Source organism: Agarivorans litoreus, assembly GCF_019649015.1.
Lineage (GTDB): Bacteria > Pseudomonadota > Gammaproteobacteria > Enterobacterales > Celerinatantimonadaceae > Agarivorans > Agarivorans litoreus.
The window spans coordinates 3,880,760-3,996,102 of record NZ_BLPI01000001.1 but is presented as its reverse complement, the minus strand read 5'-3'; the positions used below and the strand labels follow the sequence as shown (position 1 = coordinate 3,996,102).

Genomic DNA, 115,343 nt, shown 5'->3' with positions numbered 1-115,343 from the left:
TAATCATCAATTTGCTTACGAGAAAGTGTTGCGCCACCAGGTACACGTAATACCGCTACACGGCCTTTTTCGTCATTTGCAGGACCTGAGAATACTTTAAACTCAACATCTTTAACTAAGTCAGCAACATCTACCAACTGCATAGGGTTTCGTAAGTCAGGCTTGTCTGAACCGTACAAACGCATTGCTTCTGCGTAAGTCATTTGCGGGAACTCGCCAAGATCTACGTCTAACATTGAAACAAACAGCTCACGAACCATTTGCTCGGTAACAGCCATTACTTCGTCCGAGCTCATAAACGAGGTTTCGATATCAATTTGAGTAAATTCAGGCTGACGGTCAGCACGTAAATCTTCATCACGGAAACATTTTACGATTTGGTAGTAACGATCCATGCCCGACATCATTAGCAATTGCTTAAAGATTTGCGGCGATTGAGGCAAGGCAAAAAACTGACCTTTGTGAGTGCGGCTTGGCACCAAGTAATCACGCGCACCTTCTGGCGTAGCTTTAGTAAGAATTGGCGTCTCAATATCTAAGAAGCCATTGTCTTCCATAAAACGACGAACAAAGCCGGTTACTTTGGCACGGAACACCATACGCTCGCTCATTTCAGGGCGACGTAGATCTAAGTAGCGGTATTTTAAGCGCTGCTCTTCCGAGTTATCTTGATTGCTATCTAATGGCAATGGTGCTGAACGGTTTAGAATCTCAAGCTCTAAACCTAACAATTCAACTTCGCCGGTACGCATGTCGCTATTTATCTGGCTATCTGGACGAGCACGCACGCGACCTTTTAGTCGAACACAAAACTCATTACGCAAGCTATTTGCTGTGCTAAATACGTCTTCACGATCCGGATCAAACACCACTTGCACAATGCCTTCACGGTCACGTAAATCGATAAAGATTACACCGCCCAAATCACGGCGTCGATTTACCCAACCCACTAAATTTATTTCTTGATCAACTAGCTCTTTGGTTACTTGTCCACAGTAAACAGTGCGCATTTGGCCTTTCCCGTTTTACGTTTTAAAATTTCAGCGAATAATCATCTTGAGCAAAGCTCTTGTTAGCTTTGTTCAGTGAAAGGGCGATAGTATAAAGGAAAGCGACTACAAATAAGAATAGTGATAGAGCAATAAATCTAGCGAAGGACTTAAATTTGCCAAAGACAAGCAGGAATTTGCTGGTTACAATAGCTCGCTTTACGATTATTAGCGCTTAATTCACACACGTTTTCTACGAGACTCCGCCATGCAAGGCAAAGATAAACTTTTCTCTCAACCCATTACACAGCTGGGCGAATTTAAATTTGATGATCAAGTTGCAGAAGTATTCCCCGACATGATTCAACGTTCAGTGCCTGGTTATAGCAACATCATTTCCACCATTGGACATTTAACGGAACAGTTCCACCAGCCTAATAGCAAGCTATATGATTTAGGCTGTTCTTTAGGCGCAGCCACACTTGCAATGCGTCGTGCAGTAAAACAAGAAAACGTAGAGATTGTTGCCGTAGATAACTCCCCTGCCATGGTTGAGCGCTGCCAAAAACATTTAGATGCTTTTCGTGGTTCTGTGCCAGTTGCCGTTATCTGCGAGGATATTTGCGATATTGAAATAAGTGAGGCGTCTGTAGTAGTACTTAACTTCACTCTACAGTTTGTTGCCCAAGAGCAACGTTTAACATTGCTGAAAAAAATCCACAAAGGCATGAAGGCTGGCGGAATATTGATTGTGAGCGAAAAGTTTCACTTTAGCCAAGCAAGTATTCAAGGCTTAATTAGCGAGCTTCATCTAGATTTCAAGCGAGCCAATGGCTATAGCGAATTGGAAATAAGCCAAAAACGCAGCTCGTTAGACAATGTATTGGTGCCAGACACTATTGAGCAACATAAACAACGTTTTGCCGACGCGGGTTTTTCGGCCAGTGAGCTTTGGTTTCAATGTTTTAATTTTGGCTCATTAGTGGCCATTAAATAACCTGGAGCTGGTTAGCCAAGCCTGCTCTCAAGCAAAGTGCAGGCTTTAGCTATTATGTAATTAACTCGCCAATAAGGCTGAGATTTTATCTGCAAAAGGTTGCAGGCTTTCATTGTCCACCATGTTTCTAGCGTGACTACGCGCTTCCGCTAAGGAGCCAGGAATAATATGGAAATGAATATGAGGAACCGTTTGCCCAGCAGCTGCACCATTAAATTGCACTAAACTTACACCGTCAGCATCCATGGCCTGCTTAACCGCTTTAGCCACTTTTTTCACCGTTTTTATGGTGGCAGCGGCAGCGTCATCAGACAGCTCGAGTAAGGTCTCAGCCGCTTCTTTAGGAATAACTAAGGTGTGGCCATCTGCTTGCGGCATAATATCCATAAACGCCAAGGTGTGCTCATCTTCATAAACTTTTAAACAGCTCATTTCACCACGTAAGATTTTAGCGAAGATATTGTTGTTATCGTAACTCATAGTCTTTATTCCTAAATATTTTAACTAGTTAGCAAGGTACTAAAGGAAGAGTAAGGCATTATTGCACACCTAAATCTTCTAACAAGTAAGCTTGGTCAAAATACCGTTCGCCAACAAAGCTTATGGCGTGGTCACCAAAGCGGCGTAAACTGCCCGGTTGTTTTACTCCCATTGGCCAAAAAAACCAACGCTCCAAGCGCTGCGAGCCATAAACATAGCCCTGCCTATCAAATACGCTTTGTGTCAGATCAGCTTTAGCCAATAAATTTAATTGTTGCCAAGCTAAAGACTGGTACTCAATGGTTTTTAGCTCAGTATTTTCTTCGGCCGGAGATAATCCCACAATTTGATGCGTATCGGCACTAATACTAATGCGCATTTTAGTTTGCGTATCCACCCTATGCATCAATACTGGTTCTTGGGCACTATCTTGCACAGCTTGATACGCTTGGCCATTTGGCAGCATGAGGGTATACCAGCAGCCACAAAGATGAATACTATCGTAAGCCAGTATGTTTAACTGAGGTGTTAAGTGAATACGAAAAACCACAGCGTCATGCTGCCCTGCTACCCAATCAACAGCGCTTAGTTTTGGCCGCTGTTTAAACCACATAACATAATTAAGTTGAATGGTGGTTTGCTGCTGGTATCTACCATAGCTAACAAGTGAGAAGCTAGTGGCTGTATCGGTATCTACTTGCAACTGCTCGCCCTGCCAAACCGGCTTACCTGGCAGATTGTCTTGACTCGAATTTTCTATTAGCCACTGTGGCGCAAACTTATTCAGCAAGTGCTGACCTTGCTGCTCATTACTTAACTGCCCTAAGTGATTCAAGCTTAAAGGCATTGCCAAGCCATGTTTAAGCGCTTTAGGGGTATAAAGTACTGCTTGGTCTTGCTTAAACCCAGAATAGGCTTTTAGTGATGCTTGCTCCCATTGCTCTTTTAAGCTCTGCTGTTCTTTTTTAACTGCACTGGCAAATGCTTTTGAGCTAAGTGGGTAAATGCCAAAAAACTTTGCGATATCTGAGTAATCATCATCTGGTAATAAGCGATTAAGCAGTTCTGCGCTTTGCGCTGATTGAGCTAAATATTGCTGCTTAGCTTTAGCCACACAACTTTCAATAAAAGTATCTGTTGAATACTCTGGATAACGCTGTTTCCATTCACCCATTTGTTGGCTGTTTAGGTTCTGCCACTCCAGCAGTAAGCCAGTTTTAGCTGCATCGCTCATGTAGGCGATAAGATCTTGCTGGCTAACATTTGAGCCGCTATCTCGCTCACTAATAAAGTTGTAAATAAAACGGTCGTAGCGCAAGCTAGGATGCTTAGCAATACGCTTGGCATTGAGCGTTCCCACCTCGCTGCTAAGTAACTGGTCTAAGTCAGTTAGCGCCCCTTCGCAAGGATACCACTCAGGCTTACTACTACAGGCTTGCATCAGTAAGATACCGAAGATTAATAGCCAATGCTTTAAGGCATTATTATTAGCACTCATGAAAAACGACCTATTCCTTTAATTCGTTCAATGCCAATTAAGCTTATTTGACTGCAGCAACTAAGTACATGCTAAACAATTTGCTAGGGGAAACATTCCTGTAACAAAAGCTTCATATAATCTCATTTTTGCTTATTACAGTAAGAATGATGACAGCAATAATTGAAATATTTATCACCTTTCTTCGCTTGGGTTTAGTCAGTTTTGGTGGCCCTGCTGCACATATTGGATTTTTTAAACAAGAGTTTGTTGATAACCGAAACTGGATGAGTCTGCAAGAATATGCAAACTTGGTTGCTTTAAGCCAGTTCCTACCCGGCCCAGGCTCTTCGCAAGTGGGTTTTGCTATAGGTTTACGCCGTGCCGGAAAGCTAGGTGCAATAGCGGCTTTTATCGGCTTTACCCTGCCCTCTGCAGCCCTAATGACAGCCTTGGCTCTAGCGGCAAGCTATAGCAATAATAATCCCTTAGTGTTGGGGCTAATCGCAGGTTTGAAAATTGCGGCTTTGGTTGTTGTAGTTGATGCTGTTCGCCAAATGTACGGTCAGTTTTGTAGTAATTTATATTTAAGTAGTGCTTGTTTTATCACTACTTCTGCTTTGTTATTGCTTCCAAATTTAAGTACTCAATTACTGTGTTTGGCTATTGCGGCAATTGCAGGTTTTTTCTTGCACAAGAAACTACTCGCACTTAAGCCCTTAGAACCCAAACAAAATAAACCATCCGGCACCATTAAACTGCCTTACTTACTGGTATTTGGTGCTTTGCTTTTACTGTCTTTTTTTGATCTACCACAGCTAGCGGCAAGTTTTAGTCAATTTTATCAAGCAGGCAGTTGGGTATTTGGTGGTGGTCATGTTGTTCTGCCACTGCTGCAACAAACATTAGTTAACGACGTAAACCAAGAGCAGTTTCTAACCGCCTATGCAGCAGCCCAAGCTATACCGGGCCCAATGTTCACCATTGCGAGTTACTTAGGAGCCATTGTTGGTGAATCTAGCCCTATTATGTATGCTTTAGTCGCCACTATCGCGATTTTTCTACCCGGTTTTCTATTGGTTTTAGCCTTTGTTGATGCCTGGCAAGCCTTAGCCAACAAGGCGAAGTTCTCAGCAGCAATGCAAATGGTGAACGCCGCAGTGGTTGGCTTACTTGTAGCGGCTCTGTATCAACCTATTTTTACCAGCGCCATCCACTCTAATGTAGAGGTAGTATTAGCCTTATTAGGCTTTTGCTTATTGCGAGTGTTTAAGTTGCCATTGTACGTAATGTTAATATGCCTCGGCGGTGCGGGATTACTATTCTTGAGATAAAGCAAAAGGCCTGCTTTGGCAGGCCTTTTAATATCAACGCGTTTATATTTTAAACGCCCCGACCTCTTTATGTAACTTATCAGCAATTTCATCCAACTCGGTAGCCCTTTGCGAGCTTCCAGCAGCTTGTTCTGCTAATTCTAGGGATGCATCTTGAATCCCTTGAGTATTTCGCCCTACTTCTTCGGTAACGGCTCTTTGTTCCTCGGCGGCACTGGAGATTTGAGTGGCCATATCACTAATATGAGTGATTGAATTAGTTATTTTTTCTAACATTTCTGCTGCTTTAGTGGCTTCTTCCACACTGATTTTAACCAATTGCTGACTCTCATCCATGGTCTGTACAGTGCTATGGGTATTCCCCTGTAATCGCTCTAACATTGCTTTAATTTCTTCAGTTGAGCTTTGAGTACGTTGCGACAAATTACGAACTTCATCTGCAACAACTGCAAAGCCACGTCCTTGCTCACCTGCTCGTGCAGCCTCAATAGCAGCATTTAGCGCCAATAAGTTGGTTTGTTCGGCAATACCCTGAATAGTCGATAGAATATCGCTGATTTCCTGGGTATTTCTCTCCAGCTCTTGCACGGTTTCAGCCGCGCCATCTAGCTGCCCGGCCAAGCTATTTACTTGCTGTTGGTTTCGTCCAATCAATACCTTACCTTGCTCACAAGAATCAGCAGATTCGCGTGCTGCCTCGGCAGTTTGCTCAGCATTATTAGCAACTTCATTAGCAGTAGCTGCCATCTCATTAACTGCAGTTGCGACTTGAGTAACTTCTGCTTGCTGGCGCTCAATCTGCAAGTTTGACTCGCTAGTTGAACTGTTTGTAAGCGCGGCAGCTTGCTGTAAACGGTCCGCATCTTGCGCGATGTCTTTCATCAATCCATGTAACTGATCGATAAATTGATCAATCCCATCGGCTAATGCACCTATTTCATCATTACGCTGCATGTTAATTCGTTTGGTTAAGTCACCATCTCCAGAGGAGAGTTCGTTAATCGCCTCACCTAATACTTCAATGGGCTTAAGCATCGTACTGATAACCTTAAGCATCACCACTGCAATAATCACAAATAAAATAACTGCAAAAATAACCGAACTTTGCACCATCGCTTTAACTGGCGCTAAAGCCAATGCCTTGTCATAAACAAATATTAAATACCAGTCGGTACCATCAATAGGGGTAATACTTACAAAGCTATCTTTACCACTCACCTGAAGCTCGCTCATTGCTGCAGAACGACCAGTTTGTTCAATAAAATCAGCACTCAATTCGGGGGCTAGTTCTGTAGCTTTTTTAAGGACAAGGTTAGTATCGCTGTGAATGACCACTAATCCTTGTTGATCAACAATCACCGGGTAGACCTGTTCACTGGCCAAATTTAACACCCGTTTAGTTACAACATCTAAACCCAAGTCGCCAGCGTAAACCCCACCATTAACACGCTGAGCGACCGAAATAACCATTTGCCCAGAAGTGGCATCAACGTAAGGATCAGAGATAAAAGAACCGTTTGCTTGTGCACCTTTGTACCAAGGGCGTGTTCGGGGGTCGTAACCATCTGGTAAGGTTTCACTGGGATCATGCATGGTCATTTCACCTTGACTACTGCCAAAATAAAAATAGATGAAATCACCACTTTGCTTGGCTTGTACCAAATCAGATACAAAGTTCGAAGAACCTGGAGTTGACGACACCCCTTTTGCGATAGCAAGCTTAGACTCAAACCACAAACTTACCTGATCGGTCGCAGCTTGAGCTAGTTGTTTGGCGTCCCCGGCAATATCTAAACGCGTTTCTTGAGATAATGTTCTTGCTTGAAACCAAGCTTGCACACCACTTAACACCGCTAACAAGATTAAGATTGTTAAGATTAAACGCTGTTTAATCGATAAGTTACCCATCAAATACCCCTTGCCAGCTTCCTGCTGTATTTATTGTTGACCATTTGCCTTGTTACTCTAAATTTGTGCTAGCATCAATTGTGCTTACACTAACCCTATGTATTTAATTATGATTTTGATAGAAAAAGCATCAGTTTTAGCCGCTCTCCTTAGCCTGTTTACCCAAGTGCATGCCGCTGTACAGGTGGAACAGTTGGATTACGACTCATTAGTTATCAATGACTGCTCGCAATCTGCTCTAACCATTGGCGCGACTCAGGCAGCGGTAATGACTCAAATTGAGAAACTTCCAAAACAAGCCGTTTCTATCATTAATGATAGTATCTTGCTGACAACTCTTCCCTCTTTAAATATCGGCGCTCAGGAACAAAACTATAGAACTTATTCGCTTATAGATAAAAAGATAAGCTTTAATTCAAACAGGAAGGGTGACTTTGTCTTATCTTATGCTTGGCAAGACACTCGCTTCGAATGGTTTAATGCTTATAATTCGAATCAAGGCCAACTTGTCCCTTCGCCTTATTTGGCTCTTACCCGTTATCAAAAGCAAACACTGGCGCTTGCGAGCATAACAACCTATAACAACCAACAACTAATTAGCGCATTAGATGATGATTTTATCGTTCAGCGTAGCCCTCTCATACTATTCGCCTACTTGACTGAGCCTCTAACAAAACAAGCTACCGATAAGTTCAAGCAGCTCGGAATACAGCTTCATTTACAAGATAATTTAATCATTGCCAGCAAAGCCATCGATGTGTGTGATAGCGGCCAATGGGTAAATTCAAATGGGCATCAAATCGCTTGGATACAAATAGATGATTGAAGTTAGAAGATTTAATGAACAAATAGTAATTTTAACTAAATATCTAACATGCTTTATCACCAACAGACACTAAAGCTTGCTACAATTAGCGAAATATACCCACGTAATATCAAGCTCTTGTAACTAATGATAGACTTCTCAGATTTTTACCAGATAATTGCCAAGAACCGCCTCAAACATTGGCTGTACACCTTGCCAGCTCAGCTAGGCGACTGGCAAAAAGAACATGCTCATGGTGATTTCCCCCGCTGGCAACGTATACTCAATAAGCTTCCTCAGCAAACAACCCATAACATTGAACTTAAAGAGAAAGTCAGTATTGGTAAGGCTGAAGAAATGCCTGATGGTGAGCGAAAAAAAATTGAGAGCTTACTACGTCACTTGCACCCTTGGCGTAAAGGTCCGTTTGATGTGTACGGCATCAATATTGACACGGAATGGCGTTCCGATTGGAAATGGGAACGTATCCGTAAGCATATATCTCCGTTAAAACATCGCTACGTATTGGATGTAGGTTGCGGCAGTGGTTATCACATGTGGAGAATGCTAGGAGATGATGCGGAGTTTGTAGTAGGTATCGACCCTTCCACCCTATTCCTCATGCAATTTGAAGCCATTCGAAACTTTGCTAACCATGACCAACGGGTTCATTTGTTACCCCTAGGTATTCAAGAGTTACCCAAATTACGCGCTTTTGATACGGTATTTTCTATGGGGGTACTTTATCATCGCCGCTCGCCAATGGATCACCTTATTCAGCTAAAAGAACAACTGCACAAAGGGGGCGAGCTGGTGCTTGAAACTTTAGTCGTGGATGGTGATGAGAACCAAGTGCTAGTGCCTGCCGGCCGTTATGGGAAAATGCCCAATGTTTGGTTTTTACCGAGCACTGCAGCGCTGCAATTATGGCTAGAAAAAGTTGGCTTTATCGACGTACGAATTGTCGATGTTGACATAACCTCTACAGAGGAACAAAGAAGCACGTCGTGGATGACTCACGAGTCGCTTGCAGACTACTTAGACCCCAATGATAATTCGAAAACTGTAGAGGGGCTACCGGCTCCCAAACGTGCTGTTTTAATTGCAATTAATCCAGACTAAACAGTTTTCATACGCTATGCTAAAACAATTACTTAAACTGCAATTTTTACTTTTGCCTAATGGATTTGAACTATGAAAAAGCTTTCGATAATTTCATTGTCTCTTGTACTTACTGCTTGTGCAAACCAACAAGCCTCTCAATATAACGACCATACCCTTGAACAATTATCAGCGCTTTCGGCCCAGCAAACGTCAGTATTAAACCAGTGCGAGTCAATTTCACAGCAATTAACTGCACAACAGCAACGCTTTGATCAACTGGAAGAAAAAGTAGTTGCCATAGTGCCAGCTCCGGTTGCATCAAAGTCACCTCCCCAAAACTGCAAACAAACTAATTACAAGCTTGGCAATAAGACGGTATTAGGCGAATCAGAATGGGTCAGCTTGGAACAACAAAAACAAGCCTTTCAAGCGCGAATAGATACCGGCGCAGCTACCTCATCACTTAATGCCACCAATATTGTAAAGTTTGAACGTGACGGTAAAAACTGGGTACGCTTTAACATGCGCCATAAAACCATTGACACCGATATTATTATCGAGCGACCAGTAGTACGCACTGCCGAAGTAGCTCAATCGTCAACCAACAAAGTCGACAAACGTCCGGTTGTTTCCATGTTAGTGAAATTAGGCCCTATCTCAGAAAACGCACAGTTTACTTTAACCGATCGCCGCCACCTTAGTTATCCGGTGCTACTAGGACGTAGCTTTCTAAAAGACATAAGCGTGGTAGATATAAGCCAAAAATTTACCCAAGCGAAGCCGACATTTAAGGATTAATGCCCATGAGTTCTCGCAATATATTTTACTTCATTGTCACTCTGTGCATGCTGATAGGAATAAGCATGACACTGTATCGCCATATCCAATTTGAAGTACCGTGGCTTCCTGGAGAAAAACGCCAAATTTGGTCAATTGAAGCGAAAGTAGAATTTGATGCTAAAGGCGAAAGCGTTGAAGCAGTGCTAGCATTACCACTAACCCAACGTGGTTACACTCGTATTCATGAATCTACAGCGTCATTAGCTTATGGCTTATCGTTTGTTAACGACCAAGATAATCCTCGCGCTATTTGGACTAAACGTACTGCCGATGGTCATCAAGAAATGTACTACAAGGTAGACTTTTTAGTTGATCCTAAAGCAGTAGATATATATCAGCCACAAATGCCTGATACGCCGTTTACTGAATATCCCGAACCATACTTCACGGCAGCTAATCACCTAGCTAAACAAGCTGAAGAAGTCTCTGCCGATGCATACAGTTTTACCAGAGAACTGATCAAAGCTCTAACGGATGAAACCGCCAGCAAAAGCCAAAACACAGGCTTAATTTTAGATTACAAACCCAAGAATCGCTTAGTGGTGGATTTGTTAAATAATGCACATGTTCCAGCTCGAATAGTACGAGGTTTACAATTAGAAGATGGTCGTCGTCGCCAAGGCATTACTGAATATATTCAGGTATTTAAAGATGAAAATGACTGGCAGATATTTGATTTAGCAACTGGTACTCAAGGCCGGCCTGAAAATACACTGTTATGGGAATACAATGGCAATAGTCTGCTAGAAGTTGTTGGTGGTAGAAACTCTCAAGTAACCTTCTCTATGTTACTGGTCGAGCAAAGTGCACAGTCAGCCGTTGCCCCTAAAATTAGTGAAGCAGATTTTCTTAATTTCTCTATTGATAGTCTCCCCCTAGAAGAGCAAGCACTATTTAAAGGCATTTTGCTTATTCCAATTGGGGTTTTAATCGTGGTTTTGCTGCGCGTACTTGTAGGCCTAAAAACCTCAGGTACCTTTATGCCAGTGCTTATCGCCATGGCATTTATGCAAACTTCATTAATCACAGGTTTAATCGGATTTTTGCTAGTAGTTGGCACTGGCTTAGTGATTCGTGGCTACCTATCCCACCTGAACTTACTCTTAGTCTCGCGAATATCAGCGGTGATTATTACGGTGATCGGTATCATCTCTATTTTCAGTGTAATAAGCTTTAAAGTAGGTTTAACTGAGGGCTTGAAAATCACTTTCTTCCCGATGATCATTCTTTCTTGGACCATCGAGAGAATGTCTGTTCTGTGGGAAGAAGAAGGGCCAAAAGAAGTTTTAATGCAAGGCGGTGGCAGCCTACTGGTAGCCGTTCTTGCTTTTCTAGCGATGAACAACGACTACGTTCGCCACTTAACCTTTAACTTTATGGGTATTCAATTTATTGTTTTAGGTATTATCTTAATTCTTGGTAACTACACTGGATACCGCCTACTAGAATTGCGCCGCTTTAAACCCCTTGCGGATAGGGAGGGCTAATGCTTAGTCAATTCACTAGCCCTTTTAAACTTGCTCGCAAGGGCATAATGGGGATGAATCAGCGCAATACTGGTTATATTAGTCGCTATAACCCACGTAAGCTTTATCCGCTGGTAGACAATAAACTTAAAACCAAAATCATTGCTCAGCGTGATAATGTCACCATACCTGCACTTATTGGCGTGGTGCGAACTCAGCATGACATTCAATCAATCATTCCCTTATTACACAAACACCCTGGTTTTGTGATTAAACCGGCTAAAGGCTCGGGCGGTAAAGGAATTTTAGTTATCACTAAACAAGAGTCTGGGGTATTTTTTAAACCCAGCGGCGCTCCCGCTCACGAAGAAGATGTTAAGCGTCACTGCTCTAATATATTAGCGGGCTTGTTCTCACTAGGTGGCAGCCCAGATGTGGCAGTAATCGAAGCCTTAATTGAATTTGACTCTTGTTTTGATGGGTTTAGTTTTGAGGGTGTGCCAGACGTTCGAGTCATCGTCTTTCAAGGTTACCCTGTTATGGCAATGATGCGGCTTTCTACAGCGGCCTCAGACGGTAAAGCTAACTTGCACCAAGGCGCTGTTGGCGTAGGCATCGACATTGGTTCAGGACGAGCGTTACATGCTGTGCAATTTGATAGACCTATCGAAAAACACCCCGATACAGACCGACCGCTTAAAGAGCTTGTTGTCCCTCATTGGCAACGTCTGCTTGAGTTAGCTTCTAGCTGTTACGAAATGTCTGGAATGGGTTATCTCGGCACGGATATGGTTTTAGACAAATCCAATGGCCCTATGCTGTTAGAGTTAAATGCTCGGCCTGGCCTAGCAATTCAAATCGCAAACGGCGAGGGCATTCTGCCACGCCTGAAACTTGTAGAAAAAATAGTTGCTGAAGGAGTCAAACACGACCCGCTTGAGCGAGTAGAGTTTAGTAAAACAGAGTTCTCTAGGTAAATTTACATCTTGCACTCAAATAAAAAGCACCCTAATTGGGTGCTTTTTCAGGTGTTAATAACGCTTTTCGATGCTAATTGTCTTCGTTGTGTAACTCGAGACTTGCCACTTCTTCGTGAGCCTGAACAGCCTTTGCATCATTGTTACGTAGCTGATCCAAATAGTTCAAGTAGTCTTGGTCAATATCGTTAGTTACATATTTCCCGTTGAATACTGAGGTCTCAAAAGTTTGGATCTCAGGGTTGCTTTCACGACAAGCCACAATTAGGTCTTCTAAGTCTTGGAAAATTAGACCGTCAGCACCAATCAACTGGCAAATTTCGTCAACTTCTCGACCATGAGCAACTAACTCGTTAGCCGAAGGCATGTCAATGCCATATACGTTAGGGAAACGGATTTCAGGAGATGCTGATGCAAAGTAAACCTTGTTTGCGCCTGCTTCACGCGCCATTTCAATAATCTGCTCTGAAGTGGTACCACGAACAATCGAGTCGTCAACTAACAGTACGTTTTTGCCTTTAAACTCTACATCAATCGCGTTTAGTTTACGGCGAACTGACTTACGGCGTTGCGTTTGACCCGGCATAATAAAGGTACGGCCAATATAACGGTTTTTAACGAAGCCTTGGCGATACGGTAAATCGAGATGCATGGCAATTTGTAAAGCCGTGTCACAGGATGTCTCAGGAATTGGGATCACAACATCAATATCTAAATCATCCCATTCGCGAGCAATTTTCTCGCCTAACTTGGTACCCATGTTAACGCGAGCACCATATACCGAAATTTTATCGATGATTGAATCAGGGCGAGCAAAGTATACATACTCAAAAATACACGGGTTGTGAGCCGCATTTTCTGCACATTGCTGAGTGAATAACTGGCCATTTTCCGTCACGTACACCGCTTCACCAGGTGCTACGCTACGCACAAACTCAAAACCAACTGCATCAAGAGCAACACTTTCTGAAGCAACCATATATTCCATCTTTTCTGGATTTTCGTCACTTACTTTTTTACCAAGCACTAAAGGTCGAATACCGTTAGGATCTCGGAATGCCACCATGCCTTGGCCAATAATTAAGGCCGCAACCGCATAGGCACCGCGAACTTTCTTATGCACACGACTAACCGCTGCGAACACTTGTTTTTCACATAGTTCATCTTCAACAATGTTATCTAGCTCATGAGCTAGTACATTAAGCAGCACCTCTGAGTCAGACGTAGTGTTGATATGACGACGAGCACGCTTCGCCATCTCTTCACGCAGCTCTTTAGCATTGGTTAAGTTGCCATTATGAGCCAAGGCTAAACCAAATGGAGAGTTAACATAAAAAGGCTGAGCTTCTGCTGCACTAGAGCTACCTGCGGTTGGATAACGCACGTGGCCAATACCCAAATTACCACGTAAACGCTGCATGTGTTTAACTTCGAACACATCTCTTACCAATCCGTTGGCTTTGCGTTGTTTAAACATGCCTTCGGTAATAGTAACGATACCCGCAGCGTCCTGACCACGATGCTGTAAAACTGTTAGCGCATCATAAATCGCTTGGTTAACGGGACTAGCACCGACAATGCCGACAATACCACACATGAAGCTTTTCCTTATTAAGATTGGTAGTTATCTAAAAAACTAGAAGAATCTTTTAAAAACTCAAAAAACCATTGAACAATCACAGTGAACTCAGGAATCAATAACGACCCTTTCCACCATGAGGATTCTGGAAAACCGGTAAACGATAATACAAACAGCAAAGCGCTTACCACTAGCGCCCCTCGGATAGCCCCAAAACAAATCCCTAGTACTCTATCGGTACCGGTTAAACCTGTTGAGTTGACCAAGTGACTAAATAAATAATTAACCAGCGCACCAAGTATAAGGGTGGCTATAAACAGCAAAACAATGGCTATACCACTGCGATAATAGGGGTTTTCAATGAGAGTGAAGTAACTGGATAGGTCGTGATAAAACTGCGATGCGATGAAAAAAGCCGCTACCCAAGAGACCAGCGACAGAGCCTCTTTAACGAAGCCGCGAACCAAGCTAATTAATGCCGACAATACTATTACGCCGATGATGACGTAGTCTACCCAAGCCATAAATTTTCTACTTGTTGAAAAACGCTGCGAATTCTACCAGAAACAAAAATAAAATGCGTACATGTATTTTTTCATACTTATTGAAACAAAGGATCAAACTCGCGAATTTTTCCGCTTAAGCCAGTGAGTTCCTTCAATTTACTTTGTTGCTGTTCTAATGTTTTTTTAGATACATTGGGCCCTACAAACACCCTGTTTAACTCGCCTTCTACAGCAGGTTCTGGATATGAGTGAGCTTGAAAACCGGCTTCTCTTAGCTTTGCAACCAAACGCGTAACATTCTGAGAGTTTTTAAACGTGCCCAGTTGAACAATATAGGCCGGCTTGGCAAATTCAAGCTGTGGTGCATCCACTGGTTCAGTGGCTGGCTTTGTTTCACTAACTGTCGAAGTGCTCGTTGCCTGTTCCGAACTAGCTGCTTGCTTTGTGCTACTTTCATCACCTGCAACCTCAGTAACGAACTCTTGTTCATTGGGCAAGTCGATAAGCAGAGGGGGGAGTGAGTCAACTTTTGGCGCAAAAGGGATCGCATTGAACTCTTCTTCAACTCGCGTTTTTTTTCCATCAAGAATATCAGGAATAATGATTACTCCCAACGCGACCAAGAAGATGGTGCCCACTAAGCGGTTTTTAAACTGTGCAGTCAATGTTAACTCTCTGCTGTTGCTGAAGAAGACAATTCTAATATCTCGGCCACGGTAAAAAAAGAACCAAACACAATTAACATGGTGTTATCGTCTAATAGTTTGAGGGCAGCAGAATAAGCCTGAGATAATTGCGGGTAACGAGTTAGGTTTGCTTGAGAAGCGAGGCAACTCGCCAATGCACTACCATCGTCACCACGAGGTCCCGCTAAACCGCTAATATGCCATTGTTCTACCATGCCCACTAAGGGTTGTACCGACTGTTGCATATCTTTGTCACCCAGCATCGCGCACAGCGCAATAACTTTACGGCCATTAGCTAGCGAGGGTAATTGAGAGGCTAAGTAGTTAGCAGACTGCGGATTATGTGCCACATCTACCACGACCAAAGGCTTGTCAGAAATGACTTGCAAGCGACCAGCCAGTTGCCACTCTTTGATTGCTTTCGACAAATCGGCGCTAGGTATTTCAAGCCCAAGGTGTTCTAAGGTAGCAATAGCAGTGCCCGCATTCACTAAAGGCAAACGAGGATAAGGCAGACCTTGGTAAGTCAGCTTTACGCCACGATATGCCCAGCTATCCGCCTCTTGTTCTAGCTGATACTCTTTCCCTGCGGCTAATTGATTACAGTTGAGTTGTGCCGAACACTCCAAGACGCTGGCAACTATATTACTGTCCCCTACTACCACTTTACCGTTTTCACGAAATATACCGGCTTTCTCGCGACCAATTTGCTGTATGTCGTCACCCAACCAATCTACATGATCAACTGCAACGGTTGTAACCACACTCACATCGGGCTCAACAATATTGGTAGCATCTAAACGTCCGCCTAAGCCGACTTCTAAAATGACATAATCCAAAGGCTGCTGGGCAAACATCCAAACGGCAGCTAGCGTACCAAACTCAAAATAACTTAAGCTGGTTTCTTGGCGAAGCTCTTCAATAGCAGAAAATGACTGGCAAAATGCATCGGCTTCGGGCAGTTGACCGTTTATTCTGACTCGCTCTCGATAGTCAAGGATATGTGGTGAGCTATAAACACCGACTTGATACCCTTGCGCAACCAAAATCTGTTCAAGTAGCGCACAGGTAGACCCTTTACCATTAGTGCCCGCCACCGTAATCACCGTAGCATCTAAATGACGAAGTTTCGCATACTCTGCCACTTTAGCTACTCGCTCTAGCCCTAGGTCTATAGCACTGTGATGCTGAGCTTCCAAATAACAAAGCCAGTCTGCAAGAGACCGGCTTTGAGCTTCTTTCTTTAACGACATATTATTCTTTTTCGTTGGCAGAAATAGTCGGTCCTAAATCTTCATCAGCATCGATAGGCTCAACCAACACCTCTGTATCAGTGCTTACAATGCCCATCATTTTTGAAGCCATTTCAGCAATACGATCACGCATGTTACGGCGGTCAATAATGATGTCGATAGCGCCTTTCTCGAGCAAAAACTCACTGCGTTGGAATCCTTCGGGTAGTTTCTCACGAACGGTTTGTTCAATAACGCGAGGACCAGCAAAACCAATTAACGCTTTTGGCTCGGCAATATTAATATCACCCAGCATTGCAAAGCTGGCAGATACACCGCCCATGGTCGGATCCGTAAGCACTGAGAAATACGGTAAACCTTTTTCACGCATTTTAGCCAAAGCCGCCGAAGTTTTCGCCATTTGCATTAGCGAGAACAAGGCTTCTTGCATGCGCGCACCACCGCTAGCAGAAAAACAAATCAAGGCGCGGTTTTCTGCTAGGCATTTATCTACTGCGGCTACAAAGCGTGCACCCACTACCGAGCCCATAGAGCCCCCCATAAAGGCAAACTCAAATGCACAAGCCACCACAGGCAAGCCTTTCAACTCACCTTTGATTACTACTAATGCGTCTTTCTCACCGGTATTGCGCTGAGCGCTAGCAATACGGTCTTTATACTTTTTACTGTCTTTAAACCTAAGTTTATCGCGAGGCTCTAACTCTGCAGCTAATTCTTCACGACCATCTTTATCTAAGAAGGCTTCTAAGCGATCACGAGCACCAATACGCATGTGATGGTCGCACTTAGGGCAAACATTGTGGTTACGTTCTACCTCTGCACGGTATAAAGTTTGCTCACAGGAAGCACACTTGGTCCATACACCTTCTGGAATATTGCGTCGCTTGCCAGAAGCACTTTTACTTTTCGGAAGAATTTTCTCTAACCAACTCATCGGGAACCTTACTTCTCAATAGGCGATTAAATCGCCGTGATAACAGAATGCATTGAATGGCGGCAATTAAACCACAATTAGCCACAATATTTTACATAAAACTGGTCTAACCCTTCATTATCGTACAGTTTTTTTTAACTTGCTGGCAAAAACAACGGCCCAATGGGTAAATTAGGTAAGTCGAATTCCTTGGGGTAATCAACTTGTACCAAATACAGACCAGCTGCTTTGGCTGTGGCCGCTGCTTGAGTGCGATCTTTCAGTGCTAACAATTCAGCTATCCACTCCACGGGCCGCTCTTGCTGCCCTACTTTCAATAAACTACCAACAATATTTCTAACCATGTGATGCACAAAAGCATTCGCTTTAATATCCACCACTACATAATCGTTGTAGCGGCTTACTTTTAAGTGTTCAACTCGGCGGTATGGACTGCGACTCTGGCACTGCACAGCGCGAAAAGAGGTAAAGTCCTGCTCTCCAAGCAGTGCTTGCCCTGCTTGTTCCATCAACTCAATATCTAGCGGCTGATGATAAAAGCTCAGACCTTGATTAAGGATTGCGGGGCGAAACTGGCTGTTATAGATAACGTAGCGATAGCGACGAGCGGTAGCGCTAAAACGCGCATGAAACTCGTCACTAACTGGTTTAGCCCAACGCACTGCAACGTTTTTCGGCATGTTTGCATTTACGCCCAGTGTCCATGCTGCCATCTTACGCTCAACTGGCGAATCAAAATGTATTACTTGCCCTGTAGCATGCACCCCAGCGTCAGTTCTTCCAGCGCATTGCACTTCTATAGGACTATTAGCCACAATAGATAAACTAGCTTCTAGCTCTTGTTGAATTGACTGAACGTCTCGTTGGCGTTGCCAACCAAAATATCCGGCACCATCGTATTCGATGCCTAAAGCGATGCGCATAAATTACCACTAGATAGTATCTTTGGCGGCTATGATAAAAAAATGGCAGCTCAAAGTCACCGCTTTATCAGCGATACCCGTTAATAGCAAAAACAAAAAAGGCAGTGATGTTATCACTGCCTTTTCCCGTATTGCCAAGTTTTAGCTAAAGCGAGAAAGTAACTCTTCAGCTTCCTTTTTCAAGCTTTTATCATCACTAATTAAAACTTCTTCCAGAATTTTCTTTGCACCATCTTGATCATCAATTTCCAAGTAGGCTCTAGCTAAGTCAAGTTTGGAGGCCATTTCTGCGTTTACATCCACATCAACAGCTTGCTCTTGCGGGAGTACATCAGGGAACGAATCTAGCTCCACATCTAAGCTAGGGCTATCGTATGGGTCGACTTCATCGTTATTTTCTTCATCAGCATCATTTAAAAGCATATCGATATCGACAAACTCTCGCTCTTCTATATCGCTGCGTGAGGGAAGATCTTCCTGTTCCGCTGCTTGAGCATCTTCATTAAATGCATCAGCGCCAAAGCTAGCAAACATGCTATCAATATCGTCATCTGAAACTTCATCCTCACCATCACTATCAGCTTCAATAACAGTGTTTTCAGTTTCAGCAATAGGTTCTAGCTCTATGTCTACAACTTCATTATCGAAACCGGCAATATCTGTAACATTATCAGCTGCGGCATCCTCTTCCGCCTCGATAGAGGGGTCTTCAAGTTCAAGTTCAGTTAAATCAACAAAGTCATCGTCTAAGTCAAAAGCTTCGGGTTCTAAACTTTCCGCAACGTCCGGCTGCTCAATTTCACTGGTTTCTTCTGCAAGACTTAAGGCTTCCAAATCTGCCGCGGCATCTTCGAGAGTACTAGGTTTTTCTATGCTAGCTAAGTCATCTTCATCCAGCTCACCGGACAGGTCGATGTTGTCTAAATCAACCTTTTCTTGCTCGCTAACTTCAGATAACTCTGCTTCCATTTCTTGTTGCTGTTTTAGCGCATCTTCGAATGAAAGTTCATCGTCATCAGCAGGACTGTCTTCACTTACTTCAAATAAGTCTTGCTCATCATCCATAGATAACGCAGCAGCCAAATCGTCAGCACTAATTATCGAGTCTGTATCTTCTTCACTAACTTCTTCTTCAAACTTATCATCTAGAGACGGCACTAAGTCATCAGACTCAAAAGCGTCCAAGGCAGCCATTTCACTATCATCTAATGAAATCTCAGTGATAGGCTCTCCATCACCTTGTGCAGCTGCAAAGTCCTCAAAACTCGCTTCTTCAATTTCTGGCTCTAAATCATCTACATCGTCTTCAAAACTATTAGGCTCAGGAATGCTTTCATCAACACTAAGGTCAGGCTCATCTTCCTCAAACTGACTATTTAAATCCTCGGTTTGCTCATCCTCAGGGTCTAAGTTGTCACTAAACAACTGCGAAAACTCATCATTTTCATCATCCATCAGATTGATGGTTGATTCGGCCATTTCTTTATCTTGCTCTTCAAGTTCTTTTTTGGCCTTACGTCTAAATAGCAAGGTAATCACAAGCGCAACAAGCAAAATTGGAATAAATATCGCCAAACCAATGTTTAACGGGGATGAGAAGAAACCTGCATTATTTCGCTTGTCCATCTCGTTGGCTTCAACTTTTGGTTTTTCAAGCAATTGTAGAATTTGCGTTTGATTGCGGCGGTTTTCGTTCAATTCTTCGCGGATGCTGGCTAGCTCGTCACTTAATTCTTGAATTCGCATTTTCATGCGATGATTTACTTCAGCCAGACCCACCATTTGTTGGCTAGATTGATCCATTTGCTGTTTTAGTACATCAAACTCTTGGCGTTTTAACTGCTCTAGCTCGTCAATTCTCGTTTCTAGGCGATCACGTAAGGAGTCTAAATCTTTTTGGGTTTTCTCTAAGGCTCCAGCATCTGCCATTGGGCGAGCGGGAGTAACCGCCTTAGGCGTAGCAACTGGCGTAGTCGTTGTGGTCGTTGTTTGTGCCACCGGCTTATTTACAACCACTTTGTTGGTTTTTTTCGGCGCTAAGGCTCTTACCGCAGCTTGATGACTTACAGCTTGCGCTTCATCTGTAGTGGGAAGAGTTAGGTAGCTACCGCTAATAATAGAGTTGATATTGCCATTATTGAAGGCTTGCGGATTTTTATTCAATATTGCGAACATCATTTGATAGACGCTAATTGAACGGGAAGGACGATTTAAACTGGCAATAGCCCATAATGTGTCATTGCTACGCACCGGCCCGTATGTTTGCTGTTCAGGTTCACCAACAACTTCATCTGGCCCTACTAGCTCGACATAAAAGGTACCCGTTTCTTGTGCGATGGCTGTACTGAGAGTTGAAAATGATAAAACAGCCGACAATGCAACGAGGGAAATCTTCCGCCCCATAGTTTTTCCTTGTTTTCTTCCTGAAGACTGAATCGCTTCAATCCTTTGTTATTGCTTTAATATAACCAGCTAACAATCAGCGATCTAGCGAAACAACTAACAGTTTACGCCTAGATCGCATTTTACTACGCTTTTCCTCAACTAGAGTTATCGGCGCATTGACAATTATCTAAACACAATTTGCTTAAATATATTGTTTTATTAAGGTTTCAGCGATTGAAGCGGCGTTCGCTACCACACCTGATTGCGGGTTATTGGCCATTAAAGTTAAGTTAACACCATTTTCTGTATTTGGATTTTGGCGTAAACGGCTTAGAACTATCGATTCGCTGTTAGCGATATTACTTACCGGCGTAACCAGTTCATCTTCTACCAGTTCAAAGGCTTGATGATTCGTTAACCACTCTTTAATGCTTAGCAAATCCAAGGAATAGGTTCCGTATAAATGCAGTGACAAAGTATCACCGTAGAATACCGGAACATGTTGCGCACTTACATTGATGTTAAGCTCAGGAGACTGCAACATCGCTCTACACTGTTCACTTAACTCAGCCTCAAATTGGCTAGCACCTAGTAATGCTTCCTCGCCTTGCTCAGGCAATAGGTTAAACGCGAGTTGTTGGGCAAACAGTTTAGGCTCAACCGGCAAACCGTTTAGCAAACGCGCTGTTTGCCCTGCTAGCTCATCAACACCTGGCTTGCCTTTATTCGCCGCGCTCAGCATGGCATTTACTTCTACTCGTTCTAACTCAACATCTTGTTGGATTATATGTAATAGCAAGGCTAGTTGTCCGGCTAAACTACTTGGGCAATTTAGCCAACGCTCAGACAAACCTTCTGCCACTTGCTCGGGGTTAACCGCTGAATGCACCCATGAGTATGCCTCTTTGTTGGCATGCACCATGTCGATAATCACACAACCAAGTTGGCGGGCCTGTTCAGCCATATCAACGGCCGCTTCTTCTCCACAGAGCAACCAAGCTACACTCACCTCCGACCAATTAACTAACTGTGCTTCAGCAATTTCAAGGCTTTGACCTTGCCACTTTAAGCGACTTTCCTGCTCTTCTTCGTCGAGCTCTTCTGCTACTTCGATGTTTAAAGGGAAAATCTGCGCAGCAGGAAACTCTCGTTGCTCTAGTAGGCTTAGCAACTGCTGGCTTTGCTCACTTTCTGCCCCGATAATTGCGACATTATGAAACTGTTGCATTACTTGTTCTCTTGAATGTTAAAACCAAGCGCACCTAGGTTTGCTTGCTTATGTTGATTAACCACCTGCAGCGCAGAAAACTCTCTGCGTTGCGGATAAAATTTGCGGAGCTTATCAAACCCTGTAGGGCTTGCTCCATGCTGGCGAAAGCGGCGATCGTCAGCAAAAATGTTGTACACCAGTTGAGTCAGTTTTGTTAGCTGAGAATCACTTAACTCTCCTTTGAGGGAGATTTGCGAAAACTCAGGCTCGGGTAATAGCTGCTCACTTAAATCGTTAGCTTCAATCTTTAATGCTTGGCACATGGCTTGATACACCATACTGGTGCCACGCATTTTCCCTTCTAAGCTATAACCAGCAATATGCGGAGTGGCAATAAAGGCATACTTCACTAGCGGCTCAAGTATAGTGGGTTCACCTTCCCATACGTCTAATACTAATAGCGGTGATTGCCCTTGCGCTGCAATTTCTAGCAAGGCTTGATTATCTATGACTTCTCCACGGCAGGCATTAACCAAAATCTGTTCTGGTGTGAGTTTGCTTAGTACCTGCTGATTAAATAGGTGATACGTGGGGTGCCGACCTGAAGCAATAGATGGTACATGTAAACTAATAACGTCTGCACCAAGTACCTGTTCAAAGCTTACTGACTCAGTTAATTTCCCATGCTCAGCAAGTGGTGGATCATAAAGCATTACTTGCATACCTATAGCTGCAGCACGCTTTGCCACTTGTGAACCGGTATTTCCGGCACCAACAATTGCAATGGTTTTTCCAGCTAGTGATTGCTGGCGATAATCTGTGGCAGCTAACAAAGCGGTAGCTACATACTCCCCTACAGCAATTGCATTGCAGCCGGGAGCGCTGGCAAAAGCAATGCCTCGCTCTACTAAGTAGTTTTGCTCTACATGTTCGGTGCCAATGGTGGCGGTGCCAACAAACTTTAATTTGTTAGCTTGAGAAAGTAGCTGCTGATTAACCTTGGTCACTGAGCGAACTAATAAGGCGTCAGCATCAACTAACTGCTGCGGCTGCATAGTTCGGCCATCTACAGCCACAACTTCACCATGTTGGCTTAAAATTTGTTGAGCAAAGGGGATATTTTCGTCGACAACTATCTTCATTGCGTATGCTATTGGAGGCTACCTAATTTTTGAGGTGGGCAATCTTAACACGCGTTATAAATTCGATAAAAAAAAAGCTGCCTAAAGGCAGCTTTTTTCAAACAAAATTGATTTAGCCTTGGAAACGTTCGATTACAAGCGTAGCGTTAGTACCACCAAAACCAAAGCTGTTAGACATTACACGATTTAACTTCGCGCTCTTGGCTTCATTAGCCACAATGTTCAAGCCTTCTGCTTTTTCATCCAAGGTATTGATGTTAATGCTTGGTGCAACAAAGTCATTTTCCATCATCAGCAAGGAGTAAATAGCTTCGTGAACACCTGCCGCGCCTAATGCGTGACCAGTCATCGCTTTAGTTGCACTAATTAATGGGCTGTTTCCACCAAACACTTCTTGAATAGCGCCTAACTCTTTCACATCGCCTACCGGCGTTGAAGTACCATGAGTATTTACGTAATCGATGTCGCCTTCTAGCCCTTGCATAGCTTGACGCATACAACGCACCGCGCCTTCACCAGAAGGAGCTACCATGTCGTAACCATCAGACGTTGCACCGTAGCCTACGATTTCACCATAGATTTTGGCACCACGTGCAAGCGCATGCTCAAGTTCTTCAACTACAACCATGCCGCCGCCGCCAGAGATAACAAAGCCATCTCTGTCTGCATCATAAGTACGTGATGCCAATTCTGGAGTGTCATTGTATTTAGTTGACAAGGCGCCCATAGCGTCAAATTCCATCGCTAAGGTCCAGTGAAGCTCTTCACCACCACCAGCAAAAACAACATCTTGTTTGCCTAATTGAATAAGCTCTAAAGCATGGCCAATACAGTGAGCACTGGTTGCACAAGCACTGCTAATTGAATAGTTTACGCCTTTGATTTTGAACGGTGTCGCTAAGCAAGCTGAAGTGGTGCTCGACATGGTTCTAGGCACCATGTAAGGACCAACACGGCGTACACCTTTAGTGCGCAAAATATCAGCCGCTTCCACTTGGTTTTTAGACGACGCACCGCCAGAGCCAACAACTAAACCTGTGCGCTCGTTTGATACTAGATCTTCAGCGAGCTTGGCATCTTCTATAGCTTGTTGCATTGAAAGGTAAGAAAATGCTGCAGCGTCTCCCATGAAACGCATGGTTTTGCGATCAACATGCTCAGCAGGGTTAATTTTCAAATCACCCCATACTTGGCTACGTAAGTTTTGCTCGGCAAACTCAGGCGAATGGGTAATTCCCGATTTACCTGCTTGTAAGGATGCTAATACTTCTTCTTTATTGTTACCGATACTAGATATAATGCCTAGCCCGGTGATAACTGCTCTTTTCATCAGATGGTCTCACGGGTTGTATTTGCTGCTATGTTACCGATTTTGCAGCCTAATCTGGTCGGATGAGAGTACACGTGTACGCTTAAATTTTCTAGTAAAACTCGAGGTAAAGTTTTGTCTTCATCGGATAATGTGAATAACACCACAACAGCCACAATTCATTGGAATCCTGAAGGTACCCCTGTGGCTACCGATTACGACGATGTCTATTTTTCTGTAGACAATGGTTTGGCCGAAAGTCGTTACGTTTTTATTGAACAAAATCAACTCACTGAGCGCTGGAAAAACCATCAAAGCCCTAGCTACGTTATTGCCGAGACCGGCTTTGGCACTGGCTTAAACTTTTTGGCAGCATGGCAGCATTACCAACAATTTCTCGAAACAAACCCCGATACGGCGTTAACTCGACTACATTTTATTAGCTTTGAAAAGCACCCTTTATCACTAAATGATCTAAGCCAAGCCTTAATACAATGGCCTGAGCTTAAAAACTTCAGTGAACAGCTAATTGCATTCTACCCTCAAATTATGACGCCAGGATGTCATCGAATTGCCTTTCAACATCCAGTCCCCATTACCTTAGATATTTGGATCGGCGATGTGCACCACAACCTGCCAGAAGTCCCAAACATCAGCGGAGGCTTGGTTAACTCTTGGTTTTTGGATGGCTTCGCTCCCAGCAAAAATCCTGACATGTGGACACAAAAATTATTCGAGGGCATGGCTGTACTCTCGGCTGATGACGCTTCCTTAGCCACCTTTACCGCAGCAGGCTTTGTGAGAAGAGGTTTAATTGAAGTAGGCTTTGATACGCAAAAAGCTAAAGGCTTTGGACGAAAGCGTGACATGTTAGTGGGTCGTTTTAAACAACACTCTACACCACAAAGCCTAAACTCCCGACTATATAGACGCCATGGGATTAAAGCAGGAGAAGACATCGCAATTATCGGCGCGGGTATTGCTGGTGTTAGCCTTGCTTATGCTTTAGTTAAGCGTGGAATAAAAGTTAGTTTATATGAAAGAAACAGTGCTGCTGCTTTAGAAGCCTCCGGCAATAGACAGGGTGCGGTGTATCCTTTACTTAGCCCGAACCAACCTCACGTTAGTGAGTTTTTTCAGCATGCCTTTAATTATCATCATCAAGTGTTGGCGCAATTGGCACAACAGCAACTAGAAGTAGAACACGATTACTGTGGCTTATTGCAACTGGGTTATAACGAAAAATCTCAAGCAAAAAATCTCAATATTGCTCAAGCTGGCTACCCGAAAAATTTGGTTTACTCGGTAGATAAGTCTACCGCCAGCGAGCTCGCAGGAGTGAGCTTAGATAATGAGGCTTTATTTTACCCCCACGCAGGCTGGGTGAATGCAAAACAATGTGTGCAAACCATTCTAAAAGCAGCGAAGCAATCGGGCCTGTTAAGTATTTACTACGGACATGAGTTAACCCAATTTGAACGTGAAAGCCAACACTGTAGCCTACATTTTGGCTCGCAGGTAAAACAACACAACAATGTCGTTTTCTGCCATTCTCACCATCTATTGACATTGCCCCAAGCGGAGCAGCTACCCATTACCCCAGTGCGCGGACAAGTTAGCCATATCGATACTACTCCGCAATTGAGTAAGCTTAGTAAAGTATTGTGTTACGAAGGCTATTTAACCCCTGCCAACCAACAACAGCATTGCATTGGTGCCAGTTACATTCGTAACGACTTAAGCCTTGAGCTAAAAGCGAACGAAGCAGAAGAAAACTTAGCGGCGATTAGAAAGTGTCAGCCCCAACCATGGAATGAACAGCTGCAATTAGCTGAGATACCAGGCCGAGCAGCAACCCGTTGTGCAGTGCGCGACCATTTTCCATTGATAGGCCAATTGCCAGATTTAGAGCAATTGTTTAGTGAACAGTACCAGCAACAATGGCAAGAAGTAGCTCCACCAAGTTATAGTGGTGTATTTGTTGCTATTGGTTTTGGTTCAAGAGGAATATGCAGTGCCCCATTTGCAACAGAGCTGTTAGCTGCTCAATTATGCAACGAGCCCTTACCATTAAAACAAAGCAGCTTAAATTGTATGCATCCCCACCGCTTCTGGAACAGGCGCCTAGTTAAAAATCGGCCCCTAAAACTAAGGTATCGACGATAGTATTAAGTGTAATTAGGACAGGTGTAAAACGAGAAGTTAGTTTTTCACTTACCTGAATTAGCCATGACAACAGCCTTGGCTAATTCACACTTAAACTATCGGCTAAGGTATTATTAAACCTAAAGACTCGCCATGACGTGTTTGGCGCTGATAAGTACGAACCTTTTGTTGGGCACTGGCCAGTGCCGCCCTTCCCTTAGCATTTATTAACGCTTCCAGTTTGTCGCACTCGGTTGCACTTAAGCCTTGGGTTTGCTGAACAAAACGGTCAACACTTTGCTCAATTAAACGGGTTATTTTTTGATGGTACTGCTGAGCAGCTGCGATGTAGCCGATCCAAGATTGTTGAGCCGCAAAATCAGCCTTACTTTGGCTTATCCAGCGTGGCATAACCAAATCAGCACTTAACTGCAGCTCTGGTTTAAGGGCTTCACAACGGTCGTTGCGAACTTGCACCTTGGGCGTCCAATTCATTCTATATTGCGCCGCAATACTATAGCGATAGCCCTGTTTTTCTGGGCCTTGCGCTTTTAGCTGATTACGTAGCTGGTTTAAATCATGCGCGCTAATATCATAATACTCTATACTGCTTTGCACCGAGGCAGACTGTGCGCATACAGAAAACAGTACACAAACAGCCACTACTCCTTGCCTGATCCATCTTGCTGGTTTCACTTTAGTTCCTCTAGATAACCCATTTCCGTTTGCTAGCGTTACCGCTATTTATAGATTTATTTTTATGTTTTGACCCAGCAGCATAACAGACAGCCAGCACAAGTTTGAAACTTTAACGAATAATCAATAACTTCTCGACTAAACTTATCTTTACACTGAACTACAAAACAGTTTTTGTGAATCACCTCAAAGCGCGACATACAAATCTCTGTTTTTTATCAATTGAGACTTAGCAAGGTTGGCATTTAGCATCATACTGTCAGCATACAAGGAGAGTTAATAGTAAATTATGTCGTTACCAATTCTCATTTGCGATGATTCCAACCTCGCAAGAAAACAAATGGCCCGCAGCCTTCCACCTGGCTGGGATGTAGAGATAAGCTTCGCCAAAGATGGCCAAGAAGGGGTTGACCTGATCCGTCAAGGTAAAGGAGACGTAGTTTTCCTTGATCTGAATATGCCTGTAATGGACGGTTATGAAGTACTAGAACAAGTTCAGAAGAACGATTTACCGGCGCTTATTATCGTGGTATCTGGCGATGTTCAGCCAGAGGCCTACACCCGGGTTAAACAACTCGGTGCCCTCGACTTCATTAAAAAGCCTACTAACAAAGCTAAAATTGGCGAAATCTTGGTTGCCTACGGGATTGTTGAATCACAGCAACTGCTTGAACTTGAAAACGACTTAGCCGCTTTAGATAAAATGCCGGCACCGGTCAACGATACGCTTTCACCAAAAATTGTCGACTTTAGAGACCACTACCAAGAGATTGCCAACGTAGCCATGGGACGAGCTGCTGACTTGCTAGCGCGCTTACTCGATGCATTTATCGTTTTACCCATCCCCAACGTTAATATTCTTGAAACCAGTGAATTGCATATGGCGCTCACTTCGGTTGAAGAAAACGAAGCAATGTCGGCGGTTTGCCAAGGTTTTATTGGCTCAGGTATCGCCGGAGAAGCACTGCTTTTATTCCACGATTCTAGTTTTGCTGATATGTCTAAGTTGATGAATTACAAAGGCGAGTTAGACGACAACGGGCAACTAGAGGTGCTCATGGACATTGCCAACATTCTTATTGGTGCTTGTCTAAAAGGTGTATCCGACCAACTAGATGTTGGCTTTTCACAAGGCCACCCCGTGGTATTGGGACAACATTGTAATATCGGCGACTTAATAAACAGTAATACCCATCGCTGGCAAAAAACTTTGGCAATTGAAATCAACTACACTATTGAAAAGCACAACATTCAATGTGACTTATTATTGCTGATTACTGAAGATTCACTGCCAACTCTAAATAACAAAATTTCTTACTTATTTGAGCACCAATGAGCCAACATCAAAATGAAATGAACGAGTTCCACTGGATGCTGGACATGATACAAACTATCGATGTCGGCCTAGTAGTGCTCGATAAAGACTATCAAGTACAAGTGTGGAACAATTTCATGGAAACCCATAGTGGCCTGCGTCCCGACCAAGCCCAAGGTAAAAAGCTGTTCTCGCTATTTCCTCAGCTTCCAGAAGATTGGCTGCGCCACAAAATTGATTCGGTGTTCTTTCTGAAGAACCGCGCATTTACTACCTGGGAACAGCGGCCGCACGTATTCCCCTTTAAAAACTATCGTCCAATCACTGGCACGGTAGATTTTATGTACCAAAACATCACCATTATCCCACTTACTTCATTAACCGGTATCGTTACCCATATTAGTTTGATTATTTATGATGTTACCGATAACGCAGTGAATAAACTTGAGGCGCAGAAGGTCAATGAAGAGCTAAAGATATTAAGCCGTACCGACAAACTTACTCAGTTATATAACCGAGGATACTGGCAAGATAGATTAGACCAGGAGTTTAATCGCTTTGTACGAAACACCGCGCCTAGCTCTCTAGTGATGTTTGATATTGATCACTTTAAACAAGTAAATGATACCTACGGTCATCCGGCAGGCGATAAAATTATTACTTTAGTGGGTGATACCTTACGCAAGGTAATGCGTAAAACCGATATTGCAGGGCGTTATGGCGGCGAAGAATTTGGCGTTATTTTAACCGATACAGATTCAGAACATGCCAAAATATTTTGTGAACGCTTACGAACCGCTATTGAGGCCTTAAAACCAGTAGTAGATGGGGTAGAAATTCCATTTACAGTAAGCTTGGGAGTGGCAGAGCTAGATGATCAAACCGCCAGTGCTAAAGACTGGTTAGCTAACACCGACCAAGCCTTATATCAAAGTAAACACAATGGTCGAAACCAAACCAGTCTGTTTGCTCATAAAACACCTGATTAATACTCAGGCAAACAAACTAAAAAAGCAAAGCCGAAGCTTTGCTTTTTTAATTCTTCACTTAATCACTTAGGCTACAGCAGAAACTTGCTGTTGACTATCCGCAAACGAAATAGCATCGCGCCATAAAGCCTCTACCTGCGATTGCATAGTTTCGTCTGTTTCACCGTCAAAGTGAGCATCCAACAAGGCAATATGCATTTGTGATTTTAAGCAATGCACCATTGGGCGACCGCTTAATTCGGTTAATGTTGCAACAACCCCAAGATGATCACTTAGGTATTGAATAACATGTTTTGGTGGAGCATTTAGATTAGTGTCGTGGCTGTTCAGGTAAGTCTGCAACAGGGTGACATAATTCTTGAGCATCGGTAACCTCATTTTCAGGGTTCGATACTCGATACATAATATAATCTCGGTAACCAGTAATTACCTTGATGCTTCCAGATAAGTGCTTATCTAGTTCTGTATCGCCAGTATCAACAATCAACGGGCGTCCATGCAAAGATTTAAGTTTAGTTTTTGTTGCTACAACTACAATATTTTCCCGGCCAAGCTTACGAATAACCGCAGGGCTTAGTTGTTGATTGCCACGGCCAAATAAATGTCCCTGACCACCAATGGGTGTAATCAATAGCTTAGTTTTTACGTTGCTTATTCTATTAATCAGCTCAGCTTCGGTCAAATCCTCTTGGACGATTTGGTGATCTTTAACCAAATCTACTCCTAGAAGAGTATTAGGCAGTGATAACTCCTGCATAATGGTGGCTACGGTAGAGCCTGATCCTGCGATAAACTGCTCTTCTTCTAACAACTCTATCACTTCAGCGGCAATATCCTGTAAAACCAACTCTTCAGATTCAATACCACCTTGCTTAACCGACTGAACATAACGCAATTCATCGGGCACCAGCATCTCACCAAAACACTTAGCACGCACTCTACCTTGGCGAAAAGCTTGCTCATCAATATCCATTACATCGGCGCTTTTAAGGCTTAGCATTTCGCCTTTAACTAGCTTCTCAATAACAATGCCACTAGCAGCAGGTGTCACACCATAAACGCCAGAATGAATCTTACAACCAGCTGGAATACCTAAACACTTAGTCCCCTCGCCCACAGCACTGAGCACGTCTCTAGCGGTACCATCTCCGCCCGCAAACACCAGTAGCTCTACACCAAGCTTAGCCAGCTGCTGCGCGGCTTGTTGAGTATCAAGCGCATCTGAGGGTTGATTAGCTTGATAAATCACTTCATGAGGCAACGATAGCTTTTGACACAAGTCTTCACCCATTTCGCCAGACGCGGTGTAAATAATAAACGCTTGTTGAACTTGGCTTAGCGCCTGCAAAGCTTGTTCAGCGCGCAAGTTGGCTTTCTTTGTTGCACCCTTAGCAAGTGCCTGTTCACTCACCCCATCAGAGCCTTTTAGCGCAACGCTACCACCAACACCAGCAATGGGATTTACAATCAAACCCAATTTAATCATTTGCAACCTCAACCAATGCTTGGTTTGCCTTGTTTAACACCGTCATGAATTTTTGAGCCCTTGCAGGGAAGCCTTGCTGCAAATATAGCTGATACTGCTGCTCAACCGCAGCAGCAAATGCATGGCGGTCACTTTGAAAGCCAGATAGGTTATCAACACTCACTTGAAAAGTACGTCCTGCAGCACGCGCTAAGCCACACTCCACGGCTTGTGGCTTATACTCCACTTTTTCAAAGTCCAATTGCTGCTGTTGGTTTCGCCCATCTGCCTCATACCAATAGCCGTAATCTTCTAACTGTCGACGCTGCTCACCAGCTATGCACCAATGAGCAATCTCATGTAAGGCACTGGCATAAAAACCATGAGCAAACACTATTTGGTGCTTAACCCTATCTTCACCTGCTGGCAGATAAATCGGTTCATCCTCTCCAGCAACTAGCTCAGTATTAAAATCAGCAAAGGTTTCATTAAACAGTAAAATAAGCTGCTTTACGTCATCCAGCATCGCTATTCTCTACTTCTCGCTATGCTATAAAAAAGCCCCTAAATGCAACATTTAAGGGCTTACTATTAAAAGCTTTATGCCTAACGCAGGATCGGGGTTTCTGTCGCTACAGCGCCGTTTTGGCCGCGCTGGCGTAAACAATGATCCATTAACACAATCGCTAACATCGCTTCAGCAATCGGTACCGCGCGAATACCAACACATGGATCGTGGCGTCCTTTGGTCACAACTTCTACCGGCTTGCCATATTTATCAATAGTTTGCCCAGGTACAGTAATACTTGAAGTGGGCTTTAGGGCAATGTGAGCTACCACATCTTGACCTGACGAAATGCCCCCCAACACACCACCGGCATGGTTAGAACTAAAGCCTTCAGGGGTCATTTCATCGCGGTGCTCACTACCACGTTGGTTAACTACCGCAAAGCCGTCACCAATTTCTACCGCTTTAACTGCATTAATGCCCATGAGTGCATGCGCAATATCAGCATCTAAACGATCAAATACTGGCTCACCTAAGCCAACTGGAACTTGCTTAGCAACAATACTTAAACGCGCGCCAATTGAGTCACCTTCTTTTTTTAGCGCTCGCATAAACTCATCAAGCTCTTCCAACTTGCTTTCGTCTGGAAAGAAAAACGGGTTCTGCTCAATTTGAGAAAAGTCGATATTCTCAGCTTTTACTGGGCCCAGTTCACTTAAGTAACCGTGGATCTCTACACCGTGATGTTGCTTCAAATATTCTTTAGCGATTACACCCGCCGCTACCCGCATCGCGGTTTCACGCGCAGAAGAGCGACCACCACCGCGGTAATCTCGGGTACCGTACTTTTGATGATAGGTATAGTCTGCATGGCCAGGGCGGAACATATCTTTAATATTGGAGTAATCTTTAGAACGCTGATCGGTGTTCTCAATCATTAAGCCAATCGAGGTACCGGTAGTCTTTCCTTCAAATACACCTGCAAGAATTTTAACTTGGTCAGGTTCACGACGCTGGGTGGTATAGCGTGATGTACCCGGTCTACGACGATCCAAATCTTTTTGAATCATTGCTTCGTTAATTTCTAGTCCCGGTGGACACCCATCAATAATACAACCCAGTGCAACACCGTGGCTTTCACCAAAGGTTGTTACGCGAAAGAGCTGGCCAATGCTGTTTCCTGCCATTAATTCTATCCTTACTGTTCAAATTGCGAGCGGCAAGCAAGCAATTGCTCGCGGCTAATAATAAATACTCCGTGCCCGCCGTTGGTAAACTCTATCCATGTAAACGGAACATCGGGAAACTGTTGCTGCATATGCACTTGGCTATTGCCAATTTCTACAATTAACAAACCATTTGGAGTTAAGTGATCTGCGGCATCAGCCAAAATCTTTTTAGTTAACTCTAAGCCATCAAAACCCGATGCCAAACCTAACTCAGGTTCATGCATAAACTCATGTGGCAAGTTGCTCATGTCTTCAGCATCAACATAAGGCGGATTGCTGACAATAAGATCATAAGTATGCCCTTTCAACTCATTTAAGCCATCAGACAAAATAGGCGTAACTTGTTGCTCTAAGCCATGCCCTTGAATATTAATCTCGGCTACTGCTAGGGCATCTTCCGAAATATCAACCGCGTCTACTTCTGCTTCGGGGAAAGCATAAGCACAGCCAATAGCTATACAAGCGCTACCCGTGCATAAGTCTAATATCCGCTTAGGCTCTTCTACCAACCACGGCGAGAATTGGGTTTCAATAAGTTCGGCAAACGGAGAACGAGGCACAAGTACTCTTTCGTCCACGTAAAACTCTAAACCTGCAAACCATGCTTTATTGGTTAAGTAAGCCACAGGTAAGCGTTCTTGAACACGCTTAACCACCAGCTCAACCAATAAACTGCGTTCTTGACGAGTTAAACGCGCGTGCCTTACCTCTGGATCAACATCCAAAGGTAAATGAAGACTAGGCAAAATGAGTTGCACCGCTTCGTCCCAAGCGTTGTCAGTTCCATGACCATAGAAAACGCCAGAAGCATTAAATCGACTCACCGCCCAGCGGATCATATCTTGAATAGTATGTAACTCATCGATTGCTTCTTCGATAAATATCTTTTCCAATTTGGCCTCCAGATTAAGTACAATCACCCACTATATGGCTTCAGGCACAACTGATAATAAAAGATGAAAAAACCAACTGACGAAGATTTCGCTGCTTTCAAAGAAGCGCTCAAAGGCGTTCGCCAGATAAAACAAGATAAAATAAGTCTTGAGCCCACTCGAATCAAGCAAAAAAGCCAACAAAGGGAAAAACAGCAACGTGCGGCGTTAAATAATAGCCAATTCTTCTTTTCTGATGAGTATCACCCTTTGCTACCAGACGAAGGGCCAATGCGCTGGCAAAGTGATGAATGTGACCCCTATGAACTAAAAAAACTAAGGCGCGGTGATTATTCGCCAGAAATTATGCTGGATTTACATGGCCTTACTCAGCTACAAGCTAAACAGGAGATAGCGGCCTTAATTGTTGAATGCAAACAGCAGCATTATCATGTTGCCTCGATTATGCATGGTCACGGCCAGCAAATTCTAAAAGCTAAGGTGCCTCAATGGCTGGCACAACATCCTCAGGTCTTAGCGTTTCACCAAGCCCCCAAAGTACACGGCGGTTCTAGTGCGCTGTTGGTGTTAATTAGCTCTCCAAACTAAAAAACCACTCCGAAGAGTGGTTTCTACTTTCTAAACAAAGCCTATTATTAAGCGGCTTTATTCTTAAATTCGTCGATGTGTTGGTTCACTTCTGCCACTGTTTGCCGGTGCTTAGTGGTTTTGTGATTTGCCAAAGTTTCTAATTTACCATTTTTAAACTCGTATGCCCCTCGTCCTTGAATATACAAGCGTCCTTTAAAAAACGCTTTAACGTAACGGGCAATTTTAACTGGAGAATAACGGGAAAATATTTTCATTCATTATGTCCACTGCTGTTTTGACAAAACGAATACTACTAGGAGATATTGGCGAATTCTAAGGAAATCGGCAGCAATTCACTGTTCCGCGAAGAAGATCTCAAAAGCACAAAAAACTGGGAACCTTTGAGATTTAGAGCAATACACCAACAGTAAACAGCTAACCGGTTGATAAGTTCGTTTTACTACAAGCTTATTGGGTGTTGCAGTGAGATAAAGCGGTTTTCTTGCCCTACTTGCAACTCAGCAACAGCCGCAGTACTAAACAATGGAGCACCAGCTTCAGCCACTAGGCCTTCAACAATAAAGCCCACTAACGGCAAATGTGATACCACTAGTAAATTACCTTGTGGTTGCTCTAAAGCAAGTTCGTTAATTAAGCTCACCACGGCTACTTCATCACCAGAGGGCGTTAGCTCGTTTAGTTCGATCACTTTAACCGCTTCCGGTAAGCTTTTAGCTAAGCGCTGCCATGTTTGCTGTGCACGCAAATATGGGCTCACTAATACATAATCTAATTGTGGTAGTTTATCCGCTAGATACGCCCCCATTTTACCTACTTCATTTAAGCCAGATTGGTTTAGTGCTCGCTCGCTATCGCTAGCAGCGAACATTTCGGCTTCACCATGACGCATGATAAATACTTGCATAAAAGGGCTCTTCTTAATTAATTGAGACGTGTTAAACGTATTAGCTTACTAATTTTGGCTGCTAATTTAATTGATATGCCACAAAACATCCATCAGAGTTTGCAAGACCAAGTTAAGCGACTGATAATCATACTATCACCATAAACAAGGAATGTTGCCTTGCGCACTAGCCCTAACGATCCAAAACAATATCGTTACATAACTTTAGACAATGGTCTTAAAGTCTTGTTAGTTCAAGATGAAACAGCGCAAAAGTCTGCTGCCTCTCTGGCAGTAAATATTGGCCACTTTAACGATCCCAAAAATCGTGAAGGTTTAGCTCACTTTTTAGAGCACATGCTTTTTTTGGGAACAGACTCTTATCCTAAAGCAGGTGAATACCAAAGTTTCATAAACCGCCATGGCGGTAGCAATAACGCCTGGACAGGCACCGAACACACCAATTACTATTTTGATATTGATAACGATTGGTTTGACGAAGCGCTTGACCGCTTTAGCCAGTTTTTCATCTGCCCGTGTTTTAACCCAGAGCTGGTTGAGCGTGAACGACAAGCGGTTAACTCTGAATACCAACTAAAGATAAAAGACGATGTACGCCGCATTTACCAAGTGCATAAAGAAACGGTAAACCCAGACCACCCCTTTAGCCAGTTTTCTGTTGGTAGCTTAGATACCCTTAGCGATGGTGAAACATCGATTAGAGACGACCTAATCGCCTTTTATCAACAGCATTACTCGGCCGATTTAATGTCGCTAGCAGTGCTTAGCCCACACAGGCTTGACCAAAATGAAGCCCATGTCCGGCAACTCTTTTCCGCAGTTCCAAAGGTTGCTGTCAATAAGCCTAAAATAGCCCCCTTTTATTTGCCTCAACACCTGGCATTAGAAACTCATATTCAGCCGGTTAAAGATCTTAAAAAGCTCAGTTTATCTTTTGGCTTTGGCGATATGGATTCGCTTTATCGACAAAAGCCTCTCACTTATATTGCGCATATTTTGGGTTATGAAGGGCCTGGCAGCTTAGTCGCTCTATTGCGTCATGCTGGTTTAATTAACTCCATGGCGGCAGGTGGCGGAGTCAGTGGTAGTAATTTTAAAGATTTTTGCATTAGCTACTCCTTAACCGACGAAGGCTTAAACTGTATTGATTCAATCATTGATGCGAGCTTCAGTTACTTGGAAATGATTCGCCAACATGGTTTACAAGCTTGGCGCTACAGCGAAAAACAGCAAGTATTTGAGCGGGCCTTCCTCTATCAAGAAAAATCACGGGCTATCGACTTAGTTTCTCACTTAGCCATTAACTTACAGCACTATCCCCCAGACGATGTTATCTATGGCGATTACGCCATGGAAAACTACGACCAAGCACTTATCTCGCAATGCTTAAAACAAATTGTCCCTGAGAAAATGCGGATTACTTTGGTATCGCCCAATGTAAAGGGAGATAAAATAGCTAAGTGGTACCACACTCCCTATTCAGTAAAACACATTGAACCTGAGCGCATTAAACGCTGGCAATCACCAGGTGAATTAGAAAGTTTGCAACTACCGGCCAGCAATCCATTTTTGTCTTTTAACCAATCGCCTTTGGTTGAGCCACAAGAACAAGAAGCAGAACCTAGATTGCTGTTTGATAAACCAGGCTTTCGCTTATGGTTTAGCAACGAGCCGGAATTTAAAGTCCCCAAAGGGCATTTGTATGTGTCAGTTGATTCACAACATGCTGTCGCTTCGGTTCGCAACATTGTCTGCACGCGCTTAATGGTAGAATTGATGCTAGATCATCTCAGCGAGATGACTTACCAAGCCGAGATTGCTGGCATGTCTTACCAGCTTTATGCCCATCAAGGCGGCTACACCTTGCACCTATCTGGATTTAGTGACAAACAAATCTTGCTACTCAAGATGATCATGAATAACCGCTTATTTGGTCATTTTGAGCGTAAGCGCTTTGGAATAATTAAACAGCAGTTAGCAAAGCACTGGCAAAACCAGATGCAAGTTAAGCCTATTTCGCGACTGTTTAGTGAGCTAACCTCGTTGTTGCAACCTAACAACCCACCGCCTAGCGCCTTACTCAAAGAGCTAGAAGATGTTCAATTAGAAGAGCTGCCGGAATTTGTGGCCAAGCTTTATCAAAATATTCATATAGAAATGTTGGCTTACGGCAATTGGTCGGAACCAACAATTGAAGATCTGGGTGAGTTTATTCAGCAAGAAATATCTCCTAATACCAGCCCATCAAAGGAAACACCTAGAAAGCTCATTAGCATTAAAGATCAAGGAAGCTTGTTATACGAAATTGATTGTCAGCAAAATGATTCGGCGCTAATGATTTATTATCAAAGCCGAGACTTAAGCCCCGAGAGCATTGCTTTATTTACCTTAAGTAACCACATTATGACCTCAACCTTCTTTAATGAGTTACGCACCAAGCAGCAGCTAGGATACATTGTGGGAACCGGCAACTTGCCGCTTAATCGCCACCCCGGCATTATTTTCTATGTGCAATCACCACATGGGCAACCGCAAACACTGCTCGACGCCATTAACGACTTTTTGGATGAGTTCCCGGTGCTGATGTTTGAGCTAAGTGACGCGCAATGGCAGCAAAGTAAACAAGGGCTAATTGCCCAAATACTAGAGCGCGAAAGCAATATGCGAACCCGTGCTCAACGTTTTTGGGTAAGCATCGGCAACAAGGATTTGACCTTTAATCAGCGCCAACGAGCAGCGGAATGCATTGAACGACTTGAGCGCGTTGACCTTGTCCGGTTTATGATGAGCTTAAAAAGCAAGCAGCGAGACCGAGTTATCGTATACAACCATGGAGCAAATGAGCAGCAAGCAGAGCCTTTAAATACCCACCATTTAGAGACAGTGCGAATAGTTAAAAGCCGTAGTGAGTTTCAGAGTGATTCAGCAATTTATTGCTATAACTAAAAGAGATGAAAAACTATAAACAGTGAAGGCTGAATTAAGCCTTCATTCGGCTATCGTTAAAACCTTGGCTGCGCTTTACGTTAAGCTTTTGATGCGTCCAGAGCAGTGGCATACACAGTGGCCCAAACAATAAGCCCACCAATGTCCAACGCCATCGCGGCAAAGAAAACTTAATAGCTTCCACGTAGAAAAATAGCCCAAAACAGACTGACAACAACAAAACGAAAAACATACTACTCGCTCTAATACAGACAGGGTGGAGATGTTAACAGAAATGTCTTAATTACACTAAAGCCAAGGCGAATTATTCACCTTGGCTTTTGTTATGCTTGCTTTACAATTTAAGGGTAATAGCTTTGGCCTTTATCAGCCATTGCAACCAAGGCTTCGCAAGGTTTAAAACGTTCACCGTAGCTTGATTCCATCGCTTGAAGCTCTTTCACCAAGTTAGCAATACCAATGCTATCCATAGCGCGGAATGGTCCACCTAAGAAAGGTGGGAAACCAATACCGAAAATAGCACCTAAATCACCATCTCGAGCACTGCGTATAACCCCTTCATCTAAACAGCGCGCAGCTTCATTAAGCATCATGTAAACACAACGCTTAGACAGGGTAGCTGCATCAAGTGAGGTTTTCGGTTTAACACCCAAAACTGAGTACACCTTTTCGTCAACTTGCTTGGCTTTGGCTTTTTTACCTTTGCCGTAGAGATAGAAACCTCGACCGTTTTTCTTACCTAAGCGCTTATCGTCGATAAGTTTGGCAAATGCATCTGGCGCTTTAAAACGCTCACCTAGCTCAGCTTCAAGAATCGGCGCAATTTTAGAACCTACATCAATGCCTACTTCGTCAAGCAAGGTCATTGGGCCAACCGGGAAGCCATAATCTAGTAGCGTTTTATCTAAATGTTCAATGCTCTGCCCTTCTAGCAACAACATGGCGGCTTCATTCATGTAAGGCGCAAGAATACGGTTTACGTAAAAGCCTGCGCCATCTTTCACTACAATTGCAGTTTTACCTTGCTTACGAGCAAACTCTACCGTATCGGCAATGGTTTGCTCATTAGTGCCAGCATGCGGAATAATTTCAGCCAAAGGCATTTTTTCTACTGGACTAAAGTAATGCAAGCCAATCACTTGTTCTGGACGCTCAGCTTTAGCCGCTATTTGCCCAATAGGCAATGAAGAGGTATTGCTGGCAAAAATCGTTTTTTGATTACAATTGGCTTCAATATCAGCCACCATTTGTTGCTTAAGCGCTAAATCTTCAAATACTGCTTCCACCACAATTTGGCTATTTTGCATGCCAACAAAATCTGTTCCGCCGGTAATGTTGTTCATTTGCTGCTGCAGCTGGGCATTGGTAATAAACCGGCGTTTACGCTTTTTATCTAACAACTTATAAGCGTAATTTAGGCCGCCTAACACACCTTTTTCGCTAATATCTTTAATACGAACTTGTGCTTTAGCTTTGGTCGCCGACACAAAAGCAATGCCCGCTCCCATTAAACCGCCACCTAAAACAGCAACTTGATTAATTTTTTGTGGCGACACGCCTTCAAACAAGCTTTCTTTTTTCAGTTCATTCGACGCAAAAAACAAGCCGCGCAACGCTGCTGACTCAGGGCTTTTCACTAAGTCGGCAAAACGTTTGGCTTCTTCTTGATAAGCGGCCTCGGTGTTTTTCTCAATCCCAGCTTTAACACAAGCAATGATCTCGTTAGGCGCTGGGTAATTGCCACGTGTTTTGCTCATGGTTTGCTTAGTTACCTGAGAAAACAACACATTACGACCAAGCGGGTTACCTTCCAGTAACTTTGAAATGGTACTTAGTTTAGGTTTTGGTTTACGTTTAGCTTTACCTGCATATTTCTTGGCAACATCTAGCAGTACGCTGTTGGGTACCATTTCATCCACTAAGCCACTTTTAAGGGCTTGCTTGGGGCGTAACTGTTTGCCAGTAAGCATCATCTCTAAGGCTTTTTGAATACCCACAAGCTTAGGCAAGCGTTGAGTTCCACCGCCACCGGGTAATAGACCAAGTTGCACTTCAGGCAAGCCTAGGCTGGTTTTATCATCGTTACTACATACTCGATAATCACAAGCTAAGGCCACTTCTAAACCACCGCCTAAGCACGGTCCATGAATAGCAGCAATGACCGGAAACGGTAGCTTAGCTAAGCGTGCAAAAACTTTGTGTCCGTCTTGTGAAAGCTTTTGCGCATCGGCGGCGGTATCACAGCTGTCCAACATGCCAATATCAGCGCCGGCGATAAACGAATCAGCCTTTCCGCTGTACACCACCATACCGGTAAGTTGAGACTGAGAAGCTAGGTCATCCAATATGGCATCCAGCTCGGGGCCAAATTCGGCTTTTAAGGTGTTCATGGTTTCACCATGTACATCAATTTTTAACAGCGCAATATTCTCTTCAATCGTTAAGGTGAAAGTTTGCTGTTCCATTATTCAACCTCCAAAACCATTGCCGCGCCCAAACCACCTGCCGCACAAGCAGTGGTTAAACCTAAACCACCACCGCGACGACGAAGCTCGTTAAGCATTTGCGTAATCATTCGCGCACCAGTGGCGGCAAAGGGGTGACCATAAGCAATTGAGCTACCCATTACGTTAAACTTCTCCATGTCAATTTCACCCAAGGCTTTATCTCGACCAATAGACTTAGCAAATTCGTCACTGGCAAACATTTTAACGTTCGCTAGCGTTTGAGCTGCAAAGGCTTCGTGCATTTCAATTAAGTCCAAGTCTTGCAAACCAATACCTGCGCGGTCTAAAGCAATTGGGGTGGCGTAAGAAGGCCCCATTAACATGTCTTCCCACACGTCGATGCCAGCAAAGGCATAACTCTTGATGTAACCTAGAATAGGTAAACCTTGCTCTTTGGCTTTGTCTTCTCGCATCAGCAACACCGCGGCGGCACCATCGGTAAGCGGTGTTGCGTTAGCGGCAGTTACCGAACCATGCTTGCGGTCGAATACCGGTTTCAATTTGGCCAGTTTCTCTTCACTTGAGTCACCGCGCACGTTATTGTCACGGTTGATAAAGGTTTTATAAGGCTCTGGGTAAGCGGTCATTACTTCATCGTCCAACTTGCCTTCTTCCCAAGCTTGATGCGCTAAGCGGTGTGAACGTGCAGCTAACTTGTCTTGGTCGGCGCGTTTAATGCCATGCGTTTTGGCCATTTGCTCAGCGGTTTGCCCCATGGAAATACCGGTTGAGTACTCAGCAACTGCTGGGGGAACTGGCGCTAAGTCTTTAATTCTTAGCTTTTTAATAATATTCCAACGCTGCCCCGCACTGCGGGCTTTAGATAGCTCAAGTAAACTGCGAGCTAACTTTTTGCTCACTCCAATAGGTAACACTGAAGATGAATCAGCACCACCAGCAATACCACAATCAATTGTGCCAGCCATTATAGACTCAACCACGTTAACCGTTGCCTGAAAGCTAGTAGCACAAGCCCTAGACACACTATAAGCATCGGTAGATACATCTAGTGGAGTACCCAAAACAATTTCACGGGCAATGTTTGGCGCTGCAGGCATTTGTACCACTTGACCAAATACCAGTTGTTGAATTTCTCTCACGTCTAGATCTACACGCTTAATTAATTCATTAACCACCATTTTCCCAAGGTCTACTGCTGGAACATCATGATAGGCTGTAGCTTGACGCGCAAATGGCGTACGCAAACCCGCAACTACTGCTATGCGTGCGCCATTCGCCGTTTGTAAAGATTGTTGTTGGTGCATTCAATTTATCCTTAACGAGTTAAGAGGTCAGACCTCATAAGCTTTATATTAACCATTTCTTCACATAATTCAAACAAGCGATTAAAACTAGTAGTAAGCCGTCAAATTTAAAGGAAATTTTTTGAGCCTAACAGAAGAGTGTTTTATCATCCGCATGCGATGAACAATTCAGAGGATCAAATGAGTAACAACACACTATCGGCCATTAGAGATTACCTTAACCAAAGCATAGTTGGCCAAACTGAATTTATTAATCAATTACTTATCGCTTTATTGGCCGACGGGCACATATTAGTAGAGGGACCTCCAGGCCTTGCTAAGACCCGAGCGGTAAAAGCACTATCGGAATGTATAGAAGGTGATTTTCATCGAGTCCAGTTCACCCCAGACTTATTGCCTGCAGATTTAACCGGTACCGATGTGTTTCACCCAGAGACTGCCAGCTTTAGCTTTCAGAAAGGGCCTATTTTTCACAACTTAGTATTGGCGGACGAAATTAACCGTGCCCCTGCTAAAGTGCAATCGGCTTTACTGGAAGCCATGGCCGAGCAGCAAATCACCGTAGGCAGTAAAAGTTACCAGCTACCCAAGCTCTTTATGGTAATGGCCACGCAAAACCCGATTGAGCAAGAAGGTACTTACCCACTTCCAGAAGCGCAACTAGACCGCTTTATGTTCAAGCTGTGTTTGAACTACCCTGATGCAGAAAACGAACTCAAAATTCTGCAGCTTACTGAACGTGAAGCCAAACAAGTGCACTTACGTCAGCCAGAACCGCTCACTCAACAAAAATTATTTGCCCTGCGCCGAGCGATTATGGAAGTTCACATCGCACCTCAGCTTAACCAATATATCGTTGATTTAGTGGTAGCTACTCGCCAACCAGAGCGCTACACCGACGAATTTAGTCAGTGGTTAGAGTTTGGTGCAAGCCCACGTGCCAGCATTTCATTAGCCCGTGCCGCTCGCGCCAAAGCTTGGCTTGATGGTCGAGACTTTGTTAGCCCAGAAGATATCCAACAATTGGCTTATCCGGTATTACGCCATCGCTTATTGCTTAGCTACCAAGCACAAGCCAAAGGGATTCAAGCCGATGCGGTTATCCAACGTTTACTTGAATTGGTGGCTTTTGCCTAATGGATACCATTAGTCGCCAATCGCCGGTAAGTTTACAGATTGAACAGTTGATTGAAGCGCGTGCTATTCATTTAAACATGCCTCCTTGGCGTCAAGTGAGTAGTAGCCGTCATGGAAATCGCTTAAGCAAAGTTCGTGGGCGAGGCATGGAGTTTGACGAAGTGCGTCATTATCAACCAGGAGATGACATTCGTTGCATCGACTGGCGGGTAACTGCGCGTACCGGTAAAACTCATACCAAGTTGTTTAGAGAAGACCGCGAGCATCCGGTGTTTATCTTTCTTGATTTATCACACTCCATGTATTTTGGCAGCGGTGACAAACTTAAGTCGGTATTCGCGAGTGAGCTGGCGGCCTGTTTAGGTTGGAATGCTCAACAACTGGGTGAGCGCGTGGCCTTAACTCTGCATTTAGGTGAGCAAGCGCACAACCAAAAACCAGCAGCCAGTAAAACCCATTGGTTAGCCCAGCTACAAAGCATCGTTGATGTGCACAATCAACAATTTGCAGCCTTAAGTGAGCAGCAACTGCAAGACCCATCGCCAACTCACAATCTTGAGACTTTATGTCAGTTAGTAAAAACCGGCTACCAAGTGCATTTAATTAGCGACTTTTACCATTTTGACAAAGCAGCCTCCTTGCATTTACAGCGCTTAGCTAGCCATAACCAAGTGTTTGCTTGGCAAATTAGCGATCCTTTGGAGCAACAACTGCCCAAAGCGCATACCGCAATGCAACTGCAAGTAAGCAACGGCAATAGCGAGGGATATTTGCAGCCAGATAACAAAGCATTTAGGCAGCAATTTAAACGTTTGGCCAATCAGCGCCAACAACAGATTGAGCAAATGCTGCAACAAGCTCGCATTCCTCATCAGCATTTTTCAACAGCCTTAGAGTGGCAGGACTATGCCTGAGCAAACTAATCCTCTAGTTAATTTAAAAGACATCATTTTACCCACAACTTATGAAACCGGCCTACCCGCCATTGGTTGGTGGCTACTTGGTGTACTGGTCATACTTTCACTTAGCTTGCTGCTATTTGCAGCTTGGCGTTTTTGGTATTTAGATAAACCGCGACGTGAAGCATTACTTAAGCTCAAGCAACAACCAGCCACCTTGGCAGAGCTCAACGTATTAATGAAGCGCTTGGCCTTGAGCTATTACCCGCGCCAACAAGTCGCTTCGCTAAATGGTCAAGCGTGGTTAGCCTTTTTAGACAGTACTTCACGAAAAAACCAAGCTGCATTCTCGGAGCTAGAAGATGCTTGGCAGCAAGCCTTGTACTCAGCTACCCCATCGGATTCTGCCCAGCAATGTATTCAACTTGGCGAACAGTGGATTAAACAGCTAAGACCGCCGCTAAATATGGCCAGCTTATTTGGCTTTGGCAGGCATCAGCAAAACACCAAACAACAGTTGAACGGCAAAAATAAGGGAGGCAGCGATGTTTGAGTTTGTCTGGCCTTACGTATTTGTGCTTATTCCTGTGCTTTGGCTGGTAGAAAAATTCAGCCAAGCCAAGCAACAACAAAGCGAAGTCTTGTTAAACAGCAGCTTGCCTTTTACCCAACAACAAGCTGCTTTGGAAAAAACCAATAGCCCACTAAAAATTGGCCTTAAATGGTTAGTTTGGATTTTGTGCATTACTGCATTAGCGCGTCCAGTATGGCTAGATGATGAAGTGCAAGGCTTAAATGAGCAAGGCCGCGATTTATTATTATCAGTTGATATGTCGGGCAGTATGCAAATCAAAGATATGCAACTTGATGGTGAAGCCGTTGACCGACTAACAGCCCTTAAGTTTTTGCTCAGCGAATTTATTGAACAACGTCGCGGCGACCGTTTAGGCATGATTTTATTTGCCGACCATGCCTATTTAGCCAGCCCACTAAGCTTTGATTTAGACAGTTTGCTAATTCAAGTAAAAGAGCTAGTACACGGTTTAGTTGGCGACAGAACCGCGATTGGTGAAGGCATTGGTCTAGGCATTAAACAATTAATGAACCACCCAGCAGAACAGCGGATCCTTATTCTACTTACCGATGGCCAAAATACTTCCGGCTCGGTTGATCCAATGCAAGCGGCAGAAATGGCAGCCAAGAATCAAGTGGTGATTTACACCATTGGTGTGGGTGCCGACGAGCTTTATCAACAAACTTTATTTGGCGCACGTAAGATAAACCCCTCGCAAGATTTAGACGAAGGCGCATTGATAAAAATAGCTGAAATGACTGGTGGTCAATATTACCGAGCACGCAGCACCGAAGATCTTTCGAAAATTTACCAAGAGATAAATGCCTTAAACCCAATCTCAGAGGCTCAGCAATTCTACCGCCCGCAATACGAGTTATATTATTGGCCTTTGGCTTTAGCAACTTTGTTGTTAGTGGCAAGTTTAGCCAGCCCGATGCTAATGCGCCGTTTTAATCAGGAGGCAAGCAATGTTTGATATAAGCTTATTGCGTCCGGAATGGCTATTGCTTAGCCCACTTTTCTTGCTGCTGTTGTTTAAAAAGCAGCAGCGCGAGCAATCTGCTTGGAGCAAACTAATTAGCCCTGGCATTGCGAAATATTTGGTGGACTTTCCAAAACAAAGCAAACGCTCCCAATGGTCTTTAGCCGGCTTACTGGCTCTGATTCTAATCGCCTTAAGTGGCCCAAGCATTATTAGTGACAACGTACCACTCTACCGCGAAGGTTCTGCCCGTGTGTTAATTATGGACATGTCCTATTCGATGCGAGCGCGAGATGTAAAACCTGATAGAGTTGAACTGGCAAAGTACAAAGCATTAGATTTACTCGAGCAATGGAAAGATGGTGAAACCGCGCTTATTGCTTATGCGGGCGACGCATTTGTGCTTAGCCCCTTAAGTAGCGATACCAATACACTCGCCAACTTGGTTCCCCACCTTAAACCAGAGTTAATGCCGGCTCACGGTTCAGCCCTTAACCTTGCCATTGAGCAAGCTGCCGAACTAATCAAACAAGCCGGCTACGCGCAAGGCGATGTGGTAGTGATTGGGGACGGACTTACAGAACAGCAAATGCAGTTAAGCTTAAGTAGCTTGCAACAACATAATTTACGTTTTTCTATGTTGGCCTTAGGCACCGAAGAAGGTGCACCCATTCCTCTAGAAGATGGCAGCATGCTAAAAGACCAATATGGCAGCATTGTTATTGCCAAGTTAGAAGTAGATAACTTCCTGCCACTTTGCCAAAACACCGGCGGTATTTGCCAGCTAATTAGTGCTGATAATAGCGATATTGAGAAACTGAGCTCCTTACGTAGCCGCAGTTTTGATAGCGAACAACAAAGCAACCAACAAGCGCAGGTGAGAAAAGATATTGGCTTTTATCTGCTGCCTTTTATTCTGTTGATGCTACTAAATAGCGTGCGCCGCGCGGAGCTATTGCTAGTTAGTTTATGTGTTAGTATTTTTGCCCTACCGAAGCCCGCTCTGGCTAACTCGGTGTGGACAAATCAAGCTCAACAAGCACAACAAGCTTTTGAAGAAGAACGCTATGGCGAAGCTGCTGAGCTGTTTACCGATCCAAATTGGAAAGCTTCGGCTCTATACAAAGCAGGGAACTACCAAGAGGCGCAAGCGCTGTTTGCGCAAGATGGCAGTGCCAATGGGTGGTTTAACCAAGGAAATGCTCAAGCTCAACTTGGCGATTATCAACAAGCGATAGAAGCCTATGAGCAAGCCTTAGAATTACAAAATGACTTCCCTGCAGCGCAACACAACAAAAAATTGGTTGAAGAACTGTTAGAACAACAGCAGCAAAACCAGCAACAGTCAGAGCAACAAGATGCTAGCGATTCTGATCAGCAATCAGAGTCAGATTCGTCTCAGCAACAAGCTGACCAACAGCAGGACGATTCCGAAGCAGAACAGAATCAAGACCAACAGACGCCTTCTGAGCAACAATCCGAACAAGATCAAGAGTCTGAACAGCAACAACAGGCGCAAGCCAGCGAAGAACCGTCAAATGAAGAACAAGAGCCTGAGCAAAGTGCTCAAGTCAACAACTCGCAAGGCGAACCGAGTGACCAAGAAGAGTTACAAAAATGGCTTGAAGATCTGCCCAACGACCCGAGTTTGCTACTTCGCAATAAAATGTACCTTGAATATCAAAAACGACGTCGTCAGCCTAGTAATCAGGAGAACTGGTAAGTGAAAGCGCTTAGTGTAATTTTAATTCTTTTACTTAACTTTAATGCTTATGCCACAACTAAAGTTACCGCTTCGGTCAGTCAAAATCCCGTGGCCGTTGGACAAGCCTTTACCTTAGAAATAGTGGCTGACGATACCTTAGCAGCCAGTGAATTTGATTCATCGGTACTGCTAAGGCAAAAATTTGTGGTTGGCAGCACTTCTACCAGCCGTCAACACACCAGTATAAATGGTAAATCATCAACTCAGACTCGCTGGACCACTACCTTATTGGTGCGTGAAGAAGGTAATTACCTTATTCCCAGCTTTAACATTGGTGGACAGAACACCACGCCCATTCAACTCACAGCCAAAACCATCGAGGCCATAGAACCGAGTAAAGATCAGGTACGTATGGAAGTAAGCTTGGACAATGCTGAGGTTTACATTGGCCAGCCAGTAACCTATACCGCCAAGATTTGGGTCGCTAATAGCCTCGACCAAGCCAATATTATTGCGCCCAGCATGCTCGGCGCTAAAATAGAAAAGCTAGGTGAAGATAAACAAGACTTAGAGATCATCGATGGCAAACGTTATCGTACCCTTACCCGCCATTGGTTAATCACCCCGGAAAAAGCTGGTGACTTTGAAGTAAAAGGGCCGCGTTTAAGCGGCTTAGCCAACGACATCAATCGCCGTGCTAGGCCGGTAGACATAGCCGCGCAAACCTTGTCTTTGGAAGTAAAAGCGCCACCAGCTAGTTTTCCGGGTACGTGGCTGCCCTCTAATGACTTATTGCTATATGAAGAGATTCAACCACTGCAAAGTGACTACCAGCAAGGCCAAGCTTTCACCCGTATTATCAACTTAACCATTGCAGGAATAACCGAAGATCAATTGCCTGAAATTGATATAGATTACGGGGAAGATTTTCGGGTTTACCCAGAAGCTTACCAAGACCGCACCATAGTTAAAGATGGAATAGTGTTTGCGCAGCGCAGTTTAAATGTGGCATTGATACCAGTAAACGAAGGCGAACTTACTCTCCCTGGCTGGTCACTACCATGGTGGGATTTAAGCAAAGATCAACAAGCCAGCGCCGATATAGCACCGCGAACCATTACCGTAGTGGCAGCTCCGGTAAATCAGCAATTGCAATCATTACCGAGCAATCAGCCAGTTCTCCCTGAAGTACAAGAAAAACCTCGCACCTCAATGTGGACGTGGTTTTTTGCCCTCGCATGGATAATTACCCTAGCGTTGTTGGTATGGGTGATAAAACCTAAAAAAAGCAATGCCAAGCACGAGGCTCAATTAACGGCGGCTGCTAGCGCAGTGCCCTTAGATGATGACTATTGGGCGCAGTTTGCTTTGGCCTGTAAAGCTGGCCAAAAGCTGCAAGCTGAGCAAGCATTAGCTAAGTGGATAAATAAACAGCAGCCAACTAGCAGCTTTGCCGCCCTGCATAAAGAAATTAGCGCCGCAAACTGGGCTAGCGATGATAAAACAGGCTTTGATCTACTCGCGTTTTTCAAGCAATGCCAAGCGCTAAAGAAGCAAGACCAAGGCAAAAAAGAGCAAGAAGAAGGGCTCTCCTCGCTCAATCCATAAAGAATATAAAATGCAGCCTAGCGGTTTAAGCCTAATTGAAAGATTAGGCTTTCTGCTTGGCAGCAAAACGTAAATGAAGCTACCAGTTTAACGCCGACCTCAACAGCAGTAATTTCACTGCTAATCTCACAAGGATCAGATTCTGCCTTGCGAGCTTTGTCTACTAAAGCGTTTAAACGGGTTTCAGCTTGTTGTTGCTCGGCAAACACTTCTTCAACTTGTGCAGTACATTCTTCGCCATCGATAACCGCACCAACATCAACACAACAACAAGTTTTAGATTCTTCTAACTTAGTTTTCATCTATTTTCCTTTCTTTTACAATCTGCCTTAGTTATAACTCTTCAATCTAAACCAAAGCGAAATCAGGTGTATAGTGTGTACCATAGACCGAACAAGGTCTCCTTGATGCGTATCATAACAGATTAGCCTTCTACGTTTTATCTAGGAATTTACATGGTTGTTGATTTTTTTCGAAAGAAAAACCAAACCGACTCGGTCATGTCGGATATGGAAGCAAAACAAAAACGTTATGAAGCCCTAGTACAGGCTTACAATCGGGATGTTTACCGCTACGCCTATTGGCTGGTGAAAGATAAACACATTGCCGAAGACATAGTTCAAGAAACTTTTCTTAGAGCTTGGCGCTCACTTGACAGCCTAAAAGATGAAAAGGCTGCTAAAGCGTGGTTAATCACCATCTTACGCAGAGAAAATGCCCGACGATTCGAGCGCAAGCAGTTTAACTTGGTAGATATCGAAGACCATTCAGTTGCTGATGTAAACTCAACATCAACTGAGCAACAAATAGAAAATGAATGGTTACGACGTCAAATAGATAAGCTAGCTCCCGAGTATAAAGAACCGCTGCTACTCCAAGTAATTGGTGGATTTAGCGGCGACGAGATTGCCGATATGCTAGAACTAAATAAAAATACTGTTATGACACGGCTTTTTAGAGCACGAAATCAGCTCAAAGAAGCTTTAGAAGATGACCAAGAACGAGGACAAAACAATGGATGAGCTAGAATTTCGCCGCCAGTTGTATACCAATCCTCGCGAGCGTAGCGATGCGCTCATACAGGAAGCAACTCGCACGCCTAAAAATAAAAAGCTATATGACGAGATGCAGCAATTTGAATGCAAATTAGAACAAGCATTAAAGGTAGACGTACCTGATGCACTTGCCGAACGGCTCATACTGAGCCAGAGTTTCGATAACTCACAACTAGAATACCGCCGCAAAACACGGCGGCATATAGCCATGGCCGCATCTATAGCTTTTGTGGTGGGTTTAAGTTTTAGTTTGGTAAATTGGCAGCTGCCAGCAACCCATGCAGACATGGGTCAAGTAGCCTTAGAGCATGTATATCATGAAATGCCTTACACTAGTGGTGTTGATGAACAACCAAACCTACAAACCGTTAATGCTAAGTTGGCACGCTATGGCGCTAGTTTCGACCAACTACCTGGCGATGTAGTGTATGTTAATCATTGTGCATACGCTGGCAGCCCAGCATTTCACATGATAATGAAAGGTAAAATGGGCTCAAATATTAATGTGTTTGTAGTTCCTAAATCTACCGAATTGCAGACAGTAGAGAGCTTTGCCGATAAAAAAATGCATGGCATGGTTTCAACACTGTCAAATGCAAACCTTGTGGTCGTTGGTGAGCGTAACGAACCGATTGAAAAGACGCTTAATGCGCTGACCGCAGATTTAAATCAAGCCATCTGATTTAATTAAAATAAGTCAACTTCTATTGTACTATCAATGGAAGTTGACTTTTTGTTTGTGAGCCAACCTTAAACCTCAAAATACTCGCTTGATGTTTTCTTACATTCATTTATATTTTTCTGCTCATCAAGATCAAACAAGTGTTTAACTTTTGTGCGACAGCTCCAACTTTCAATAAAAACAATTAACAAAAACTTAACAACCGTTTTATTTACTCTTAATCTGGTCAGAGGTCAGCGCTCTTACCAAGACCACACATAACTAAACGTTTAACCCCGCAATTTAGAGAGGGAACGATGAAAATAAGGAAATTACCACTCGCGCTTCTTGCCGCGTCAGCTACATTTACTGCCGCCCATGTAAACGCAGCCGGTTTTCAACTAGTGGAACACTCTGCTTCGGGGCTAGGCCGCTCGTTTGCGGGTGAAGCTGCTATTGCTGACAACGCTGCTGTTATGGCGCGTAACCCCGCAGCAATGTCGATGTTCGACACTATTGCAGTATCAGGTGCCTTAAGCTATATCGCGCCTGACGTTTACGTAAGAGGAAACACTGGCGTCAGTGACATTGATCAAGCCTTAACTAACGATGACGTAGTACCAGGTGCTGCAGTGCCTGCAGGTTATTTTATCCAGCCTCTTAGCGATAAATGGGCCTGGGGAGTGGGCATGTTCTCTAACTTTGGTTTATCTACAGAGTATCCTAGTGATTACGCTGCAGGGTCTCTTGCCGGTGAAACTAAACTCATCACCCTTAACCTAAACCCTAATGTCTCCTATCGGATAAACGAACAATTTAGTATTGGCGCTGGGGTAAATGCCGTTTATGGAACCGCAAAATTATTGCGTAACTTTGGCGGAGATGGCAGTGGGCCATTTCCTCCTTCAGGAACCTCAGCTTATTTAGAAGGTGATGGTTGGGGCTTTGGTTGGAATGTTGGCGGTATGTGGGAGATAAACCAAAACCACCGCTTTGGAATTAGCTACCGCTCAAAAGTAGATTTAGATTTTAAAGGTGAGTACCACTCAGATATTGCAGCAGGGATCCCAAGCAGCAACCCATTTCCCACTGGTGGACAAACCATTGGTGGCGAACTTACTCTTAACTTGCCCGACATTTTTGAAGTATCTGGTTATAATCGTCTAAACGATGCCTTTGCTGTTCACTATAGCTATGTTTGGACTGGCTGGAGCACCTTCCAAGAAATTGATGCCACTTCTGAAGGTATTGGTAGCGTGTTAAACAAACAAGAGCAGTTTAGTGACTCTTACCGGGTATCTTTTGGCGGTACTTGGTATCTAAACCCTGCATGGGAATTACGCGCTGGTATGGCCTTCGACCAAAGTCCATCTCGCACCCACAAAACCATTAGTATTCCCGACAACGACCGTTACAACTACGGTATTGGCTTTACTTACCACCTAAGCGACAAAGGTAACCTAGATGTTGGCTTTACTTATATCCAAGGTAAGGAAGGAGCCTTCGAAGAGGAACTTAACGAGAGCGTTTCGATACCGTTTATATCAAAAGGCGATGCTTATATTGCCGCTATTCAATACAACCACAGTTTTTAAGTCTTAATCAGCAACCGGCAACACGCCGGTTGCTTGACCTAAGCTTAAGTTTCCCCCACGCTTCAGTTATTCAACCACACATACTGAGGGCAGCCATGGCAAATACCCCTACCCCCTATTCAATTAGCGAACTAGCCCAAGAATTTACCATAAGCACTCGCAGTATTCGCTTCTATGAAGATCAAGGTTTATTAAAGCCTGTTCGCGATGGCACTAAGCGGCTTTATTCCAAACACGACAAACTCCGGCTCAAACTCATTTTACGTGGCAAGCGTTTAGGCTTTTCTTTGAAAGAAATAAAAGAACTATTCGATTTATATGATGCCAAGCTGAGCAGTAGCAAAGAGATAACTGGATTAATGGACAGTATTAAACTAAGAAAGTTGAGTTTATTGCAACAGTTAGAAGATATTCAAGTGGTATTAATGGAGTTAAAATCAGCAGAGCGCCGCTGTAACGACGCCCTTAATAAGTTAACTAAAGATTAATGCTCGCCAGCATTACCTTGAATAAAGTGCTTGCGGCATAACGATACATAACGTTCGTTGCCACCAATTTCAATTTGCTGCCCTTCACTCACCACCTGTCCATGTTGGTCAATACGAGCGTTAAAGTGGCCTTTATTGCCACACCAGCAAATGGTTTTAAGCTCTTCGAGCTTATCTGCTAAACACAGTAAATGGTAAGCCCCTTCAAATAGCTCACCCATAAAATCTGTTTTTAAACCATAAACCATTACCGGTATGTGCAAGTCATCAACCACTCTAGCCAACTGATAAACTTGCTCTTTACGCAAGAATTGGCCTTCATCCACAATCACGACATCTTGCTTGTTTTGCTGATTTTTAGTGCTTACTAATTCATACAAGTCCTGCTCTGCACAAAAGGTTTCAGCCTCTAACGACAAACCTACTCGTGCTTTAATGATACCCACACCATCGCGGGTATCCATTGCAGGGATCAGCGCCAATGGATTCATACCGCGCTCTTGATAATTAAAATGAGCTTGAATAAGTTGGGTTGATTTCCCCGAATTCATAGCGGCATATTTAAAATGTAGTGAAGCCATTTACAGCGCAGTTCCTTGATTATTTACTGTTTAGTGCCAAAGCTAAATTTTGCTGGCGATGGTACAAAGTTGCGATAGTAATGGCAAACAATAACAAACCAACAGCAAGTGAAGCGATCACACTTCCGGTCATTCCCATTACCAAGTAACACGCAATGCTGATTTTTGCGACTAATAAGGCATAAGGCAGCTGAGTAGCAACGTGGTCAATATGGTGACAAGCTGCACCGGTGGATGACAAAATAGTGGTATCGGAGATAGGCGAACAATGATCACCAAATACCGCACCCGCTAATACTGCAGACAACATAGGCAGTATTAAGCTCACATCACTGGCTACTGACATATCGGCAGCAATTGGCAACATAATGCCAAACGTGCCCCAGCTAGTACCAGTAGAGAAGGCCATTAAACCCGCTAATACAAATACTAACACTGGCAAAATAGCTGGGCTAATCGCGCCATCTAATTTAGAAGCTAAGTACTTGCCGGTTTCCATATCACCGATTACGCCGCTAATAGACCAAGCAAACACCAGAATTAGAATGGCTGGGCTCATAGCCTTAATACCCACCCAAATGGCATGAGCAAGTTGTGACAAGCTAAGCTGTTGCTTGAACGCAAAACCCACGCTTACCAATAAGCCCACTACACCACCGGTGACCAAAGACAGGGTCACATCGGTATTTTCTAATGCGGCTAACAAGCTAAATGCTTGTCCTTCTTCTAAGGCAGTAGCGCCTGTAACCACAAAACTAGCAAAAGTCACCAAGGTTAGAATAGCGATAGGCAATACTAAACCAAGTGGTGAGCCGTTATCGGCTTCAAAGTCATGGTTCACACTACCTGCAGGAATACCCTTGCTCTCATCAAACAATTGCCCCTTCTCAGCATTTCTCTCATGCTGCTTCATTGGACCAATATTAATATTGAAATAAGCAACCACTAGGGCCATTAGCAAGGCAAACACAGCGTAAAAGTTTAGTGGGATCATGGTGGCAAACGCCGCCAACGGTGTGATGTCAGTGATATTGTGAGTGACCAACAAACCACCTACTAAGGCAATAATATAAGCTCCCCAACTCGATAAAGGCATAAGTACACACATTGGTGCAGCCGTTGAGTCAAGCAAGTAAGCGAGCTTGGCGCGCGATACCCCTACTTGGTCAGTAAGCGGACGCGCAACGCTACCCACCGCTAAACTGTGGAAATAGTCATCGACAAATACCACAAAGCTTAACAAGGCAGTGGTAACAGTAGCATGACGCTTGGTCTTAATCCGTTTCTTAGCCCATTCTGCAAAGGCTGTGGTTGCGCCAGTAGCAGTCATTAAGCTAGTCATGCCGCCTAGCAGCAGCAAGAATATAACAATTTGCAGATTCCACCAGTTAGGCGCACCGTCATCCCACGCTAAGCCCGCTGCAAGCTTTGACAAATAAATGCCAGAATCTACAAAAGAAAAATTGCTGAGTAACAAAGCACCCGTGATGATGCCGCAGCTAAGTGCAATAATTACACGTCTTGTTGCTAAGGCAACCAACAGCGCAATCACCGGCGGAAGAATTGATAAAAATGAATCGGTATAAGAAATGGTTTGCATGTTTTCTCTGTTTTTAAATTCAGAGAGCAAATTGAGTGACTAGAAGCCGATAGGCTTTCACTCTGTAGCTCTCCATAGTTGGACTATGACAGTGTCGTATCTATTAAATCCGACACCAGTAATTAGCCTTGATAATGCTAGTTACTTCGGCGCGGGCCCCTTTCATACAGAATCATTGGAATCACCCCACTCTGCACTACTTTTGACCAGCGCTCCTCTACAATATAGCGTTAAGCGCTGCATTATACCCGTAAAGCCGGAGCATTCAACCAAAACCATTGAACAACTAAGACTAAAAGTAGCAACTAATACTGTTTATTTAAGTTTAGTTTATTGACAAGTTTTATTTAGTAATTAATATTTTGTAATAGATTAACCAATACTAATAAATAGATAGGATTAACATGAGCGATTTCGTTAAGGTATTTTTAAACGCAAGAAGTCTTAAAGCTGCTACAAAAGAATTATCAATTGAGCAATTAGAAGATAGCTACAATAAACTTAAAGTCATTTTAGATGAACGTTTCGCACAACAAGCTGAAGAAGAGAAACAACAGCAAGAAAAACGCGAGAAGCTAGAGAAATATAAAGCATTACTCGAACAAGATGGTATTGACCCAAGTGAATTACTATCGATGATTGGTGACGCGCCAGTAAAAGAACGAAAAAAACGTCAACCACTGCCAGCTAAATACAAATTTGTTGATGAAAATGGTGAAGAAAAAACCTGGACAGGCCAAGGAAGAACACCTTCTCCGATCCAACGTGCAATTAAAAATGAAGGCAAAACTAAAGAAGATTTTCTTATCTAGTTATCATCTAAATAAAAAAGGAGCCTTAAGGCTCCTTTTTTTATTCCAGCAATATTAAGAGGCGAAACCATTTGGATTGCCTTGTTGCCAGCGCCAAGAGTCTTCGGCCATATCATCCAAACTTAATTCAGCCTGCCAAGATAACTCCTGTTTAGCTAAGCTAGGATCTGAATAACATGCTGCAATATCACCTGGGCGACGAGGTGCTATTTTATAAGCAATTGATTTTCCCGATACCTTTTCAAACGCAGCAAGCATTTCTAGTACACTATAACCTTGGCCTGTTCCTAGGTTGTAAGTAACCAACCCAGCCTTAGCATCAAGCTTGTTTAGCGCTTTTAAATGGCCTTTTGCCAAATCTACTACGTGAATGTAGTCACGTACTCCAGTACCATCTGTGGTATCGTAGTCGTCACCAAATACGCTTAATTGGGCTAAGCGTCCTACAGCTACCTGAGTTATGTAAGGTACTAGATTATTTGGAATACCATTTGGATCTTCACCAATTAAGCCAGACTTATGCGCCCCAACAGGGTTGAAATAACGTAATAACGCAATATTCCAGCTATCATCAGATTTATATAGATCAGTCAGCATCTCTTCTACAATTAGCTTAGAGCGCCCATAAGGATTGGTTGCACCGGTAGGAAAGTTCTCCAAAATAGGTACTGTGTGCGGGTCACCATATACAGTAGCAGAAGAGCTAAAGACTAAGTTTTTAACCTTATGATCAGCCATTACTTCACATAAGGTTAAAGTTCCAGAGACATTATTTTGATAATAATGTAGAGGAATAGATGTCGATTCGCCAACTGCTTTTAAACCCGCAAAATGAATAACAGATTTAAACTTATGCTTAGAAAATACCGTGTTTAACTCTGATTTATCCCGAATATCTACCTGATAAAATGTGGGGCGTTTTTGGCAAATTTTCTCAATTCTGTCGATTGATGCAGCATGAGAATTACAAAGGTTATCTACAATAACCACTTCTTCGCCTTGGTTTAATAATTCAACCACTGTGTGGCTACCTATATAACCTGCTCCACCGGTAACTAAAATAGTCATAATAATCCTTTATAAGATAATATATTTGGCTAGCTCTATAGGAGCTGCTATTCAATTCCAATAAACTTATGCGTTTGTAAAGACAAGCGCCAATTATTTTCAATACAAGCTTGAATACATAACTCGGTAGCTCTTTGCTGCTGACTAATCGGTTGCAAACACACCAATACATCTAAGTTACTAGTCATACCAGTTAATAAGTTTTTTAAATTAGTTAAGTCTCGCTCACGGGCTACTGGGTGTTTAATTTCGTTCGCTCGGTGTAAAGCTTGTTCGATAACCACCTTACCACCTTTCATATCAACTTTTGGAGAAACGGTTACCCATGCTTTGGCAGAAGCCTTTACTGGGTAGGTACCACTGGTTTCAATTTGCACTGAATAACCTGCTGCAATTAAGGCACCGGTAAACTCATGTAAATCATAAATACACGGCTCACCACCGGTAATAACAATATGTTTAGCCTGATAGCGAGTTTTAAACTGCTCTAGGAGTTGATTAGGCGTGAGCATTGCCCAACGAACGGTGTCTCCGCTGGCCCCAATAATGAGCTCGGGTTGCACGCGGTCAGACTCTAAAACTTGCCAAGTATGTTTAGTGTCGCACCAAGAACAACCAACATCACAGCCCTGTAAACGAACAAATATTGAGGGAACGCCAGTATGAAAACCCTCCCCTTGGATGGTTTCGAATACTTCATTAACAGGTAAATTAAGAGATGCCATTTGTATCCCAGATCATAATAAGCGAAAATCTAAGGCAGTATTAAAACATATTTTAAAGAGCAAATAATGAAAGAAAAAGCAGTAGTGATTTATTCAGGTGGAATGGACTCGTTCACGGTTCTCCATAAAACCTTACAATTGGGCCTACAACCATATGCTCTTAGCTTTAACTACGGTCAACGCCACGTAAAAGAACTGGAATATGCTCAAAAGGTAACTGAAGAGCTTGGTATCGAACATAAAATAGTAGATATTACTGCAATCAACCAACTACTTGCGGGCTCCTCACTCACTTCTGACATTGATATTCCCGAAGGTGATTACCAAGAAGAATCAATGAAATCAACGGTTGTACCAAACCGCAATATGATTTTGCTATCTTTAGCTATAGGCTACGCCGTGTCTATCGGTGCGAAGAAAGTATTCTATGGCGCACATTCCGGAGACCATGCAATCTACCCCGATTGTCGCCCAGAGTTTGTAAAGAAGATGAATGACGTAAGCCTTATAGCTAACTACGAAGCCGTAGAAGTCATTAGCCCCTACCTAGAACAATCAAAGATAGACATATTAAGCGATGGTTTAGCCATGGGGTTAGATTATGGCAAAACATGGACCTGTTATAACGGACGCGAACAAGCCTGTGGCAAATGTGGAGCCTGCCAAGAACGTCTAGAAGCCTTTAAACTAAACGCTGTTACAGACCCGTTAAGCTACGAATAAACATGCTCAAATATTTTGTGAGCCGATTCTGGTTCCTGCTTATTGTAATAAGTATCTCGTGGCTTTTTCTAGCACATACCGAACTAATGAGTTGGAACAAACAGTTAATTAGTCAAGGAGAGTATTGGCGCATTGTTTCAGGCAATTTTAGCCACAATAACCTTATTCATTGGCTCATGAATGTTGCAACCTTGGTGCTGGTGTATTTTGTTTTTGATGACCGATTATCAAATCAGCACTTCATGTTGATTAGTATTAGCTTATGTTTAATAGGCGGCGGGCTATTATGGTTTGCTCAATATGATGAGTACGTAGGACTCTCAGGCCTAATTCATGGCTTAATCGCCTACGCTGCAATGGCTGATTTGTTCACCGACAAAAAACGCGTCGGTGCCATCATATTGACAGGTTTAAGCGCGAAGCTACTCATGGAGCAATTATACGGTGGTGACCCGTGGGTAACCGATTTGATAGGCATCGATGTTGCTATCGATGCCCATTTATTATTTGCGGTACTTGGGATTAGCTTTGCTTTGTTACTTTGGTGGCCATTATGGCGAAGCTATAAGCTAAGCACTTAGTTCAACGTTAATACTGCGTAATACCTCTGCAGGCAAGTCGGCTTGAGTAATCGGTCGGCCTATAACCAAATAATCAGAGCCTGCTGTAACCGCTTCAACCGGCGTCATTATCCTACGTTGGTCGCCTTGCGCACTGCCTGTTGGTCTAATCCCTGGAGTGACCAACGCAAACTCCTCGCCAAGTAGCGATTTAAGCATTTTAGCTTCATGGGCCGAGCACACCACTCCATCTAAGCCAGATTGCTTAGTAAGTGTTGCCAAACGCTCTACTTGCTGCATTGGGCTAAGCTCAATACCTAGCTCTAATAAATCAGATTGGTCCATGCTGGTTAGCACCGTTACTGCAATCAGTTTAGGGCGTTTATCACCATAAGGTTCTAACGCAGCTCTTGCCGCTTCCATCATTCTCCGGCCGCCGCTGGCATGCACGTTAACCATCCATACCCCTAACTCCGCAGCTGCAGCTACTGCTTTAGCCACCGTGTTAGGAATATCATGAAATTTTAGGTCTAAGAACACTTCAAAGCCTTTACTGTGAAGCTCTTTTACCAGCTGCGGGCCGAACAAAGTGAACATTTCTTTACCCACTTTAAGACGACATGAGCCCGGCTCTAATTGCTCTACAAATGCCATACATTGATCGATATCTGCATAATCAAGGGCAACTAATACCTTTGGGTCTTGCATTGTTTCTACTCTCCGTCTAATCCTACTATTGGTTTAACTGTGCCCCAACTCTTACATGATGGACAATGCCAATATATAGAATGAGATGAAAATCCACAGCGTCGACACTGATAGTGAGGTTTAATCTTTAATTGTTGGGTAACTAAGCCACGCAAAACTTGCAGGCTTTGTTTAGCTTGACCTTCTTCAGCAGAAGCTAGATGAAGGCCCATTAAGTGATGAAATCCTTTCATGGTAGGGTTGCGTTTAAGCTCATCTACCAACAAATCCTGAGCTTGCTCTGCGCCGTGCGCCTCCCGGTAAATAATCGAAAGCTCCACCACCACGCTAGCAATACTTTTTATTGATAAGCAGTACTCTAAAAACTGCTGATAGTACTCGGGCTTTGCCAAATTATCACTACAGGTTTTGTAAAGTGATAAAGCATCGGAGGCAAAGTCGATATCTTGCTCTGGGATTTTGTTTAAATTTTTTAGCGCTGCTTTAAAATCGCCTTCAGCATTTTGAATTTGAGCTAAATGCAAACTAGCTCTTACACATTTCTTGTCTGCGCTGAGAGCTTTTTTCAGCAAAGCTTGGCTCTTGGCAAGTTTACCAGCAGTTTCTAATTCTTGCGCTTGCTCGCAATAAAAATGCGCAATTTGACGATTAACATCACTCAGTTCTTTAGGGTCTATTTTTTTGGCAACGGCAATCGCTTGTGGCCACTCTCGAGTTTGCTGATAGATACTGAGTAATTGTTTTAAGGCTAACTGGCGGTAATCTGGCTCTTCTTGCAACTCAATGAGCAAGGCTTCCGCTCTATCAAATAAGCCGGCAGCTAAATAATCTTTTGCTAATTGTTGTAAAGCGAGGTTTTTTTGGTCAAGGTCTATGCCTTCACGAGCAATTAGATTTTGATGAATACGAATAGCTCGATCAACTTCTCCACGCTGTCTAAACAAGTTACCAAGCGCGAGATGTGTATCGATGGTTTCTGAATCTACTTGTAATAATTCTACAAAGAGGTCTACGGCTTTGTCAGATTGATTAGATAAAAGAAGATTTAAGCCTTCTACGTATTGCTTAGATACGTGATTTGCTTGCTGTTGCTGATTTTGCCTAACGCTGCGCTGCCCCATGTACCACCCATAAGCGGCAGCGACCGGTAACAACAAAAACAACAAGCCTAGCATTAACTATCCTTGACCGTCTCGTCTTGCAACTTATTTAGTTGTTTTTGCTGCTTAGCTAACCGACGCTTCAAGCCAGCACTTTCTAAACGAACACGAGTATAAAAAGCCAACAAAAATAAAAGACAAGTAATAAAGCCAGCTATGAACAAACCAGCTATCAGCCATGACAAACGCATATCCGATTCTGCAATAAGATAATTGACACTTATTACTTGATCGTTTTGCGCACCCACAGCAAGCGCGGCAACAAACAATATAACTAATAACAGCGTTGAAAAAATTGCTTTCACATAACCTCCCAGAGCCAAACAAAAGCTAGGGAAATTATGCAGCAATCACGTTAATTTAACCAGCCAAGATCACCTAATTGTAAAAGAAACAATACTATAGGCCAGCGTTTACGCGCTCTCGCAACTCTTTACCAGGTTTAAAGTGGGGAACATGCTTCCCAGACAGCTCTACCTTTTCACCAGTTTTAGGATTTCGTCCCACCCGGGGTGCACGGAAGTGCAGTGAAAAACTGCCAAAACCACGAATTTCAATTCTATCGCCTTCCTGCAATGAACAGGTCATTTGCTCAAGAATTTCTTTAATTGCCGACTCAATTTCTTTACTGGTAAATTGAATATGTTTACTAGCGAGTATTTCAATCAAATCAGATTTAGTCATGGATTCTCCAAGCCATTGATAAAGGGAACTAATACCAGTGTAGATAAAGAAATGGGGGGGAACAAGTCCCCCCCAATATTCAATCACATAAATCTAAAAAAGATTTAAAGATTATTCGCCTTTAAGTGCAGATTTAAATGCATCGGCCATAGCGTTACCAATCTGAGCATCTTCTTTCTTGTTCAGAGTAGCCATTGCTTCTTTCTCGTCCGCTTCGTCTTTAGCGCGGATAGAAAGGCTGATTACACGGTTCTTACGGTCAACACCAACGAACTTAGCTTCAAGTTGGTCGCCAACAGAAAGAACAAGTGATGCATCTTCAACACGGTCACGGCTAACATCGCCAGCACGTAAGTAACCTTCAACGCCGCTTGCTAGTTCAACAGTTGCACCTTTAGCATCAACTTCAGTAACGGTACCGTTAACTAAAGCACCTTTCTTAAGGTCAGCTAGGTAGTTGTTGAACGGATCTTCAGCAAGTTGCTTAACACCTAGGCTAATGCGCTCACGTTCTGCGTCAACTTGTAGTACAACAGCTTCGATTTCGTCGCCTTTCTTAAAGTCGCGAACCGCTTCTTCACCTTGAGCATCCCAAGAGATATCAGATAGGTGAACAAGACCGTCAATACCGCCGTCTAGGCCGATGAAGATACCGAAGTCAGTGATAGACTTGATCTTACCTGAAACTTTGTCGTTCTTATCATGAGTGCTAGCAAATAGCTCCCATGGGTTAACTTTACATTGTTTCAAACCAAGTGAGATACGACGACGTTCTTCGTCAATATCCAATACCATAACTTCAACAAGGTCACCCACGTTAACAACTTTAGATGGGTGGATATTTTTGTTAGTCCAATCCATTTCAGAAACGTGAACTAGACCTTCAACACCATCTTCGATTTCAACAAAACAACCGTAGTCAGTTAGGTTAGTTACGCGACCTTCAAGACGAGCACCTTCTGGGTAACGGTTAGCAATTGCTACCCATGGATCTTCACCCAGCTGCTTAAGACCTAGAGATACACGAGTGCGCTCACGGTCAAACTTAAGTACTTTAACGTTGATTTCGTCGCCAACATTAACAATTTCACTTGGGTGCTTAACGCGTTTCCAAGCCATGTCAGTGATGTGTAGAAGACCGTCAACACCGCCAAGATCAACGAACGCACCGTAGTCAGTAAGGTTCTTAACGATACCTTTAACTTCTTGACCTTCTTGTAAGTTCTCAAGAAGTTCATCACGTTCAACACTGTTTTCAGTTTCGATAACAGCACGACGAGAAACAACTACGTTATTACGTTTTTGATCAAGTTTGATAACTTTAAATTCAAGCTCTTTACCTTCTAGGTGAGCAGTATCGCGCACAGGGCGAACGTCAACTAGTGAACCAGGCAAAAATGCACGGATGGTGTTAACTTCAACTGTAAAGCCACCTTTAACTTTACCGTTAATGATACCAACAACCGTTGCTTGCTCTTCGTAAGCACTTTCAAGTTGGATCCACGCTTCGTGACGTTTAGCTTTTTCGCGAGAAAGAACAGTTTCACCGAAACCATCTTCTACAGCGTCTAACGCTACGTCAACTTGCGCGCCTACTTCTATTTCTAGTTCGCCAGCAGAGTTTTTGAACTGTTCTGCAGGAATAGCAGATTCTGACTTAAGGCCAGCGTCTACTAGAACCATACCGTTTTCGATACCTACTACAGTACCTTTAACAATCGAACCAGAACGGAATTCTAGGTCTTGAAGTGACTCTTCAAAGAGTTGAGCAAAAGATTCAGTCATTATTTAATTACACATATAAGAACGTCCACTTAGCAATCCGGCTAAATGGGGTTAATAATAAACACCTAATTCATCCTTGGTATAGGTGCGCCAAATCCCAGAGATTACTGGGTTAATTTACTGTCGATATAATCTATCGACATTTTCACCACTTCCTCAATAGAAAGTGATGTAGAATCAATAACTAACGCATCTTGAGCAGGAACTAAAGGTGCGACACTGCGATTTCTATCGCGGTGGTCACGTTCTTCAATTTCGCTCAAAAGGTGGTCAAAACTAACACTAAAGCCTTTTTCTTGCAACTGATTATAGCGTCGCTGCGCTCGTTCTGCTGCACTTGCGTCTAAAAAGATCTTCGCCGGGGCGTCAACAAAAACAACCGTTCCCATATCTCGCCCATCAGCAATTAAACCAGGCTCTTCTCGAAATGCTCGCTGGCGTCTTAATAAAGCTTCACGTACTCGCGGAAATGCAGCGACTTTAGAAGCGGCATTCCCCGCTGTTTCTTTGCGGATCTCTAGAGAAACATCCTCTCCCTCTAATATCACCAAAGTACTACCGCCTTTAGCTTCAAATCGCACATCAAGGTGAGCCGCTAAAAGACTTAACGCTTCTTCATTGTCTAAAGCTACTTCATGGTGTAAGGCTGCTAAAGCTAAGACTCGATATATGGCTCCGCTATCCAGAAGTTGCCATTGATAATGCTGAGCTAGCTTTTGGCATAAAGTGCCCTTACCAGAACCACTAGGCCCGTCAATTGTCACCACTGGAACGTTTTGAGTCATGAGTCCTCCATAATGTCCAAAGCAAAATGCGAGCTCTTATCTGGAGATAGATAAGAACTAAAAATTCGGCGGCATTATACGCGAAAAGCTGGCAATAAGCCTCACTAATTTATTAACAAAAAACAAAATTAACCGAACGCTTGTCCCACTTTTAAACAAAAAGCAGTATATCGTCTGGACATACTGCTTATTATTAATACTGTCTGCTATTTTTAAACGGGCAGCTCTACACCTGAATCTTTAATACGCGCTAATTTATAACGCAGCGTTCTAGGACTAATACCCAACTTTTCAGCGACATCTTTACGCTTGCCATTGCACGCTTTAAGCGTATCTAAAATGATTTGTTGTTCTTGCTGGCGTAACTCATTACCTAAAGGTTCATTTGCCAGTGATGATTCAACCAGGGGTTCAACCTGTAATGGCTCTAACTGATTTTCGATGACTAAGCAGTCACTATCAATGACATTACCATTAGCTAAAATGAGTGCCCTTTGCATAACATTGTCTAGCTCGCGCACATTGCCCGGCCAGGAGTGGTTGAGTAATTTATGCTGTGCACTTAAGCTTAACTCATAGTTTTGAGCGCTATGACGATTGAGCAAGTGCGTGGCTAAAGGCAATACATCACCTTTACGTTGCTCTAAAGGTAGCCAGTTTAGTGGGAATACATTTAGTCGGTAATATAAATCTTCTCTAAACTGCCCTAGTCGAACTATTTCTCGCATATCTCGGTTGCTGGTAGCAATCACACGAACATCTAGTTTAATCATTTTGCGGCTACCCAAGCGCTCAACTTCCCGCTCTTGCAAGACTCGCAGTAGTTTAGCTTGTAAGCCAAGATCCATTTCACTGATTTCATCTAGCAAAATAGTTCCGCCTTGAGCCTGCTCGAACTTACCAGGACAAGCTTTTATAGCACCAGTAAATGCACCTTTCTCGTAACCAAACAAGGTTGCTTCAAGCATATTTTCAGGGATAGCGGCACAGTTTATGGCAACAAACTCGTGATCTTTACGTGGTGAGCAGTCGTGAATATAACGTGACAATACCTCTTTGCCCGCCCCACTTGGCCCGCTAATCAATACCGATGCCTCAGAAGCTGCCACTTTCTGACTCAACTTTAACAAGGCTTCGGTGGAAGCATCACCATAAACAGGCTCGCGCTTTTCTACCTTAATAGAAGGTGCGTATCGACCAACTTGATTTAACAATACTTCTGGTGAAAAAGGTTTAGACAGGTAGTCAATGGCTCCATCGCGCATCGCCGATACCGCATCGTCAATCTTTGCATAAGCTGTCATCAGCAATACTGGGATTTGGGGCCATTTTTGTTTGATATTTTTAAGTAAACTTAAGCCATCCATCCCCCCCATTTGCACATCGCTAACCACTAAATCAACCGATTCTTCGGCTAAAGCAATAAGAGCTGACTCTGCGCTATCGGCTTGCTCGCAGTGATACCCAGCAAGATGTAAGGTATCAACTAAGGCCTCTCGAAGGCCGGCATCATCTTCAACAATAAGAATTGTAGATTGGCTCATATTTATTGTCCTCCAACAGCAAGATCTTGCTGGTACGGTTCTGCTAAAGGTAAACGCACTGTAAAGCATGAACCTATTGAACTTGACTTAAGTTCAATTTTTCCATGATGGGCATTCACTACAGACTTAACAACCGCCAAACCTAAACCTGTTCCATTTTGCTTGGTAGTATAAAAAGGTTCGAATATCTTGTTTTCGCTTGCTTCATCTATACCTCCAGCTTGATCTTCAATACTAATCAGCACCTCCTGGCATAAGCTACTCACCAATATTTTTATTTCGCTCCCCTGGCTGCTTAGCTGAGCCGCATTTTCAATTAAATTGGACAAAGCCGAAACCAAGGCATTGGCATTCGCCAAAAGCTCTACATGAGGAGTTCTTACTATGCTAGTTAGTTTAATTTGATGCTGGCGCAGACATGCTTCAGTTGCCGCTTGTAGTTGGTCAATAATTTGCTGAGCACTGACCTGACTAACCACCATTTTTTCGCCACTTTTAGCGAACAACAGCATGTCGTTCACTTGAGTTTCTAAATCATTTAAACGAGCCATCATTTTGTTTTGAAAGTTGTCACGAGCATTATCAGATAAGGTTTTATTGGAAAGGTTTGAACCATAAAGCATAGCGGCAGAAAGCGGCGTTCTAATTTGATGAGCTAGCGAAGCCACCATATTTCCTAACGCAGACATACGCTGCAACTTGGCAACATTGGCTTGTAGTTGGCGGGTATGTGTCATATCAGTTAACACAATGAGCTGTCCTTGGGTATCTTGTAAGGGTGACAAACTCAGTTTTACTCGCCTGCCATCAACTAAAGACAGCTCATGGCCATCGTCGGCCTTTGGCGAGAACAGTCTTGGTACCGCCTCTAACCAACGTTGTTGCTCAATATCATCTCCCAGCAATTGCTTAGCTACCGGATTTGCCCTAGAGACAAAACCTTTGTTATCAAGCAATACTAAGCCTGATGGCATAACGTCGAAAATCTGCGACAAGTTATGCTCAGATAAGCTGGTTGGCTGTTGTTGAAGTTGCACTGAGGGCATGAGGTAAGCTCCGCGTCATAAAACCGTTAACAGTGCTTATCAATCAATATTCGTGCCACATAAAAAAGGCTCTGAATTCAGAGCCTTAATATAAGATTAGTGCGTTTAGCTGTCTTTATTCAAACCGTACTTACGCATTTTTTCAACCAAGGTTGTTCGCCGCATCCCCAGTTGTTCTGCCGCTCTGGCAACCACGCCGTCTTGCTGCTCAAGCGCCTGGCGAATTAAGTCTACTTCTAAGTCAGCCAATAGCTCTTTTAAGTTAACTCCTTCATCTGGGAGCTGCTGTACCGCTCCCCAGCCTTCTTCGTCGAGTTCCTGATCTTGCTCCCCATCAGGAAATAGCGCTTCAGGGCTTGGATCAGAAAATACCGAGGCATCTTCATCGCTAAAAATAGCTAACAGCGCATCGCGTTCAGCCAGCTCAGGGCTGTAATTAGGCTCAAAGGTTTCGGCATCTATATGACGATACTTCGGTGGTAAATCATTAACGTCAACAATTTGGTCAGGATGCAAAATAAGTAGGCGCTCAACCAAATTAGATAACTCACGTACGTTACCTGGCCATTGATGCTGCATTAAGGACTCAACTGCGCGTTGGGTAAACCGCACCACTGCAGAATGCTCCTCTTCATGGCGATTAACCAATTCTTGAAGCAACAGAGGAATATCATCTTGGCGCTCACGTAATGATGGCATTTCGATTGGAAAAACATTTAAACGGTAATAAAGATCCTCGCGGAACTTCTCTTGCTCAATCATTCGCTCTAAATGACGGTGAGTTGCTGCAACAACTCTAACATTTGCGGTAATAGCTTTACTTCCGCCAACACGTTCAAATTGACGCTCTTGCAGCACTCGTAATAATTTAACCTGCATAGGCATTGGCATGTCACCAATTTCGTCTAAGAACAGCGTGCCACCTTCGGCCAATTCAAAGCGGCCTTTGCGCATAGCAAAGGCACCAGTAAACGCGCCTTTTTCATGGCCAAATAACTCACTCTCAAGTAAATCTGGAGGAATAGCACCACAGTTAATTGGCACAAACGGCCCTTCACTGCGTACTGAATGGTCATGAATTGCTTTGGCGACAACCTCTTTACCCGTGCCCGACTCACCAAGAATAAGTACATTAGCCTCTTTAGTTGCCACCTGTTCAATTAGGTGACGCACCTCTTGAATAGCAATACCTTTGCCAATCAAGTTCTGGCGTAGGCGCTCACTCTTAGCAGGGCTTGCCTTACCCGGTAAGTGAGTTAAATAAGCATCACAATGATGTAGCAACTGAGTCAGCTGCTCATAATTAAAAGGAAGATCTAGGTGACCAATAAGATTTGGTAAGCTGTCGAAAGAATCGCCCTCGCCTATTGTTAAAAACGGGCAATGAGGGTGAGCAGCGACGACGCTCTTAACATCCTCTAACTGTTTACTTATTAGAACGACTTTATCCGCATTACTCGACAAAGCACTAAGCTCTTCAGAAGAGCAAACCTTAAACTGTTGGCCAATAAAACCGAGTACTGTTTCTAGTTGCTTAGTTCTCTCGTGGTCACTTTCACAAACTAAAACGCTATTGGATGCTTGCATCCCTATCCCCTGCAAAAAATAAGCTACCTTGCGACAAACTTATGTTTAATTACGCTATTAAATGATTGTAAACAGGCGTCAAAAATACGCAAGGCATAAGCATTAAAAGCGACAAAAATATGACGCAACTTTGATTTATGAATAAACCAAGGCTTACTAAGCCCTGAGATCTTAGATGATGTGTAGAATTAGTGAGCTACTACCAAAAAGTTCGGTGATTTTTCTAGCCAAGTTCATAAATGGAGCATTTATTGCTTATCGTAACAGTAACGGAAGCTTATGATTTGTATAAGTGTTCTATTACTAACGAATATATGGAATCGTTATGTTTGATAATAAGTCTATTTTAATTACTGGCGGCACAGGTTCATTTGGTAAAAAGTACACAAAGACCATTCTTGAGCGCTATAAGCCTAAACGCCTCATTATCTATTCTCGTGATGAGTTAAAGCAATATGAGATGCAGCAGCATTTTAACGCCCCATGTATGCGATATTTCATTGGTGATGTGCGGGATCGAGAACGCTTAATACAGGCCATGAACGATGTAGATTATGTTATTCATGCGGCAGCGCTAAAGCAGGTACCCGCCGCTGAATACAACCCTATGGAGTGCATCAAAACAAACATTCATGGTGCCGAAAACGTAATTAAAGCCGCTATCGAAAATAACGTTAGCAAAGTGATTGCGCTTTCAACAGATAAAGCCGCATCACCAATTAATTTGTATGGCGCAACCAAGCTTGCTTCAGACAAGCTTTTTGTTGCAGCGAATAACATGGTGGGTCAAGGACAAACTCGGTTTGCGGTTGTTCGCTATGGCAATGTTGTTGGTTCCAGAGGCTCAGTTGTTCCATTCTTCAAACAACTCATTGCTAATGGTAATGACCACTTACCAATCACTCATGAGGATATGACCCGTTTTTGGATTACTCTTCAGCAAGGTGTAGACTTCGTGCTAAAAAACTTCAGCCGAATGTATGGCGGAGAAATATTCATTCCTAAAATACCGTCAGTTCGAATTGTGGACTTAGCTAAAACATACGCGCCTGAACTCCCGATAAAAGTGATTGGTATCCGGCCAGGAGAAAAATTACATGAGATTATGTGCCCTGGAGATGACTCCCACCTCACCATAGAATTTGATGATCATTATGTCATTTGCCCGAGCATCAAATTCTATAACGATGAACATGACTACTCTAGAAACTTAATTGATGAAGTGGGTAAACAAGTAGAGCCGGGATTTGAATATCACTCAGAAACTAACCCTAAGTTTTTAAGCTCAGAAGAAATCTTAGCCTTTGATAAATTGGCAGAGTTATGATTCCTTACGGCCGCCAACAGATATCGCAAGAAGACATAGATGCCGTAGTTGAAGTGCTAAGTTCAGACTTTCTCACACAGGGCCCAAAAGTACCTGAGTTTGAACAAGCACTTAGCACATACTCGGGCGCTAGGTATGCGTTAGCAACAAACTCAGCCACTAGCGCTTTACATATTGCTTGTTGTTCCTTAGAAGTAGGTAAAGGCGATATCGTTTGGACCAGCCCAATTACCTTCGTTGCTTCTGCGAATTGCGCTTTGTATTGTGGAGCCAGTGTAGATTTTGTCGATATTGATCCCAGCACCTACAACATGTGCCCAGAAGCCTTAAGAGTAAAACTAGAACAAGCTAGCAGCCAAGCTAAGCTACCCAAAGTAGTGGTTGTCATTCACATGTGCGGACAGCCCTGTGATATGAAAGCAATCTGGTTACTGAGCAAACAATACAACTTCAAAATTATCGAAGATGCCTCTCACGCCATTGGTGGGAAATATCAAAACCAGCCAATTGGGAATTGTAAGTATAGCGACATCACAGTGTTTAGTTTTCACCCTGTTAAAATCATTACAACTGGTGAGGGGGGCGCTGCCTTAACCAATTCTCCAGTTTTAGCAGACAAAATGAGACTTTTGAGAAGTCATGGGGTAACTAGAGATCCGATGCTGATGGATACACCTCCCCATGGAGATTGGTATTATCAACAACATTCTCTAGGCTTTAATTACCGCATTACTGAACTGCAAGGGGCCTTAGGCTTAAGTCAACTTAGGCGCGTTGATGAATGGGTTCAAAAACGTACCCAAATAGCCACTCGCTATACTGAGTTATTAAAAGACGCTTCTATTATAACTCCTTTTCAAAGTGGTGAAAGCGATTCATCTTGGCATCTTTACGTTATTCAACTAAAAAAACCAAGCGCAAGAGCTATGGTATATGAAAAACTAAAAAATGCTGGGATTGGAGTAAATGTTCATTACATACCGGTACACACTCAGCCCTATTACAAAAAGCTGTTTAGTAAGCAAATACAGTTACCAAATGCAGAAGCTTACTATAGCGCAGCACTTAGCTTACCTTTATATCCTGGTTTAACAGAAATGGAACAGCTGTTTGTCGTTAACCAACTTAAGGAGGCTCTCCAGTGAAAGTTGCAATAATCCCTGCTAGAGGCGGAAGTAAACGAATACCTAGAAAAAATATCAAGCTATTCCATGGCAAGCCAATCATTGCTTACAGTATAGAAGCAGCTCTAGCTAGTGGTTGCTTCGACAAAGTTATAATATCAACAGATGATAGTGAAATAGCAGAGGTAGCAATAGAGTACGGAGCAGAAGTACCGTTCATTAGGCCAGCAAACATTGCGAATGATTTTGCAACTACAGGCGATGTGCTCAAACATGCAATCTCTTGGTTTAATCACCCAATAGATTATGTTTGCTGCATTTATGCTACAGCTCCCTTCATTCAACCATCTCAAATACAACTGGCTTATCAACTTATAAGTAGTAATGAAAATGCCAACTATTGTTTTCCTGTTTGTGAATTCCCATTTCCTATACAACGCGCTATAAAACTAACTTCAGATAATCGAGCAGAAATGTTTCAACCAGAAAATTTCAATTGCCGTTCGCAAGACTTGGAACCTGCATATCAAGATGTAGGACAATTTTACTGGGGGCTTCCAAATGCATTCCTTGGTGATATACCTATGTTCTCAAAATCAGCTATAACCTTCAAATTGCCTAGAAAGTTCGTAGTAGACTTGGATACACCAGATGATTGGGAGCTAGCCAGCTTACTCTATCAAGCCCAAATCAACGCGTCAAAGCCCCGCAAAAACTGAATCAATGTCAAATTGCATAATTAGAGTTGACGCATCAATACAAATTGGCTCAGGACACGTATATCGCTGTATAAGCCTAGCTAAAGCACTCGAAGAAACGGGTGTAGAAGTCACATTTTTGTGTCGTTCTCTAAAAGGTAACCTGAACTCCTTAATTGCTCAGCAAGGGTTCGAACTTTTAACTTTGACCCCGCCCCTGCATCAGAGTTTAAATAGCCACTGTAGTCACGCGAACTGGCTAGAATCAACCTATGCAGATGAAATAAAAGAATCTCAAAGTATCATCCAACAGTTCTTAGCTGAAAAGAAAATAACAACTCTTGATTGGTTAATCATCGACCACTACGCTATAGAGCAACAATGGCACTTGTCATTAAGACCCTATTGTAAAAGATTAATTCAAATTGACGACTTAGCAGACCGCAAATTCAATTGCGATTTCCTTATAAACTCAAGTGTGTTTCCCGAACAAATTGCTTATTACGATGGTTTGGTTAACTCAAAATGTAAAACATTATTGGGCCCACAATTTGCTTTCATCAGAAAGTCATTTTCTGAGCAAAGAATGAAGCTAAAGCCATACAAAGAACGTATGAACAGAAAAACAATACTGATGTTTTTCGGTGGGGTTGATAGTAAAAACGAAACGCTTAAAGCACTAAAAGGGACAATAGAATCGATAAAAAGTAATATGCTTAATTGCACCGTCGTACTAGGGATTAACAATCCGAATAAAGGCGAGATAGAGCGCTTCTGTCAAAACAGAAGTGAGATACTGACGGTTAAAATTCAAGTAAATAATATGGAACAGTTAATGTCTGAAGCTTTCTTATTTATTGGCGCTAACGGAAGTACCATATGGGAATGTTGCACTCTAGGATTGCCAGCAATTACCGCTAGTATAGCCAGTAATCAAGCTTTACTAGCCAAGACGCTAGATAATAAACACATAATACGCTGGCTCGGAGATTGTAATAATACTCAGGAAACTAGCTATTCAAAAGCTCTGGAACTAGCTATAAACGACCGTAAGTCTCTACAAAAGCAATCTAAATTAATGTTGAACCTATTAGACGGACAAGGTTCTCACAATACTATTAGATACATTGAAGATATAAAACATGACTCCGACAATACTAGTAACTAGCGCATCTAACAAAGTTCAGTTAGTAAAGTCATTAACCCACTACGGGAATGTTTATGGCGTGAAGGTAATAACCAGCGACATTAGTGTTGATGCTGCTGCACTATACTTCTCACATGACCATATCCTACTACCCAAACTAAACTCCCCAGAGTACATATCAACACTAACTAAGCTTTGCCAGAAAAAATCTATCAGATACATCCTGCCAACCAGAGATGGAGACTTAGAGTTTTTTACTAAGCACTACACTTTATTTCTAGATAAAAATATTGTGCTGTTAATGAGCCCCCCAAAAACAATAGAAATATGCACCAATAAACACTTGTTCCGGAAGTTTTGTGATGACAACAATTTACCGATTCCAGGTAAAATCACGGATATATCCAGATCGTTCCGGCCTTGTGTTGCTAAGCTAGCTAAAAGCTCCGCCTCAGCTGGCGTTTTTATAGTTCAGAGCAAGAAAGATCTAGACATCCTCCTGTCACGCTGCAGCGCGTCAGAATTAACTTTTGAAGAACTTATTAGCGCCAAAGAATACTCCATTGATGCCTTTCACGACAATAATGGTAACTTAGTCGGTTCTGTGACAAGAGAGCGAATAAAAGTGGTTAATGGAGAGTCCTCTATAAGCCAAGTCGTTGATGCCCCATTATTAAGCGAACTAGCTAGAAACCTTAGTAAACTTATACCCTTTAGAGGTCACATAACTATTCAAGCTTTTATGGATGCAAACAGCATATACTTAATAGAGGTGAACCCTAGATTTGGAGGAGCTTCTAATTTAAGCATTCAAGCTGGGCTAGCATCAACTGAGAGGCTTATGGCTAGTATAGTCGGAGATACCGAAACACTGTATAGAGAAAATGAACTCAAAATTGGACTCAAAATGCTACGGTATAGCGAGGACCTGTTTCTAAATGCTTAATCATAATCAATTTAAAGCTATCATTTTTGACTTAGATGACACTTTATATCTAGAGAAAGACTATGTGTTAAGTGGTTTCAATGCCATTGCTGAAGAGTTGGCAAACTATGGAATTTCAAAAGATGAAAGCTATCAGTACCTATATGACTATTTTGATACTAAAGGCAGAGCTGGTTGTCTTGATAGCTTATTAGATACCTTCAAACACATTGAAGCAATGCCTACTATAGAAGAGTTGTTATTATTGTACAGGTCTCACCAACCAACTATTCGGCTATCAGAATTGGTAAAAACAACGCTGACTAAGATACAAAATCAGGGAATAAAAACAGCAATAGTTACCGATGGTTTAGGTCAGATGCAAAAGAACAAAGTAGCTGCACTAGAGCTTGAGAAATACGTCGATCACTTCATTTACTGCTGGGACCTAGGTGCTCCAAAGCCAGCGATTGAGGGCTTCAAATTAGCACTAAGTAAACTACAATGCCCTGCAGAAAACTGCATATTAGTCGGAGACAATCCAGAACATGACATTAAACCAGCCTATCAGCTAGGGATCTACTCAATCCGTTTACTTCAAGGTCGATTTAAGAACATCCCAGATAACCAAAACTACCCAGCCAACCAGCACTGCTTGTCAGTACACACTTTATTCGAGACTTAATATGTACATAGTAATAAATGGAAAAAGAATTGGGCCAGATGAGCCCCCTTATGTCATTGCCGAAATGTCTGGAAATCATAATGGCGATATAAATAGGGCTATCTCTCTAATTAAAGCTGCGAAGGATGCTGGAGCTGATGCAGTTAAACTTCAAACTTATACCGCCGATACGATCACCATAAACCATGACTCTGAAGAATTCAAAATTACTGGCGGATTATGGGATGGTTATAAGCTGTATGATTTATACAAGGAAGCACATACCCCTTGGGCATGGCATAGGCAGCTGTTTGAAGAAGCAGAAAAAATAGGTATAACAATTTTTAGCTCTCCTTTTGATAATACAGCCGTAGATTTTCTTGAAGAACTAGATACTCCAGCCTACAAAATTGCGTCTTTTGAACTTGTAGACTTACCTTTAATCGAGCGAGTGGCCAAAACAGGTAAGCCAATCATAATGTCTACTGGAAATGCTAATCTTTCAGAAATAGAAGAAGCAGTAAATACAGCTAAGAAAAGCGGGTGTAATGAGCTCGTTTTATTACACTGTATTAGCGGCTACCCTACTCCTGCAGACGAATCGAATTTAGCAACGATTCCAGTTTTATCAGAAATATTTGATACTCAAATAGGGTTGTCAGACCACACTTTAGACATTGGAGTTTCTGTTGCAGCGGTAGCTATGGGAGCTACTATTATCGAAAAGCACTTCACGCTTTCACGCTCTGACGGAGGCCCTGATTATGCGTTTTCTTTAGAGCCAAGTGAATTAGCTAGTTTAGTTACAAATTGTAAGATCGCTAGACAAGCTATAGGTACAGTCAGCTTTCAAAGCAGTGAATCAGAATTAAAAACCAAATGTCACAGGCGATCATTATATATAGTTAAGAATGTAGAAAAAGGCGAAGTGATATGCCCAGAACATGTTCGCTCTATTAGACCTTCAAATGGTTTAGCGCCTAAGTACTTATCCACGATACTAGGACGTAAGGCCAAAAAGAATTTACCATTTGGAAAGCCGCTAGCTTGGTCTGATCTAGACTAGTCCCTACGAATACTGGTTATAAAAAGCTAGGCGCATGGAGCGCCTAGACTAAATACTATTTTTAGGCCTAGCGTAAACAATAAGCTCACGACCAAAGCCTAACTTGGCTGAAGCCTCTGAAAAACTAATATAATCATCGAGGCTTTGAGAAATTAAGAAGTTTTCTATAAGTATTCTACTATTGTGGGCAGCTTTTCCTAAACTTCTATCTTTCCAATAATTGGAGTTAGGGTTAGTTAAAAAAACCTCTATTGGAAAATTAACTTGGCTAGACAACACCTCATAACCACATTCATCTAACGTATTAGCCAAAGTCACAGCATTGAAAAAGCTAAGGTGCTCAGGTGGCGCGAACCAAGTATTAGTCGTCATGTTTTCATCAACGAGTCTTTTTTGAAAATCAGAATAATCATTAGGAACTTTAATTCTAAGTGCAGAACTAGAACCCAATAAGCCTTTTAACGAGAGTAATAAGTCAATTGGCTCTAGTACATGCTCTAAAACATTCTGTAGATTTACCAAACCAAACTTTTCACCTGCCTCAACACTCTTAGAAATGAGCTGTAAAGCATCCCCCTCATCAAAAAACTGTAAAAGCTCAGGGTGAAACTTTTTTAGAGCAAACGAAGAAAAATCACAGCACTTCACATTCCAGCCTAGGCTGAGTAAGTTTTTAGTAAAAAAACCTTCTCCGCATCCAACATCAAAAAGTGTTTTTTCACAGCTTAATTTTTGAGTTGTTTTATCCGCTACCGCTGCCAAATTTAACATATGAGCCAATTCTTCTGGAAGGTAGTCCTCCTGATAAGCCCCTTTAGGATCTTGAAAATATTTTTCTTGGTAGTGCCGTGTTAATTCTTCAATTGATGGTTTCGGATAGGCCTCAATAAAACCTAATTGATGTTCTTTTTCTGTGAATTTCAAAGTACTCTCCAGCCTGGTTGGCAACTTAAAAGATAGGGAAACAACAAAAGATCACTCTATGAGTAATGTCATATACTCGTGAAGCTTCTCATCAGCAGTTTTATTCAACGCGTGATAAACCTTACTAGGGAAAGCAAAGGTTTTACCTTCATCTTCTAAGAATGTTTGTGGTGGCTCACTATCTGTTTCTTCAACAAACAGCCAACTACCGTTTCGATGACGCTTATAGGTTTCACCTAAGTATGCACCAAATATGTAAGACAAAGTGAACGCATCCTTTTCTTCAAGGTTAGATTCGCTCAACTTCTCTACTATTTCATCAACATACAAAATACTATCAATGGTGAAATCTAAATCTTTATCAAAATTTTCTCGCGAAAAATCAACAGCATCTTTTGCAGCCTGCTCCATCAAGCTTTGAAAGCCTTCCATCATCAAATCCTTAAGTAAACTAAACAGTGATACCACGCTGTTTTAAGATTTCTAACGCAGGTAAAGAGTCAAACCCAACCTCTGGGTGCGGACTTGGTGTCTGATCAAATTCACCTAAATCGTTTTCCACTTTTACTCGCATTTCTCGTAAATAGTCTATCCAAATAGACTTTCCTTTTGCATACCTCTCTAAACACACAGCCTCATCTTCTGATGAATATGCTAAACGTGTTAAGTAGGTTAAGCAAAACGAAGCGCTTCCTCGCACCAAATAATAAAACAAAGACTCATTATCTAAAACCGACTCTTTAACAAGAGTAACCTGTCGATTTAGCTGCTCCAAAATTTCGTCCCAAGAGGCCGGCTCTTTCGTCAAAATATCTATCAATTCATCACAATGCTGTGCAAATGATTCAAACCTAAACTGTTTTTCAAATCGCTTAGTTAAATAGTGAAAAGCTGATTTATATGCATTGTTTTTTAGATCTTTCTTCAAGCAATTTTTATCAACTCTATCGTTAACCAAAAGAATATTTTCGGCTCTTAATGGCATAGTGCCTGAAATGTAAGCTCCATCACTTGTGTTATAACACTCAACATTGTCAAAACCGGACAAGGCTTTACTGAGTATTTCTGATGAATATTTAAATTCGTGCTTAGTAAATACATAAGAATCAAAGTTGCCAGGCACCCTAAAACCTACACCATGAGAGCTATAATCATAAAGCGCTTTCCCATCTTTAGAATTAAAGTATGCGGAATGTTTACTATGGTGCTTTGTAGGATCTTTAAACCCTAAATCCACTCCGAAGAGGTAGATTTGCCTAAAGCCGACCTGCAAAACATAAGACAACGCACAGTTTGAAACCGTAGGATAAGAATATAGAATACCGTCCAACTGCTCGACTTCTTCGGATAACTCTAGATGAACTAAGCTACCCGCCTCTCCTTTCTTAAGACAAAATAGCGTATCACCAAACATACTCGTAACGTCTGGATGGATACCATTGACAGTGATTAAATCAATAGATTTTAACCAGTCAGGATCTGGTACCTGACATACCCAATGAAGTGTTGCTTTGGTTTGTTCAACCTCCGCATGAAAATCAGGTTTGATGCCTAATTCATAAAGAGCCTTCAGACTCGTTCCGCAAGACACGATAATAGCTTTATCCTGGTGCTCTTTGATATATTCACTACAGGAGTCAAGAGACGGACCATTACCGATAATAAATACTGGTAACTCACTTAACTTATCAACCAAGGCTTTAGGTTTATCTTTTAATAGAAAATGCTGATTCCTAGAGAAAGCCTCATTGGTGTGATTTAAGTTATAAAAAGCATGATCGAAGTACTCACTGATATTAAGAAGTACCTTGAATTGCTCTCTAGTCGCTCTAATACTTTTATCCATTTGCTCTTGATAGTAGCTAACATAGAAAAATGTATAGGACAGTATATGGATACCATAGCTTTGAAGGCGCAGATGAATGTCATCAAACATATTCGTGCCATCATCCCCGATGTTGAGGTAAAGCTTAGACTTCTTGTCATCACACTGGCGTAACATAGCCGTCCAATCAAGAACCCACATAGAAGCAAAAAAGAAATCTGGGTTAGGTTCATACAATATGAAGTTGTCTACTTCATAATCTAGTAATAAAGATTCAATTTGATACCCCAACGCACCTCCATACATGATGAAAGAAGGCAACTTTTGAGGCAATTGAGTATATCCAGAATCTGGAAGCTCTAAGACTAGGTCTTTAAGTAGTCTAGATTTTTCATAGTGAATAAAAGGGCTAGGCTTATGTAGCGATTGCCTTGCGTCTAATGCATCAATTTTTGGTTTTTTCTTATAGTGTTCAAAGTAACTCAGAGCTTCTTTTTTGGGGTCACCTACAAAAAAAGTAACCCCTTGTTTTAAATCAAATAAATTATACGCCCCCGCTCCTACACTAAAAAGCAGCCAACGATCCGCTTGGTATTTATCAAATCCAGAAGCAATGTCTGGAAAGTACCTCTTAAAGCTGCTGAGGCTGTTTTCATGCTGTGTATAAAGAAAAGACATATTTTCTTTTTCGATATCATACACATCTTCATCACTAACAAAATAATTAAAAAGGGAATAAGAAAACTCGCACTCTCTCTCATTCTCCAGCTTTACGAAACTTTCGAAGTTTAGTTTATTAAAAGATGATATGCCCGTTGCAAGATTAAATTCTAAGGTATTAAAAACTGAATAATTATAGTGTCTGTATAAATAAAAACTTGATATTTGGTTATCTACCTTCCAAGTTTTAAGCACTTCTAAACTATCTATTTCTTTTGAGCCAGTAAGGATAGTCAAAATTAAGCCGGAACTATTTACGTGGTCAAGCAGCTCCTTCCATTGAGCAGTGAGTAATGATACATGTAGCAAGTCAATCTCAGGTTCAATGATTACAACTCGTTTCCACTGTTTCATTCTTATCAAATCAAACAAATGTAAACCAAGCCCACAACCTAAAATGACCAAGTTACTATCATCAGACGGGGGTTGATAACGTTTATCCACTCCTGAAAGAATAGTATTTAAAGTGCAGCCAACTTCAGGTTTGGGTTGAATTGAAGCGTAAGAACTATCGCACTCAACTAACAATGCTCCCGTGGCAAATTGTCTGACTTGCTCTTTAACCTGCTTTTGAGGTACTTCTTCATAAAGAGAACGACCTCGAGTAATGTTCATTACATTTAGGTATTTCTTTTTTGTAACAAATGGAGAATATGTAATAGGACTATGTTTTTGAAGAGCTTGAGCCAGCGAAATATCATATTGGGCTAAAGCTTTTATATTTCGAGTAAACTTCTTTTGAAAAAAAGGTCCTAACTGAGCCTCATTTTCTTTTTGTAATTTATCGTCAGCATCAATTTGAAAATCAATATTTTTAAGCATCTAAATCCCAATTTGCTAAAGCTACGAGTTTTCTATGTAAGCAGTAATGACTTTCTTACTACGATTTATTGTTCCAAGAGACGTTTCTATTTTAGAACGTTGCTTAGAGCACTCCTCATACATAGAGCTTAATACTTTCAAGTGCGACTCGAGCAATAGCTTATCCTCCAAGCTTAAAGAAGGTAACTCAAAAACAGATTGAATTTTTTCCTGATGACTTTGAAAGCTCTCCTCAATAACCATTATATTTGGTTCATTAGTTCGGAGTTCATCTTCAATAGCTAAAAGTAACGAAGCACAAGCATCTAAAAGATTAATGATAGTCGCATCAGACATAGTTATTTTTGCTTGTAGGCCTCTTGCTTCGCTGATTCGGGAATTTGGTCCCAAGCCGATTTAATTGGAAGCAATAGCTCAATCACTTCTTCAACCTGTTTAGCATTATTAGTCACCGACGCTTCTGATAAGACATCAAGCATATAAGTATATAAGTCAGCCAGATTTAGTGAGATTTCACCGCCGCGCTCATGATCTAAGGTGTCTTTAAGGGAAGTTATAATAGAAGTTGCTTTAGCAATGGGTTTGCTTTTATTTGCCATATCATTTCGCTCAATACAGCCTTTAGCTACTGCCAAGTTCTCCAAGGCTGTTTGCATTAATATTTGAGTAACACCATGTGGGTCAGCGGTTGCTATTTGGTCTTTAATGCCAACCTGACGATATTGATTAATGCCTTTCTGATACATATTTAAATTCCGTTAACTATTCAATTGCGCTAGCTGCCCCGTAATATATGACATCTGGCTATTTAAGTTACCCATGGATACATCAAAAGCAGTATATTTAGCTCGTAAAGTCTTCTCATAAGAAGCCATACGCTCTTCAAAATCCAACTTTTGGTGCTCATAGTCACGTAACTGACTTTTTACTGACTCTTCTCTGGATGCGAGAATACCATCAGATTGTTCATAACTTTTAACAATTCCTGAGAATGATTCAGCAATACCACCAGACATTGCAAAAACCTCGCCAATCCCATCCATGTTATTTGCTAAATTTTCTTTAAACTTACTTTCATCGAGCTTAAGCATCCCGTCGTTATCAAGTTCAACTCCAATACCATAAAGTGTTTTCAAACCCGGCTCTGCGTCTTCATAGCCATTGCTTGCAATTCGTCCTAACGAAAAACGTAATGAACGAAACATCGCATCACCACTCAACTCCTTACGACTTGAATCACTATCGTCGCCTTCAACAACAGTTTCTGGCTTAGAATATTTATCAATTTCAGATATAACTTTGTTGTAAGCATCAACAAACTCTTTCATGTTTTCGAGTGCTTTTTCTTCACTAGGCGCAATATCTAGGTTCACCGATGAAGACGTCACTTTATTGGCGGTAATAGAAACCCCAGAAACAACATTGTCAAATTTATTACTATCACTTGTAGCTTGAATACCATCAATAGTAATAATCGCTGAACTAGCATCTACAACAGTCATTTTACCTCCAGCATTGGTAAAATTATCCAGTTCTGCGTTAGCGCCAGTATTTGTAACTGTGAGAGTGTTACCATCTCCAGTTTCTTCAGAAGTTATCGCAAGGCGCACCTCAGAGCCTGTCGAAATTAAATTGGCAGACACGCCAAAGTTGTCTTCGTGTGAATTTATTTGCTCTCTCAGCTGTTTGAGCGTGGTTCCAGCAGTTACATCTAAAACCATGGATTCTCCGCTAGCGGTAGTAAATGTTAATTGACCATCACTAGTTGCTACTACATCGTTTTCGGAAGAATAAAGCGGAGTTCCTCCATTAGCTGTAGCATCGATAGAAGTGAGAGAAGAACCTTGAGCAAGTTGTTGTACCTCAATGGCATAGCTGCCGTTGGTTGCACCATCTGCTAAATCCACTGTAACAGATTCATTACCCTCTGATTCACCGGTACTTGCAACACGCGGAATAAACGTCGACTGTTCTTGAGCTTTCTCTAAGATACTAAGAAATGAACTTAGCGCTGACTTTACCGAACCAACAGCAGACAACGTAACATCTAAGGTGTTTTTAGTTTTTTCAAAACGAGCATCTTTACCCGCTCTCTCTGCGTTAATAGATACCTCTATTAACGCTTCCAAATCTAAGCCACTGCCAATACCCGCTGCTGTAATACCTGTCATAATCTATTACTCACTCAACACTAAACTATTTGATCAACAAACAAACCCGTTGTTTGACCTATCGCATCCTGAAACTTTCTTAAACGCTCTTCAAGTTGACGATACTCTTCTGAGGGAATTTCTCTAATCAACTCATCAGTACTTCTATTGAGCACCGAAGTAAAAAACTGACCATCGCGTTCATCCACAACAAATTTTACATCGCGGTCTTGAACTTCGAGCAATTGGTTAAGCGAGGCAACAACATCTTCAACATCAGACTTATCTTCCGCCTGTCGTTCTTGCTGCTTGGCCTCTTGCTCAGCTTTAATCTTTTCCTGCTCTTTTTGAAGCGATAACTGTGCCACTTCCATTTTGTCAGCAGCACTTACTTTTTGTTCCTTACCACCAGAAAAGCTAGTTGTGAGATTAGAAGCAGTTATTGAGCTAACATTGCTATCCATAAACCAGACTCCTTAAACAAAGCAAGCCACACTTATTAGTATAAGTGTGGCTGCGTCTTTCTTCACTATTATTAACGATTAAACTAGAGCTAACGCAGCCTGTGGGCGTTGATTTGCTTGAGCAAGAATCGAAGTACTGGTTTGTTGAAGAATCTGAGATTTAGTTAAGTCAGCAGTTTCTTTTGCAAAATCAGTATCTTTAATTCGAGAGCGAGCACCAGAGATATTCTCTGAGATGTTAGACAAGTTACGAATCGTAGATTGGAAACGGTTTTGAACCGCACCTAACTCAGCTCTTTCGGAATCAACCTTTTTGATAGCTGCATCAATCGAATCCATTGCAGCTGAAGCACCACCAGCTGAAGATACACTTAAACCACTAATTGCCAGGCCTGCTTGGCTAATAGTTGTACCAATAGCCACTGTGATATTTTCGCCAGCATTTGCTCCAACCAGGAAGTTAGCGCTGTAATCACCAGTTAACAAGTCCGTACCACCAAAGTTTGTGGTTGTACCTACTCGGCTAATCTCAGCTTTAAGTTGGCTAACTTCAGCTTGAAGTGCTAATCGATCATCTGTGTTATTTACACCATCTTGAGATTGAACAGCTAGAGTACGCATGCGCTGAAGCATAGTAGTAACTTCATCCATTGCACCTTCAGCAGTTTGCGCTACTGAAATGCCGTCTTGTGCATTCATAACTGCGCGGTCAAGACCTTGGATTTGAGAAGTCATACGGTTAGAGATTTGTAGACCTGCTGCGTCATCTTTTGCGCTGTTAATTCTGAAACCAGAACTTAAACGCTGATAGGCAGTATCTAAAGTGTTACCAGAATTGTATAACTGGCGTTGTGCGTTCAATGACGACACATTGGTGTTGACAACTAATGCCATAATTTGAGCCTCCTAAGAAATCGCTCATCCTGATTGAACTGTGTCAGGACGACCTAAACCATTCGTTAGTTGTTGAACCCCTGATTTATGAACCGTAAATCAAGACAACTTAAAAATGGACCAAAGTTTTATTAACTTCATATTTGTTAGCGGCAAGGGAGGAAAAAGCTTTAGAAAAAAATAGGAAAAAAGCGGAATAATTTTGCCGCATTTACGGCAAGCCTTGTAAACACAGGCTTTCGATGCCAGAAAAAACTTCTGAACACATTAAAAAAACGATATATTTACGACAACTGACCGATAATTGAACGCCAAATTTTTGCCTTTTATTATTGGCACGTACATTGCTTTGATATATTCGCAGTCTGAACCGCTGCGAAAAAAAGGCCAAGTGAGTATGCATCACTTGACCGTATCGCTCGAAACGATAGGAGATTGAGAGCGAAACTAAAGCGCAACTTATTATTGGTATGGAATTGAGCCTCCTAAGAGTACTAATTGCGCTACTGCAGTCTGAGGACGGTGGATTGAACCCCCACCGTCCTTTCTTTTTATATTATCCAAGTAGAGATAATGCAGCCTGAGGACGTTGATTAGCTTGAGCCAAGATGGTTGTCGACGTTTGCTGAATAATCTGATTTCGCGTTAACTCAGCAGTCTCTTTAGCAAAGTCAGTATCTTTAATTCGTGAACGCGCCGCTGTTACATTTTCTGAAATGTTAGACAAGTTACGAATGGTTGATTGAAATCGATTTTGAACCGCACCTAATTGAGCACGTTCGCCGTCAATTTTCTTAACAGCTGCATCAATCGCATCCATTGCTGCACTTGCACCAGCCGGGCTTGACACACTAAGACCACTAATAGCTAAACCTGCCTGTGACACAGTAGTAGCGATTGTTACCGCAATGTTTTCACCTGCGTTAGCACCAACTAAAAAGTTTTCGTTGTAGTTACCGTCCAACAAAGTGATATTACCAAACTTAGTAGTAGTACCCACTCGGCTAATTTCAGCCTTAAGTTGAGAAACTTCGGCCTGCAGCGCTAAACGATCATCAGTATTATTAATACCATCTTGAGATTGAATAGCTAGGGTACGCATACGTTGAAGCATGTTAGTTACTTCGTCCATTGCGCCTTCAGCAGTTTGTGCTAAAGAAATACCATCTTGAGCATTCATTACAGCACGGTCTAAACCTTGAATTTGCGAAGTCATACGGTTAGAAATTTGAAGACCAGCGGCATCATCCTTTGCACTATTAATACGCAAACCAGAAGATAAACGTTGGAATGAGGTATCTAAAGACCAACCAGATTGGGTTAATTGGCGTTGGGCATTTAGTGATGACACATTAGTATTTACGTATAAAGCCATGATATTTCTCCTATCTATATCTTAACCATTTATAGGTTTTATTAGTTGTCAGTTATTTTTTGTTTCTGACTTACCCTATATAACGGCATTACTTCAATATTCTTTAGCAATTATTTTAAAATTTATTTTCTAGTAAACATTAAAATAAAAAAGGTTGCTTCAATATTGAAGCAACCTTTATAACGGCAGCAGTTAAGTAATCTTTAGAAATTTATAGGTAATTAAATAAAGAAAGCTGACTAATACGGCTGTAGGAGGAGTAGGAAGTGTTTAAGGCAAGTTCTGCTTTCTGCAGGTTACTCACAGCTTCGGCGAAATCCACTTCGCTCAACGACGCCCGTGATTTTTGGTTAATAAGATCCATTGAGGAAGCTGCATTCCGTACCGCTTCTAATGAATTACCTCTAGCTCCTATCGACCCTAGAGTAAGGTTTACACTCTCTAATGAATTATCTAAACCAACCAAAAAATCAGATTGTTTTTCTACAAAAGCGTCCCCTACTAAACTAGGATCTTCTAAAGCTACTATATAATCAGACAGCATATTTAGAACATTATCTTTTTCTGGTGGAGCTAATTCAAATGACTCATTGGCACTACCTGCAGCAGTCGACACTGTAATTTCAAGCCCATTAAAGTTAATAGGTTCATTAGGTACATAGTTACCAGTTACGGGGGGGACTAAAGAAGCTCCGCCACTATCTAGAATTTCATAAGTATCAGGAGCACCTGCAGTAGTTTGCAATTGATAAGTATTGTTCGCTGGCGTTATCGGGTTATAATTTAATTTATGAAAACTATCATAAGCACGCTGGTCATTAACTACCGATGTAATATTAGGCGTTACATCATTAGTTCCAAAACGCTTAAATACGTTATCAAAAATTTCTTGCCCAGTATCATTACTTTGAATATACACTGAAGAAGATACTTTTAATTCATTTACACCGGCATCACCTTGGTATTTATAATCTGTACCGTCAAACACATAGGGTTGTTTCTGAGTTTGAAATCCAGAAAATACGTAACTCCCATCGGCATTTTGGCTGTTCATAAAATCAACCATTTGAGCCTGAATTTGCCTTAACTCCTGAGCAAGTGATTTTCTCTCTGCTTCACCATTTAAGCCATCGCCAGATTGAACACCCAATACCCTCGCCCGTTGCATGGCGTTGATCATCCCATCTAAAGTTGACTCTTCAAAGTTAAGGGCGTTTTCTAACAAGGTACCATTTTTAAGGTGTTGCTCTGTTAGCGTTATTTCTGTAGTCAGAAACATAGTCTTACTCATGTCTGACGGACCATCGGCTGCCGTTAACAACTTCTTATTAGTAATAAGATGTTGATTCATTTTCTCAACTTGCTGCTGAGAGTTGAGCACACCATTTAGTGAGTTTTGATACAAGTTAATACTGGAAACTCGCATAGTTTATTACCTCACTGAGCTTAATAGAGTTTGAAAGGTTTCTTGCGCGGCACTAATCACTTGAGCAGAGGCAGCGTAAGCTTGCTGGAAGCGAATCAAATTAGACGCCTCTTCATCTAAATTAACACCGGATATAGAGTTATGACGCTGGGTACTTTGCTCTAGTAAGGAGTTAGCAGCCGATGCCGACACTCTCGCCTCACTTGTCTTACCGCCAACAAAACTCACCACGCTGGCATAGGCATCGTTCATCGTCATTTTATTGTCGCCACTAGTGGCTAAGCTTTTACGTACCAAATCTTGCTGCTGCAAATCAACGAGACGCAGCGCATTGTAGTTGTCGTTAAAACCATCGGTATTGTAACCCATGGTGAAAACATCACCCTCTTGTACATCGCCGTCTATGTTTATTTCATAACCTGGTGTTAACGCTGGAACAGCGTTGGCGAATAATTGTTGGCCGGCACTGGCTGCTGGAGCTGTTGCGATAAGTACTCCATTACCATCATAAATATCGTAATCATCAGCTGCATTTATTCTTACCTCGGCAGGACCGTTTACATCATAGCCACCCGGTAAGGTAAAGTCAGATGTTGCAGGGTCTGTGTCATAAATAGAGTCGATAGAAACCGTTGCATTTCCACGGTTATTAAGCTCACGCTCAACACGTATAGGTGAAGCTAAAGCAAGTTTCTCAGGTTGGCTCATACTCACCGTCATAGAGGCAGCTGCATCTCGCACCGGTTGAATAAGGTGCCGATCACCAGCGGCAAAGGGGCCAGAAGAAAAATCCCAATCCATGCCATCAAGTTGAAAATTGGTCGGTGGGATAGTCCCTGCAATCACTGCGTCAATGGGTTGGTCGCCATCATAGCGCTGAACTTCAAAGGTAGTAGCAGAAGTAAAAGTAACCCGATAATCATAGGGCGTTACCTCACTGCCACTGCCCGCAATAAAACTTCCACTTATGCTGCCAGCAGCAGTATTAGTAGAAAATTCCTTACCATTAAAAGTCGGCAAGGTGAAAATGTCACCACCAATATCGCCATTTAAATCCATACCCAATCTGTTTTGAGTATTAAACGCATCGGTCATCGCTACCGACAACTGACCCAATTGGTTGCGGCTGGTATCCAAAGTGGTTTTACGGTATTCCATCAAACCACCAATGGTACCGCCGATATCCTCACGACCAATGATTCGACTAGAACCTGCCAAGCTTAGAGTCATCTCTTTTTGAGTACTATCAGGGTCACCATCAACAATAGCTAACTTAGTATGGTCATCTTGCAATACTAAAGCTTGCCCAGAGCGCATAAATACCAGAGTTGAACCGTCATCTTGAACAATAGTATTAATATCGATTAACTCTGCCAAATCCTTAATTGCTTGGTCACGTTTGTCAGATAAAATCGCATTATTACCGTCTAATGGACTGCCACCTGCGGCAATAATTTCTTTATTAATTTCGGCGATATTACTTATCAAAGCATTGGCTTCATCAGCTTTTTCAACAATATCTTGGCTAATGTTTTTTTCTTGAACTTGATACTGTTCATTTAGAGTTCGATAACGATCAGTTAAAGCATTAAATTGAGACAAAGCCAATTCGCGCGTAGATAGAGCCGTAGGATTGTCTGTTGTGGCATGTAACTGGGTAAATGTATCGTCAAATTTACTGCTCAACGATAAAGAATCATCGCTAAGAATTGCATCAATATGGCTTACTGACTCTAAATAAGCGTTGCGGTTAGCGTAGGTGGATGTATCACGAAACATCTGAGCTTGGGCAAAACCATTTAGTACGCGCTCAGTATACCCTTCACGAAGTCCACCTAAGGTATCTGCAGTGTAGAACGTTCGCTGTAAGCTATAACCCGGAGTATTAACATTGGCAATATTGTTACCTGTTGTCATCAACAAACGTTGATGCGCAGCAACACCGGAAGATCCAATTGTTAGTAGGTCATTCATTGCCATTCGTTAGTTACTCCCCTTCAACCGCCAGCTGACGAAACTCCGCAAAATGCTTACCGTCCAAAATTTGGCCAATTTTATTGGCATATTGAGGGTCAGTGGCATAACCAGCTGCTTGTAATTCTTTAGCGTATTGCTTCGCATCCATGCCGTTGGCCAAAGCTTGTTGGTAACGCGGGCCTTCAACAAACGATAAGTAGTCTTTAACACTTTCTTCAAATGAGCCATAGGCGCGAAACGCAGCTCGCTCTTGATTGGCTTGACCATTTCTGTATTCCAAAGTGTTCACTACAGCCTTATCTCCCTGCCAGCGACTATCCGCTTTTATCCCAAATAGATTGTGGCTACTAGTGCCATCACTATTGGCGATAACCTTTTTACCCCAACCCGATTCAAGTGCTGCTTGTGCCACAATCGCCAATGGCTCGATCCCTTTATCTGCCGCCCACTTTTTGGCAACAGGCAAAATGGCTTGAATAAATTCACTAGGAGAGGCAAAGCTTTGCCGATTTATTGCCGTCACCTCCTGAGTATTTTCGCTAACAACCGCTTTAGCGTTATCTTTTTCTAAAGTTTTGCTACTTGCGGCCGTTACACTGGTCGATGGAGCAATTTTCTTGCCAGTTGTATCTAATGCATTTAAAGCACGTTGTTGAAGATCAATGTTTTGACCACCGCGTAACACCGATGCAGGCGTAATATTGGCAGCGGCGGGGTCAAGCTGAGCCACAATTAAGTCAGCCAGGCCTAAGGCTCCAGACGACGATAACTCCAAAGCCATTTGGTTGTCGTGCATATCCCGGTAGGTTTGGGTATGACGATTATTTAATGGCGAATCATTTTCAAACAACTCATTACTTTTACGCATTTGTTTCATTAACATCTGCATAAACAACGCTTCAAACTGACTAGCAACTTGTTTTAGTGCCTTGTTTGGATCTTTTTGAGCAGCACTTCTTAGCTCATCTAAACTGGCTAAATCGTGATAGTTTGCTGATTGCTTAACCGCGTCCATTACCATGTTAAATCACCAATAATTCGCCTTGAATAGCACCTGCTTGTTTTAGCGCTTCTAATATTGATACTAAATCACCAGGGGCGACACCAACGCGGTTAACCGCGCGCACTAAATCATCTAACGACGCGCCGGGGTCAAAGTTAAACATTCTGGAGTCTTCTTGGGTGGCTTCGATCGTGCTCACGGTCGTTTCAACCGTTTCACCATCTGAAAAAGGATTTGGCTGAGAAATTAACGGTGTTTCAGAAATCTTCACAGTTAAACCACCATGAGTAATCGCCGCAGGCAATAAACGAACGTCTTTACCAATAACAATGGTTCCGGTACGCGAATTAACAATAATTTTGGCTGACTCTGATGCTGGTTCAAAGGTTAAGTTTTCTAAAGTAGATAAATAGGCAACACGTTGGCCTGGGTCGCGTGGCGCAAAAACTTGCACAGAGGCGGCATCCATTGGCGTTGCGGTATTAGGGCCCACCAAACTATTAATGGTATCTGCTAGACGCTTTGCTGTTGTGAAGTCCGAACGCTTAAGGTTAAAGGTAATAGTATCGCCACTCATGAACGGAGATGGCACAGAGCGCTCTACAATTGCTCCGTTTGGAATTCGACCAACCGTTGGCGTATTTGAAATAACTTTAGAACCATCGGCGCCTTCAGCGCCAAAACCACCAACAATTAAACTCCCTTGTGCCAAGGCATATACTTCGCCGTCAGCACCTTTCAAGAAGGTTTGAATTAAACTGCCACCACGTAAACTTTTCGCCTCACCAATGGCCGACACAGTTATATCAATGGTTTGGCCTGGTTTAACAAATGCGGGTAACTCTGCATGTACAGCAACAGGTGCTACATTCTTAATTTTTAGATTGGTACCAGGAGGAACAGTAATCCCAAAGTTGCGTAACATTGTTGCAAAAGACTGCTTGGCAAAATCACTATTTTTTTCACCAGTGCCAGGCAAACCTACCACTAAACCATAGCCGGTTAATTGGTTTGAGCGCACGCCAGCAACATTTGCTACGTCTTTCACACGTGCGGCATTTACCGAATTTGCAACCAAGCATAAACCCAAGCTCAATATTACAATGCTACGTTTAAACATAAGATTACTCCTAAAGCTCAGGGCTTAAAATGGCCAAATTGGACCATTAAAGAATTTAGATAGCCATCCCTGATTGGTGGTATTGGCAAAATCTCCGGTGCCACCATATTGAATGCGCGCGTTGGCGATGCGTAACGATGTAATAGAGTTATCTGGTGCTACATCTTCAGGGCGAATAATGCCCGTTAAGCGAATATACTCATTACCATTGTTTAGCATTAGCCATTTTTCACCACTAATAATTAAATTGCCGTTCGCTAATACTTGAACAACATTGACTGAGATATTGCCATTTAAGCTGTTACTTTGAGCGGCGTCAGCTTCACCGGTAAAATCACTACTTTGGCTTAAGCCCAGCTCAATAGGGTTTCCATTTATAGTTGCAACACCACCAGGTACCGTTATTTGGTTAAGATTGAAATTCTTATCTTTCGCTAATTCGTTACTCGCCGACTTGCTGGCTTGAGTGCGCTCTGCCAGTGTGACCACAATAATGTCGCCAACACGGTGCGCTTTTTTATCTGAATACAGATTATTAGCGCGATCTTCTGTAAACAAAGATCCGGTGATTCTTGCCTCAACGGGTACATCTTCTGGATACACCGGCGCAAACTCTGGGTCATCTGGCACTACTGCAGTATTAACACTGGCACAGCCAGCCATTGCTAAACAGGTTGCTACTACCATTAGTTTATTCATGAGCAATCCCTCTCTCTAAACTTTGTTTACAGCTGTTGTGTTGCGAAGGTCAACATTTGATCTACGGTTGAAATCACTTTTGAATTCATCTCGTAAACCCGTTGCGCTTCAATTAAATTAACCAATTCTTCAGTTACGTTTACGTTCGACGTTTCTAAAGAGCCTTGGCGAATCGCACCTAAACCATTCTCCGATGCAATCCCATTTTGTGGAGCCCCACTGGCACCGGTTTCTAGGTACAAGTTTTGTCCGCGAGGCTCTAAACCAGACGAGTTAACAAAATCCGTAATAGTGATTTGGCCAATAACTTGACTGTCGGTTTGCCCTGGTAAGCGAACACTCACCTCGCCGTCTTCGCCTACGGTAAAGCTTTGTGCGTCTTCAGGGACCTGAATTTCTGGCTGTAAAGGGTAACCGGCACCAGGGGTTACAATGGTGCCTTCGTCATTTAAACCAAACTGACCATTACGCGTATAAGCAGTTGTACCGTCTGGCATTAATACTTCAAAAAAACCTCGACCATCAATCATCAAATCAAAGGCGTTATCAGTAGTTTGAACATTACCTTGGTCATGATTCTTTTGCGTTGCTATCACCTTGGCACCTGCACCAATCATTAAACCTGATGGCATTTTAGTGTTCTGTGAAGAACGACCGCCTGGTTGATTAATTGTTTGATACAACAAATCTTCAAATACTGCGCGGCTCTTTTTATAGCCCACCGTGCTTGCGTTCGCTAAGTTATTAGAAATAACCGATACGTTAGTCTGTTGGGCATCTAAGCCTGTTTTACTGATCCATAAAGCGGGATGCATAATACGCTCCTTATTCCTAGCTTAATCGCAACAAGCTGTTGGTGGCTTTTTCGTTTTCTTCAGCGGTTTTCATCATCTTGATTTGCATTTCAAATTGACGCTGCATGCTGATCATGTGTGTCATCTCTTGCACCGGGTTTACATTACTTCCTTCTAGTGCACCTTTTACCAGTTCAACGGTGGCATCGGGCTGATAAGGTTGACCATTAGTGCTTCTAAATAAGCCGTCTTCACCCTTTGTTAACTCGCCAGCGAAAGGTTTACTTAGCTTAATGCGGTTAACTTCTTCTAATGCGTCGGCTGGCGCGCCTTCTGGACGGATCTCGATGGTGCCATCTTCGTTAATTTCTAGCTTTTCAACAGGTAGGGGGATAATAATTGGCGCATCTTGATTACCTAATACAGGCTGGCCTTGCATGGTTTGTAAGACCCCTGCAGCTGAAATAGTAAAGTTACCATTTCGAGACAGCGCCTCATTACCATCCTTGTCTTGAACCGAAATCCAACCTTCACCCTTAATTGCCACATCTAAATCTCTCCCTGTGGTTTTTAACAGTCCATCAGTAAAGTTTTGAGTTGGGCGCTCAGTCATAGCAAATACCCGAGATGGCATGCCAGGGCCAAAGGCCTGCATTGAGCGTGCATTCTCTAAATCGGCTTTAAAGCCTGTGGTATTTGCATTTGCAAGGTTGTTACCACGTACCGCGAGCGAGTGCATGTTTTGTTTTGCACCGGTCATCGATATATAAAGTAGTTGGTCCATGTCAATTTCCTACGTCAATTAGCTGACTCAAAGGAAACAAAGCAATTAAAATGCCAGAAGACAAACAAAGAAAACAAAGATTAAAAAAGCTAACTAAATCAACAAAATAAAAAGGCAGCCAAAGCTGCCTTTTGGGTCAAACTCTATATCGTCGTTAACGAATCTGAATAATAGTTTGCTGTAGCGTCGAGTTAACTTCTAAGGCACGAGAGTTAGCCTGGAAGTTACGCTGTGCGCTAATCAAATTAACCAACTGCTCGGTTAAGTTAACGTTAGCTTGCTCTAAAGAAGCCGAGTTAATTTTGCCAAAAGTCCCTGAGTTACCTTCACCGGCAATCGCTTCCCCACTTAGCTGAGTTTGCTGCCATGAGGTATCACCAATTTGCGCTAAGCCTTGGTTATTGGCAAATTTTGCTACCGACACTTTAGCGATATTGGTCGTTTGACCGTTGCTGTAAGAAGCAACAACCAAACCATCAGGGCCAATATCAATACCTGTCAATTTACCAACGGTAGAACCATCTTGCGATAAGCTAGAAACTTCGAAAGCAGAGTTATATTGAGTTGGACCATTAAGGTTAAAGGTAATAGTTTGGGTTGGATCTACCGAACCCGTTACCGGATCCCACACACCACCAGGGCCATTTGGTGGTGCCGTACCAAGCGCTACTGTTTCAATAATAAGTGGCGCGGTAGACGCGAGTGCACCAGTATTATCAAAAGTTAAGGTCGCAGACGCTGGAATATTTGGGTTAGGGTTACCCGCGTTAGGGGTATTGGCTGTACCGCCAGCAACGTCTACTGGCTGGCCATCAATGTATATCAACTTGTGCCAAGTATTCGCTGTAGTGTCATCTTTAATGAAGAAGGTTTCAGCGACATGCGAGCCACCTTGCGAATCGTAAACTGTCACCGAGGTCGCTGAGGTATAGGTATTACTGTCAGAGGGATCAAAATCGCCAATATCGTGAGTAGTGCCGCTAGAAGGCAAGTTAAAACTCATATCAACTTGGCTAGTCATTGTAGGGTTACCTACTTCAGCACTAATTTGAATCGCGCTGGTTGCAGCCATACTCACCGCTGAAGGCGTGCCGCTGTTGTTTACGGTATAACCTTGTAGATATTGGCCTTGTGAGTTAACAATAAAGTTATCAGCATTTAGCTTAAACGCACCGGCACGAGTAAACTCTCGCGTTTGGGTGGTCAAATCAGAGGCGGTAACAAAAAAGCCTTCGCCACTGATCGCCATATCTAAAGCATTCTGGGTAAAGTTAAGGCTACCTTGGTGGAATTGCTGAGCTACATCTACAGTTTTAACACCATTACCTACTGCGGTACGAGCATTTGAGAAAATCGATGTTGCATACACATCGGCAAACTCAGCACGTGACTCTTTAAAACCAATGGTGTTGACGTTAGCAATATTGTTCGCCGTTACGTCAAGATCCTTTTGCGAGGCATTGATGCCGCTTAGAGCGATATTAAATGACATCTCTCAATCTCCTATCGTTTTACTATTCTTTGTTAGGCCTTGGCTACTTCAAGAACATCGCTCATTGCAATGCCACCCAAGCCTTCTAAATTGACGACTACGCCAGATGTACCACCCGCTAAGCTCACGCTACCTACGCTTGCGTATGTTGCGGTGGGTAAACTGATCTCTTTACCGCCCTGAACACCATTAACTTTAATGTTGTACTTACCTTCTGGCATCGGATTCCCGTTAGAATCGGTACCATCCCAAGAGAATGGCATGTTGCCGCTTCCCTCACCTAAGTCGATCACTTTAACAACTTCGCCCGCCGCATTTTCGACCGAAACTTTTACATTGGTGGTGGCTGCGCCAGTTACTGCTACACCGTCAAAACCAGTGCCACCGTTATGCCCGTAATCTAGCGGCACTAATACTTTTTGACCGACTAATGTTGACGCTTGCAAAGCAGCCGATGAATTCATAATCGAGTTCATTGTGTCAAACTTGGTGCCAAGCTCCGCAATACCCTCAGAAGTTTGAAAGCTTGCCATTTGGGCAATCATCTCAGCATTATCAACCGGCTTACTAGGGTCTTGATACTGCAGCTGCGTAGTAAGCAGTGAGAAGAAATCCTCTTGCCCTAGCGACTGGTTGTTATTACTTTCTGGAACAACCGATTCTGGCTGCCAATAATTACTTTGTAACGGATCAATAGTAGACACTGGCTACTCCTTAACTTTTACCCAGATTAAGCGTGCTATTAAGCATTTGCTTAGCAGCTTCTGTTACTTGAACATTAGCTTGATAAGAACGCGAAGCACTCATCATGTCTGCCATTTCCTCAATAACATTAACGTTTGGCTTGAAAATATATCCCTCTTCATTGGCCATCGGGTGTTCCGGGTAATACTCTTTACGTAACGGAGCATCTGACTCAACAATACCCGCTACTTTAACTTTTGCTGATTCAACCTGGGCTTGAGACGCTTTATTCAACTCAGCTTCAAACACTGGCTTTCTTGCTCGATACGTTTGGTCGATACTTGAACTAATACTGTCGGCGTTTGCAAGGTTACTGGCGGTAGTATTCAATCGTACCGACTGCGCCTTCATCGCCGACGCTGTAATATCAAAAACATTAAAAAAGCTCATTATTGACCTCCCTTAATTGCATTACGTAAGCCACTAAATTTACTAGAAAGAAAGCCAATCCCTGCTTGGTACTCCAAGCCATTTTGCATAAATGCAGCTTTCTCTTTCTGTACATCAACGGTATTACCATCACCAGTGTCAGGCTGATCCGGCACTTGAAAGCCCAATTCCGCAAATTGGCTGTTACCGCCACTTATGTGGCGCTCATTGGTGATATGCATTCCACCACCTTGTTTACTCTTGGCTGCAGCAAAGGCTTTGTTAAAATCTATATCTCGTGCTTTATAGTTAGGTGTATCAGCATTAGCAATGTTACTAGCAATCACCTCAGAACGGCGGGCTCTTACACCTACAGTATGTTGATGAACGCCTAATGCTTTATCAAATGTTATTGCCATATACACCTCGTTACACTTCCACAAGGAATATTTAGCAAGAGCTGTGCCAGAGTTTTTTTGACGCTTTTTGTTCAGTTAACTAAAGGACTTAGTTGTATTGGTAGGAAAAGAAAGGCGCCAACATGAATGCCAGCGGCAAATAAAGCGGCAAGTATTGCCCTTTACTGCCGCGATATAAAACACCTATTTCAATTGATAAACAATGCCGGGATGGCAGCGTAACATATTAAAACGGTCGGTTAAGCCGGTGATCGATTCAGACGCGCCAAGCATTAGATAACCATTAGGGTTTAGCGATTGAGCAAACTGATTGAGAATTTTCGACTTCACATCAGCATTAAAATAAATCAATACATTTCGGCAAAAAATAATATCAAACTTGCCCATCAAGGCATAACTATCTAAGAGATTAAGCGGTCTAAAACTGACATTTTTACGCACTTTATCGTTTACTCTATAACGTCCGTCAGATGTAGCTTCAAAAAACTGACGTTTACGTTCCGGTGATAAACCACGCGCTAAAGCCAAAGTATCATATTCACCGCGTTTACAATGCTCCAGCATTGAAGGTGAAATATCAGTCCCCACTACTTGCACTCCCATTGGCAAAGCTCCAGGGCGTCTAGCTTGATATTCCAAAGAGGTCATCATAATTGAATACGGCTCTTGCCCCGAAGAACTCGCTGCCGACCAAATTTTGACTGGGCGTGACAACTTGGCAAACTCGGGTAGAAGTTTATCGCCGAGTAACTGAAATGGATAAGTATCCCTAAACCATAAGGTCTCGTTAGTTGTCATCGCATCAACTACCGCTGCTCGTAACTCACGCTCCCGCAAGCTCATAGCTTTTTGTACTAACTCGGTCAGGCTTGCTACAGAATACTGAGCCATTAATGGAGATAAACGGCTCTTTACTAAGTATTGTTTATTGTCACCTAATACAATTCCGCACTGCTTTTCTAGAAAGCCGCAAAACTGCTTATACACGTCATCTGTTATGGTTCTCACAAATGCATCCACACTCTATAAAGATTGACGAACAGCGGCTGCTAGTTCATCTGGATTAAATTTGGCAATAAAAGCGTTAGCGCCAACTTTATTTACCATAGCTTGGTTAAATACACCACTTAGTGAGGTATGTAAAATTATGTGTAAACCTTTTAAATCAGGGTTTGAACGTACTTCCGCGGTTAAAGTGTAACCGTCCATTTCTGGCATTTCGATATCAGAAATCACCAGCGCAATTTGGTCAGTGATAGGGCCATCCTTAGCCATACTGTTTAGTAGCTCTAAAGCTTCACGCCCATCCTGGCAAAGCAAGGTTTCAACCCCTAAAGAAGTAACCGCGCGTTTGACTTGATTTCTGGCAACAGAGGAATCATCAACCACTAATACTTTTTTATCTATTTGCACATTTGCGGCGGCTTCTTCAACGATCTCTTTACTAACAGTTGTATCAACCGGTGAGATTTCATCTAGGATTTTTTCTACATCTAATATTGAAACCAGTTCTTTTTCAACTTCGGTAACAGCGGTTAAATAGTTAAATTTTCCCGCACCTTTTGGCGGCGGCAAAATGTCTTCCCAGTTCATATTTACGATACGTTCGACTGAACCGACAAGAAAGCCCTGCACGGAACGGTTGTACTCAGAAATGATAATGAAACACTTGGTCACATCTTCTATTGGACGCCCGCCTGTGGCTGAACTTAAATCAATGACCGAAATAGTTTGCCCCCTGATATGTGCCACACCACGGATAACAGGATTTAATTTAGGCAATGCAGTGAGTGGCGGACACTGTAAAACTTCTTTTACTTTAAATACATTAATACCGTAGCGCTGAGACCCATTTAACCTAAATAACAACAACTCTAAGCGATTCTGCCCTACTAGCTGCGTACGCTGGTTTACCGAATCTAAAATACCCGCCATATACTTATCACTCCTTAGAAAGGGGCATCAACCTTGCTTAACCCCTGTATACTATCGCTTAATCTAGCTTAATTGTCGTTTTTTTGACACCAAAAGGCTTAACATCGACTTGTTAAGCATAGACAAAAAAGCCAATTGTTACTTTGCTTTATCGGTATCATATCGAAAATGTTGATAAAAATTGCAGCTTCACTCTTATTATTTTGTTTTAGTCTTACTGCTCACACTACTGAGCTACATATACAGCTGGAAAAAGCAGCAGTAGATTTTGTCCGTTCGCAAATAATTCACGACAGTAGTCAAAAAATTGAGCTTACCGCAAATCAACTTGATGAGCGGATTGCCATCCCCGAATGCCCAACACCCTACCGCTATAGCTTAGCCAATGGCGAGGTGCGCAGAAACACCAGTGTTTTAGTCACTTGTGATGAACAAGCAAACTGGCGTCTCTATATCCCAGTACGCAAACAAGTATTGCTTGCCGTGGTGGTAGCAGCCTCACCCATCCAGGAAGGGGCCGCCTTAACTAACGCGCAACTTACCACCAATTTTTTACCCGAAAATCGCTTACGTGGCAGTTACTTCACAGAGCTAGAGCCACTACTTGGTGCTAAACTTAGGCGAGCGATGCGAAAAGACCAAATTATAACTGGGCGCGATATTTGCATTGTTTGTAAAGGTGATGCTGTAACCATCTCTGCCAATGCTGGCGGGCTGAACGTAACAACCCAAGGAACCGCTTTGTCCAGTGGTACTATTGGTGATACCATTCGGGTTAGAAATAATCAGTCTCAGCGTCTGGTCACCGGCCGAGTAAAAGCAATTGGTTTAGTTGATGTAAAACTTTAATTTTTTTCTAAAGTTTTACCAAAGCAAGCCGATAGCTTTATTGAATACGAAAAATTGATTAACTGTGGGGCGCCATTATGGCTTTAAATATTAACAACTTAGGTGGGAACCGTCCTAGTCAACTAGACTCAAACCGAGTTGCTGACAAAGGCACAAAAGAAAGCGCTGAACAACGTTCAACCGCTGGTTCTGCTGCAGCCCAGGATTCAGTTATGCTTACAAACGAAGCACAACAACTAAACCGTATTCAGCAGAATTTGCTCAGTGATTCAAATAGTAGAAGCTCTAAGCTCGAATCAATCAAGCAAGCGGTGGCCGATGGTACTTATCAAGTAGATGCCAATAAAGTTGCGCAGAAAATGGGTGACTTTGAAAGTGAGTTTAATAAAGCGCTTGGATAATTAGCCTATGATAGCCCCACTACTGAATACTCAAGAGCAGCAACTCACCTTGCTGCTTTCTCTTTTAGAGCAAGAAAAAGTTGCTCTTGAGCAAGACGATATCGTAGCTCTTTATTCTATTGCTGAGCAAAAAGAACAAGCATTGACGTTAATAGCGAGTGCTGATGAAGAGATCGCTGCATCTTCCAATAAAGAACTGCTGAATTCAGATCCTCAATTTGGTCAACAAGTCGATACCATCAAAAGTTTGCTTGCCCAATGCCAAGAACGCAATGAGCTAAATGGCGAAATAATCAAAGCCAGCAATGCAAAAGTCAAACAGCTGAGTGCGATAATAGGCCAACTGCAAAACCAAAATGCGTCTACCTATGACAAACTAGGTAAAAAGCACAGTTCACAACGAATGGGTAAAGGCTTTAAGGCCTAAGTTTCCCCTACCACCCAAAAACACCTAACCCAAATTAACCGAGCTTTAAGTTGCTCACCTCAGCTAGTTAAATTTAAATTTCTGAATGCGCCGCTATGAATGCTAATTGGAAAAGTGCTGCTTGAACTAGGGTCTGTTGATCTTTGCTGATGGTTTTTGCAGCGATTTATTAGCCATTTAGGCAAAGCAGTGAGTGTGCAGTTAAGTGGGCTTAATAATCGCTCAATAAATGGCTAAGAAATGCTGCCCAAAGGGTTCGGATAAGCGAACTTTACTCGTTGTTAAGCACTTCTTGCTTAGCCCACTAGGCTTCTAAGTGCTCGCCGCGATTAAAGCCTGCTTATCTCGAATAAAATTTCAACACCAAAGATCAACAGACCCTAGTTACATATTCAAAAACAACAAAACCCCAGCCAAGGCTTCAATGCCGTTCACTTAAGGTGAACGGCATTTTTGTTTCTAGCGTATCGCTGCGGTCTGGGCTTTACGCATCTTGGAAAGGTTCGTTCTCGCCTTGGCGGAAGAATGAGGCTTTCTGCCATCCCATAAAAATGCTTGAGCTGCCGAGGAATTGCCCCTGGGCTGGAATAAGGCAGTCCTACCAATAACCTCATGACATGCGCTAACGCGCCATTGAAACTCAGCTGGTAAGGTAAGTAGCTCCCTTTCAACACAAAGCACATTTCAACCATTTGATACCGTATCAAATTATAGCTCAGCAAAATGCCCCATAGCTCTTGGCGCACCAGCTCCGGTTTACGGCTTCTGAGTGTCAAACGCCTTCCCAACATAAACTGTTTTTGCTCTCGGTATCCCAGTTCGATTTCCCAACGGTGTCCATACAATGAACCAATATCTGCTGCGGGAAAGCGCATCGGGTCAATCATGGAAGTGAGTACCTCAAATGCCTTGCCATTGATTTTGCGGGTCACGAGACGAGCTGTCATCGTTTCGGATAGTTCTGGCCATAACTTACGCGCTCTAGGATTACTAGTAAGGGTGACAAGTTTATCGTTACGCCCAAAGCTTCTCTGCACGGTATATTGAGTGTTTTTCTTTAATGGCAGAAGCCAGTGGCGCTCTGTACCTGCACTCTGCCAAGCATGCAGTAACCCCATCGAATAAAAGCCACGGTCGAACATCGTTAGGCTATGGTCTGGCGTATCTTTAATCAGCTTTTCGGCTAACACCATTTCGTTGACGTTGTAGTCGTCGAAAGCACTGGCGGTGATGAGATGTGTGCTTAACTCCATCTGACACACCATGCGCACTTGTGGGTATTGTGTGCCTTTAGGTCGAGAAAATGCATCGCTGTTCTCTTTAGAATCATCAGTACGCCAAGTGACACCATCAACACCGAGTAATGTTAAACCATTCCAGTGAGCGAAGTTGGCTTGTTGGCACCAGCGCTTTGACATGAGTTGAAAGACATCGTGTATCGCTTGTTCGCCTAGCTGTTTACGCCGTTGCGTGAGTGCACTTGGCGCAACGAAAGGCTTACCTTCACGGTCAACAATATCGAGCTGATTCACGATATTGGCTATCGATTTGTCATTATAAAGCGCCATTCCAACAAGCAACCAGACCAGTGACTCAAGCGACAGCTTGCGTTTTCTCAGCGTAACCGTATCGGACAAAGCATAGGCATCATTGATGAGCTCAAGGGGTAACAAATCAGCCAGTGTTTCAATTTGATTGGGCTTCCAGTCATTGATGATGTTGAGTGCTTGTGAGACGTCCATAAACGAAAAAATCCGATGCCATTAATGACATCGGATTTTGCTATACCTAGAAAGATCGTCAATGGATCTGTCTTAACTGATCGGCATTACAGCCAAGGCTTAGGGTTTTGCGTATAACAGTAATAGACGAAATTAACTAACCACGCTCACCCATCGGCATCTTAGTTTTGCTGGCCTGCTTACGCGACTCGATAATCATTACCCCATCTCGCTTAACCGGCGCAGGTACTTTGCTTTGATACACTTCATTCGGAATAAGCTCTTGAGCAGAGGCAACCACTACTTTTGATTGAGCCCCAACAATCCGAGCGTTCACCAAAATACCTTTATTTGATTTGCTAAAAGTACCTACAAGTAAGTACTCAATGGGTAAACGCTTAGATAACTCTTTGACGTTGCGGCTATATACGAAGTCTCCTTCTGGGGTAATGCGAATAAAACCAGTGGTTTTATAATCAATCACCGAAAAGCCACTTTGTTGCATCTCGTAAACAAAACTTTCGGCTAGCTGCATGCCAAATAAATCAGTGGTGCGAAGATTATCTAAAGGAACAAACGAAGCCACCCCGATTGGTGTATCAGCATTCACATAGTGAGAGCTAGACACTAAGCGTTGCGACATTAGGTTTACATAATCGGTAAGAGAGTGCTGAACATCAGGGTCACTCATATCGGGACTGGCAGGGTTAAGCGAGCGGCTTTGCATTCCACTTAAAAACAACTGGCCGTTCTCGTCTAAAACACCTTCCATGTAGTGAGCGTTGTGAGTATGTGCGGCGTGATGCTTTGAGCCATCGTACACTACAACTTTTTGCATTGATGGGGAACTAGAGCACCCCAACAGCATTGAAGTAGCCAAGGCTACTAAAGATATACCTTTCATGTCGCGTCCTTAATCGTCTATTACGCTTTAAGTATCGGCTAGAAAGGCAAAATCTTTACTAAAAATGAACGGTTTTTTGACTCTCGAGATGGCGAGTTGGTGCCATAGACATAGTAACGCGGTACACCTCTCTGAAATCAAGTTGCAACTCAGTAACATATACATCGTCAACCGCGTAGGCATTAATCACCTTAGCGCCACGTATTACCCCGGCAACCGAGGCGGCTAAACGCTCGTTACCAAGCACCATATCGCTAACAGTTGCAGTACTATCGATATGTTGGCCATACACTTGCTCAGAAAGCTCTCGATAAGCGTCCAGCTTCGAGGCTTTCATTGCACGTAATTGTTTAGCGCTCATGTCTGCCCCACGCTGCTGACTAATAGGCGCATAACCAACGGCATTAACCACGGTAAAGTCACCCGGCGGATCATAAGTCCATTCAACTTGTTTAACTTGGGTTGTTGGCGTACACGCTAGCAACAGTAAAACCGCTAGACTAATAAACCACGTTCTAAAGTACAGATTGTTCATGACGCTGCAAGCTCCCATTAACACTAGTCACACGCGGTGAAGTTGCCCCCGCCATATTGGGGATAAATTGATATGCAGCCGACACAACCGCTTGGCTAGATAGCTCAACTAAACGAAGATTCACATGCCTACCCGAAGTTGTTCGCTGAAAACTGCCAACCACCACATAAGTGATTTCCATTTCAGTTCTCAGTAATTCTGCATCTCGTGATAACGAAAACTCACCAAAACCAGGGTCCATCTGCAAGCGCCCTGTAAGGCGCGGCTCTACCATATTTACGCCTTCACGCGATAAAGCGGCAAACATTGCCTCTGCCACTTGCCGCCCAAATCCATCGCTCGATTGCAGGTTGTCTAAATCCACCACCGTACTGATGGCCACCGAGTCAGTCTCGGTTAAATCTAGGTCATCAGTTAACTGTTTAGACAAGTTATCGACATGCACATATAAAGCGGCATCTTGTTGCTCACGCGGCTCAACATAAGGATAATTAGAAACATGGTGTAAACTGGTATTGCATCCTTGTAGCGTTACCAGCAAAATAAATAGTGTCGTATATCGCATATCAATCTCCTCCGACTCTCCTGTCCCTAGCAATAACCGTTCCAGTCAAAAAAATAGCGTTTAACTTCAGGTATAGTTATTGCTTACTCCCAAACAATAGGAGGGCCTTATGAAACAGATAATTCTTTTGTTGGGGATGCTAATCAGCATGTCGACACACGCGGTATGGTACGAGGCTAAAGGTCAAGCCACCATCGTTAACAATGATTTTGAGCAAGCGAAAAGCTTAGCCACCCAAGATGCAGTTAAGCAGCTTTTATTGTATTCAGGCGCTTCAGTAACCAGCATCAGCAAAGTATCTGGCGGAAAGCTCACGCTTGATCAAATCGAAGTGGTTTCAAAAGGTTCATTACATAACCTAACAGTGCTAGACGAAGGTAATCATGGCCAGCAATACTATATTATTTTGCAAGCCGACGTATTTCCGGCCGCTAGTCAATGTAAAGCCAGTGGCTACAGCAAAAACATGCTATTACTGCCTCCTTTTTTGAAGCAACAGCATCAAGCTCGAGTAGGTCAATTACAAGAGCTATCGCCAGCCATTGAACAACGTACTTACGATATTGCTAGGCAGGTCGGCAATCAGTTTAACGTTAAGCACCCTCCTAAACTGCCACTAAACTACTACAAGCCCGGTGAGCACAACTACAAAGGTATTAAAGATGTAGCCGATCGTTACGGTGCTCAGTACTTACTTGGGTTGGAAATTGAAAACATTTCATTAGACCAGGTACATAAACCAAAATTTATTAACCTTAGCTACCCGCAACGCTACTTTGTGGTTAACGCACGCGTGTACAACGCCATTGATTTAGAGGAAATCTACAACAAGCGCTTTTCTGTTAACGCGCCTTGGGAATTTGACGCCAGAGAGGTAATCTCGCCCTACTCAGCAGAGTTTTGGTTATCGTCCTACGGAGAAACGGTAAATAGCACGCTACAACACATTGTAACCGAAGTTGATGCTCTGCTGGCTTGCCAACCTTTACAAGGCAGTGTAGTTAAAGTGCTAGGACCAGATCGTTGGCAAATTAATCTAGGAAAAGCTAATCAACTTAACCGTGGTATGTTGTTAAATTTGATTCATCAAAACTACCATTGGGGCAATTGGGACATTCCACGTCAAGAGCAGATTATGGCAGACAGCATGGTACGAATTGAACAGGTGTATCAAGACAGTGCCATCGTGGTAGCGGTTGACCCAAGCATGACAGCAAATATTCAACTTGGTGACTTAGTAAGCAAACAGTAAGGCTTTGCTTTTCATAAAGTTAAAGCTGAGTATAATGAAGGCGCACAGTATACTAGCTGTGCGCCTTACTTTAGTGTCCCCTTAGTTCAGCTGGATAGAACAAGGACCTCCTAAGTCTTAGACACAGGTTCGAATCCTGTAGGGGACGCCAGCTAAAATCAAAAGTTTATATATACAGTATCTTAAACACACCGCTGTTTAGGCTCGCCCTATCCCACCCTAAAATCTAAAGTCCCCTTTTATCGTAAAATTGAAACTGTATATCCGATGCCTAATCCCTATCTAATTGCCATCTGGTAAGGCCTGAAAACCCAAAGATACTAACCGAATACACAAGAAATAATTATCCGTTGAGGCTGCAAATTCAATACCGCAGTACATCGCTAATTATTGAATCGGCAGAGGCCTGGCCGGCTCAACGCGAGAGAGTCATCCTTAAAAATCGAGCAACAATACTTTGAGCCCTATGCGGAGAGGCCACTTTAGTGACTGCAAAATAACAATGGCTAGGTGTTGAACGTCCTCAAAAATTAATCTGCATCAACTATTGGCCACATTTTTCCATTTTTACTCGTATTTGTGTTTCATCCATAAAAATAGCCCAGCCAGATTAACTATATTAGCAATTATTAATTCAGCAATTATTACATTAGCTAATACTTAATATAAAGTTATTTAGTTAAGCTTCTCTTCGTTTGGTCTTGGTTATTGATTTAAGCAGGAAGTATAAGCACCGAAATCTTAGACATTAAAGGATACGGTGCTAAGCAACATTAAGTGAGCTAAACATCGAGGGATATCAAGGATAGATGAATAAATCAATTGCATTGTTGGTGTTACTAATTAACTGCTCTAGCTTAAGTTTGGCTTCAACAGCAGAACCAGAGCCTAGCCTCAATCAATCAGTTACTTCAATTGTAAGTACCGCGGATCACTCTAGCTTTGAAGCGTTAAATCAGGAGTTTGACTATGCACCTGATGTAACAGAGGCCTGTCTAGAGTGTCATACAGAGGCAGCCAAGCAAGTTCATAAAACGTTCCATTGGACCTGGTCAAAAAAAGTCGATGGCATTGAAGTAGGTAAAGCCAAAAATGGTTTTAACAATTATTGCGTATCTGCCAAAGGAAATGAAAGTTGCACCCAATGCCATGCGGGTTATGGTTGGCGCAACGAAGACTTTGATTTAGAAGCTGAAGAAAACGTAGACTGCCTAGTTTGTCACGATACAACTGCTACTTATAAAAAGTCTGCCGCCACTTCTGGTCACCCTTATTATGAAGATAAAATAATTGGCGGAAAGCTACAAAAAGCGGTGGACCTTCAATATGTGGCAACCCATGTCGGTAAACCAGCACGCGAAAACTGTTTAGCTTGTCACGCTAATGGAGGCGGTGGTAACGGAGTAAAACATGGCGATACCGATCTTTCACTGATTGCCCCTGAATATGAACTGGATGTTCATATGAGCCCTGAAAAACTAGATTTCTCCTGTCAAGACTGCCACAGCGCCAGCGAACACAAAATCTCTGGTCGTTACAACGACCGAAAGGCATTTCTCGACCATCAGCTCAACATGGGCCGAGCGAGTCGGCAAGGTAACAATGTTTCCTGCGAGTCCTGCCACAGTGCTACTCCTCACAATAAAAGGCACATCGACATACACACCGCAAAAGTAGCCTGTACATCATGCCACATCCCAGAAATGGCTCGGGGACCTTACTTAACCAAGCTATCTTGGGATTGGTCAACAGCCGGACAAACTAAGGATGGCAAACCTTTTGTTGAAGATAAGATTTTTGATGGCGTTGAGCAACACGCATATATGAGCAAAAAAGGAACGTTTACCTGGGGAAGGAACGTAACGCCAGAATATCACTGGTACAAAGGTGAACTTAAACAAATGACCCTATTAGATACGATCGATCCAAGCCAATCTCCTATCGACATTAACCCCCCTACAGGTAGTTATAGTGACCCTGAAGCTCGTATCTGGCCATTTAAAGTACATAAGGGCAAGCAGCCATACGATACAGAACTTAAGCGCATACTACCAATAAAGTTATACGGCAGAGCGGGTACAGGCGCGTTTTGGACTGAACTCAATTGGGAAAAAGCACTAATTGCCGGTGCCAAACTCAATAACCTGGAGTTTAGTGGTAGTTACAACTTCATAGAAACTAATGGATATTGGCCGATTAAACACATGGTTGCCCCTGCAAATGAATCCTTATCTTGTGTTGCTTGTCATAGCAAAAACAGCCGCTTGAATGGCCTTACTGATTTCTACTTAGTGGGCCGCGACAGCAATCGTTTTGTAGAATGTTTTGGTGCCTTGGCTATCTGGGGTGGATTGGTCGGCGTTGTATTACACGCTTTGATGCGGATATTTACCCTTCGTCGCCGCAAGTCTAACAACCGTGAACATTAAGGGGCACCAATATGAGTAAAGCGGTGATGATATTTAAACGTTTTGAACGCTTTTGGCACTGGGGCCAAGCCACATTGGTACTATTACTAATGCTCACGGGGCTTGAGCTGCATGGGTCTATTAAACTGTTTGGTTTTGGCGAAAGTTCTAATTTTCACCATTGGGCTGGCTTCATTTGGTCGGCACTAGTAGTGCTTATTTTCACTTGGATATTTACCACCGGTGAGTGGAAACAATTTGTGCCTAACAAGAATGGTCTTGACGTGGTGCTAAGATTTTATCTGTATGGCGTTTTTATTGGCGAGGAGCATCCTCATCATATGTCGGCAGAAAATAAATTCAACCCATTACAGCGCCTAGCCTATCTAGGCGTGTTGTTTGTATTGATCCCTTTGCAGATTATTACTGGTCTAATATTTTTCTTCTTTCCAGAGCTACGCGCGGCAGGCCTTATAGAACAAATTGGCTTAATTGCTGTTGTTCATACATTTTGTGCCTATACGCTTATCGCATTTCTATTAGTTCACCTATACCTGATCACCTTAGGTCGCAAGCTGTCTAGTCACCTGCGAGCCATGTTAAGCGGAAAAGAATCAGACGACGAATCTAACAATTACTAAATCAGCGCATAGAGGTAGCAATAATGAAGAGAGGTTCTTTTATCAAACAACTAGTACTCGGTAGCACTATTGCAATGTTGTCTACTGGAGTACTAGCAGACGCAGCAAAGGGGCAAGAGTACTATTTGGAGTACTTAAAGCCACTATTTGGCTATAACGGACAAGACTTTGCTGGACAACACTTAAAGGTAGAGTGGAAACGCTATTTTAAAAAAGATGCTAAAAAATTCATCAAAACGTATACCAAGAAACACCCAGAGGCGAGTGAATTTCTACAGAGTGATAAATTTTTGGCGATTGCACCAGATCTAAAAGATTTTGCGATTAAGTACGCAGCCGATAGTGGCGAGTTAGCAGCTTGTGATTAAGGTACAGAACAACGTCTACTAACACTATGTTTTTAGCTTTGCTAATTCACTGCCTAGCTTAGAAACTTGGAGGGATCCTATGTTCAAGAAAATGATGATTATAGCGACATTAATATTTGCCCCCCTGTCGCTGATGGCTGAAGAAGTGGTTGGGAAAATTCAATCTATTTCACAAAGCGCTAAGATTATTCAATACTTAAACCCAAAAACTAAACAGGTTAAGGTTATAAAATTCAATGAAGACACAACCCTAGTTGATGCGGAGTCGTTCAAAGATTTAACGGTAAATACTAAGTTTAAAGCGGAAGTAAATGATGACAACCTTGCCTCTAGTATTAAACGTATACTAGTAAAACTACCCGACGAGCTTGTGATTGATACCGATGAGCTCGCCGATTTACTGGAAAGTGGTGAACCAGTATTTGTAGGCGATGCGAGACCGCTAGCCATTTATCAACAAGGGCATATTCCAAGCGCCAAAGCGACACCGTCCAACAAACTAGAAGACAATTTAGATTGGTTACCAAAGGATAAAAGCCAATTAGTGGTTTTTTATTGTGGAGGAGTAACTTGCCCGCTAAGTCCTAAGGCTCTGAAGATAGCTAAAGCTATGGGCTACACTAATGTCAAAGCCTACGTGCAAGGGTATCCGGCTTGGAAAGCAGAAGTTTACCCTACTCATGTTAATCCTAAGTGGTTAATGCAAAATCTAGATAAACACCATGTAATTTTGGACGTACGAACAAAGCCATCATCATCGGTAGCAGGAGCGGTAAGTTTACCTTCTGATCAACTGTTGGCTATGCACCAGAAAATGAACCAAGAAAAAGTAGCCATTGGCCAACGTACCATATTTAACTTAAGGGATAAGAAGGCACCGATTATCATAGTGGCAGACGCTGATGATACCGATGAGGCTATTGAAGCTTACGAAATATTAAGTTTTTGGAAATTCAAAAATGTTTCTATTTTAAAAGGTGGGCTTAATCAATGGGCGGCTGAAAACTTGCCTAGTGGTGAAGTGCTAAATCAATTAGTTTACGAGAAAAAACAAGCTAAAGGAGCGATAGACGAAAAAGAGTTTGTTAAGGCTGCTAAACAAGGCACTGCAACTATCATCGATGTGCGAGATAGCGAAGAACTTAGTCATGGAAGAGTTAAGGGGTCGATACATATCCCTCTCGCTGAACTAGACCAAAATTTAGCCCAAATCCCTAAAGATAGCTTAGTCATTTTTCACTGTGCGGGGGGCTCGCGAGCTTCATTAGCCTACACATTATTAACAAACAAAGGTTATACCAATGTGAGCTTTCTAAATGATAGTTTTGCAGATGTAGCTAAAGATAATGGCATCGAGTTATTGTAACTCACAGCTAAAACCTTGTATTTGTTTCAATGCCGCTTATTTGCTTAAGCGGCATTTTGTTCTGCTTTTATCAATAAGGATGCTTGAATATTGGAATATAAGCCAATCATTAAAGTGCTTAGTGACGAAAACCAACAGAAGAAATACAACAGAATTTAAACAAGAACTCGAGCAGTTAAGAAGAAACACAGGGTTGTTCTTACAATCAACCACCCTGCTTCCTTTAGGTACCCTATTCTAACAAAATACGCTTAAGCTATCTCTTGAGTATAGAGATCCTTACCTTAGCGTAACCACTTTGCTATCAAGTCGAGGCTTTTACACTAGCACTTAGGTACTAAATAGCACCTGCTCCTGGCATTGCCTTACACACATAAATGCTTTCTTTTAACCCTGTTAATGCTTGGTACTTCTGTTCAACAGCTTGGCAAACGTCATCCACTAAAGCAGGTGGCACCAAGGCCACAATACAACCACCAAAACCACCACCGGTCATGCGTACGCCGCCTTCTGCGCCTATCACTTGCTTAACAATGTCTACAAGACCATCTACTTCAGGCACCGTGATTTCGAAATCATCACGCATAGAAGCATGAGACTGTTCCATTAGCACACTCAGCTTTGCCATATCGTTGGCTTTTAACGCTTCCGATGCAGCCAACGTACGGGCATTTTCGGTAATAACATGACGCGCGCGCTTAGCCACAATAGGATCGAGGCTCGCCGAGTTCTCTGCAAACATCGCTTCACTAACATCACGTAATGAACTTACCCCTAAACCCTTAGCTGCAGCTTCACATTGCTCACGACGAGTATTGTATTCACTATCTACCAAACCACGTTTTTTGTTGCTGTTAATAATAACAACCGCCATATCTTCTGGCATGGCTACCGCTTTGGTTTCTAATGAACGACAATCGATAAGCAAGGCGTGGTTTGCTTCACCTTCGGCTGAAATAAGTTGGTCCATAATGCCGCAGTTACAACCTACAAAGTTGTTTTCAGCTTCTTGTCCAATTAAAGCAAGTTGCTGTTGCGATACATCCAGTTCGTATAGCGTTTTAAACGTTTGGCCAATAACCACTTCTAACGCTGCCGAAGAGCTTAAGCCCGCGCCTTGTGGCACGTTACCACTCACTGCAATGTCGGCCCCTGCAAAAGTAAAACCTTTATTCAGCAATACTGAAATAACCCCACGAATGTAGTTAACCCACATCAAGTCTTGGTCAAATTCCAAAGGCTGGCTTATATCAAACTGGTTAACTTGATTGCCGTAATCTACTGATACCACCCGCACAATACTGTCTGTACGTGGAGACGCAGCCACTACAGCTTGGTAATCAATAGCACAAGGTAATACAAATCCGTCGTTATAATCGGTATGTTCGCCGATAAGGTTTACCCGTCCAGGTGCTTGTATCAGCTTTGCAGGTGCTTGCCCGGTCATTTCAGTAAAGGCACTAGCAACCTTATCAATGAGTTGTTGTTGGCGATCTGTCATTATCGACTCCTTTACTGATCTTGTTCTTTGTAATGTACGTCACTTAGGTCACGAAGCTTTGCAGCCGCTTGTTCGGCGGTTAAGTCACGCTGGCTTTCTGCTAGCATTTCGTAGCCCACCATAAACTTGCGCACACTGGCGCTACGTAATAGCGGTGGGTAGAACAAGGCATGTAATTGCCAATGCTCTGTAGATGTGTCCCCTTCCTTAAAGAAAGGCGCATAATGCCAACCCATTGAGTAAGGGAATGAACACTTAAATAGATTGTCATAACGGCTAGTCAACTTTTTAATGGCAAGAGACAAATCGTCACGTTGCTCATCAGACAGCTCACTCATTCGACGGATATGCGCTTTAGGCAGTAGCATCGTCTCAAACGGCCATGCAGCCCAATAAGGAACTACAGCCAACCAATGCTCGGTTTCAACAACCGTTCGCACACCATCAGCTTGCTCTTTTGCTGCATAGTCAACTAAAAGGTTGCTGCCGTGCTGCTGGTAATACTCTCGAAGGTGCTTATCTTTACGCTCAATCTCATTAGGTAAAAAGCTATTGGCCCAAATTTGGCCATGAGGATGAGGCTGAGAACAGCCCATGGTTTCACCTTTGTTCTCGAAAGCCTGAACCCATAGGTAGTCTTTGCCAAGTTCTTCAATTTGTTCATTCCAAGTGTCGATAACACCTCGAATAGCGGATACCGAAAGCTCTGGTAAGGTTTTGCTATGGTCGGGAGAAAAACAAATCACTCGACTTAAACCACGTGCTTCCATACTGGTAAACAAGGGATCGGCTGACTTAGGCACGTCGGGTGAATCTGTCATCAATGCGGCAAAGTCATTTCCAAATACGTAAGTCCCCTTATAATTTGGGTTAACATCACCAGAAATTCGAGTATTGCCTGCACACAAAAAACAGCCTTCGTCGTAGCTAGGAAGCTCAGCAGTAGACGGTGTTTCATCTTGGCCGCTCCACGGGCGCTTAGCACGATGCGGAGAAACTAAGATCCACTGTCCAGTTAACGGGTTGTACCGACGGTGCGGATGCTCTGTTGGGTCGAATTGAGTGTCTAACATGAGATTTTCTTACTCCATAAAAAGCACCCACAAAAGTGCTTTCTGTTTTCTAAACTTTTACTGGTCGTAACCTTTAGGGTTATTTGACTGCCAATTCCAAGTATCAGCGGTCATGTCATCAATGCTGCGAGTGGCCTTCCAGCCTAAAACTTTTTCAGCTTTATCGGTGGCGGCCCAGCATTCAGCAATGTCGCCATTACGGCGCGGGCAAATTTGATAAGCGATATCTTTACCGCAAGCAGCGCTAAATGCTTTTACCATTTCAAGCACAGAGCTACCTTTACCGGTTCCGAGGTTGAAGATATGTAAACCGGCTTGCTCACCAATCTTGGTTAAGGCTGCAACGTGACCGTCAGCTAAATCCATAACGTGAATGTAGTCGCGAACGCCAGTGCCATCGGGGGTTGGATAATCATCGCCAAATACCGACAAACTCTCTCGGCGCCCTACTGCAACTTGTGCAATAAACGGCATTAAGTTATTTGGAATACCTTGAGGATCTTCACCCATTAAGCCACTAGGGTGCGCGCCAACAGGGTTAAAGTAACGCAGTAAGGTAACACTTAAATCTGGCGCGGCTAGTTGAATATCGCGAAAACACTCTTCCACCATAAACTTGCTTCGACCGTAAGGGTTAGTCACATCACCCGTTGGGGTATCTTCGTTGATTGGCATAACGCTTGGCTCACCGTACACCGTAGCCGAAGAGCTAAATACAATGCTTTTAACTCCCGCTTTACGCATCACATCAATGAGTACTAACGAACCAGTTACGTTATTGTCGTAATACTCATATGGCTTCTCAACCGACTCACCCACTGCTTTTAAGCCAGCAAAATGAATGACAGAGTCGATATTATGTTCACTAAAGATCTTTTCTAATACCGCGCGGTCTCGTACGTCACCTTGGTAGAAAGCAGGTTGTTGTTTGGTTAAGGTTTCGATCCGTGCAAGTACTTCACGCTTACTGTTACATAGGTTATCGAGAATAATGGGGGTTAAGCCCGCATTAATCAGTTGTACACAAGTATGACTACCAATGTAGCCCATACCGCCTGTAACCAAGACCTTATTCATTACATTCTCCAAAATCTGTACAACTTATGCTGCACCCAGTTCTACATAAAACAGCTTTAACAGCTTCGAATATGTGTATTGAAGCACGAAAGGGTAAACGTTTCCACTTTTATATAAAAAGTAATTTAATTATTGGCAATTTTTGCGATTCAGCACAAAATAAACAGCCTCGTATCGCCTTACAAGCACCAACAACCCCAGCCTTGGGTAAATAACAGCAGAGGCGCCAAAACAGCTTTCCAGCAAGGTCAATTAGCCATTCCAGCAATCTTTTAATATGCTTTGTTGAAGGTGTTAGCTCTACCCAAGGGAAACTATTACCCACAATAACTTATTGCAACACCTTAAAGACAACGTTTACCCAACTATCAGAATAGCAGTAAATGACATAATTCGATTATGTTTCCTTTAGATATGAGCAGCCCCTAGCTTTTGTATAAAACTTGGCCATATAGCCAATTTGTCATATTGATATGCGGTAATTGCCCACAATTTCACTATAAAACCCAAATAATATTTCGGTTCTATTTAGCTTACACTTGTTCGCTCAAATAAAACTACCTAGAATAGCCCCCTAATTATGGTTATTCGCCCTCATCCTCATAAAGGTAATTACATGCAGCACATCGTTAACTTGCTTAGCCAACAAGCTCAGCAACAGTTAGATCAGGTTGCGCTAAAAATTTGGCGCAACCAAGCTTGGCAGTGTTTTACATGGAAGGATTTCTCGCAGCAATGGACGCAAGTAGCAAAAGGCTTGATTAAACTAGGTCATGAAGAACAGCAAGGCGTGGCGATTATGTCCCCCAACATGCCTGAGTGGACTATCACCGATGTAGGCATTTTGGCGGCACGCGGTTGTGTGGTACCAATTTACCCAACCAATACGCTAGAGCAGAGCCAATACATTTTAGAGGATGCGGGCTGCAAGATATTGTTTGTCGGCCAACAAGAGCAAATAGAGATAGGTTTACAACTGCTTAATGCTGGGCAAGTTGAAACACTGATTTGTTTTGAAGAAAGCTCGCTCACTCAACAAGAAAACGTATTGAGCTGGCAACAGCTACTTTGTTTAGGTGGAGCCGACGAAGCGCAAACGCTGTTATTGCGTCAACAAAATCAACAAATGAGTGACCTTGCGACACTTATATACACCTCTGGCACTACCGGTGAACCCAAAGGTGTAATGCTTGATCACGCTAACTTTGCAGCGGCTTTTGCCATGCATGACCAGCGCCTAGATGTTAGAGCTAGCGATGTATCACTAAGCTTTTTACCGCTAAGTCACGTATTTGAGCGAGCTTGGACTTATTACATCTTGTATCGTGGTGCGAGCAATATTTATCTTGAAGATCCAGCTCAAATTCAAGAAGCACTACCACGTAGCCAAGCAACCCTAATGTGCAGTGTTCCGCGCCTCTATGAAAAAATTCATTCTGCCATTTTGCAGAAAGTTGCCGCGGCCCCAAAAACTAAACAAGTGCTATTCAATTGGGCCTTAAGCGTGGCTCAACAGCGAATGGCTGCAAAGCAAAATATTCTAACACCTAGCCTGCTGCTAAAGGTACGCTATGCGCTTGCCAACAAACTTGTGCTTAAGAAACTTCGCGCAATATTTGGCCCAGCTCGGCTACTGCCCTGCTCTGGGGCTAAATTAGCAGACGACATTAACCGCTTTTTTCAAAGCCTTGATATCCCCATTAACTATGGCTATGGCATGACAGAGTCCACCGCTACGGTATCTTGTTACAGCCAAACTAAAAAGGCCATAGGCAGCATTGGTCAGCCTTTAGAAGCGCTACAAGTAAAAATCTCTGAGCAAGGAGAGATTTTAATTAAAGGTGACACTGTAATGCGTGGTTACTTTAATAAACCACAAGCCACTGCCGACACCATTGTAGATGGTTGGCTACATACCGGCGATGCAGGAAAGCTAGATGCGGAAGGTAACCTAGTGTTAATCGAGCGAATTAAAGAGCTGATGAAGACCTCTGGAGGGAAATACATTGCCCCTCAACGAGTAGAAGGCGCACTAATCCGCGAACCTTTGTTTGAACAGGTTGCCATTATTGCCGACGCACGCCATTTTGTTTCAGCTTTGATTGTTCCCGCTTTTGAAGCCCTAGAGCTACACGCCAAGCAATTGGGAATCAAATGGCAGCATCGAAATGAGCTGCTTGAACATGCTGAAATAAAAAGCCTTATTCAAGCCAGACTAAAACAAGTACAAGCCAACCTAGCACGCTTTGAGCAAGTAAAGCAATTTACCTTACTGCCCCGTGAATTTTGTATGAAACAAGGTGAGCTAACACCAACCTTAAAGCTAAGGCGAGCAGTAATTGAAAGTCGCTTTGCTGAGCAAATAAGTGCGATGTATGCCGAGGCTAAAACAGCATAATACTTCGAATAAAAAAGGCGCTGTTTGCGCCTTTTTCATTCCCTAATCTTCCCAGCTATTCCGCATTTTTTCTATCACTAAGTCACTTACCCCATGAATATTGGGGAAGCGTCCCTTACAGCAACGCACATCTAATATGGCTTGATACTTAAGCGCTAAGTCGCGATAAGCTTGCATCTCCCACTGTTTTACAAACGTATTCGCCACCACCACATTATTGCCCAAGGCTAATTGCTGCTCGGTTTGTTGCTGGCACCATTGATGTGCCAGCCCAATATCTTCGGCGCGATAATTATATGTGCCTTGTTTATCAACAAAGAACATATCAGCTTCTAGATGAACAGCATCTAAAGTGGCGGCTAAGGTAGACTTGCCGCTACCGGGCAAGCCTCGAAGCAGTGTTAGCCTTAACGGCTGCTTATTCAACTACGAAACAGCCTTAAGTAATGGTGTCTCTTGCTCTTGGCAATAAGCTAAAGGCGCTTGTTTTAATAATGCGATCACCGCTTGCTCGTCCATCGCTTCGCACGCTTGGTTTAGCTCATCAAACAAAGCCATCAACTCTGTCCAAGGCATAAAGCTTTCGTTAGCGGTAAGAATACGCGGGTGATCGGTTGGTCGCTCATCATCGCCCACCAACAACTCTTCATACAACTTCTCGCCAGGGCGCAAACCGGTGTATTTAAGTTCAATATCACCATCAGGATTGGCTTCATCCCTTACTTCTAGACCAGAAAGATGAACCATGCGTTTAGCAAGCTCAGCAATTTTAACGGGTTCGCCCATATCCAATACAAAAACCTCACCGCCCTTAGCCATGGATCCCGCCTGAATCACCAACTGGGCAGCTTCCGGAATGGTCATAAAGTAGCGAATAATGTCTGGGTGAGTAATGGTTAAGTCTTCGCCTTTACGAATTTGTTCTTTAAACAGCGGAATGACCGAACCAGAAGAACCTAACACATTACCAAAGCGCACCATACTAATGGTGGTTTCAGACTGGTGCTCTGCCAAGCTTTGCATGACTAATTCTGCCAAACGTTTAGTTGCCCCCATTACATTAGTGGGCCTAACCGCTTTATCGGTTGAAACCAATACAAAGGTGCTTACCTTTGCTTTAATGGCAGCCTGCGCAATATTG

110 protein-coding genes, 1 tRNA gene and 1 riboswitch (2 of these 112 running past the window's edge) are annotated in these 115,343 nt (G+C 42.8%); of the genes, 42 read left to right on the top strand and 69 right to left on the bottom strand.

Annotated elements, in window-relative coordinates; genetic code table 11:
- On the bottom strand, window positions 1-1,010 hold the 5' portion of the coding sequence (gene aspS / locus K5L93_RS18410) for an aspartate--tRNA ligase (RefSeq protein ID WP_220721144.1). 751 nt of this gene lie to the left of the window's left edge; 1,010 of the gene's 1,761 nt are visible here — the first part of the coding sequence; its start codon is at window positions 1,008-1,010; the stop codon falls past the left edge of the window.
- A 247-nt stretch (window positions 1,011-1,257) separates the two neighbouring features.
- Here aspS and cmoA point away from each other — a divergent pair, with 247 nt between their 5' ends.
- The gene (cmoA, locus tag K5L93_RS18405; RefSeq protein WP_220721143.1) at window positions 1,258-1,986 is read left to right on the top strand and encodes a carboxy-S-adenosyl-L-methionine synthase CmoA; all 729 of its coding nucleotides are present in this window, start codon (window positions 1,258-1,260) and stop codon (window positions 1,984-1,986) included.
- A gap of 60 nt (window positions 1,987-2,046) precedes the next feature.
- Here cmoA and K5L93_RS18400 read toward each other — a convergent pair whose 3' ends face one another.
- Window positions 2,047-2,466: an HIT family protein gene (locus K5L93_RS18400; protein WP_220721142.1), complete on the bottom strand. Its 420-nt coding sequence runs from the start codon at window positions 2,464-2,466 to the stop codon at window positions 2,047-2,049.
- 58 nt (window positions 2,467-2,524) lie between these two features.
- Window positions 2,525-3,964, bottom strand: a complete 1,440-nt coding sequence (locus K5L93_RS18395; RefSeq protein WP_220721141.1) for a hypothetical protein — start codon at window positions 3,962-3,964, stop codon at window positions 2,525-2,527.
- A 149-nt stretch (window positions 3,965-4,113) separates the two neighbouring features.
- Here K5L93_RS18395 and chrA point away from each other — a divergent pair, with 149 nt between their 5' ends.
- Entirely contained in the window at window positions 4,114-5,277 is a 1,164-nt protein-coding gene (gene chrA / locus K5L93_RS18390; protein ID WP_220721140.1) for a chromate efflux transporter, read from the top strand.
- A gap of 42 nt (window positions 5,278-5,319) precedes the next feature.
- Here chrA and K5L93_RS18385 read toward each other — a convergent pair whose 3' ends face one another.
- Window positions 5,320-7,185 (bottom strand): methyl-accepting chemotaxis protein, encoded by a 1,866-nt coding sequence (locus K5L93_RS18385; RefSeq protein WP_220721139.1) that lies wholly within the window; start codon window positions 7,183-7,185, stop codon window positions 5,320-5,322.
- Window positions 7,186-7,294: 109 nt separating this feature from the next.
- Between K5L93_RS18385 and K5L93_RS18380 the strand changes: the two genes are divergently transcribed.
- From K5L93_RS18380 to K5L93_RS18360, 5 genes are all read left to right on the top strand, one after another.
- Window positions 7,295-8,011 (top strand): hypothetical protein, encoded by a 717-nt coding sequence (locus tag K5L93_RS18380; RefSeq protein WP_220721138.1) that lies wholly within the window; start codon window positions 7,295-7,297, stop codon window positions 8,009-8,011.
- Between the two features lie 126 nt (window positions 8,012-8,137).
- Window positions 8,138-9,112, top strand: a complete 975-nt coding sequence (cmoB, locus tag K5L93_RS18375; RefSeq protein ID WP_220721137.1) for a tRNA 5-methoxyuridine(34)/uridine 5-oxyacetic acid(34) synthase CmoB — start codon at window positions 8,138-8,140, stop codon at window positions 9,110-9,112.
- Between the two features lie 72 nt (window positions 9,113-9,184).
- Complete coding sequence (locus K5L93_RS18370; RefSeq protein ID WP_220721136.1) at window positions 9,185-9,892, top strand: ATP-dependent zinc protease family protein; 708 nt, start codon at window positions 9,185-9,187, stop codon at window positions 9,890-9,892.
- Between the two features lie 5 nt (window positions 9,893-9,897).
- On the top strand, window positions 9,898-11,421 hold the full coding sequence (locus tag K5L93_RS18365; RefSeq protein ID WP_220721135.1) for an inactive transglutaminase family protein: 1,524 nt from the start codon (window positions 9,898-9,900) through the stop codon (window positions 11,419-11,421).
- Window positions 11,421-12,377 (top strand): alpha-L-glutamate ligase-like protein, encoded by a 957-nt coding sequence (locus K5L93_RS18360; protein ID WP_220721134.1) that lies wholly within the window; start codon window positions 11,421-11,423, stop codon window positions 12,375-12,377. Before K5L93_RS18365 ends, K5L93_RS18360 begins: the two co-directional genes overlap by 1 nt.
- Before the next feature lie 73 nt (window positions 12,378-12,450).
- Here K5L93_RS18360 and purF read toward each other — a convergent pair whose 3' ends face one another.
- The 10 genes from purF to fabB all read right to left on the bottom strand — a co-directional run bounded on the left by purF (window position 12,451) and on the right by fabB (window position 24,325).
- A complete protein-coding gene (purF, locus tag K5L93_RS18355) occupies window positions 12,451-13,974 on the bottom strand; it encodes an amidophosphoribosyltransferase (protein WP_220721133.1) in 1,524 nt (507 codons plus the stop codon).
- 14 nt (window positions 13,975-13,988) lie between these two features.
- Window positions 13,989-14,480 carry a CvpA family protein gene (locus K5L93_RS18350; protein ID WP_220721132.1) on the bottom strand — a complete coding sequence of 164 codons (492 nt, stop codon included), beginning with the start codon at window positions 14,478-14,480 and terminating at the stop codon, window positions 13,989-13,991.
- A 77-nt stretch (window positions 14,481-14,557) separates the two neighbouring features.
- Entirely contained in the window at window positions 14,558-15,127 is a 570-nt protein-coding gene (locus tag K5L93_RS18345; protein WP_220721131.1) for an SPOR domain-containing protein, read from the bottom strand.
- A 2-nt stretch (window positions 15,128-15,129) separates the two neighbouring features.
- Window positions 15,130-16,401, bottom strand: coding sequence for a bifunctional tetrahydrofolate synthase/dihydrofolate synthase (gene folC, locus K5L93_RS18340; protein WP_220721130.1), 1,272 nt, complete (start codon window positions 16,399-16,401; stop codon window positions 15,130-15,132).
- 1 nt (window position 16,402) lies between these two features.
- Window positions 16,403-17,335 carry an acetyl-CoA carboxylase, carboxyltransferase subunit beta gene (gene accD, locus K5L93_RS18335; protein WP_220721129.1) on the bottom strand — a complete coding sequence of 311 codons (933 nt, stop codon included), beginning with the start codon at window positions 17,333-17,335 and terminating at the stop codon, window positions 16,403-16,405.
- A 134-nt stretch (window positions 17,336-17,469) separates the two neighbouring features.
- Window positions 17,470-18,258, bottom strand: a complete 789-nt coding sequence (gene truA / locus K5L93_RS18330; protein ID WP_220721128.1) for a tRNA pseudouridine(38-40) synthase TruA — start codon at window positions 18,256-18,258, stop codon at window positions 17,470-17,472.
- A gap of 141 nt (window positions 18,259-18,399) precedes the next feature.
- Window positions 18,400-20,661, bottom strand: a complete 2,262-nt coding sequence (locus K5L93_RS18325) for a FimV/HubP family polar landmark protein (protein ID WP_220721127.1) — start codon at window positions 20,659-20,661, stop codon at window positions 18,400-18,402.
- Between the two features lie 184 nt (window positions 20,662-20,845).
- Window positions 20,846-21,871 (bottom strand): Asd/ArgC dimerization domain-containing protein, encoded by a 1,026-nt coding sequence (locus K5L93_RS18320; RefSeq protein WP_220721126.1) that lies wholly within the window; start codon window positions 21,869-21,871, stop codon window positions 20,846-20,848.
- The gene (locus K5L93_RS18315; RefSeq protein WP_220721125.1) at window positions 21,871-22,995 is read right to left on the bottom strand and encodes a 4-phosphoerythronate dehydrogenase; all 1,125 of its coding nucleotides are present in this window, start codon (window positions 22,993-22,995) and stop codon (window positions 21,871-21,873) included. The genes K5L93_RS18320 and K5L93_RS18315 overlap by 1 nt, the downstream gene beginning before the upstream one ends.
- 112 nt (window positions 22,996-23,107) lie before the next feature.
- On the bottom strand, window positions 23,108-24,325 hold the full coding sequence (fabB, locus tag K5L93_RS18310; protein ID WP_220721124.1) for a beta-ketoacyl-ACP synthase I: 1,218 nt from the start codon (window positions 24,323-24,325) through the stop codon (window positions 23,108-23,110).
- A 114-nt stretch (window positions 24,326-24,439) separates the two neighbouring features.
- Here fabB and mnmC point away from each other — a divergent pair, with 114 nt between their 5' ends.
- Window positions 24,440-26,470 (top strand): bifunctional tRNA (5-methylaminomethyl-2-thiouridine)(34)-methyltransferase MnmC2/FAD-dependent 5-carboxymethylaminomethyl-2-thiouridine(34) oxidoreductase MnmC1, encoded by a 2,031-nt coding sequence (gene mnmC, locus K5L93_RS18305; protein WP_220721123.1) that lies wholly within the window; start codon window positions 24,440-24,442, stop codon window positions 26,468-26,470.
- 102 nt (window positions 26,471-26,572) lie between these two features.
- Here the strand turns inward: mnmC and K5L93_RS18300 are convergent, their stop codons facing one another.
- The gene (locus tag K5L93_RS18300) at window positions 26,573-27,145 is read right to left on the bottom strand and encodes a DUF922 domain-containing protein (protein ID WP_220721122.1); all 573 of its coding nucleotides are present in this window, start codon (window positions 27,143-27,145) and stop codon (window positions 26,573-26,575) included.
- A 289-nt stretch (window positions 27,146-27,434) separates the two neighbouring features.
- Here K5L93_RS18300 and K5L93_RS18295 point away from each other — a divergent pair, with 289 nt between their 5' ends.
- Together K5L93_RS18295 and K5L93_RS18290 are read left to right on the top strand one after the other, a co-directional pair.
- Entirely contained in the window at window positions 27,435-28,481 is a 1,047-nt protein-coding gene (locus tag K5L93_RS18295; protein WP_220721121.1) for a response regulator, read from the top strand.
- Window positions 28,478-29,449, top strand: a complete 972-nt coding sequence (locus tag K5L93_RS18290) for a GGDEF domain-containing protein (protein WP_220721120.1) — start codon at window positions 28,478-28,480, stop codon at window positions 29,447-29,449. Before K5L93_RS18295 ends, K5L93_RS18290 begins: the two co-directional genes overlap by 4 nt.
- A gap of 66 nt (window positions 29,450-29,515) precedes the next feature.
- Here K5L93_RS18290 and K5L93_RS18285 read toward each other — a convergent pair whose 3' ends face one another.
- The 5 genes from K5L93_RS18285 to prmB all read right to left on the bottom strand — a co-directional run bounded on the left by K5L93_RS18285 (window position 29,516) and on the right by prmB (window position 33,544).
- The gene (locus tag K5L93_RS18285; protein WP_220721119.1) at window positions 29,516-29,815 is read right to left on the bottom strand and encodes a hypothetical protein; all 300 of its coding nucleotides are present in this window, start codon (window positions 29,813-29,815) and stop codon (window positions 29,516-29,518) included.
- Window positions 29,760-30,935 (bottom strand): ATP-NAD kinase family protein, encoded by a 1,176-nt coding sequence (locus K5L93_RS18280; RefSeq protein WP_220721118.1) that lies wholly within the window; start codon window positions 30,933-30,935, stop codon window positions 29,760-29,762. The genes K5L93_RS18285 and K5L93_RS18280 overlap by 56 nt, the downstream gene beginning before the upstream one ends.
- Window positions 30,928-31,440 carry an elongation factor P hydroxylase gene (locus K5L93_RS18275; protein ID WP_220721117.1) on the bottom strand — a complete coding sequence of 171 codons (513 nt, stop codon included), beginning with the start codon at window positions 31,438-31,440 and terminating at the stop codon, window positions 30,928-30,930. Before K5L93_RS18275 ends, K5L93_RS18280 begins: the two co-directional genes overlap by 8 nt.
- Before the next feature lie 80 nt (window positions 31,441-31,520).
- Window positions 31,521-32,609, bottom strand: a complete 1,089-nt coding sequence (gene aroC / locus K5L93_RS18270) for a chorismate synthase (RefSeq protein WP_152781102.1) — start codon at window positions 32,607-32,609, stop codon at window positions 31,521-31,523.
- An 11-nt stretch (window positions 32,610-32,620) separates the two neighbouring features.
- The gene (gene prmB / locus K5L93_RS18265; protein ID WP_220721116.1) at window positions 32,621-33,544 is read right to left on the bottom strand and encodes a 50S ribosomal protein L3 N(5)-glutamine methyltransferase; all 924 of its coding nucleotides are present in this window, start codon (window positions 33,542-33,544) and stop codon (window positions 32,621-32,623) included.
- Window positions 33,545-33,607: 63 nt separating this feature from the next.
- On the opposite strand from prmB, the gene smrB reads away from it, so the two are divergent.
- On the top strand, window positions 33,608-34,132 hold the full coding sequence (gene smrB, locus K5L93_RS18260; RefSeq protein WP_220721115.1) for an endonuclease SmrB: 525 nt from the start codon (window positions 33,608-33,610) through the stop codon (window positions 34,130-34,132).
- Window positions 34,133-34,179: 47 nt separating this feature from the next.
- On the opposite strand, the gene ytfK is transcribed toward smrB, so the two are convergent.
- Together ytfK and sixA are read right to left on the bottom strand one after the other, a co-directional pair.
- Window positions 34,180-34,389: a DUF1107 family protein gene (ytfK, locus tag K5L93_RS18255; protein WP_016403429.1), complete on the bottom strand. Its 210-nt coding sequence runs from the start codon at window positions 34,387-34,389 to the stop codon at window positions 34,180-34,182.
- Between the two features lie 185 nt (window positions 34,390-34,574).
- Window positions 34,575-35,039 (bottom strand): phosphohistidine phosphatase SixA, encoded by a 465-nt coding sequence (gene sixA, locus K5L93_RS18250; protein WP_220721114.1) that lies wholly within the window; start codon window positions 35,037-35,039, stop codon window positions 34,575-34,577.
- A gap of 159 nt (window positions 35,040-35,198) precedes the next feature.
- Here sixA and K5L93_RS18245 point away from each other — a divergent pair, with 159 nt between their 5' ends.
- Window positions 35,199-37,985 (top strand): insulinase family protein, encoded by a 2,787-nt coding sequence (locus tag K5L93_RS18245; RefSeq protein WP_220721113.1) that lies wholly within the window; start codon window positions 35,199-35,201, stop codon window positions 37,983-37,985.
- Between the two features lie 341 nt (window positions 37,986-38,326).
- Here K5L93_RS18245 and fadJ read toward each other — a convergent pair whose 3' ends face one another.
- A complete protein-coding gene (gene fadJ / locus K5L93_RS18240; protein WP_220721112.1) occupies window positions 38,327-40,450 on the bottom strand; it encodes a fatty acid oxidation complex subunit alpha FadJ in 2,124 nt (707 codons plus the stop codon).
- Complete coding sequence (gene fadI, locus K5L93_RS18235; RefSeq protein WP_220721111.1) at window positions 40,450-41,757, bottom strand: acetyl-CoA C-acyltransferase FadI; 1,308 nt, start codon at window positions 41,755-41,757, stop codon at window positions 40,450-40,452. The genes fadJ and fadI overlap by 1 nt, the downstream gene beginning before the upstream one ends.
- Before the next feature lie 180 nt (window positions 41,758-41,937).
- Between fadI and K5L93_RS18230 the strand changes: the two genes are divergently transcribed.
- Genes K5L93_RS18230 through K5L93_RS18205 form a run of 6 tightly spaced genes read left to right on the top strand, consistent with a single transcriptional unit; the run spans window position 41,938 to window position 48,662 of the window.
- Window positions 41,938-42,894, top strand: coding sequence for an AAA family ATPase (locus K5L93_RS18230; protein ID WP_220721110.1), 957 nt, complete (start codon window positions 41,938-41,940; stop codon window positions 42,892-42,894).
- Window positions 42,894-43,808: a DUF58 domain-containing protein gene (locus K5L93_RS18225; protein WP_220721109.1), complete on the top strand. Its 915-nt coding sequence runs from the start codon at window positions 42,894-42,896 to the stop codon at window positions 43,806-43,808. The genes K5L93_RS18230 and K5L93_RS18225 overlap by 1 nt, the downstream gene beginning before the upstream one ends.
- A complete protein-coding gene (locus K5L93_RS18220) occupies window positions 43,801-44,346 on the top strand; it encodes a DUF4381 domain-containing protein (protein ID WP_220721108.1) in 546 nt (181 codons plus the stop codon). The genes K5L93_RS18225 and K5L93_RS18220 overlap by 8 nt, the downstream gene beginning before the upstream one ends.
- Entirely contained in the window at window positions 44,339-45,343 is a 1,005-nt protein-coding gene (locus tag K5L93_RS18215) for a VWA domain-containing protein (protein WP_220721107.1), read from the top strand. Before K5L93_RS18220 ends, K5L93_RS18215 begins: the two co-directional genes overlap by 8 nt.
- Window positions 45,336-47,072 carry a VWA domain-containing protein gene (locus K5L93_RS18210; protein ID WP_220721106.1) on the top strand — a complete coding sequence of 579 codons (1,737 nt, stop codon included), beginning with the start codon at window positions 45,336-45,338 and terminating at the stop codon, window positions 47,070-47,072. The genes K5L93_RS18215 and K5L93_RS18210 overlap by 8 nt, the downstream gene beginning before the upstream one ends.
- Complete coding sequence (locus K5L93_RS18205) at window positions 47,073-48,662, top strand: BatD family protein (RefSeq protein WP_220721105.1); 1,590 nt, start codon at window positions 47,073-47,075, stop codon at window positions 48,660-48,662.
- 17 nt (window positions 48,663-48,679) lie between these two features.
- Here K5L93_RS18205 and K5L93_RS18200 read toward each other — a convergent pair whose 3' ends face one another.
- The gene (locus tag K5L93_RS18200; protein WP_220721104.1) at window positions 48,680-48,964 is read right to left on the bottom strand and encodes a YfcZ/YiiS family protein; all 285 of its coding nucleotides are present in this window, start codon (window positions 48,962-48,964) and stop codon (window positions 48,680-48,682) included.
- 153 nt (window positions 48,965-49,117) lie between these two features.
- Between K5L93_RS18200 and K5L93_RS18195 the strand changes: the two genes are divergently transcribed.
- The 4 genes from K5L93_RS18195 (at window position 49,118) to K5L93_RS18180 (ending at window position 52,461) form a co-directional block, all read left to right on the top strand.
- The gene (locus K5L93_RS18195) at window positions 49,118-49,684 is read left to right on the top strand and encodes a sigma-70 family RNA polymerase sigma factor (protein ID WP_220721103.1); all 567 of its coding nucleotides are present in this window, start codon (window positions 49,118-49,120) and stop codon (window positions 49,682-49,684) included.
- Window positions 49,677-50,399, top strand: a complete 723-nt coding sequence (locus K5L93_RS18190; RefSeq protein WP_220721102.1) for a DUF3379 domain-containing protein — start codon at window positions 49,677-49,679, stop codon at window positions 50,397-50,399. The genes K5L93_RS18195 and K5L93_RS18190 overlap by 8 nt, the downstream gene beginning before the upstream one ends.
- Window positions 50,400-50,695: 296 nt before the next feature.
- Window positions 50,696-51,973, top strand: coding sequence for an outer membrane protein transport protein (locus K5L93_RS18185; protein ID WP_220721101.1), 1,278 nt, complete (start codon window positions 50,696-50,698; stop codon window positions 51,971-51,973).
- Window positions 51,974-52,068: 95 nt separating this feature from the next.
- Window positions 52,069-52,461 carry a MerR family transcriptional regulator gene (locus K5L93_RS18180; RefSeq protein ID WP_220721100.1) on the top strand — a complete coding sequence of 131 codons (393 nt, stop codon included), beginning with the start codon at window positions 52,069-52,071 and terminating at the stop codon, window positions 52,459-52,461.
- Here the strand turns inward: K5L93_RS18180 and K5L93_RS18175 are convergent.
- Both K5L93_RS18175 and K5L93_RS18170 read right to left on the bottom strand, forming a co-directional pair.
- The gene (locus K5L93_RS18175) at window positions 52,458-53,042 is read right to left on the bottom strand and encodes a thymidine kinase (RefSeq protein ID WP_220721099.1); all 585 of its coding nucleotides are present in this window, start codon (window positions 53,040-53,042) and stop codon (window positions 52,458-52,460) included. The genes K5L93_RS18180 and K5L93_RS18175 overlap by 4 nt on opposite strands.
- 19 nt (window positions 53,043-53,061) lie before the next feature.
- On the bottom strand, window positions 53,062-54,642 hold the full coding sequence (locus tag K5L93_RS18170) for a Na+/H+ antiporter NhaC family protein (protein WP_220721098.1): 1,581 nt from the start codon (window positions 54,640-54,642) through the stop codon (window positions 53,062-53,064).
- Window positions 54,643-54,699: 57 nt separating this feature from the next.
- A riboswitch (Lysine riboswitch) is annotated at window positions 54,700-54,870 on the bottom strand.
- 176 nt (window positions 54,871-55,046) lie between these two features.
- Here K5L93_RS18170 and K5L93_RS18165 point away from each other — a divergent pair.
- Window positions 55,047-55,454, top strand: coding sequence for an H-NS family histone-like protein (locus K5L93_RS18165; RefSeq protein WP_016403448.1), 408 nt, complete (start codon window positions 55,047-55,049; stop codon window positions 55,452-55,454).
- Between the two features lie 54 nt (window positions 55,455-55,508).
- Here K5L93_RS18165 and galE (K5L93_RS18160) read toward each other — a convergent pair whose 3' ends face one another.
- Both galE (K5L93_RS18160) and queE read right to left on the bottom strand, forming a co-directional pair.
- Window positions 55,509-56,522 carry a UDP-glucose 4-epimerase GalE gene (gene galE, locus K5L93_RS18160; RefSeq protein ID WP_220721097.1) on the bottom strand — a complete coding sequence of 338 codons (1,014 nt, stop codon included), beginning with the start codon at window positions 56,520-56,522 and terminating at the stop codon, window positions 55,509-55,511.
- A 47-nt stretch (window positions 56,523-56,569) separates the two neighbouring features.
- Window positions 56,570-57,247 (bottom strand): 7-carboxy-7-deazaguanine synthase QueE, encoded by a 678-nt coding sequence (gene queE, locus K5L93_RS18155; RefSeq protein WP_220721096.1) that lies wholly within the window; start codon window positions 57,245-57,247, stop codon window positions 56,570-56,572.
- 66 nt (window positions 57,248-57,313) lie between these two features.
- On the opposite strand from queE, the gene queC reads away from it, so the two are divergent.
- A complete protein-coding gene (gene queC / locus K5L93_RS18150; protein ID WP_220721095.1) occupies window positions 57,314-57,970 on the top strand; it encodes a 7-cyano-7-deazaguanine synthase QueC in 657 nt (218 codons plus the stop codon).
- An 86-nt stretch (window positions 57,971-58,056) separates the two neighbouring features.
- Complete coding sequence (rrtA, locus tag K5L93_RS18145; protein WP_220721094.1) at window positions 58,057-58,551, top strand: rhombosortase; 495 nt, start codon at window positions 58,057-58,059, stop codon at window positions 58,549-58,551.
- On the opposite strand, the gene pyrF is transcribed toward rrtA, so the two are convergent.
- The 9 genes from pyrF to K5L93_RS18100 form a co-directional block, all read right to left on the bottom strand.
- The gene (gene pyrF / locus K5L93_RS18140) at window positions 58,540-59,238 is read right to left on the bottom strand and encodes an orotidine-5'-phosphate decarboxylase (RefSeq protein WP_220721093.1); all 699 of its coding nucleotides are present in this window, start codon (window positions 59,236-59,238) and stop codon (window positions 58,540-58,542) included. The genes rrtA and pyrF overlap by 12 nt on opposite strands.
- Window positions 59,239-59,243: 5 nt before the next feature.
- Window positions 59,244-60,413, bottom strand: a complete 1,170-nt coding sequence (gene lapB, locus K5L93_RS18135) for a lipopolysaccharide assembly protein LapB (protein ID WP_220721092.1) — start codon at window positions 60,411-60,413, stop codon at window positions 59,244-59,246.
- Window positions 60,413-60,703: a LapA family protein gene (locus K5L93_RS18130; protein ID WP_220721091.1), complete on the bottom strand. Its 291-nt coding sequence runs from the start codon at window positions 60,701-60,703 to the stop codon at window positions 60,413-60,415. The genes lapB and K5L93_RS18130 overlap by 1 nt, the downstream gene beginning before the upstream one ends.
- A 94-nt stretch (window positions 60,704-60,797) precedes the next feature.
- Window positions 60,798-61,082 carry an integration host factor subunit beta gene (locus tag K5L93_RS18125; protein WP_016403456.1) on the bottom strand — a complete coding sequence of 95 codons (285 nt, stop codon included), beginning with the start codon at window positions 61,080-61,082 and terminating at the stop codon, window positions 60,798-60,800.
- 111 nt (window positions 61,083-61,193) lie between these two features.
- Entirely contained in the window at window positions 61,194-62,867 is a 1,674-nt protein-coding gene (gene rpsA, locus K5L93_RS18120) for a 30S ribosomal protein S1 (RefSeq protein WP_220721090.1), read from the bottom strand.
- Window positions 62,868-62,971: 104 nt separating this feature from the next.
- The gene (gene cmk / locus K5L93_RS18115; protein ID WP_220721089.1) at window positions 62,972-63,652 is read right to left on the bottom strand and encodes a (d)CMP kinase; all 681 of its coding nucleotides are present in this window, start codon (window positions 63,650-63,652) and stop codon (window positions 62,972-62,974) included.
- A 212-nt stretch (window positions 63,653-63,864) separates the two neighbouring features.
- A complete protein-coding gene (locus tag K5L93_RS18110) occupies window positions 63,865-65,196 on the bottom strand; it encodes a sigma-54-dependent transcriptional regulator (protein ID WP_220721088.1) in 1,332 nt (443 codons plus the stop codon).
- A gap of 2 nt (window positions 65,197-65,198) precedes the next feature.
- Window positions 65,199-66,242 carry a sensor histidine kinase gene (locus tag K5L93_RS18105; protein ID WP_220721087.1) on the bottom strand — a complete coding sequence of 348 codons (1,044 nt, stop codon included), beginning with the start codon at window positions 66,240-66,242 and terminating at the stop codon, window positions 65,199-65,201.
- 105 nt (window positions 66,243-66,347) lie between these two features.
- Complete coding sequence (locus K5L93_RS18100) at window positions 66,348-67,829, bottom strand: sigma-54 dependent transcriptional regulator (RefSeq protein WP_220721086.1); 1,482 nt, start codon at window positions 67,827-67,829, stop codon at window positions 66,348-66,350.
- 325 nt (window positions 67,830-68,154) lie between these two features.
- Between K5L93_RS18100 and pseB the strand changes: the two genes are divergently transcribed.
- Genes pseB through pseI form a run of 7 tightly spaced genes read left to right on the top strand, consistent with a single transcriptional unit; the run spans window position 68,155 to window position 74,780 of the window.
- Window positions 68,155-69,156: a UDP-N-acetylglucosamine 4,6-dehydratase (inverting) gene (gene pseB, locus K5L93_RS18095; protein ID WP_220721085.1), complete on the top strand. Its 1,002-nt coding sequence runs from the start codon at window positions 68,155-68,157 to the stop codon at window positions 69,154-69,156.
- On the top strand, window positions 69,153-70,301 hold the full coding sequence (gene pseC / locus K5L93_RS18090; protein ID WP_220721084.1) for a UDP-4-amino-4,6-dideoxy-N-acetyl-beta-L-altrosamine transaminase: 1,149 nt from the start codon (window positions 69,153-69,155) through the stop codon (window positions 70,299-70,301). The genes pseB and pseC overlap by 4 nt, the downstream gene beginning before the upstream one ends.
- The gene (gene pseF / locus K5L93_RS18085; RefSeq protein WP_220721083.1) at window positions 70,298-70,999 is read left to right on the top strand and encodes a pseudaminic acid cytidylyltransferase; all 702 of its coding nucleotides are present in this window, start codon (window positions 70,298-70,300) and stop codon (window positions 70,997-70,999) included. The genes pseC and pseF overlap by 4 nt, the downstream gene beginning before the upstream one ends.
- Before the next feature lie 4 nt (window positions 71,000-71,003).
- Window positions 71,004-72,146 carry a UDP-2,4-diacetamido-2,4,6-trideoxy-beta-L-altropyranose hydrolase gene (gene pseG / locus K5L93_RS18080; RefSeq protein ID WP_220721082.1) on the top strand — a complete coding sequence of 381 codons (1,143 nt, stop codon included), beginning with the start codon at window positions 71,004-71,006 and terminating at the stop codon, window positions 72,144-72,146.
- Entirely contained in the window at window positions 72,121-73,071 is a 951-nt protein-coding gene (locus tag K5L93_RS18075; protein WP_220721081.1) for an ATP-grasp domain-containing protein, read from the top strand. The genes pseG and K5L93_RS18075 overlap by 26 nt, the downstream gene beginning before the upstream one ends.
- Complete coding sequence (locus K5L93_RS18070; protein WP_220721080.1) at window positions 73,064-73,735, top strand: HAD family hydrolase; 672 nt, start codon at window positions 73,064-73,066, stop codon at window positions 73,733-73,735. The genes K5L93_RS18075 and K5L93_RS18070 overlap by 8 nt, the downstream gene beginning before the upstream one ends.
- 1 nt (window position 73,736) lies before the next feature.
- A complete protein-coding gene (gene pseI, locus K5L93_RS18065) occupies window positions 73,737-74,780 on the top strand; it encodes a pseudaminic acid synthase (protein ID WP_220721079.1) in 1,044 nt (347 codons plus the stop codon).
- 48 nt (window positions 74,781-74,828) lie between these two features.
- Here pseI and K5L93_RS18060 read toward each other — a convergent pair whose 3' ends face one another.
- From K5L93_RS18060 to K5L93_RS17955, 22 genes are all read right to left on the bottom strand, one after another.
- Window positions 74,829-75,704, bottom strand: a complete 876-nt coding sequence (locus K5L93_RS18060; protein WP_220721078.1) for a class I SAM-dependent methyltransferase — start codon at window positions 75,702-75,704, stop codon at window positions 74,829-74,831.
- Window positions 75,705-75,755: 51 nt separating this feature from the next.
- Window positions 75,756-76,136 carry a hypothetical protein gene (locus tag K5L93_RS18055; protein ID WP_220721077.1) on the bottom strand — a complete coding sequence of 127 codons (381 nt, stop codon included), beginning with the start codon at window positions 76,134-76,136 and terminating at the stop codon, window positions 75,756-75,758.
- Between the two features lie 19 nt (window positions 76,137-76,155).
- The gene (locus K5L93_RS18050; protein ID WP_220721076.1) at window positions 76,156-79,071 is read right to left on the bottom strand and encodes a motility associated factor glycosyltransferase family protein; all 2,916 of its coding nucleotides are present in this window, start codon (window positions 79,069-79,071) and stop codon (window positions 76,156-76,158) included.
- Window positions 79,072-79,092: 21 nt separating this feature from the next.
- Entirely contained in the window at window positions 79,093-79,407 is a 315-nt protein-coding gene (locus K5L93_RS18045; protein WP_220721075.1) for a hypothetical protein, read from the bottom strand.
- A gap of 2 nt (window positions 79,408-79,409) precedes the next feature.
- Window positions 79,410-79,817, bottom strand: a complete 408-nt coding sequence (gene fliS / locus K5L93_RS18040; protein ID WP_220721074.1) for a flagellar export chaperone FliS — start codon at window positions 79,815-79,817, stop codon at window positions 79,410-79,412.
- A 12-nt stretch (window positions 79,818-79,829) separates the two neighbouring features.
- On the bottom strand, window positions 79,830-81,242 hold the full coding sequence (fliD, locus tag K5L93_RS18035) for a flagellar filament capping protein FliD (RefSeq protein ID WP_220721073.1): 1,413 nt from the start codon (window positions 81,240-81,242) through the stop codon (window positions 79,830-79,832).
- Window positions 81,243-81,262: 20 nt separating this feature from the next.
- Window positions 81,263-81,685, bottom strand: a complete 423-nt coding sequence (locus tag K5L93_RS18030; protein ID WP_220721072.1) for a flagellar protein FlaG — start codon at window positions 81,683-81,685, stop codon at window positions 81,263-81,265.
- A gap of 78 nt (window positions 81,686-81,763) precedes the next feature.
- Window positions 81,764-82,579, bottom strand: coding sequence for a flagellin N-terminal helical domain-containing protein (locus tag K5L93_RS18025; RefSeq protein ID WP_220721071.1), 816 nt, complete (start codon window positions 82,577-82,579; stop codon window positions 81,764-81,766).
- Between the two features lie 556 nt (window positions 82,580-83,135).
- Window positions 83,136-83,954 carry a flagellin N-terminal helical domain-containing protein gene (locus K5L93_RS18020; protein WP_220721070.1) on the bottom strand — a complete coding sequence of 273 codons (819 nt, stop codon included), beginning with the start codon at window positions 83,952-83,954 and terminating at the stop codon, window positions 83,136-83,138.
- Between the two features lie 211 nt (window positions 83,955-84,165).
- Window positions 84,166-85,380 carry a flagellar hook-associated protein FlgL gene (gene flgL / locus K5L93_RS18015; protein ID WP_220721069.1) on the bottom strand — a complete coding sequence of 405 codons (1,215 nt, stop codon included), beginning with the start codon at window positions 85,378-85,380 and terminating at the stop codon, window positions 84,166-84,168.
- Between the two features lie 6 nt (window positions 85,381-85,386).
- Window positions 85,387-87,360, bottom strand: a complete 1,974-nt coding sequence (gene flgK, locus K5L93_RS18010; protein ID WP_220721068.1) for a flagellar hook-associated protein FlgK — start codon at window positions 87,358-87,360, stop codon at window positions 85,387-85,389.
- Between the two features lie 7 nt (window positions 87,361-87,367).
- Window positions 87,368-88,378: a flagellar assembly peptidoglycan hydrolase FlgJ gene (flgJ, locus tag K5L93_RS18005; RefSeq protein ID WP_246615085.1), complete on the bottom strand. Its 1,011-nt coding sequence runs from the start codon at window positions 88,376-88,378 to the stop codon at window positions 87,368-87,370.
- Window position 88,379: 1 nt separating this feature from the next.
- Window positions 88,380-89,480, bottom strand: coding sequence for a flagellar basal body P-ring protein FlgI (locus tag K5L93_RS18000; protein WP_220721067.1), 1,101 nt, complete (start codon window positions 89,478-89,480; stop codon window positions 88,380-88,382).
- 24 nt (window positions 89,481-89,504) lie between these two features.
- On the bottom strand, window positions 89,505-90,179 hold the full coding sequence (flgH, locus tag K5L93_RS17995) for a flagellar basal body L-ring protein FlgH (protein ID WP_220721066.1): 675 nt from the start codon (window positions 90,177-90,179) through the stop codon (window positions 89,505-89,507).
- Window positions 90,180-90,205: 26 nt separating this feature from the next.
- Window positions 90,206-90,994, bottom strand: coding sequence for a flagellar basal-body rod protein FlgG (flgG, locus tag K5L93_RS17990; RefSeq protein ID WP_220721065.1), 789 nt, complete (start codon window positions 90,992-90,994; stop codon window positions 90,206-90,208).
- A gap of 16 nt (window positions 90,995-91,010) precedes the next feature.
- A complete protein-coding gene (gene flgF, locus K5L93_RS17985) occupies window positions 91,011-91,757 on the bottom strand; it encodes a flagellar basal-body rod protein FlgF (RefSeq protein WP_220721064.1) in 747 nt (248 codons plus the stop codon).
- Window positions 91,758-91,911: 154 nt separating this feature from the next.
- A complete protein-coding gene (gene flgE / locus K5L93_RS17980) occupies window positions 91,912-93,249 on the bottom strand; it encodes a flagellar hook protein FlgE (RefSeq protein WP_220721063.1) in 1,338 nt (445 codons plus the stop codon).
- 32 nt (window positions 93,250-93,281) lie between these two features.
- Complete coding sequence (locus tag K5L93_RS17975) at window positions 93,282-93,953, bottom strand: flagellar hook assembly protein FlgD (RefSeq protein WP_220721062.1); 672 nt, start codon at window positions 93,951-93,953, stop codon at window positions 93,282-93,284.
- A gap of 10 nt (window positions 93,954-93,963) precedes the next feature.
- The gene (flgC, locus tag K5L93_RS17970) at window positions 93,964-94,383 is read right to left on the bottom strand and encodes a flagellar basal body rod protein FlgC (protein WP_220721061.1); all 420 of its coding nucleotides are present in this window, start codon (window positions 94,381-94,383) and stop codon (window positions 93,964-93,966) included.
- Window positions 94,383-94,781, bottom strand: a complete 399-nt coding sequence (gene flgB, locus K5L93_RS17965) for a flagellar basal body rod protein FlgB (protein ID WP_163131719.1) — start codon at window positions 94,779-94,781, stop codon at window positions 94,383-94,385. Before flgB ends, flgC begins: the two co-directional genes overlap by 1 nt.
- Before the next feature lie 183 nt (window positions 94,782-94,964).
- Entirely contained in the window at window positions 94,965-95,789 is an 825-nt protein-coding gene (locus K5L93_RS17960) for a CheR family methyltransferase (RefSeq protein WP_220721060.1), read from the bottom strand.
- Window positions 95,790-95,804: 15 nt separating this feature from the next.
- Entirely contained in the window at window positions 95,805-96,716 is a 912-nt protein-coding gene (locus tag K5L93_RS17955; RefSeq protein ID WP_220721059.1) for a chemotaxis protein CheV, read from the bottom strand.
- A 168-nt stretch (window positions 96,717-96,884) separates the two neighbouring features.
- On the opposite strand from K5L93_RS17955, the gene flgA reads away from it, so the two are divergent.
- The 3 genes from flgA to flgN all read left to right on the top strand — a co-directional run bounded on the left by flgA (window position 96,885) and on the right by flgN (window position 98,393).
- Window positions 96,885-97,565 (top strand): flagellar basal body P-ring formation chaperone FlgA, encoded by a 681-nt coding sequence (gene flgA / locus K5L93_RS17950; protein WP_220721058.1) that lies wholly within the window; start codon window positions 96,885-96,887, stop codon window positions 97,563-97,565.
- 77 nt (window positions 97,566-97,642) lie between these two features.
- Window positions 97,643-97,966: a flagellar biosynthesis anti-sigma factor FlgM gene (gene flgM, locus K5L93_RS17945; protein WP_220721057.1), complete on the top strand. Its 324-nt coding sequence runs from the start codon at window positions 97,643-97,645 to the stop codon at window positions 97,964-97,966.
- Between the two features lie 7 nt (window positions 97,967-97,973).
- A complete protein-coding gene (gene flgN / locus K5L93_RS17940; protein ID WP_220721056.1) occupies window positions 97,974-98,393 on the top strand; it encodes a flagellar export chaperone FlgN in 420 nt (139 codons plus the stop codon).
- Window positions 98,394-98,824: 431 nt separating this feature from the next.
- On the opposite strand, the gene K5L93_RS17935 is transcribed toward flgN, so the two are convergent.
- The 4 genes from K5L93_RS17935 to K5L93_RS17920 form a co-directional block, all read right to left on the bottom strand.
- The gene (locus K5L93_RS17935) at window positions 98,825-100,135 is read right to left on the bottom strand and encodes an IS4 family transposase (RefSeq protein ID WP_220721055.1); all 1,311 of its coding nucleotides are present in this window, start codon (window positions 100,133-100,135) and stop codon (window positions 98,825-98,827) included.
- Window positions 100,136-100,271: 136 nt separating this feature from the next.
- On the bottom strand, window positions 100,272-101,018 hold the full coding sequence (locus tag K5L93_RS17930) for a FlgO family outer membrane protein (RefSeq protein WP_220721054.1): 747 nt from the start codon (window positions 101,016-101,018) through the stop codon (window positions 100,272-100,274).
- Window positions 101,019-101,076: 58 nt separating this feature from the next.
- Entirely contained in the window at window positions 101,077-101,553 is a 477-nt protein-coding gene (locus K5L93_RS17925) for an LPP20 family lipoprotein (RefSeq protein ID WP_220721053.1), read from the bottom strand.
- The gene (locus tag K5L93_RS17920) at window positions 101,534-102,118 is read right to left on the bottom strand and encodes a FlgO family outer membrane protein (RefSeq protein ID WP_220721052.1); all 585 of its coding nucleotides are present in this window, start codon (window positions 102,116-102,118) and stop codon (window positions 101,534-101,536) included. Before K5L93_RS17920 ends, K5L93_RS17925 begins: the two co-directional genes overlap by 20 nt.
- A gap of 109 nt (window positions 102,119-102,227) precedes the next feature.
- Here K5L93_RS17920 and K5L93_RS17915 point away from each other — a divergent pair, with 109 nt between their 5' ends.
- The 6 genes from K5L93_RS17915 to K5L93_RS17890 all read left to right on the top strand — a co-directional run bounded on the left by K5L93_RS17915 (window position 102,228) and on the right by K5L93_RS17890 (window position 108,153).
- Window positions 102,228-103,370: a flagellar assembly protein T N-terminal domain-containing protein gene (locus K5L93_RS17915; protein WP_220721051.1), complete on the top strand. Its 1,143-nt coding sequence runs from the start codon at window positions 102,228-102,230 to the stop codon at window positions 103,368-103,370.
- A gap of 75 nt (window positions 103,371-103,445) precedes the next feature.
- Window positions 103,446-103,521: transfer RNA gene (locus tag K5L93_RS17910), tRNA-Arg, on the top strand.
- A 658-nt stretch (window positions 103,522-104,179) separates the two neighbouring features.
- Entirely contained in the window at window positions 104,180-105,799 is a 1,620-nt protein-coding gene (locus tag K5L93_RS17905) for a tetrathionate reductase family octaheme c-type cytochrome (protein ID WP_220721050.1), read from the top strand.
- An 11-nt stretch (window positions 105,800-105,810) separates the two neighbouring features.
- On the top strand, window positions 105,811-106,419 hold the full coding sequence (locus K5L93_RS17900; protein ID WP_220721049.1) for a cytochrome b/b6 domain-containing protein: 609 nt from the start codon (window positions 105,811-105,813) through the stop codon (window positions 106,417-106,419).
- A gap of 23 nt (window positions 106,420-106,442) precedes the next feature.
- A complete protein-coding gene (locus tag K5L93_RS17895; protein WP_246615084.1) occupies window positions 106,443-106,787 on the top strand; it encodes a hypothetical protein in 345 nt (114 codons plus the stop codon).
- Window positions 106,788-106,866: 79 nt separating this feature from the next.
- Window positions 106,867-108,153: a rhodanese-like domain-containing protein gene (locus tag K5L93_RS17890; RefSeq protein WP_220721048.1), complete on the top strand. Its 1,287-nt coding sequence runs from the start codon at window positions 106,867-106,869 to the stop codon at window positions 108,151-108,153.
- Between the two features lie 337 nt (window positions 108,154-108,490).
- Here K5L93_RS17890 and galK read toward each other — a convergent pair whose 3' ends face one another.
- Genes galK through galE (K5L93_RS17875) form a run of 3 tightly spaced genes read right to left on the bottom strand, consistent with a single transcriptional unit; the run spans window position 108,491 to window position 111,804 of the window.
- Window positions 108,491-109,654, bottom strand: coding sequence for a galactokinase (gene galK, locus K5L93_RS17885; RefSeq protein WP_220721047.1), 1,164 nt, complete (start codon window positions 109,652-109,654; stop codon window positions 108,491-108,493).
- Between the two features lie 11 nt (window positions 109,655-109,665).
- Complete coding sequence (locus tag K5L93_RS17880) at window positions 109,666-110,727, bottom strand: UDP-glucose--hexose-1-phosphate uridylyltransferase (RefSeq protein WP_220721046.1); 1,062 nt, start codon at window positions 110,725-110,727, stop codon at window positions 109,666-109,668.
- A 57-nt stretch (window positions 110,728-110,784) separates the two neighbouring features.
- Window positions 110,785-111,804 carry a UDP-glucose 4-epimerase GalE gene (gene galE / locus K5L93_RS17875; RefSeq protein ID WP_016402493.1) on the bottom strand — a complete coding sequence of 340 codons (1,020 nt, stop codon included), beginning with the start codon at window positions 111,802-111,804 and terminating at the stop codon, window positions 110,785-110,787.
- A gap of 616 nt (window positions 111,805-112,420) precedes the next feature.
- Here galE (K5L93_RS17875) and K5L93_RS17870 point away from each other — a divergent pair.
- Window positions 112,421-114,202, top strand: coding sequence for an AMP-dependent synthetase/ligase (locus K5L93_RS17870; protein ID WP_220721045.1), 1,782 nt, complete (start codon window positions 112,421-112,423; stop codon window positions 114,200-114,202).
- 42 nt (window positions 114,203-114,244) lie between these two features.
- On the opposite strand, the gene K5L93_RS17865 is transcribed toward K5L93_RS17870, so the two are convergent.
- Both K5L93_RS17865 and K5L93_RS17860 read right to left on the bottom strand, forming a co-directional pair.
- On the bottom strand, window positions 114,245-114,628 hold the full coding sequence (locus tag K5L93_RS17865; protein WP_220721044.1) for an ATP-binding protein: 384 nt from the start codon (window positions 114,626-114,628) through the stop codon (window positions 114,245-114,247).
- A protein-coding gene (locus K5L93_RS17860) for a polysaccharide biosynthesis protein (RefSeq protein ID WP_220721043.1) crosses the window boundary here: on the bottom strand, window positions 114,629-115,343 show its end. 1,184 nt of this gene lie beyond the right edge of the window; the window shows 715 of its 1,899 coding nt (coding positions 1,185-1,899); its start codon lies beyond the right edge, outside the window — the gene reads right to left on this strand; its stop codon occupies window positions 114,629-114,631.

Coding starts and splice junctions, on each gene's coding strand:
- cmoA (WP_220721143.1), top strand. CDS start 1,258: ATGCAAGGCAAAGATAAACTTTTCTCTCAACCCATTACACAGCTGGGC.
- K5L93_RS18400 (WP_220721142.1), bottom strand. CDS start 2,466: ATGAGTTACGATAACAACAATATCTTCGCTAAAATCTTACGTGGTGAA.
- K5L93_RS18395 (WP_220721141.1), bottom strand. CDS start 3,964: ATGAGTGCTAATAATAATGCCTTAAAGCATTGGCTATTAATCTTCGGT.
- chrA (WP_220721140.1), top strand. CDS start 4,114: ATGACAGCAATAATTGAAATATTTATCACCTTTCTTCGCTTGGGTTTA.
- K5L93_RS18385 (WP_220721139.1), bottom strand. CDS start 7,185: ATGGGTAACTTATCGATTAAACAGCGTTTAATCTTAACAATCTTAATC.
- K5L93_RS18380 (WP_220721138.1), top strand. CDS start 7,295: ATGATTTTGATAGAAAAAGCATCAGTTTTAGCCGCTCTCCTTAGCCTG.
- cmoB (WP_220721137.1), top strand. CDS start 8,138: ATGATAGACTTCTCAGATTTTTACCAGATAATTGCCAAGAACCGCCTC.
- K5L93_RS18370 (WP_220721136.1), top strand. CDS start 9,185: ATGAAAAAGCTTTCGATAATTTCATTGTCTCTTGTACTTACTGCTTGT.
- K5L93_RS18365 (WP_220721135.1), top strand. CDS start 9,898: ATGAGTTCTCGCAATATATTTTACTTCATTGTCACTCTGTGCATGCTG.
- K5L93_RS18360 (WP_220721134.1), top strand. CDS start 11,421: ATGCTTAGTCAATTCACTAGCCCTTTTAAACTTGCTCGCAAGGGCATA.
- purF (WP_220721133.1), bottom strand. CDS start 13,974: ATGTGTGGTATTGTCGGCATTGTCGGTGCTAGTCCCGTTAACCAAGCG.
- K5L93_RS18350 (WP_220721132.1), bottom strand. CDS start 14,480: ATGGCTTGGGTAGACTACGTCATCATCGGCGTAATAGTATTGTCGGCA.
- folC (WP_220721130.1), bottom strand. CDS start 16,401: ATGTCGTTAAAGAAAGAAGCTCAAAGCCGGTCTCTTGCAGACTGGCTT.
- accD (WP_220721129.1), bottom strand. CDS start 17,335: ATGAGTTGGTTAGAGAAAATTCTTCCGAAAAGTAAAAGTGCTTCTGGC.
- truA (WP_220721128.1), bottom strand. CDS start 18,258: ATGCGCATCGCTTTAGGCATCGAATACGATGGTGCCGGATATTTTGGT.
- K5L93_RS18325 (WP_220721127.1), bottom strand. CDS start 20,661: ATGGGGCGGAAGATTTCCCTCGTTGCATTGTCGGCTGTTTTATCATTT.
- K5L93_RS18320 (WP_220721126.1), bottom strand. CDS start 21,871: ATGCAACAGTTTCATAATGTCGCAATTATCGGGGCAGAAAGTGAGCAA.
- K5L93_RS18315 (WP_220721125.1), bottom strand. CDS start 22,995: ATGAAGATAGTTGTCGACGAAAATATCCCCTTTGCTCAACAAATTTTA.
- fabB (WP_220721124.1), bottom strand. CDS start 24,325: ATGAAAAGAGCAGTTATCACCGGGCTAGGCATTATATCTAGTATCGGT.
- K5L93_RS18295 (WP_220721121.1), top strand. CDS start 27,435: ATGTCGTTACCAATTCTCATTTGCGATGATTCCAACCTCGCAAGAAAA.
- K5L93_RS18290 (WP_220721120.1), top strand. CDS start 28,478: ATGAGCCAACATCAAAATGAAATGAACGAGTTCCACTGGATGCTGGAC.
- K5L93_RS18285 (WP_220721119.1), bottom strand. CDS start 29,815: ATGCTCAAGAATTATGTCACCCTGTTGCAGACTTACCTGAACAGCCAC.
- K5L93_RS18280 (WP_220721118.1), bottom strand. CDS start 30,935: ATGATTAAATTGGGTTTGATTGTAAATCCCATTGCTGGTGTTGGTGGT.
- K5L93_RS18275 (WP_220721117.1), bottom strand. CDS start 31,440: ATGCTGGATGACGTAAAGCAGCTTATTTTACTGTTTAATGAAACCTTT.
- aroC (WP_152781102.1), bottom strand. CDS start 32,609: ATGGCAGGAAACAGCATTGGCCAGCTCTTTCGCGTAACAACCTTTGGT.
- smrB (WP_220721115.1), top strand. CDS start 33,608: ATGAAAAAACCAACTGACGAAGATTTCGCTGCTTTCAAAGAAGCGCTC.
- ytfK (WP_016403429.1), bottom strand. CDS start 34,389: ATGAAAATATTTTCCCGTTATTCTCCAGTTAAAATTGCCCGTTACGTT.
- sixA (WP_220721114.1), bottom strand. CDS start 35,039: ATGCAAGTATTTATCATGCGTCATGGTGAAGCCGAAATGTTCGCTGCT.
- fadJ (WP_220721112.1), bottom strand. CDS start 40,450: ATGGAACAGCAAACTTTCACCTTAACGATTGAAGAGAATATTGCGCTG.
- fadI (WP_220721111.1), bottom strand. CDS start 41,757: ATGCACCAACAACAATCTTTACAAACGGCGAATGGCGCACGCATAGCA.
- K5L93_RS18230 (WP_220721110.1), top strand. CDS start 41,938: ATGAGTAACAACACACTATCGGCCATTAGAGATTACCTTAACCAAAGC.
- K5L93_RS18225 (WP_220721109.1), top strand. CDS start 42,894: ATGGATACCATTAGTCGCCAATCGCCGGTAAGTTTACAGATTGAACAG.
- K5L93_RS18220 (WP_220721108.1), top strand. CDS start 43,801: ATGCCTGAGCAAACTAATCCTCTAGTTAATTTAAAAGACATCATTTTA.
- K5L93_RS18215 (WP_220721107.1), top strand. CDS start 44,339: ATGTTTGAGTTTGTCTGGCCTTACGTATTTGTGCTTATTCCTGTGCTT.
- K5L93_RS18210 (WP_220721106.1), top strand. CDS start 45,336: ATGTTTGATATAAGCTTATTGCGTCCGGAATGGCTATTGCTTAGCCCA.
- K5L93_RS18200 (WP_220721104.1), bottom strand. CDS start 48,964: ATGAAAACTAAGTTAGAAGAATCTAAAACTTGTTGTTGTGTTGATGTT.
- K5L93_RS18195 (WP_220721103.1), top strand. CDS start 49,118: ATGGTTGTTGATTTTTTTCGAAAGAAAAACCAAACCGACTCGGTCATG.
- K5L93_RS18190 (WP_220721102.1), top strand. CDS start 49,677: ATGGATGAGCTAGAATTTCGCCGCCAGTTGTATACCAATCCTCGCGAG.
- K5L93_RS18185 (WP_220721101.1), top strand. CDS start 50,696: ATGAAAATAAGGAAATTACCACTCGCGCTTCTTGCCGCGTCAGCTACA.
- K5L93_RS18180 (WP_220721100.1), top strand. CDS start 52,069: ATGGCAAATACCCCTACCCCCTATTCAATTAGCGAACTAGCCCAAGAA.
- K5L93_RS18175 (WP_220721099.1), bottom strand. CDS start 53,042: ATGGCTTCACTACATTTTAAATATGCCGCTATGAATTCGGGGAAATCA.
- K5L93_RS18170 (WP_220721098.1), bottom strand. CDS start 54,642: ATGCAAACCATTTCTTATACCGATTCATTTTTATCAATTCTTCCGCCG.
- K5L93_RS18165 (WP_016403448.1), top strand. CDS start 55,047: ATGAGCGATTTCGTTAAGGTATTTTTAAACGCAAGAAGTCTTAAAGCT.
- galE (WP_220721097.1), bottom strand. CDS start 56,522: ATGACTATTTTAGTTACCGGTGGAGCAGGTTATATAGGTAGCCACACA.
- queE (WP_220721096.1), bottom strand. CDS start 57,247: ATGGCATCTCTTAATTTACCTGTTAATGAAGTATTCGAAACCATCCAA.
- queC (WP_220721095.1), top strand. CDS start 57,314: ATGAAAGAAAAAGCAGTAGTGATTTATTCAGGTGGAATGGACTCGTTC.
- rrtA (WP_220721094.1), top strand. CDS start 58,057: ATGAGTTGGAACAAACAGTTAATTAGTCAAGGAGAGTATTGGCGCATT.
- pyrF (WP_220721093.1), bottom strand. CDS start 59,238: ATGCAAGACCCAAAGGTATTAGTTGCCCTTGATTATGCAGATATCGAT.
- lapB (WP_220721092.1), bottom strand. CDS start 60,413: ATGCTAGGCTTGTTGTTTTTGTTGTTACCGGTCGCTGCCGCTTATGGG.
- K5L93_RS18125 (WP_016403456.1), bottom strand. CDS start 61,082: ATGACTAAATCTGATTTGATTGAAATACTCGCTAGTAAACATATTCAA.
- rpsA (WP_220721090.1), bottom strand. CDS start 62,867: ATGACTGAATCTTTTGCTCAACTCTTTGAAGAGTCACTTCAAGACCTA.
- cmk (WP_220721089.1), bottom strand. CDS start 63,652: ATGACTCAAAACGTTCCAGTGGTGACAATTGACGGGCCTAGTGGTTCT.
- K5L93_RS18110 (WP_220721088.1), bottom strand. CDS start 65,196: ATGAGCCAATCTACAATTCTTATTGTTGAAGATGATGCCGGCCTTCGA.
- K5L93_RS18105 (WP_220721087.1), bottom strand. CDS start 66,242: ATGCCCTCAGTGCAACTTCAACAACAGCCAACCAGCTTATCTGAGCAT.
- K5L93_RS18100 (WP_220721086.1), bottom strand. CDS start 67,829: ATGCAAGCATCCAATAGCGTTTTAGTTTGTGAAAGTGACCACGAGAGA.
- pseB (WP_220721085.1), top strand. CDS start 68,155: ATGTTTGATAATAAGTCTATTTTAATTACTGGCGGCACAGGTTCATTT.
- pseC (WP_220721084.1), top strand. CDS start 69,153: ATGATTCCTTACGGCCGCCAACAGATATCGCAAGAAGACATAGATGCC.
- pseG (WP_220721082.1), top strand. CDS start 71,004: ATGTCAAATTGCATAATTAGAGTTGACGCATCAATACAAATTGGCTCA.
- K5L93_RS18075 (WP_220721081.1), top strand. CDS start 72,121: ATGACTCCGACAATACTAGTAACTAGCGCATCTAACAAAGTTCAGTTA.
- K5L93_RS18070 (WP_220721080.1), top strand. CDS start 73,064: ATGCTTAATCATAATCAATTTAAAGCTATCATTTTTGACTTAGATGAC.
- pseI (WP_220721079.1), top strand. CDS start 73,737: ATGTACATAGTAATAAATGGAAAAAGAATTGGGCCAGATGAGCCCCCT.
- K5L93_RS18055 (WP_220721077.1), bottom strand. CDS start 76,136: ATGGAAGGCTTTCAAAGCTTGATGGAGCAGGCTGCAAAAGATGCTGTT.
- K5L93_RS18050 (WP_220721076.1), bottom strand. CDS start 79,071: ATGCTTAAAAATATTGATTTTCAAATTGATGCTGACGATAAATTACAA.
- K5L93_RS18045 (WP_220721075.1), bottom strand. CDS start 79,407: ATGTCTGATGCGACTATCATTAATCTTTTAGATGCTTGTGCTTCGTTA.
- fliS (WP_220721074.1), bottom strand. CDS start 79,817: ATGTATCAGAAAGGCATTAATCAATATCGTCAGGTTGGCATTAAAGAC.
- fliD (WP_220721073.1), bottom strand. CDS start 81,242: ATGACAGGTATTACAGCAGCGGGTATTGGCAGTGGCTTAGATTTGGAA.
- K5L93_RS18030 (WP_220721072.1), bottom strand. CDS start 81,685: ATGGATAGCAATGTTAGCTCAATAACTGCTTCTAATCTCACAACTAGC.
- K5L93_RS18025 (WP_220721071.1), bottom strand. CDS start 82,579: ATGGCATTAGTTGTCAACACCAATGTGTCGTCATTGAACGCACAACGC.
- K5L93_RS18020 (WP_220721070.1), bottom strand. CDS start 83,954: ATGGCTTTATACGTAAATACTAATGTGTCATCACTAAATGCCCAACGC.
- flgL (WP_220721069.1), bottom strand. CDS start 85,380: ATGCGAGTTTCCAGTATTAACTTGTATCAAAACTCACTAAATGGTGTG.
- flgK (WP_220721068.1), bottom strand. CDS start 87,360: ATGGCAATGAATGACCTACTAACAATTGGATCTTCCGGTGTTGCTGCG.
- flgJ (WP_246615085.1), bottom strand. CDS start 88,378: ATGGTAATGGACGCGGTTAAGCAATCAGCAAACTATCACGATTTAGCC.
- K5L93_RS18000 (WP_220721067.1), bottom strand. CDS start 89,480: ATGTTTAAACGTAGCATTGTAATATTGAGCTTGGGTTTATGCTTGGTT.
- flgH (WP_220721066.1), bottom strand. CDS start 90,179: ATGAATAAACTAATGGTAGTAGCAACCTGTTTAGCAATGGCTGGCTGT.
- flgG (WP_220721065.1), bottom strand. CDS start 90,994: ATGCATCCCGCTTTATGGATCAGTAAAACAGGCTTAGATGCCCAACAG.
- flgF (WP_220721064.1), bottom strand. CDS start 91,757: ATGGACCAACTACTTTATATATCGATGACCGGTGCAAAACAAAACATG.
- flgE (WP_220721063.1), bottom strand. CDS start 93,249: ATGTCATTTAATATCGCTCTAAGCGGCATCAATGCCTCGCAAAAGGAT.
- flgC (WP_220721061.1), bottom strand. CDS start 94,383: ATGAGCTTTTTTAATGTTTTTGATATTACAGCGTCGGCGATGAAGGCG.
- flgB (WP_163131719.1), bottom strand. CDS start 94,781: ATGGCAATAACATTTGATAAAGCATTAGGCGTTCATCAACATACTGTA.
- K5L93_RS17955 (WP_220721059.1), bottom strand. CDS start 96,716: ATGGCGGGTATTTTAGATTCGGTAAACCAGCGTACGCAGCTAGTAGGG.
- flgA (WP_220721058.1), top strand. CDS start 96,885: ATGTTGATAAAAATTGCAGCTTCACTCTTATTATTTTGTTTTAGTCTT.
- flgM (WP_220721057.1), top strand. CDS start 97,643: ATGGCTTTAAATATTAACAACTTAGGTGGGAACCGTCCTAGTCAACTA.
- flgN (WP_220721056.1), top strand. CDS start 97,974: ATGATAGCCCCACTACTGAATACTCAAGAGCAGCAACTCACCTTGCTG.
- K5L93_RS17935 (WP_220721055.1), bottom strand. CDS start 100,135: ATGGACGTCTCACAAGCACTCAACATCATCAATGACTGGAAGCCCAAT.
- K5L93_RS17930 (WP_220721054.1), bottom strand. CDS start 101,018: ATGAAAGGTATATCTTTAGTAGCCTTGGCTACTTCAATGCTGTTGGGG.
- K5L93_RS17925 (WP_220721053.1), bottom strand. CDS start 101,553: ATGAACAATCTGTACTTTAGAACGTGGTTTATTAGTCTAGCGGTTTTA.
- K5L93_RS17920 (WP_220721052.1), bottom strand. CDS start 102,118: ATGCGATATACGACACTATTTATTTTGCTGGTAACGCTACAAGGATGC.
- K5L93_RS17915 (WP_220721051.1), top strand. CDS start 102,228: ATGAAACAGATAATTCTTTTGTTGGGGATGCTAATCAGCATGTCGACA.
- K5L93_RS17905 (WP_220721050.1), top strand. CDS start 104,180: ATGAATAAATCAATTGCATTGTTGGTGTTACTAATTAACTGCTCTAGC.
- K5L93_RS17900 (WP_220721049.1), top strand. CDS start 105,811: ATGAGTAAAGCGGTGATGATATTTAAACGTTTTGAACGCTTTTGGCAC.
- K5L93_RS17895 (WP_246615084.1), top strand. CDS start 106,443: ATGAAGAGAGGTTCTTTTATCAAACAACTAGTACTCGGTAGCACTATT.
- K5L93_RS17890 (WP_220721048.1), top strand. CDS start 106,867: ATGTTCAAGAAAATGATGATTATAGCGACATTAATATTTGCCCCCCTG.
- galK (WP_220721047.1), bottom strand. CDS start 109,654: ATGACAGATCGCCAACAACAACTCATTGATAAGGTTGCTAGTGCCTTT.
- K5L93_RS17880 (WP_220721046.1), bottom strand. CDS start 110,727: ATGTTAGACACTCAATTCGACCCAACAGAGCATCCGCACCGTCGGTAC.
- galE (WP_016402493.1), bottom strand. CDS start 111,804: ATGAATAAGGTCTTGGTTACAGGCGGTATGGGCTACATTGGTAGTCAT.
- K5L93_RS17870 (WP_220721045.1), top strand. CDS start 112,421: ATGCAGCACATCGTTAACTTGCTTAGCCAACAAGCTCAGCAACAGTTA.